The sequence below is a fragment of the Bacteroidota bacterium genome, assembly GCA_013360915.1.
In the GTDB taxonomy this organism is placed as follows: domain Bacteria; phylum Bacteroidota; class JABWAT01; order JABWAT01; family JABWAT01; genus JABWAT01.
Genome location: JABWAT010000002.1, coordinates 57672 through 173014, shown reverse-complemented (window position 1 = coordinate 173014; position 115343 = coordinate 57672). Strand labels below are relative to the sequence as shown.

107 protein-coding genes and 3 tRNA genes (2 of these 110 cut by a window edge) are annotated in these 115343 nt (G+C 48.9%); 34 read left to right on the top strand and 76 right to left on the bottom strand.

The window, feature by feature from the left end; genetic code table 11:
- From HUU10_04415 to HUU10_04325, 19 genes are all read right to left on the bottom strand, one after another.
- A protein-coding gene (locus HUU10_04415; GenBank protein NUQ80834.1) for a hypothetical protein crosses the window boundary here: on the bottom strand, positions 1 to 11315 show its 5' portion. 1426 nt of this gene lie to the left of the window's left edge; 11315 of the gene's 12741 nt are visible here — the first part of the coding sequence; it begins with the start codon at positions 11313 to 11315; the stop codon falls past the left edge of the window.
- 160 nt (positions 11316 to 11475) lie between these two features.
- The gene (locus HUU10_04410; protein NUQ80833.1) at positions 11476 to 14745 is read right to left on the bottom strand and encodes a hypothetical protein; all 3270 of its coding nucleotides are present in this window, start codon (positions 14743 to 14745) and stop codon (positions 11476 to 11478) included.
- On the bottom strand, positions 14742 to 20933 hold the full coding sequence (locus tag HUU10_04405; GenBank protein ID NUQ80832.1) for a hypothetical protein: 6192 nt from the start codon (positions 20931 to 20933) through the stop codon (positions 14742 to 14744). Before HUU10_04405 ends, HUU10_04410 begins: the two co-directional genes overlap by 4 nt.
- 200 nt (positions 20934 to 21133) lie before the next feature.
- Complete coding sequence (locus tag HUU10_04400; GenBank protein ID NUQ80831.1) at positions 21134 to 22228, bottom strand: hypothetical protein; 1095 nt, start codon at positions 22226 to 22228, stop codon at positions 21134 to 21136.
- A gap of 185 nt (positions 22229 to 22413) precedes the next feature.
- On the bottom strand, positions 22414 to 23961 hold the full coding sequence (locus tag HUU10_04395; protein ID NUQ80830.1) for a hypothetical protein: 1548 nt from the start codon (positions 23959 to 23961) through the stop codon (positions 22414 to 22416).
- Positions 23958 to 24308, bottom strand: a complete 351-nt coding sequence (locus HUU10_04390) for a hypothetical protein (GenBank protein NUQ80829.1) — start codon at positions 24306 to 24308, stop codon at positions 23958 to 23960. The genes HUU10_04395 and HUU10_04390 overlap by 4 nt, the downstream gene beginning before the upstream one ends.
- Complete coding sequence (locus HUU10_04385; GenBank protein NUQ80828.1) at positions 24295 to 24687, bottom strand: hypothetical protein; 393 nt, start codon at positions 24685 to 24687, stop codon at positions 24295 to 24297. Before HUU10_04385 ends, HUU10_04390 begins: the two co-directional genes overlap by 14 nt.
- Positions 24687 to 24884 (bottom strand): hypothetical protein, encoded by a 198-nt coding sequence (locus tag HUU10_04380; GenBank protein ID NUQ80827.1) that lies wholly within the window; start codon positions 24882 to 24884, stop codon positions 24687 to 24689. The genes HUU10_04385 and HUU10_04380 overlap by 1 nt, the downstream gene beginning before the upstream one ends.
- 287 nt (positions 24885 to 25171) lie before the next feature.
- Positions 25172 to 25366: a hypothetical protein gene (locus tag HUU10_04375; GenBank protein ID NUQ80826.1), complete on the bottom strand. Its 195-nt coding sequence runs from the start codon at positions 25364 to 25366 to the stop codon at positions 25172 to 25174.
- Between the two features lie 2 nt (positions 25367 to 25368).
- Entirely contained in the window at positions 25369 to 25707 is a 339-nt protein-coding gene (locus HUU10_04370; GenBank protein NUQ80825.1) for a hypothetical protein, read from the bottom strand.
- Positions 25708 to 25868: 161 nt separating this feature from the next.
- A tRNA-Glu gene (locus tag HUU10_04365) sits at positions 25869 to 25941 on the bottom strand.
- A gap of 105 nt (positions 25942 to 26046) precedes the next feature.
- Complete coding sequence (locus tag HUU10_04360; protein ID NUQ80824.1) at positions 26047 to 26217, bottom strand: hypothetical protein; 171 nt, start codon at positions 26215 to 26217, stop codon at positions 26047 to 26049.
- Positions 26210 to 26416: a hypothetical protein gene (locus HUU10_04355; GenBank protein NUQ80823.1), complete on the bottom strand. Its 207-nt coding sequence runs from the start codon at positions 26414 to 26416 to the stop codon at positions 26210 to 26212. Before HUU10_04355 ends, HUU10_04360 begins: the two co-directional genes overlap by 8 nt.
- Positions 26413 to 26949, bottom strand: coding sequence for a hypothetical protein (locus tag HUU10_04350; protein NUQ80822.1), 537 nt, complete (start codon positions 26947 to 26949; stop codon positions 26413 to 26415). The genes HUU10_04355 and HUU10_04350 overlap by 4 nt, the downstream gene beginning before the upstream one ends.
- Before the next feature lie 67 nt (positions 26950 to 27016).
- On the bottom strand, positions 27017 to 28771 hold the full coding sequence (locus HUU10_04345; protein ID NUQ80821.1) for a hypothetical protein: 1755 nt from the start codon (positions 28769 to 28771) through the stop codon (positions 27017 to 27019).
- The gene (locus HUU10_04340) at positions 28768 to 29193 is read right to left on the bottom strand and encodes a hypothetical protein (GenBank protein ID NUQ80820.1); all 426 of its coding nucleotides are present in this window, start codon (positions 29191 to 29193) and stop codon (positions 28768 to 28770) included. The genes HUU10_04345 and HUU10_04340 overlap by 4 nt, the downstream gene beginning before the upstream one ends.
- Positions 29194 to 29404: 211 nt before the next feature.
- Complete coding sequence (locus HUU10_04335) at positions 29405 to 29716, bottom strand: hypothetical protein (GenBank protein NUQ80819.1); 312 nt, start codon at positions 29714 to 29716, stop codon at positions 29405 to 29407.
- An 8-nt stretch (positions 29717 to 29724) separates the two neighbouring features.
- Complete coding sequence (locus HUU10_04330; GenBank protein NUQ80818.1) at positions 29725 to 31650, bottom strand: hypothetical protein; 1926 nt, start codon at positions 31648 to 31650, stop codon at positions 29725 to 29727.
- Positions 31637 to 32377, bottom strand: coding sequence for a DUF977 family protein (locus tag HUU10_04325; GenBank protein NUQ80817.1), 741 nt, complete (start codon positions 32375 to 32377; stop codon positions 31637 to 31639). The genes HUU10_04330 and HUU10_04325 overlap by 14 nt, the downstream gene beginning before the upstream one ends.
- 254 nt (positions 32378 to 32631) lie before the next feature.
- Here HUU10_04325 and HUU10_04320 point away from each other — a divergent pair, with 254 nt between their 5' ends.
- The 13 genes from HUU10_04320 to HUU10_04260 all read left to right on the top strand — a co-directional run bounded on the left by HUU10_04320 (position 32632) and on the right by HUU10_04260 (position 38669).
- The gene (locus tag HUU10_04320; protein NUQ80816.1) at positions 32632 to 32871 is read left to right on the top strand and encodes a hypothetical protein; all 240 of its coding nucleotides are present in this window, start codon (positions 32632 to 32634) and stop codon (positions 32869 to 32871) included.
- 199 nt (positions 32872 to 33070) lie between these two features.
- Positions 33071 to 33256 carry a hypothetical protein gene (locus HUU10_04315; GenBank protein NUQ80815.1) on the top strand — a complete coding sequence of 62 codons (186 nt, stop codon included), beginning with the start codon at positions 33071 to 33073 and terminating at the stop codon, positions 33254 to 33256.
- Positions 33257 to 33264: 8 nt separating this feature from the next.
- The gene (locus HUU10_04310; GenBank protein ID NUQ80814.1) at positions 33265 to 34872 is read left to right on the top strand and encodes a DNA cytosine methyltransferase; all 1608 of its coding nucleotides are present in this window, start codon (positions 33265 to 33267) and stop codon (positions 34870 to 34872) included.
- Between the two features lie 15 nt (positions 34873 to 34887).
- A complete protein-coding gene (locus tag HUU10_04305; protein NUQ80813.1) occupies positions 34888 to 35394 on the top strand; it encodes a hypothetical protein in 507 nt (168 codons plus the stop codon).
- A 258-nt stretch (positions 35395 to 35652) separates the two neighbouring features.
- The gene (locus tag HUU10_04300) at positions 35653 to 36030 is read left to right on the top strand and encodes a hypothetical protein (GenBank protein NUQ80812.1); all 378 of its coding nucleotides are present in this window, start codon (positions 35653 to 35655) and stop codon (positions 36028 to 36030) included.
- 189 nt (positions 36031 to 36219) lie between these two features.
- Positions 36220 to 36726, top strand: a complete 507-nt coding sequence (locus tag HUU10_04295; protein NUQ80811.1) for a hypothetical protein — start codon at positions 36220 to 36222, stop codon at positions 36724 to 36726.
- Positions 36723 to 36992, top strand: coding sequence for a hypothetical protein (locus HUU10_04290; protein NUQ80810.1), 270 nt, complete (start codon positions 36723 to 36725; stop codon positions 36990 to 36992). Before HUU10_04295 ends, HUU10_04290 begins: the two co-directional genes overlap by 4 nt.
- Positions 36989 to 37219 (top strand): hypothetical protein, encoded by a 231-nt coding sequence (locus HUU10_04285; GenBank protein NUQ80809.1) that lies wholly within the window; start codon positions 36989 to 36991, stop codon positions 37217 to 37219. Before HUU10_04290 ends, HUU10_04285 begins: the two co-directional genes overlap by 4 nt.
- Positions 37220 to 37298: 79 nt before the next feature.
- Entirely contained in the window at positions 37299 to 37568 is a 270-nt protein-coding gene (locus HUU10_04280) for a hypothetical protein (GenBank protein NUQ80808.1), read from the top strand.
- On the top strand, positions 37565 to 37837 hold the full coding sequence (locus tag HUU10_04275) for a hypothetical protein (protein NUQ80807.1): 273 nt from the start codon (positions 37565 to 37567) through the stop codon (positions 37835 to 37837). The genes HUU10_04280 and HUU10_04275 overlap by 4 nt, the downstream gene beginning before the upstream one ends.
- Complete coding sequence (locus HUU10_04270; GenBank protein ID NUQ80806.1) at positions 37834 to 38085, top strand: hypothetical protein; 252 nt, start codon at positions 37834 to 37836, stop codon at positions 38083 to 38085. The genes HUU10_04275 and HUU10_04270 overlap by 4 nt, the downstream gene beginning before the upstream one ends.
- Before the next feature lie 23 nt (positions 38086 to 38108).
- Positions 38109 to 38387 carry a hypothetical protein gene (locus HUU10_04265; protein NUQ80805.1) on the top strand — a complete coding sequence of 93 codons (279 nt, stop codon included), beginning with the start codon at positions 38109 to 38111 and terminating at the stop codon, positions 38385 to 38387.
- Positions 38388 to 38402: 15 nt separating this feature from the next.
- Positions 38403 to 38669, top strand: coding sequence for a hypothetical protein (locus HUU10_04260; protein NUQ80804.1), 267 nt, complete (start codon positions 38403 to 38405; stop codon positions 38667 to 38669).
- On the opposite strand, the gene HUU10_04255 is transcribed toward HUU10_04260, so the two are convergent.
- The gene (locus tag HUU10_04255) at positions 38586 to 38852 is read right to left on the bottom strand and encodes a DUF1883 domain-containing protein (protein ID NUQ80803.1); all 267 of its coding nucleotides are present in this window, start codon (positions 38850 to 38852) and stop codon (positions 38586 to 38588) included. The two genes, HUU10_04260 and HUU10_04255, sit on opposite strands and share 84 nt — an antisense overlap.
- Positions 38853 to 38978: 126 nt before the next feature.
- Between HUU10_04255 and HUU10_04250 the strand changes: the two genes are divergently transcribed.
- Together HUU10_04250 and HUU10_04245 are read left to right on the top strand one after the other, a co-directional pair.
- The gene (locus HUU10_04250; protein NUQ80802.1) at positions 38979 to 39398 is read left to right on the top strand and encodes a hypothetical protein; all 420 of its coding nucleotides are present in this window, start codon (positions 38979 to 38981) and stop codon (positions 39396 to 39398) included.
- A gap of 242 nt (positions 39399 to 39640) precedes the next feature.
- Positions 39641 to 40690, top strand: a complete 1050-nt coding sequence (locus tag HUU10_04245) for a hypothetical protein (protein NUQ80801.1) — start codon at positions 39641 to 39643, stop codon at positions 40688 to 40690.
- Positions 40691 to 40766: 76 nt separating this feature from the next.
- On the opposite strand, the gene HUU10_04240 is transcribed toward HUU10_04245, so the two are convergent.
- The 20 genes from HUU10_04240 to HUU10_04145 all read right to left on the bottom strand — a co-directional run bounded on the left by HUU10_04240 (position 40767) and on the right by HUU10_04145 (position 57328).
- On the bottom strand, positions 40767 to 41849 hold the full coding sequence (locus HUU10_04240; protein ID NUQ80800.1) for a DUF262 domain-containing protein: 1083 nt from the start codon (positions 41847 to 41849) through the stop codon (positions 40767 to 40769).
- Positions 41846 to 42853 carry an adenine-specific methyltransferase EcoRI family protein gene (locus tag HUU10_04235; protein NUQ80799.1) on the bottom strand — a complete coding sequence of 336 codons (1008 nt, stop codon included), beginning with the start codon at positions 42851 to 42853 and terminating at the stop codon, positions 41846 to 41848. Before HUU10_04235 ends, HUU10_04240 begins: the two co-directional genes overlap by 4 nt.
- Positions 42854 to 43133: 280 nt before the next feature.
- Positions 43134 to 43487, bottom strand: coding sequence for a hypothetical protein (locus HUU10_04230; protein ID NUQ80798.1), 354 nt, complete (start codon positions 43485 to 43487; stop codon positions 43134 to 43136).
- 61 nt (positions 43488 to 43548) lie between these two features.
- Positions 43549 to 44016 carry a hypothetical protein gene (locus HUU10_04225; GenBank protein ID NUQ80797.1) on the bottom strand — a complete coding sequence of 156 codons (468 nt, stop codon included), beginning with the start codon at positions 44014 to 44016 and terminating at the stop codon, positions 43549 to 43551.
- Positions 43991 to 44524, bottom strand: a complete 534-nt coding sequence (locus HUU10_04220; protein NUQ80796.1) for a hypothetical protein — start codon at positions 44522 to 44524, stop codon at positions 43991 to 43993. Before HUU10_04220 ends, HUU10_04225 begins: the two co-directional genes overlap by 26 nt.
- Before the next feature lie 402 nt (positions 44525 to 44926).
- Positions 44927 to 45406: a hypothetical protein gene (locus HUU10_04215; protein NUQ80795.1), complete on the bottom strand. Its 480-nt coding sequence runs from the start codon at positions 45404 to 45406 to the stop codon at positions 44927 to 44929.
- Between the two features lie 91 nt (positions 45407 to 45497).
- Positions 45498 to 46274, bottom strand: coding sequence for a phage Gp37/Gp68 family protein (locus tag HUU10_04210; GenBank protein ID NUQ80794.1), 777 nt, complete (start codon positions 46272 to 46274; stop codon positions 45498 to 45500).
- 81 nt (positions 46275 to 46355) lie between these two features.
- Positions 46356 to 47087, bottom strand: coding sequence for a site-specific DNA-methyltransferase (locus tag HUU10_04205; protein ID NUQ80793.1), 732 nt, complete (start codon positions 47085 to 47087; stop codon positions 46356 to 46358).
- A gap of 60 nt (positions 47088 to 47147) precedes the next feature.
- Positions 47148 to 47705: an adenine methyltransferase gene (locus HUU10_04200; protein ID NUQ80792.1), complete on the bottom strand. Its 558-nt coding sequence runs from the start codon at positions 47703 to 47705 to the stop codon at positions 47148 to 47150.
- Between the two features lie 20 nt (positions 47706 to 47725).
- A complete protein-coding gene (locus tag HUU10_04195; protein ID NUQ80791.1) occupies positions 47726 to 47959 on the bottom strand; it encodes a Lar family restriction alleviation protein in 234 nt (77 codons plus the stop codon).
- A complete protein-coding gene (locus HUU10_04190; protein ID NUQ80790.1) occupies positions 47904 to 48272 on the bottom strand; it encodes a hypothetical protein in 369 nt (122 codons plus the stop codon). Before HUU10_04190 ends, HUU10_04195 begins: the two co-directional genes overlap by 56 nt.
- Entirely contained in the window at positions 48232 to 48792 is a 561-nt protein-coding gene (locus HUU10_04185; GenBank protein NUQ80789.1) for a hypothetical protein, read from the bottom strand. The genes HUU10_04190 and HUU10_04185 overlap by 41 nt, the downstream gene beginning before the upstream one ends.
- Positions 48789 to 49739 (bottom strand): hypothetical protein, encoded by a 951-nt coding sequence (locus tag HUU10_04180; protein ID NUQ80788.1) that lies wholly within the window; start codon positions 49737 to 49739, stop codon positions 48789 to 48791. The genes HUU10_04185 and HUU10_04180 overlap by 4 nt, the downstream gene beginning before the upstream one ends.
- 1 nt (position 49740) lies before the next feature.
- Positions 49741 to 50031: a hypothetical protein gene (locus HUU10_04175; GenBank protein ID NUQ80787.1), complete on the bottom strand. Its 291-nt coding sequence runs from the start codon at positions 50029 to 50031 to the stop codon at positions 49741 to 49743.
- The gene (locus HUU10_04170; protein NUQ80786.1) at positions 50028 to 50702 is read right to left on the bottom strand and encodes a hypothetical protein; all 675 of its coding nucleotides are present in this window, start codon (positions 50700 to 50702) and stop codon (positions 50028 to 50030) included. Before HUU10_04170 ends, HUU10_04175 begins: the two co-directional genes overlap by 4 nt.
- Positions 50699 to 52345: an ATP-dependent helicase gene (locus HUU10_04165; GenBank protein NUQ80785.1), complete on the bottom strand. Its 1647-nt coding sequence runs from the start codon at positions 52343 to 52345 to the stop codon at positions 50699 to 50701. Before HUU10_04165 ends, HUU10_04170 begins: the two co-directional genes overlap by 4 nt.
- A 187-nt stretch (positions 52346 to 52532) precedes the next feature.
- Entirely contained in the window at positions 52533 to 53264 is a 732-nt protein-coding gene (locus tag HUU10_04160; protein NUQ80784.1) for a hypothetical protein, read from the bottom strand.
- 4 nt (positions 53265 to 53268) lie between these two features.
- On the bottom strand, positions 53269 to 53664 hold the full coding sequence (locus HUU10_04155; protein ID NUQ80783.1) for a hypothetical protein: 396 nt from the start codon (positions 53662 to 53664) through the stop codon (positions 53269 to 53271).
- A 13-nt stretch (positions 53665 to 53677) separates the two neighbouring features.
- Positions 53678 to 56062, bottom strand: a complete 2385-nt coding sequence (locus HUU10_04150; protein NUQ80782.1) for an AAA family ATPase — start codon at positions 56060 to 56062, stop codon at positions 53678 to 53680.
- Positions 56063 to 56137: 75 nt separating this feature from the next.
- Positions 56138 to 57328, bottom strand: coding sequence for a hypothetical protein (locus HUU10_04145; GenBank protein ID NUQ80781.1), 1191 nt, complete (start codon positions 57326 to 57328; stop codon positions 56138 to 56140).
- A gap of 884 nt (positions 57329 to 58212) precedes the next feature.
- On the opposite strand from HUU10_04145, the gene HUU10_04140 reads away from it, so the two are divergent.
- On the top strand, positions 58213 to 59022 hold the full coding sequence (locus HUU10_04140; protein ID NUQ80780.1) for a hypothetical protein: 810 nt from the start codon (positions 58213 to 58215) through the stop codon (positions 59020 to 59022).
- Positions 59019 to 60344, top strand: a complete 1326-nt coding sequence (locus tag HUU10_04135; GenBank protein NUQ80779.1) for a hypothetical protein — start codon at positions 59019 to 59021, stop codon at positions 60342 to 60344. The genes HUU10_04140 and HUU10_04135 overlap by 4 nt, the downstream gene beginning before the upstream one ends.
- Positions 60345 to 60495: 151 nt before the next feature.
- Here HUU10_04135 and HUU10_04130 read toward each other — a convergent pair.
- From HUU10_04130 to HUU10_04120, 3 genes are all read right to left on the bottom strand, one after another.
- A tRNA-Lys gene (locus HUU10_04130) sits at positions 60496 to 60568 on the bottom strand.
- Between the two features lie 6 nt (positions 60569 to 60574).
- Positions 60575 to 60880 carry a preprotein translocase subunit SecG gene (gene secG / locus HUU10_04125; protein ID NUQ80778.1) on the bottom strand — a complete coding sequence of 102 codons (306 nt, stop codon included), beginning with the start codon at positions 60878 to 60880 and terminating at the stop codon, positions 60575 to 60577.
- A gap of 17 nt (positions 60881 to 60897) precedes the next feature.
- Positions 60898 to 60971: transfer RNA gene (locus HUU10_04120), tRNA-Arg, on the bottom strand.
- A gap of 127 nt (positions 60972 to 61098) precedes the next feature.
- Between HUU10_04120 and HUU10_04115 the strand changes: the two genes are divergently transcribed.
- The 5 genes from HUU10_04115 (at position 61099) to HUU10_04095 (ending at position 68648) form a co-directional block, all read left to right on the top strand.
- Positions 61099 to 61359: a hypothetical protein gene (locus HUU10_04115; GenBank protein ID NUQ80777.1), complete on the top strand. Its 261-nt coding sequence runs from the start codon at positions 61099 to 61101 to the stop codon at positions 61357 to 61359.
- Positions 61360 to 61389: 30 nt separating this feature from the next.
- Positions 61390 to 62547 (top strand): hypothetical protein, encoded by a 1158-nt coding sequence (locus HUU10_04110; GenBank protein ID NUQ80776.1) that lies wholly within the window; start codon positions 61390 to 61392, stop codon positions 62545 to 62547.
- A gap of 304 nt (positions 62548 to 62851) precedes the next feature.
- Positions 62852 to 64549, top strand: coding sequence for an FAD-dependent oxidoreductase (locus HUU10_04105; GenBank protein ID NUQ80775.1), 1698 nt, complete (start codon positions 62852 to 62854; stop codon positions 64547 to 64549).
- A 398-nt stretch (positions 64550 to 64947) separates the two neighbouring features.
- Positions 64948 to 68034, top strand: a complete 3087-nt coding sequence (locus HUU10_04100; GenBank protein NUQ80774.1) for a DNA polymerase III subunit alpha — start codon at positions 64948 to 64950, stop codon at positions 68032 to 68034.
- A gap of 83 nt (positions 68035 to 68117) precedes the next feature.
- A complete protein-coding gene (locus HUU10_04095) occupies positions 68118 to 68648 on the top strand; it encodes a DinB family protein (protein ID NUQ80773.1) in 531 nt (176 codons plus the stop codon).
- 298 nt (positions 68649 to 68946) lie between these two features.
- Here HUU10_04095 and HUU10_04090 read toward each other — a convergent pair whose 3' ends face one another.
- Positions 68947 to 70968, bottom strand: a complete 2022-nt coding sequence (locus HUU10_04090; GenBank protein ID NUQ80772.1) for a S9 family peptidase — start codon at positions 70966 to 70968, stop codon at positions 68947 to 68949.
- A gap of 38 nt (positions 70969 to 71006) precedes the next feature.
- Positions 71007 to 71876, bottom strand: coding sequence for a hypothetical protein (locus tag HUU10_04085; GenBank protein ID NUQ80771.1), 870 nt, complete (start codon positions 71874 to 71876; stop codon positions 71007 to 71009).
- 53 nt (positions 71877 to 71929) lie between these two features.
- Here HUU10_04085 and HUU10_04080 point away from each other — a divergent pair, with 53 nt between their 5' ends.
- Both HUU10_04080 and HUU10_04075 read left to right on the top strand, forming a co-directional pair.
- Complete coding sequence (locus HUU10_04080; protein ID NUQ80770.1) at positions 71930 to 72658, top strand: hypothetical protein; 729 nt, start codon at positions 71930 to 71932, stop codon at positions 72656 to 72658.
- A complete protein-coding gene (locus tag HUU10_04075) occupies positions 72658 to 72954 on the top strand; it encodes a hypothetical protein (GenBank protein NUQ80769.1) in 297 nt (98 codons plus the stop codon). The genes HUU10_04080 and HUU10_04075 overlap by 1 nt, the downstream gene beginning before the upstream one ends.
- A 4-nt stretch (positions 72955 to 72958) precedes the next feature.
- Here HUU10_04075 and glmS read toward each other — a convergent pair whose 3' ends face one another.
- The 21 genes from glmS to HUU10_03970 all read right to left on the bottom strand — a co-directional run bounded on the left by glmS (position 72959) and on the right by HUU10_03970 (position 97567).
- Positions 72959 to 74797 (bottom strand): glutamine--fructose-6-phosphate transaminase (isomerizing), encoded by a 1839-nt coding sequence (glmS, locus tag HUU10_04070; GenBank protein ID NUQ80768.1) that lies wholly within the window; start codon positions 74795 to 74797, stop codon positions 72959 to 72961.
- Positions 74798 to 74822: 25 nt separating this feature from the next.
- Entirely contained in the window at positions 74823 to 75860 is a 1038-nt protein-coding gene (gene aroF / locus HUU10_04065; GenBank protein NUQ80767.1) for a 3-deoxy-7-phosphoheptulonate synthase, read from the bottom strand.
- A 201-nt stretch (positions 75861 to 76061) separates the two neighbouring features.
- On the bottom strand, positions 76062 to 76817 hold the full coding sequence (gene lptB, locus HUU10_04060; GenBank protein ID NUQ80766.1) for an LPS export ABC transporter ATP-binding protein: 756 nt from the start codon (positions 76815 to 76817) through the stop codon (positions 76062 to 76064).
- Positions 76810 to 78063 (bottom strand): hypothetical protein, encoded by a 1254-nt coding sequence (locus tag HUU10_04055; GenBank protein NUQ80765.1) that lies wholly within the window; start codon positions 78061 to 78063, stop codon positions 76810 to 76812. The genes lptB and HUU10_04055 overlap by 8 nt, the downstream gene beginning before the upstream one ends.
- Positions 78060 to 78590, bottom strand: a complete 531-nt coding sequence (gene lptC / locus HUU10_04050; protein ID NUQ80764.1) for an LPS export ABC transporter periplasmic protein LptC — start codon at positions 78588 to 78590, stop codon at positions 78060 to 78062. The genes HUU10_04055 and lptC overlap by 4 nt, the downstream gene beginning before the upstream one ends.
- Positions 78590 to 79561 carry a KpsF/GutQ family sugar-phosphate isomerase gene (locus HUU10_04045; GenBank protein NUQ80763.1) on the bottom strand — a complete coding sequence of 324 codons (972 nt, stop codon included), beginning with the start codon at positions 79559 to 79561 and terminating at the stop codon, positions 78590 to 78592. The genes lptC and HUU10_04045 overlap by 1 nt, the downstream gene beginning before the upstream one ends.
- A 6-nt stretch (positions 79562 to 79567) precedes the next feature.
- Positions 79568 to 80401 carry a 3-deoxy-8-phosphooctulonate synthase gene (gene kdsA, locus HUU10_04040; GenBank protein ID NUQ80762.1) on the bottom strand — a complete coding sequence of 278 codons (834 nt, stop codon included), beginning with the start codon at positions 80399 to 80401 and terminating at the stop codon, positions 79568 to 79570.
- 1 nt (position 80402) lies between these two features.
- Positions 80403 to 82031: a CTP synthase gene (locus HUU10_04035; protein NUQ80761.1), complete on the bottom strand. Its 1629-nt coding sequence runs from the start codon at positions 82029 to 82031 to the stop codon at positions 80403 to 80405.
- A gap of 11 nt (positions 82032 to 82042) precedes the next feature.
- Positions 82043 to 82798, bottom strand: a complete 756-nt coding sequence (kdsB, locus tag HUU10_04030; protein NUQ80760.1) for a 3-deoxy-manno-octulosonate cytidylyltransferase — start codon at positions 82796 to 82798, stop codon at positions 82043 to 82045.
- Positions 82795 to 83091, bottom strand: coding sequence for an Asp-tRNA(Asn)/Glu-tRNA(Gln) amidotransferase subunit GatC (gene gatC, locus HUU10_04025; protein NUQ80759.1), 297 nt, complete (start codon positions 83089 to 83091; stop codon positions 82795 to 82797). The genes kdsB and gatC overlap by 4 nt, the downstream gene beginning before the upstream one ends.
- 9 nt (positions 83092 to 83100) lie before the next feature.
- Positions 83101 to 83808 (bottom strand): 1-acyl-sn-glycerol-3-phosphate acyltransferase, encoded by a 708-nt coding sequence (locus HUU10_04020; protein ID NUQ80758.1) that lies wholly within the window; start codon positions 83806 to 83808, stop codon positions 83101 to 83103.
- Between the two features lie 103 nt (positions 83809 to 83911).
- Positions 83912 to 84724 (bottom strand): GTPase domain-containing protein, encoded by an 813-nt coding sequence (locus HUU10_04015; GenBank protein ID NUQ80757.1) that lies wholly within the window; start codon positions 84722 to 84724, stop codon positions 83912 to 83914.
- A 38-nt stretch (positions 84725 to 84762) separates the two neighbouring features.
- On the bottom strand, positions 84763 to 85128 hold the full coding sequence (locus HUU10_04010) for a roadblock/LC7 domain-containing protein (protein NUQ80756.1): 366 nt from the start codon (positions 85126 to 85128) through the stop codon (positions 84763 to 84765).
- Between the two features lie 7 nt (positions 85129 to 85135).
- Positions 85136 to 86374 carry a response regulator gene (locus HUU10_04005; GenBank protein NUQ80755.1) on the bottom strand — a complete coding sequence of 413 codons (1239 nt, stop codon included), beginning with the start codon at positions 86372 to 86374 and terminating at the stop codon, positions 85136 to 85138.
- Between the two features lie 10 nt (positions 86375 to 86384).
- Positions 86385 to 86834 carry a chemotaxis protein CheW gene (locus tag HUU10_04000; GenBank protein ID NUQ80754.1) on the bottom strand — a complete coding sequence of 150 codons (450 nt, stop codon included), beginning with the start codon at positions 86832 to 86834 and terminating at the stop codon, positions 86385 to 86387.
- A gap of 9 nt (positions 86835 to 86843) precedes the next feature.
- The gene (locus tag HUU10_03995; GenBank protein ID NUQ80753.1) at positions 86844 to 87293 is read right to left on the bottom strand and encodes a hypothetical protein; all 450 of its coding nucleotides are present in this window, start codon (positions 87291 to 87293) and stop codon (positions 86844 to 86846) included.
- Complete coding sequence (locus HUU10_03990; protein ID NUQ80752.1) at positions 87280 to 88383, bottom strand: chemotaxis protein CheB; 1104 nt, start codon at positions 88381 to 88383, stop codon at positions 87280 to 87282. Before HUU10_03990 ends, HUU10_03995 begins: the two co-directional genes overlap by 14 nt.
- The gene (locus HUU10_03985) at positions 88380 to 93830 is read right to left on the bottom strand and encodes a chemotaxis protein CheW (GenBank protein NUQ80751.1); all 5451 of its coding nucleotides are present in this window, start codon (positions 93828 to 93830) and stop codon (positions 88380 to 88382) included. Before HUU10_03985 ends, HUU10_03990 begins: the two co-directional genes overlap by 4 nt.
- Entirely contained in the window at positions 93823 to 94227 is a 405-nt protein-coding gene (locus HUU10_03980) for an Hpt domain-containing protein (GenBank protein ID NUQ80750.1), read from the bottom strand. The genes HUU10_03985 and HUU10_03980 overlap by 8 nt, the downstream gene beginning before the upstream one ends.
- A gap of 3 nt (positions 94228 to 94230) precedes the next feature.
- Positions 94231 to 95043, bottom strand: a complete 813-nt coding sequence (locus HUU10_03975; protein ID NUQ80749.1) for a hypothetical protein — start codon at positions 95041 to 95043, stop codon at positions 94231 to 94233.
- 13 nt (positions 95044 to 95056) lie between these two features.
- Complete coding sequence (locus HUU10_03970; GenBank protein ID NUQ80748.1) at positions 95057 to 97567, bottom strand: HAMP domain-containing protein; 2511 nt, start codon at positions 97565 to 97567, stop codon at positions 95057 to 95059.
- Positions 97568 to 97852: 285 nt separating this feature from the next.
- Between HUU10_03970 and HUU10_03965 the strand changes: the two genes are divergently transcribed.
- The 7 genes from HUU10_03965 (at position 97853) to icd (ending at position 102616) form a co-directional block, all read left to right on the top strand.
- Positions 97853 to 98209, top strand: a complete 357-nt coding sequence (locus HUU10_03965) for a roadblock/LC7 domain-containing protein (protein NUQ80747.1) — start codon at positions 97853 to 97855, stop codon at positions 98207 to 98209.
- Positions 98210 to 98279: 70 nt separating this feature from the next.
- Positions 98280 to 98798, top strand: coding sequence for a roadblock/LC7 domain-containing protein (locus HUU10_03960; GenBank protein ID NUQ80746.1), 519 nt, complete (start codon positions 98280 to 98282; stop codon positions 98796 to 98798).
- Positions 98799 to 98823: 25 nt separating this feature from the next.
- Positions 98824 to 99372 (top strand): 16S rRNA (guanine(966)-N(2))-methyltransferase RsmD, encoded by a 549-nt coding sequence (gene rsmD, locus HUU10_03955; GenBank protein NUQ80745.1) that lies wholly within the window; start codon positions 98824 to 98826, stop codon positions 99370 to 99372.
- Entirely contained in the window at positions 99372 to 99860 is a 489-nt protein-coding gene (gene coaD / locus HUU10_03950; GenBank protein ID NUQ80744.1) for a pantetheine-phosphate adenylyltransferase, read from the top strand. The genes rsmD and coaD overlap by 1 nt, the downstream gene beginning before the upstream one ends.
- A 4-nt stretch (positions 99861 to 99864) precedes the next feature.
- Positions 99865 to 101055 carry a pyridoxal phosphate-dependent aminotransferase gene (locus HUU10_03945; GenBank protein NUQ80743.1) on the top strand — a complete coding sequence of 397 codons (1191 nt, stop codon included), beginning with the start codon at positions 99865 to 99867 and terminating at the stop codon, positions 101053 to 101055.
- 52 nt (positions 101056 to 101107) lie between these two features.
- The gene (locus tag HUU10_03940) at positions 101108 to 101323 is read left to right on the top strand and encodes a zinc ribbon domain-containing protein (GenBank protein NUQ80742.1); all 216 of its coding nucleotides are present in this window, start codon (positions 101108 to 101110) and stop codon (positions 101321 to 101323) included.
- A gap of 36 nt (positions 101324 to 101359) precedes the next feature.
- A complete protein-coding gene (gene icd, locus HUU10_03935) occupies positions 101360 to 102616 on the top strand; it encodes an NADP-dependent isocitrate dehydrogenase (protein NUQ80741.1) in 1257 nt (418 codons plus the stop codon).
- Between the two features lie 56 nt (positions 102617 to 102672).
- Here icd and HUU10_03930 read toward each other — a convergent pair whose 3' ends face one another.
- Positions 102673 to 103392, bottom strand: coding sequence for a YIP1 family protein (locus tag HUU10_03930; GenBank protein NUQ80740.1), 720 nt, complete (start codon positions 103390 to 103392; stop codon positions 102673 to 102675).
- A 131-nt stretch (positions 103393 to 103523) separates the two neighbouring features.
- On the opposite strand from HUU10_03930, the gene alaS reads away from it, so the two are divergent.
- From alaS to HUU10_03915, 3 genes are read left to right on the top strand one after another with little or no spacing between them, the layout of a single operon-like run.
- Positions 103524 to 106151: an alanine--tRNA ligase gene (gene alaS, locus HUU10_03925; protein ID NUQ80739.1), complete on the top strand. Its 2628-nt coding sequence runs from the start codon at positions 103524 to 103526 to the stop codon at positions 106149 to 106151.
- Positions 106151 to 106894: a geranylgeranylglyceryl/heptaprenylglyceryl phosphate synthase gene (locus HUU10_03920; GenBank protein NUQ80738.1), complete on the top strand. Its 744-nt coding sequence runs from the start codon at positions 106151 to 106153 to the stop codon at positions 106892 to 106894. Before alaS ends, HUU10_03920 begins: the two co-directional genes overlap by 1 nt.
- Positions 106895 to 106896: 2 nt before the next feature.
- Positions 106897 to 107481, top strand: a complete 585-nt coding sequence (locus HUU10_03915) for a D-sedoheptulose 7-phosphate isomerase (protein NUQ80737.1) — start codon at positions 106897 to 106899, stop codon at positions 107479 to 107481.
- A gap of 1 nt (position 107482) precedes the next feature.
- Here the strand turns inward: HUU10_03915 and HUU10_03910 are convergent, their stop codons facing one another.
- The 9 genes from HUU10_03910 to HUU10_03870 form a co-directional block, all read right to left on the bottom strand.
- Positions 107483 to 108328, bottom strand: a complete 846-nt coding sequence (locus tag HUU10_03910) for a menaquinone biosynthesis protein (protein NUQ80736.1) — start codon at positions 108326 to 108328, stop codon at positions 107483 to 107485.
- 19 nt (positions 108329 to 108347) lie between these two features.
- Complete coding sequence (mqnE, locus tag HUU10_03905; GenBank protein ID NUQ80735.1) at positions 108348 to 109460, bottom strand: aminofutalosine synthase MqnE; 1113 nt, start codon at positions 109458 to 109460, stop codon at positions 108348 to 108350.
- Positions 109461 to 109469: 9 nt separating this feature from the next.
- Positions 109470 to 109823 carry a 50S ribosomal protein L19 gene (rplS, locus tag HUU10_03900; GenBank protein NUQ80734.1) on the bottom strand — a complete coding sequence of 118 codons (354 nt, stop codon included), beginning with the start codon at positions 109821 to 109823 and terminating at the stop codon, positions 109470 to 109472.
- Positions 109824 to 109845: 22 nt separating this feature from the next.
- On the bottom strand, positions 109846 to 110520 hold the full coding sequence (gene trmD, locus HUU10_03895) for a tRNA (guanosine(37)-N1)-methyltransferase TrmD (protein ID NUQ80733.1): 675 nt from the start codon (positions 110518 to 110520) through the stop codon (positions 109846 to 109848).
- The gene (gene rimM / locus HUU10_03890; protein ID NUQ80732.1) at positions 110520 to 111035 is read right to left on the bottom strand and encodes a 16S rRNA processing protein RimM; all 516 of its coding nucleotides are present in this window, start codon (positions 111033 to 111035) and stop codon (positions 110520 to 110522) included. The genes trmD and rimM overlap by 1 nt, the downstream gene beginning before the upstream one ends.
- A gap of 5 nt (positions 111036 to 111040) precedes the next feature.
- Positions 111041 to 111454 carry a 30S ribosomal protein S16 gene (rpsP, locus tag HUU10_03885; protein NUQ80731.1) on the bottom strand — a complete coding sequence of 138 codons (414 nt, stop codon included), beginning with the start codon at positions 111452 to 111454 and terminating at the stop codon, positions 111041 to 111043.
- A 22-nt stretch (positions 111455 to 111476) separates the two neighbouring features.
- Positions 111477 to 112814, bottom strand: a complete 1338-nt coding sequence (ffh, locus tag HUU10_03880; GenBank protein NUQ80730.1) for a signal recognition particle protein — start codon at positions 112812 to 112814, stop codon at positions 111477 to 111479.
- Positions 112815 to 112871: 57 nt separating this feature from the next.
- The gene (locus tag HUU10_03875) at positions 112872 to 113111 is read right to left on the bottom strand and encodes a hypothetical protein (protein ID NUQ80729.1); all 240 of its coding nucleotides are present in this window, start codon (positions 113109 to 113111) and stop codon (positions 112872 to 112874) included.
- 115 nt (positions 113112 to 113226) lie between these two features.
- A protein-coding gene (locus HUU10_03870; protein NUQ80728.1) for a serine hydrolase crosses the window boundary here: on the bottom strand, positions 113227 to 115343 show its 3' portion. Its footprint extends 817 nt past the window's final position; only the last 2117 of its 2934 coding nucleotides appear in the window; its start codon lies beyond the right edge, outside the window; it ends in the stop codon at positions 113227 to 113229.

The window sequence follows — 115343 nt, the reverse complement described above, 5'->3', positions numbered from 1 at the left end:
TGAATCAGCGCTATCTCCTCTGCTGGAATGCCGTGTTTTCTGGTGAGGTAATTTGCGATTTCTTTGTGATAGTCTCCGTTCTTCCCAAAGTTGAACCCGTCAAGGAATACGAGGTTCTTACCTCCCTTTTTATAGGATTCTGCGATATTGCTGCAAAGAACCTTGAACCGCTCGGGTGGGTTCTCTGGGTCAAATCCGTTTGAATGCGGATCGAAACATTCATCGACACAAAGCCGGTCCATTCGCTGCATGAGGTTCTGAACCCCGATTTCAGAACCCGTATCCATATTCGTGAACACTCTTCGCGGACCACGTTTGCCTGTTTCCTTTATCCAGTTCGGGAGTTCGCCTTTGTCTCTATCGGATACCATGGCATTAATAGCAGAGATTAATTCTCTGAGCTTCTCCTTCTGGTACTCTGTCGGCGGGACAATGTGCCGGTGATTTACTTCCTCTGGAAGTTTTAACCCGACTTTCAGTTTGTTCTCGTTGTGGTCGAAAACGGTTGCGTTTGATGCGTTCTTCATGTCAAGCAGACGGAAGAGGAAATTCCGGAAACCATTCGCCTCTTTGAATCCGTTCACAACCTGTGCAAGTTCCACGTTCCCGCTGGTGTCAAATTTGTACTGTTGCGTGACGTTGGCGAATGTGTTCATGAAATCCGTCACGTTGTCGATACCGAATTCCTTTTTCATCAGGTCGGGGGCAACCATACTCAATAAGTTGAAAGATTCATGAGGCTTTGCTGTAATCGGTGTGGCCGTCATGAAAAACACCCCGCGGTTGTTGTTCTTCTTCAGCAGATGCCGTGAAAGCATAAACATATTGATTGCTGCATTGCTGGTGGTGCCAGTAAGTCCTGACGACTCTCCCCTGGCATCGGTTGTGTCCGGAGCGTCAAACAGAGATTTGAAGTTGTGTGCCTCGTCAAGGAACAAATGATCGATTCCGAGATTCTCAAAACTGATGACGTTACCGTAACCTGTTTTACCCGGGCGGAGGGACGGATTCACGTCCCGGATTGCTTTCAGCGCCTTCTGTATTTTCTCAGCTGACTTCTCAATCAACCGGGCCTGCTTTTTGTCAGCATCCTTCCCTTTGATATTTGCGGCCGCTCTCAGTGCGAGGCTGTCGATTTCCCGAGCAAGCTCCTCAATGGTGGTGATTTTGTCCGAGTCAAAGCGATAGTCAGTAAGCCCAGCTTTGTTGGCCAGATCATTAGCCATTCCCTTAGCCGTCATTTTCAGCAGGTCGAGTTCGTGTTGTTTGTAATTTTCTCCGGCCAGACTCAGATATCTGTCGCTGTTGGTTGATGGGGATAGAACCGAATGTGGAATAATGATGTGCGTGTGCGCTCCGGTTGCGATGCTGGTCAGATTGGCATCCCAGTTCGGGTCTGGTTCCAGCTGGGTAAGTCCTTTCTGGTCAAGAACTGCATTCCCGTCTTTGTCTTTCTTCACCCGGTAACCGACAACTGCTACCTTTGCATCAGGAGACCACTCGGTGATCTCATGAAAGAATTTCGAGATGTTGTTTTTCTCAACGGCAAAGGCAGCCCGTCTGTACTGGCCTGTTCCTTGCAACATAGATGACATGGCAATTGCCCAGGCTGTGTTATGTGTAACCACAAAATCATTTGTAAGGTATAGATGGTCTGGCGAGTCAACGGCAATACATTGGGTTTCTAAATTACCAACAAACTGAATGTTATCAATATACCTGCGTACTGGGTATTTTGACGGAGAAATGTACCGGCCTGCCTTGTAGTCAAACGGATTTATTTCTCCTGGCATTTTTATATGAACCCGATAACTGTCTCGTCCTGTCCGGATCTCGCCTTTATATGAATACTTCGGAGCGTTTTTAACGGTAATCCATGCTTGTCCTCCGAGTGATAAAACAAGATGGCGAACGCCCGATGCCAGCTGTTCGGATGCAGAAGAATACTCTACTGTGGTTGCACCACGTTTATTACATGATGCAGACCCGTCCGTATCCATTAGACCGTGCAGCAGCGACAATCTTTGTTCTACTGAAGATTTCAGATAAATTGGCGGAATGAATTTGTTAAATGAACGTGATGCATATAATCCAAGTTCTTTTAAGGCCTGTTTTATTGCTGTGCCACCAGTTCCGTTCAGGATATAATCATACTTGGACTGATGTTTTACTTCACAATCTGGATACAATTGTCTGATTCGATCAATTATTGATTCAGATGCTGTGCTGATTGTTAATCCACTATGCCCTTTACCCGGGAAACACCCATTACCCAATAGTAATCCCATAACATAAGGTTCGACTGGAAGCTCTTGCTTAGGAAGGTCCACCGGAGATGAAAGCATTGGTATTGCAAACCGGTACGCACCGGACTTTCTTTTCAGCGGTTCATTGAGGATCTCTTTTAACTCAATTACGCTATATGGTTGTTTCCTCGCTATATTATTTGCTGTGTAAATAGGCCATAGGTGCTCGTCACATGACCTGGCTTTCGCTCCATCGGAGAATGTAATTTCATAGACCGGTTTTAACCCTTGAGGAAAAACGCCGATGACTTCTGTTGGTTTTCCATCACCATCAATTATCATGTCGCCGCGTTTGATATCACCCATTCTGATAAAATCGCCTGTTGCTAAAAGAAGGAGAGAATTTAAATCCTGCGCTTTTCCCAATCCAACGTCCAGCGAGATTATTCCCCTGCCCTGGTCCATAAACTTGCGGAGAGAGGCATATTGGTACGGATGAAGCACATACTCTTCATGGCCGGTTTTCGGGTTCTTCTTCACGAAGCCGGGGATCTCCATGGGTGCCATTGAATACTCTGGCTCCACATAGTTCTTCATCTGCTTCAGGTATGCGTCTTTGATTGCTCCCTGATGTTCAGGGTTTGATTCGATGAATGACCGGAAATCCTCGTCAAGCATGGAAAGGTCATCGCTTCGTCCTGACCGGCTGACACCATTCAGATAATCTTCAAAGGCAGAGATTGTGATGTCTTCGTGAGCCGGGCTGATCCCGTAATTTCTCCACCCGGACCGGTTTTCGTTCTCGGTCGGTTCAACAATAAACGTACCATTGACTTCACGGATCCGGATTAGGTCGTTATCCAGGTACTCTGATATGAAATCGTTTTTTGCCTGTACCGGGACGTATTTAGACTGGATATTGAACCGGATGTCGTCAAGGTTTACGTCCGGTTTATTCTGTTCAATGTGTTCAATCTGCTTTTGCAGTTTTTCCTTATAGAGACCGGTTGCAGTCTCCATTGCTTTCCGATACTGATCAATCTTGTCATAGACCTGTCCGGAAACGGCATGGTTGAATGGGATGATATGCGTTCCGTTTGTTCCAACTTCCGGGTGTTCAAGCAAAGAGGATTCGACTGCTTCTTTTGATTTTCCGCCGGTGTACCGCTGGTAAATCTCATCAATCGTGGGAGGAATGCTATCAGCAAACAGGGCTTTCATGATACTGTGAGGATTCACCGGGTCGTGCTTCTGAGCCGATACCCGCTCCCCTGCCAATGTCCGTCCACCGATAACCGGGTTGATCTGACCATGATCATCATGAATGGATTGGAATACTGCAGCATAACTGTTGATTCGTGCGGCGTTCTGGATATCCTTGTCATCCTTCGGATTCCCGTGAATGGCTGTGAACCTCTTTGTGGCATCGATCAGGCGATCAATCTTCGACTGGTCAAATGGTTCCCCGTTGGCAGCGGCCGTATATCCGGAATGGAATATCCGTCCCAACATCATAGCCCGGAAGACCTTTTGTTTCCCTTCTTCTGTTTTGATCGGCTGGATGGCGCTCCGGAATCCGTTAAGAAACGCTGCAAATCTCGGATCGTAGGTTTTAATAACAGGATGGTCGGCCAAAGCTGTCACGTCATGCGTGGCGGTCATGGCATGGTCAAGGTCCTGGAACTTTGCTTTCATGTCATGAATGCTTGTGTATCCGTAGTCAGAGAAGTCTCCGAGTTCTGTGGCATACTGCCTGGTTGTCCACTTTCCACCGGCGAAAATCCAATCCTGACCATTGTGTTTTTTTACGTCTCCTTCTTTGGGTGGCGCGATAGGTTCCGATGGAATGCCGAGTTTTGAATAATCAGCTGGCTTCTTTCCGGCCAATTCCTCAGCAATCTGCCGGAAACGATCAGGATCAAAATCGCCTTTGGCTGCTTCGCTTCCCCAGTTCCCGGTTGTGCGTTCTCCGATTATGTGGTGCTCGTTTGCTTTGAAGTAGTGACTACTCATCCATGGGTCAATCAGGTCAGATGCTTTTCCAGACTGAACCATCTTTGCCACCTGATCGGGTCTCCTGCGGAAAAAGACAACATCACTGGTGACGCTCGTTCCTGCATCCCTGAAAGTCTTGTTTGGAAGCCGGATGGCACCAACAAATTCACCGTATGCCTGAATGTCCTTTGCGATCTCGCCATTTTGGGAATATTTGAGCTTTTTCTTCCCTTCCTCCGTCAACAGAAGAGATTCATCTGCAAGCGGATCCATGGTTTCTATTTTCTTGTTTTCGAGGAAACCGGTTGGTACGATAAATGAGTGGACGGACCCGGGTGCTCCGTGTTGCAGGGATTTCAGAATAAAATAGTCTTCGTGTTTTCCATAAGCCATGGAAGTCTGGTCGTAGGTCGGGTTTGATTGGCGGTCCCCGAACGGGACGTTGGCAATCGTGCCGTTGAATTTAATCTGATTCCCGCGGCTAAACTGCTCAAACGCGCTGTGCATTACGCTGTCCTGCGTGTGTGTCACTTTGGCGACAAAGGCAGAAATGGGGTCCAATTCGACTCCGACCATGATGGTGTCGGTTGGTCGATGATCAATGTACCTGCCGGTTCCGCAACTGGGTTCCAACATAATCCCACCTTTATATCCCAGCGATCTCATTGCATCCCACTGGGCTTTCACTACCTCTGATGGGGTATAAAACTCATTGGCATCCTGAATGTCCGTTCCTCCCCAGCCGGTGTATGATTTCAGAAGGTTTTTCTGCTCCGGTGTCAGCTGTGATGTCCTGATCGGTGAAGGATCATGGTCCGGATCGAATTCAAAGGAATCTCCACCGGTTGCTCTGATTGGCATCTGGGTCAGAAGTGTATTGTACCTGTCGCGGTCGAAACCAACAACACTGGCGATTGATGACCTGAATGACTGGTAAGTCCATGTGCCTTCCGATTTGAGGACCGTAACTGCCTTTTGAATGTCTTCCGGCTCAAACTGGCCGGCGGCATACGACTGGAATTCCAGTGTCTTGCCCAGAAGGACCATGGCGTTTAGATTGACTTCAAAGCGCTTTACTCCCTTGGGAACCCCGGCTTCATCATATTCGGTAAACGGTTCGTAATTGGATGCCTCTGGTTGGGTTGGTTTCTCGACCGGCTTCGTCTGTGTTCCCCATTCTCCTCCTCCAGATTTTCTCGGTCCTTTTCTTTCTTCATTTTTCCACCCGTGAATTCGAGGATCGATCTGTGTTGGGCGATCGTCACCATGCCTTCCGGGGCCGACATCAAACAGATCAAGGAGGTTCTGACCTCTGGTTGTGCCGCCTGTTTGTTCGTTTTTCAGCGGATTGGTGATCTGCTCAATGGGCTTTCCGGTTGGCTTCTCTTTCTGTTGGCCGAAAAGGTCTTGGGCTGCACCTTCGGGTTTGCTTTCTTTGGTATTGGTGACCGGCTGGGACTGACGAAGCTTTAGTGCTGCCCTCTGGTATTCATCGGCATGATGATTGTCCAGGTGGTGCTTCATAACCAACATGGCCAGTTCTGTTTCGCTCAGATTGGTTTTTCCGTCCACTGCATCTTGGATCGCTGCCGAATGACTTTCTGCCTGCCTGCGGTGCTGGTCATGGAATTCATGCAGTAGGTCGGCTCCTCTGGATGGTCCGAATTTTTGAACGGCATATCCAACCTTCTGACCGATGGCGTGCTTGATCTCGTCCAGTTTAGAAAGTGATGCAGAATGAAGCTCATTGCTCATCTGTCGCATTTCCGGCCGATCGAACCAACGGAGAACGCCGGTTTTTGTCTGTTGCAGTATCCGGGTGTCATCCGGGTTATTACCAAATTGCTTTACCTGCCCTGCAGATGGTGTGATCTTTGGTTCGGTCGGCTTTGTCGGTTCGCTTCCGAACAATCCCATTTGGTCTTCATGCGCTTTTGTCGATTTGAATAATCGGCTGAGTAGTGATGCAAACAGGTTGGTCTGGCTGGTATCTGGTATGGACTGCCAGCGATTTACCTTTGGATTCTTTCTGCTCGGTAAAATGGCCGTGAGTGGGTCATTTTTGATTGGACCGTGGACCACCTTATTTGGCTTCCCTCTGTATTTTGACGGGAGGATTTCTTCTGCCAGCTTATTAATCCGGCTTTTATGGGTTTCGAGTGGGGGTAATTCACCATCAAAGTTGAATCCCATTTGACCTATCTCAGGGTCTCGCTCATTGCTCCGCTGAATGTCCTGCCGGATTGCCTGAATTGCTTCGGGATCAACCGGGGTTTGCTCGGTAGTGGCCTGTTCAATCTGGCTGGCAGCCGGGTGGTTTACAATGATGGATGCCGGATGGTCATCCGGAATAGAATCGAACAGGTCGCCATATTTCTGGCTTGGTTTTGGGCTGAACGTGGGTTTGTCAATCTTAATAAACCCACTGTTTCCATTGGCATTCCAGGGTTCAATCTCACCTGTTTCTGTGTTCCTGAGTCCCCAGATATCTTTTGAATCGTCAACAATCTCGTATTCCTGATATCTGTTGTTATAGTTCCTGTAAACAATATCTCCCTTCTTATAGGAGTTTAATTTATCTCCGTGGAGGTAACTGTCTAATGGTTTGGTTCCGTTTGTTGATAAAACATCTTCTTGCTCTCCGTCTGGTACCGGGGCTGGTGATGGCTCCCGTGGTTCTGCCTTTTCTCCAAGAGGATTCGTGATCTGCTGAATGACTGGGACTTGGACTTCTGTTTTAACCGGATCTGGTGCTGCTGCTGACGGTTGAATGTGCCTGGCGTAATCAATAAATGTCTTTCCGTGATGTTCGCTGGAAAAGAACCGGCCATCCGGACCCTGCAGAACATCCTCTTGCCGTTCGAACTTTCCCTCTTTCAGCTTTTGCTGGATTTCAAGCGCTCTTTTTGTCTGTGGGTGGTTCTCGTTCCCGCTGGGATACCCTTGACGTTTGAGTAATGCAAGCTCGTTTTCGAGTTTTTCCTTTGACTTCGGATCGTCAAAAGTCATGTTGGTTACCCGATAACCTGCAGACACTAAGTCCTCGGCCATCTGGCGAAGGTGTCCGATTTTCTCTTTTCCTTCATGATTGTACCGGAATAACTTGTCGTGCAGATGCTTGGTAACCCGCTCTTTCTCCATAGGGGTCATGCCGTTGGTGAAACTTCCCAGATCGCGCTTGGCGGCTGTCGCCTGCTTCTGCTCGTCTTCCTTTTTCCGCCGCTCAATCCCTTCATTGTGGCTGATTGTCCTGCGCTTGGCATCCTGCTGTTCGTTTTCCAGATCATCAATGTGAACGTAGCGGGATCTCCCGGTCTGGTCGGTTAATTGTAGCCATCCTGGACCTCTGTTCCCCGCCTTCCCGATGGTTATATTGTTCGGGCCGTCCTGATACGTTTTCCCTTCAACGGCTTTTATCCGCTCATTCATAGGGCTGTCACCAGACTGCCTGTCACGGTGCCACTGCTGGGCCTCGTTTGCTACTCTGATTCGCTCCAGGTAACTCGCTGCATTCACGGCCACTGAACGCTTTGCCGACTCCTCGCTGTGATCTCCGTACCTTCCGCCGGTAATCTTGTGGCCTCCGTGATTGTACCATGCTTCATGGCCTCTGGCTTTAGTGTGTTTGTACTCTGTCTTTTCGACAATGGAATCGCGTTCCTTTGCGAATCGCTCATCATTCCACCGCGGAAAATCCTTCAGGTGTTCTCTGACCTGATTAATGTCCATGTCTGGGTAAATGCGTTTGATTGTTCGCATTGCTTCTTCATTCTTGTTGTGCCGGTCTCCTGGATCCGGGTCTTTCATGAATGACTGGTATTTTGCCTGCGAAATTGCTGCACCGATCTTCTGTTGGTGGTTATTCTGATCGTAATCACCTTCAGTCAGATAACGGATGTAATCATGTGGTGATGCGATCTCCGGATGGTGCTTTTCGATAAAACGAACCAGTGTTTCCTTATCCTCTTGTTGTTTTGCGTATGGAATGCCATTGCCATGCGTGCCGGTCAGGGCCTCAACGACTGCATGGTCACGGAGGATGTCATGAATTGGAATGTGCCGGTAATCCCGTTTTGATCTGGCCGGGTACTTTCCATCATCAACCAGCCGGGTATTTTTGGGCGGCTCCATTCCATTTAATTTGTGATAAATGTGGTCAGACACTTCACGGTAAAAGTCCACACCATGCTTTTCGATCTGCTTGAATTCGCTTGGAGTGATCTGGAACCGACCATATTGTGGATTGGCTCCGGCATCTTCTTCCTCACCCTTCGATATGCCCCTGGATCGCATGAAAAGATCATTGGCCGCGGAATGTAGTCTTCCGTGGAATCTGGAATTCCATTCTCCGAATTCTTCCTTGGTGTCATCTTTCCGGTACCACTCGCCTTCATTTGATGCCATGGCGTGATCGACCAACATATCCCGGAGTTCATGAATGGTTCTTTTCCCGGGTTCTGGTCCGGCGGACCCTGTAGCTTTTTCTGCGTCAATTGCGGATAAAACTCCTGCATATCTTTCGCGGTTGTGCTCGGGAATTTCCTTCCCTTCCCGGTAAGCTTTTTCAACGGCCTCCTGATGAGTCCTGTCGGACGTATCCCATGAGTGAGAATGATTCATCCGGTCGTCTCTTGTAATCCCGTGACCATTGGCCTTCTTACTGATTTGGCCCAGGCGTTCCTTCTCTCTGTTCAGGTCGTAGAGAGCATCCCGCTTCCGCGCTGTGTGGTGGGCTGGGATGTTGTCATAACGTGCCTGCGCTTTTTCAACATCCTCCTTCTTTTTCTTTGCATAGTACTGATAAGTTTGAGCTATCCCAGCGTCAACATGCTCATCATACGTCCGTTCGTGTGCCGGTTTTGACAGGTAGTCAGCCGGGGACTGTTCTTTGTATTCTGCCCATGAAGGATCAAGGTGGCTGTATTCTGCCTTTACTGCATCCGGAATGGTTTTCCCGAATTTGTGGGCATTAAGGACTGCATTCTCATGGAATTCCCTCGTATGGTCTCCGTCTGCTGCCAGATGGTCGTTCCCGGTGTGCATCCCTCTTACATATTGCCAGTGTTTCCTGAGAATATCTTCCTGTTTTGATAACTCTTCCTTGAGACCATTCTGTTTTCTGCCTCCGGTTGGCGCCTTCTCAATATCAGCCAGGAGTTCTGCTACCGTTTTGAGTTTCTCCTGAACCATCTTGCTTCCCGTCTCTGCGTGACGTGTCCGTAGGAACTCATTGTATGGTAGTTCATAAGGTGGTTTTGAAAAACTTTCGTGGAATTGACTGTCAGAGAAGTACTGGTCCTTTAGGTTTTTAACCTCATCAACATCGTTTTTCCATGATTTTGAATGCACTCCTCTGAGGTGCCGTGCATGCCTTAATTTTTTATGCAGGTCTGATGCTGCTCGTTCTCCCGGGTCCTCTGAATTCGAAAAACCCTCGTATTCATCCAGATAGTCTTGTTCTGTTTTGGCTGGTTGCTGTGGTTCTGTTGTGGTTGTTTTGTCCGGCTGATCTTTGGCGTATTCATCTTTGAAATTCTTCACAACTGCATCAATGTTGTGATATCCGGAGACTAACCCCTCTGGTTTCAATTCCTGTAATCTTTTTGCGACAAAAACGGCTTCTTCTGGTGAATCAAATTCCACATTAGCCAACGGTACTTCGGTGTCATGGCCACCGATATTGAGTAGCACCCCGCCACCTTTGCTATTATCGTTCACCCTGTATTTACTTGACTCAAAGTAAACATTAGCACCAGTACCTAATTGGCGGATTGGTTGTACTTTTTCATTCTTGGTTTGGATTGCCTGCGGTTCGGCTTGCCGTGGTTCTTGTTTTTCCTCTCCATACCCGAAATGTTCTTTCAGCCATGATTCAGCCTTGGCGTTATCCCGGTTGAAATAACAGGATTCACGGGGACTCCACCTGAAACCATTTTTATACAGACTGTTCGAAAGCTCACCATCGCGTGGGAACCGGTCAGAAAAAGAAAGGTTCAGATTGCCGTACTTCGGGTGCTTGGTTACATTTACCTGTATCTGTTCCCCAGACTCATTTGTGAATCCGGCAGTCTTAGCGGTAAGGGTGCCGCCCTTTGGTTCTGCCGCGTCCTGTTTGACTGCAACTGCCGGAGCGGGGTTCTTTCGTTTAGATTCCTGAACCCAACTCATCCGGCTTACCCGGTAAGGATGCCCGTCCACATTAAAACTGATTGATTCCCCTGCATTATAAAGCATCATCCGTGCTCTCTCTGGGGTCGGGAAATTGTCAATGTTGATGGAAATCCCCCGGGTGTCGCGGTCAACGTCCAGACCGAATTCCTTCAGCTTCCCGGCCAAGCTTTTGAGTTCTGTTTCTTTGATATACCCATAATCCCGTTTTAATGAGACCGGCTTTGACGGAATCACTTGATTGATCAGAACAGCAAAGCCAATAGGGACTTTCAATTCACCTTTATGATACTCGAAATTGGTACGTGACGTGCCAAAATTATCCGAAGATTCCATATAGGATTTATTGAGAGACATGCGGTCTGAGCTGATTTTCATGCCCGCTTCCCGGTATTTTGGGTAATCCGGAGAGCCTGGAAGTTTTTCTGTTTTGGTTGCACCCCAGACCCATGATTCACTTGGCATTTCCTCATACTTGTTGGACTTACCTTCGTCAACCTCTTTAATCTTTCCGGTCGTTTCCTTTAATACCGTTTGCTGTCCTTCCCGGTATGATTCTTTGATTCCTTTTGGGTGAAGCACGTCCTCGCCGTGGGTGTCAACGTGACCAATTTGACGGGCCTCCCCGTGTGACTGGTGGTGCAGGGCAATGGCTTTGATTACGGCCAGTTTATGGGCTTCCTTTGGAAGTTCGCTGGTGGGGTCGATGTGCTTTTTCCAGTGCTCTGCTGCCTTTTCATAAGGCATTTCGTGCATGGGGGTTTCCGGGTTGGCGATCTGCCACCGGCGGATTGCAGGGTTATTTTTGGCCTGCTGAAGGACCAGAGTGGATCCGTCTGCGCCGGTCTTGGTCGTGATATCTATCTGAGTGGATTTTGCGATGCGGAAAAGGTCGAAAATACCCATGGTGGCACCAATCGGATTGGTCCCGCCTGTCCGTATGTTCTACCGGTTGAGGGGGGGGTGGAAACAGGAAAGTGTCCGTCACCGGACCTGAATTTAAAAGTTAATCAAGTCCGGTTAATATTCAAGTTTCTGCGGAAATAGAAAGTAACAAAGGGAACAATCAAAGCGACTTCATTTCCTCTTCGTGTTTCTGCCTTAGCCGCTCGATCTGTTCATCTGCGAATAAATTGCCACTGGCCCGGATCTGCTCCACCTGTTTGTTGAACTGGTTGGTTTTCTTTGATATCCGGCGCTTTCTCAATTCTTCGTCTGACAATTTCCTGATCGGGTCATGCGGAAGAAAAACACTCCCACCAGACTCCACTCCTTTTAGCGTTTGATTCCCTTCGTGGTCAAATGAATCAAGGTTCATTTTGATCTGGTGATGCAAACCGGTTTTTCTTGTGTCGAGTTGCTTTGTCAGCATATCTTTCAGGTCTGGCCGTTGGGCAATCAGGCGCTGAATCTTTTCTCTCTCTGCGTCCGAGTATAGGAACGGCTGTTGCTTTTTACGCTCCTCTTCCCCCTTCAGGAAATCATTATACTTTGCCGATTGATTCCTGATCTTGATATCCGTTCCTGCCGTGTACCTGCTCTCCCCGACTTTCTGGTGAATCCGCTTATAATTAAGACACTGCAACTGATTAATAGCATTCCGTCCGTGCTGAATAAGCTCATCGTCAGAAAATCCTGTCGCAATCAGTCCGCCTGTCGCCACTTCAATCAGATTTTTCTCCATACTTCCGGGCTGTTGGACGATAGCCAGATCAAGGTGGTCTGCTCCCGGGATTTCTACTGGCCTGCCGGTCATTTTACCTTGGCTTGTCTCGTACACCTGATCGGGTGCGGTTTGTGAAGAATCTTTCTCAAACTGGTTCTTGTAGGCCTCATAGCTTGGTTGTCCATCATATTCTATTCTGACAACTTCATGTGGGTGTGGTTTATGACCTTTGACCGTTTTATATCCATTTCCGCCGGACTTTACTCCGTGTTTTGGCAAAAGATAAACCATATCTCCTTTTCTGTTTCCGTACTTAAGTTCGGTAATGTTCATTTGAGTTCCGGGCTTATGACCTCTGTTGACCGGCAAGGCGTTTACGTTAAAACCATCAGCATCAAAACCCTCGTTGATGATTGATTGTCTTACACGATTCTTTTCTTCATCCGTCTTACTCCTGATATCTTTGTGTTGAGCAATATAGGTTTTAAAAAACTCCTTCTCGGAAAGCAGCGCTGGTTTTTCGTGTTTCTCTTCCTTGTTGTGCCACCGGTGATTCTCAAACGTCAACTGGTGGTCTCCTGATGGTTTCGTCTGGCCTTCCATTGGTTTCTGTGCCGGAAATATGGATTTGAATATCCCAATCAGTCCGTAAAATAAGGATTTTGCCACTACTCCGAAAATCTTCCATGGGAGTTTGCTGGTCAGTTCCCGGAACTGCTCTGTCTGGGTAATCTGATTTAACTCGTCCGGGGACCAGTAGCCACTATTCGTCAGGTTGGTGTAAGCATCGATGTCTTCCACAAACGGGTTTTCCGGGTCGTTGGCTGCTGTAACCTGCTCAATAAACCTGGCAAGTACCTCTGAGTCTTTATTCAGATAGAGGGCTGTCCGCATATCTGCCGGGTAATGTTGCCGGAGCGCTTCGGTCGTCTGCTTCATGGATGGATAGGATTTCAGTTCATTACATATCCATTTGAGTTCGCTGTCGGTTCCCGTCTCTTTGAAAAAGCCACTGAAATCCAGAAAGTGGGTAAACTCATGAATGATGTTGAACGGATCTCCATAGTAAATCTGAATCAGGTGAACGTCCTTCATGGTCCCGTCCTCGGCTTCCCATGTGTCGGATGTGTAGGTAGCCTTTATCTCATCCCGACTCAGGGCGTATGTTGCCCGGTTGACAATCAGAATCAGGCCCTTCTCCTTCACGTACTCATAAACGTCCGGACTGAATGAGTTGTGTATCAGTCCAGGCAGCCCGGGGAGGACCTGAGCAAGAAACGGGCTGATTTCGTCATGCAATTCAAGGGTAATCCCGTGTTGAGCGAGGTCGTTAATCGTTTGCTCTGTCTCTGGCGATGAGAATTCCGGCCGGGCATGCAGATCCTCGGAAATATCATGCTGGGTATCCATGTCGGCATGGACCCGCTCAACGTCAAGCATCTCATTTGCCACATAACTGTTCATGACGTAAAGATGCCCGGTGTCAAAGAAACTGTAATGCCGGTTATAATCCAGCGTATCGGCTTTTCTGATTTCCGGTTGGCCGGAAATATCCGTGCTTCTATAAACTCTGTGAACAGAATCTGTTGGGAAGAGAATAATACTGACTTCATCCGGAGCAAGGGTGACCAAATACGGTTCCCCAAAATAGCGGACCGTCATGGCTGTCTCTTCCGATCTCAGGTCGTAGGCGGAAACCGGCAGGCTCCTGAGTTGCCTGATCTGGTTGGTGGTGTAAAGTTCATCCCAGATTTCGAACTGGACACCAGCTGTATAAAGGGCGTTCCATGACCGGACCTCCCGTTTTGTGAATGGCTGCAGGTGTTGAACCGGGACCCCGATCTTAATTGAGTATTGACCGGGGTGATAATGGGTAAACAGGAACCGGACCAGATTCCGTGCATCTTCCATTGTCTCCATTCCAGCCTTTTCCATTACGATGGACTGGTGTTTTCCGTCTTCTTTGTTTGAGATATCAAACCGGACGGATTTCAGGTTGTCCAGTTTGAAGAACCCCATAAAAGCCAACTCAGGGAACGGAGAGTTCATTAACTGGTCGGATATTTCCTGCATGCCGGCATATCCGATACTGATCTGTTCCTGCCGGATGTTATCGTTAAACAACTGCCAGCGCCGTATTTGACCGTTGTCAATCGGGGCAAGTGTCAAGGTGTGTCCCTGTGGATTCACCTTAATCTGTCCGGTGATTAACTGAAAAGCAGAAATTGACTTGGCGACCTCTGAATAGCCTTTATGCGGATCCGATCCGTGAATGTCCCTGATTGCGTCCAGATAGGCTTTGAGTGGTCCGGTGTGGTTCCCGGCTTCCTTCCTGTGATATTCGGCCACTTTATCCAGGATAAACCGGCTGCGGTCGCTTACTTTTCCGGTCTCGCCGGTGAACATATCAATGTTCTGGGCCTTGGCGTGCTCGTCAATGGCGGAATCAACATCTTCCTGTGATAGCCCGTGTCCCTTCAGATACTCATCCATGTGCTGCCGGAACTGTGGGTGCTTCCCCATGGTTCCTACCCAATCCGAGTAGTTCAGGTGTTTAATTGTTGGGCGCTTTGACTCAGCTTTCGGTGCAATCTCTGTCTGAATCCAATGGGGACGGCCGAGTTTATCATACCCTTTATAATTCTTAGGATTGGTGCTGATCTGTTTCATGCCGTCTTCCTGATCGTGCTGATTGGTTTGCCCTTATATGCCTTGGACCGTACCATTTCCTCGAAGCGCTCCCGGTCAAATATTTCCATTGAACCATAAAAGCCTGGCCGGTCATACTGCTTTTGATATGCTTTTTTCGCTTCGGTGGCCGATGAAAACCCGAGCATCACCTTGTCTTCATCATACTTTCCGGTAACAGGGTCGTTCTGGTGGATCACAAATACTTCGGAAAAATCTTCATCCGGCCCGATGTAAACGTCCAACTGATCGCCATCCGTCCCCTCAGTCCGGCGAATGTATCCGTAATCGTGGTGCATTTTTACCTTCCAATGGTGCCCGTCTTTGTCCGCGCCCTCCCGGTAAGTTCCCTTTTTATTCTCAATGGAAATTGGAAGACCGGCGAATGTCATTTGTTTGATCTTATACCAAGACTTTGTGATAATATCCCAGTCTCCCTGAAACAAAGAAATGACCGACTTTACTACGTCTTTTAATCCTTTCGAGTTATCATCCTTTGGGAAATGGTCTTGCATGATCTCCAATAACCGCTTATCTTTGATCTCAGAGGAAGGAAGACTTTCGATGTGCCCCAGCCTTGATATGCTGGCTACCACGTCAACGAGTTTTCCTTTTTCTATTTCTGTGAGCTTGTGATCGTAGTAACGCCTGCCTGCCTTCCCTTTTTCCACCGCAACGTCCGCTTTTACAACGTAATCAACCCCGTTTATCTTAATTCCAACGACAAAGTATTGGTACTTCTTGATCCATGGTAAGTTATGAGGATTCTGATTTTCTCTTTCTCCAATATAAATTGAACGCTTAATAATTTCCGGGATGGCTACTACCGATTGAAGGTGCTGAACATCCGGCATGTCGTGCCTGGTTATCTCATCATACGCGGTTTTCATTAGATGAATTTCAGAACCAGTATCAATATTTTTAAATGATGTCTTTGCCCCTTTGCCGGATGATAAGAACTCGAAAGGTGGTTCATTCCTGCGGACTTTTTCAGAAATTGTCTTCCTCAAGCCACCCCAGCTTGTATCCGTGGATATTTCATGTCCGGTTATATCAATGGGTTTGGATGCAATCAATTTTGCGATTTGTTCAGTTTTTACGCTATCTGGTAGTCTTAACCACCTGTTTTTCCCGCTTGGTCCAGCGTTAAGGTGCCTGTATTTTTCTCCGAATAACCGGACTTCCCCTTGGGTTGACTTCGCTATCCAGTCAAACCGGTTGGAGAGCTTGAGGAAATAAGCCGATTTCCCGAAGGCAGCAAACATATCCTCCTGGTTTTCATCGACAAAGTGAAGTTTATCATGAAGGCCTGAAAATTCAGCTCTGAGCGTGGCAAGGTGTTTGTCGGCTTCATTCTTCCACTGGATCATTTGATCGGTGGTTGGTACCTTCCCTGTTGATTCCTTGTGAGCCTTTGACCGGGCATCAACGTAATTACTGACGTGGCGTTCCTGCTGCTCCTGACTGTCTGATGCCCCAAACATAGGTTTAAGTTCTTCGTACCGTTCCCGTTCCTGTTCGTCAAGGTTGCGGAAATTAGCCGGGGCCTGATCTGTCTTTTTGACCGAGGTAAGAACATCCAGATTCAGCGGAGTGTTCTCTGTGAAATTCCCGTCTGCAATCCGCATCTGGACCGCCTGATCGATCTTACTCATGATGGCCGTTTGCGGTCTCATCATCTGTCCGCCGGGTCCTTTGACTTCCTTCTTCCGAAGCAAATCCATCAGCTGGTCTTTGTTATTAAACAGGTGGTCGAAAATCTGTTGTTCGTGGTAATGGGAGAGCTGTGGGTACGTCTTTCGCATACCGGCAACACCGTCCGCAAATTTATCGACCTTCATTTCCTTGTAGGCCGGGTCATCCATCTTTTCCCAGAACATTCCATCCCGATCAAGGTGGGAAAGTTTGTGCAATTGATTGATTTCAGGAATCCGCTCTTTGCTCCATCCCATTTCTTGCCGGATGGACTCTGCGAAGTTTTTCCCGCCTCGCTCGTCTGCCCACTTCCTGACTTTATAGGCCATTTCCTTCTGGTTTTCCTTCTCGCCCTTATTATTGGCCTTATCGCCAAGTTTTACGGCCTCTGGCTTTGTCCCTGTAAACTGCCGGGTATAAAATGCCGGTATCTTCCCATAAATGGCGGCATGAAGTTGGGCACCAAGCGTCCGGTGATTTCCACTGAATACATGGAAAGATTGGCCACCATCTGGTGTATGGTACTGGACTGGCTCTCCTTCCTGCTCCGCTGGATTCCATGAAAGACCATAACCTAACGCTCTGGCAACGTCAGTCTTATCGCGTCCTTGATAATCTGAATGCTCGTCCGTCGGGTCTCCGATATTCAGTTTTGCCATTACAGATTCTGGGGTAACTCCCGGGGGAAGTAAGTGAGTGTTTTTACTCAATTCATTGAGTAATTTCTTTTTATCCACTTTATGAACCCGAAGGGAAAGCGGATTAGTCATCCCGACCGGACCGAATTGATTAACCGGCGCATGCTCACTAATCGGTATCGGTAATTCATCATCTGGCATCCGGGTGGCAATAACCGGATTGGTGCTTCCTTGCTGGCGCTCCTGTTCGTGGGTTCTGATTGCTTCCTGTTTAACCGCTTCGTGTGCATTGGCAAGCGTTACCCCGTCCTGTCCTTCCAGATTGTGTAAGGGAAGACCGGATCCGTTTTCGTCCGTGAAATGCCCTGCCAACTGGTCCTCTTGACGCTTCTGATCGGTGATGGCTTGTCCCAATCCGTGGGTCAATTCTCCGTGCTGGTCAAGGTCTCCTAATGCTTCCACTTTGGAAGGATCCGAAAAATGCTCCTGCGTGACTGGATGAAGTTCTGCTGCCACTGCCTTGTCATTCATGATTGGGTCATGAACCGGGCTGGTGGTTATTTTTCCCGCCGGGTTGTCAATGGTTGGCTTGACCGATTCTTCCGGTTTGTCTGCCTTTGGCAAAACGTCCTGAGTAAACCGACTGTGTTCTGGTGTCCGTTTCTTTAACTGGATACCGAATGCCTGATGAATAGCATCGTGCTCAGTGAGTCCGGTTCCTGCCAATTGAGGGTGAGAGGACAGTTCTCTGACCATGGCCGGTATCAGTTCTGTCCCGAAATCATGGTCCCGGACCATCTGGTCAATGTGTTGCAGTGCCGGAAACTGGGTTTCTTCGTGCTCGGAGAACGGACGGAAGGACTGCTGTTCTGTTGCTACCGGTTTTATTTCCGGATCGGTGATCACCCGGGCACCCGAAAGAAACTCGTTCAACCGGTTGGCGATCATTGGTTTTTCGTGTGGCTTTGCATCGGCGAATGCGTCAAGGTGTTTTGAAACCACTTCCCTGAGTTGCCCAGGGGTTGTGTACTGTGGCAGGGCGTTTCCGTCTGCTCCCCGAATGTCGTTCCGGGGATTATTTAACCGTCCGTATGCCTCTGTCTTATGTGCCGGATCATGAAATTCCAGTTCACTCAGATTTGACGGGACATATCCACCGGTGGCGGATGAGACGGAAATCATGGTGTCGTGGGCCTTCTCGATCTGCCGATCTACCTTTGCCTTGGCTTTGGTTGACCGTTCGATATCAGAATGTGTCTGCCAGAGTTCCTTAATCAGCTGTCCGCTTTCTTCGGACGAGTGATTTCCTTCCGTGTGCATAGACGCGTGTTTTTCCGATAGAACGGCCAATCGTGCCCGTTTCTGTTCAATGTACCTCGCGTGTCCATCTGAAATAACCTGCAGATCATCCTTCTGCTTCCGGGCCTGATGATAGCCGACAATGTTTTTCGGAATCCGTGCACCGGTATAGGTCTGAGCGCGGAGAATGGCTTCCCTTGCTGTGCTGTGCTGAAGCTCTGCATGAGCAAGGTCGGTCACCAATCTGTTGCGAACGTCCGGATTGGTTTCCTTTTGTAGTTTGGCTTTGATGTCCTCTATTTGTTGCCGGTGGCCCTCTATTGAAGCCTGATGCCCTGTAATCGCTTCCTGACGGCTGACAGTCTCACTCTGCAGATTCTTCGTGGCATTTTCCGCGAATGCCTGCTGAATGGCTTGGTGAGCAGCGCTACTTGAATCGTGCTCACCGATATTATGGATGTTCCGTGCATTAACAATCGTTGGACGGGACGTTTGTTCATCAATTACTCCGGCTGCGAATTTTCCTTTGGCTAAAACCGTTCCTTTTCCAATATCCCCGACTTTCAGGTATTCAATCCGGTCTCCGTTCTGAATGGCTGCATAAACGGCCGATTTGACCACAAATGCTGCCTTATGATCCTGAATGAGTTGTAAGGGACTGAACTGCCCCAGATGGTCCAGCGAAACCCGGTCGTGACGTGATTCTGTCTGTCCTTCGTACTGGACCGAAACGGATCCGTCCTGATTGAATTGCAGGGTACCGGGTTGCAGGTTCAATACCTCGGTAAATGGGTGTTTACTGATCGTTCCATCTTCCCCCCTGGCCGTAACAGTCATGGTCTTCTGGTCAATGTCAACCAATTCGCGTTTATCGCCAGCGATGGTCCATTTCAGTGGATTGCCATTGAACCGGGTGACGATACGGTTTCCATCATGGGCCATCTCTGCGTGCGCTTCGCTTCCCATGATGTCGATTTTCTTCTCCCACCGGCCATGTTTCCCCATGGTGAACCCGTGCGCCTCAGCGTGTGCCTGCAGGTCGGATGCTCTGCGTTGGGCCTGACGGTTCTGCTCTTCCCATTGTCGTGCGCGTTCTTCACTATCAAGGCGCTGTTGCTCGATCTGTTGGTTGGCATCAGTGATGTTTTCTGCTCTTACGGGAGAATCAAAGGTCCCGTGGAACTGAAGTTTTCCGGTCTCCGGGTGGCGTAGCAGCAGGAGATTTCCTGCTTTATGAACAATGTCATGCGGAACAGAACCGATCAGGACTGTTGACTGATCGTGCTGATCGCCATTCCGGTGTGCTCCCAGTCTGGACTTTGTGTCGTTGTAATCAAAAACGTGCGCTCTGCCAATATCATCCCGTGCCAGTATCCGTCCGTTATCAAGGTCGTCAAGGTACTGGTAAATCCGGTCGTTCCTGCCCTTGAACGTGAACTCGCTTCCCTTTCCGAACCGGTGCTCAGTTGTCTTTGCTTCCGGTTGTGACTGACCTGTTGACGGGGCTTCTGCTTCACTGCCCTTTGGTTTTTCATCCTCAATCGGCCTGACGGATGTCCCTCGCTTCTTTCTGACCAGATCAACGATCTTCTGCAGGATGTTTGTCTTTGTAGCCTTGGGTTGTGCCGGTTGACCTGGTGCCACCCCTGACGGATTAGGGGTGGTCGTCCCTTCACTTGCTGCTGGCTTTTGTGCACCAGTTTGGTGCACTGGCTGGGCTTTTGGTGCCGGACTGTCTGTTGTGGCGCTTCCATCCTGCTCCCGCCACTCCCGTTTCCCGTTTGGCAATTCATACAGATAAATGTACCTGCTGGAAGAACCTCCGGGATATCTCGGGTTGTCCTTCCTCATGATGTACTTGTGATTGGGTCTGGTGCTTCCAATCCTGCTCTGTCCGGGAATCGCTGTTGGTACGGGGGTCGTCTGCTTGGTGGCTGATGGCAATTTAACCGGTGGCGGTCCCATGGAAACCGGGGCCGATTTGATGGTTGGTGCCTTGGCTCCCATGAATGATAAAGACTTCGCAATCTGGGTAAACTGCTCTTTTTGAATGGCGCTTACCACTTCTTCCGCATCACGTCTCATGTCGCGTGCTTCGGACTCCATGTCCAGATAGGCAATAAAACTCTTGGCGATAACAACCGTACCATTAACAGGAACCGGTTTCTTTGTTCCGTTGAACTGCTGAACAATGGCAATCGGGCCTACAATATCCGTGACGATGCCTTCCCGGACGACCACATTTTTCTGAATCGGAAGCGGATCCAGCGAGACTGGTTTGTAATTGACGGTTGTCAGGATTCCGGATGGCGTTGTGATCTTCTCGGTATAGAACCCGTTATCGACCGTTACCGATTTGGAAACCGGAGTGAGATCAAGACCCGTAAGCAGGAAGGTTCCGTATTGGGTCTGCATGACGTTTTCTTCTGGCAGAACAACCGGAATCCGGTTCTTCCCGGCCTCCAGGCTGACCGGATGAAACGCTTCAATCCGGTCGGTGCCGGTAAGTTCGATATAAAAGGTCTTGGTCTTGATCACAGGTCTATCGCCTCAAAAATGTAGGATGACTCACCCGATTGGACTTGAGACAGGTAATGGTCTCTCTGGCTCCTGCGGTGAAATGATCTCCATAACATCCAATTCCGGATAGCTGTATTTCGGAATTGAAATACAATCAAAAAGCGGGGAGATTTCCGCGTAATAGTTGTCGTCCGACAAAACCGTGTTTTCATCTGGTCTCATACGGCCCTCAATGTTTTAAATCGTGCAATCAGATTCAGTAACGGGGTGGCTTCTTCATCAAACCACTTCTGCCATTCCGCCGGATTCTGCTCTTTTGTGAGTATTTGACCGGCTTTCACGTAAACCAATGCAGGATTAATCATAATCCAGACGCACCTGCAATGGGGATGGGCGGGGATGACCGGGGTCCATTGTTCGTGGTGTGCCCTTGTCCGACCATCTCTGGTCTTAGGCGAGCTTGATCGTCCGATGTTTGTTTTTCCCGGCCAGATCACCCTGTCCCATAAAAAGGACCGTTCGGCATACTCCGGCGTGTCCTCTTTCAGGAATTGATAATCGGGAATGATATGGTCAGTTTTTATCACTAAAGTTCCGTCAATCATGTGCTTACAATGGTCGCAAGCATCTGGCATGGACCGTCCGAGATGAAGTGAGTGGTTCGGGCTGGCTGCGAGATAAGCGTTGGTCATTGAATGGGTAATCTCAAACGCTGCCACCCTTCTCCAATTCCGGTTAATTTCCTCCGGATCCGTTATGGCCTGCCTGATATTCTCAACGGTTTCTGATGGTCCATGTCCTTTCGCCATGGATTCCAGCAGAGAGTCTACCACTCGCTCCTTTGTCTGTTCGACTGCCCGGGAGATATGAACCGTTCCCTGCAGTTCAATGTCCTTCATAGCCCTGAGCGTCACCGGATCAATCTGATGTTGTTGAAAAAACGAACCGGTCTTTGCGGGTAGCGTGCTCGTGTCGATATACCGGCGTGGTTTAAGCGATTGCGACTGATCTGCGATGAGGATTCCTATCATCCCGGCTCTCAGAATGGAAGCCATGACCTGATCGGAAATGGGGGAAAGCAGGTCAGTCAGATATTGATTCAGAAATTGTATGTCCGATTGGTTCAGGTCAAGTTTTCCGGGTCTGAGTAGGTTTTTCCGGACAAACCCATCCACCTGATCAGCAATGGCTTTAAAATCAATGGCACGGGCTGCCTCTGATTCTATGTCGGACAGTTCACGGATGGCAAGAATCTTCCCGTCCAGCGGACTTACAATCGGCTTCTGGTCGGGATTAAACTTCTGTTGTAACATTGCGTTCTACCAATACAAGCTCGGACCTGTACGAAAACATGACGTAACGCTCTGTTCCTGCCCGGGTCCCGGTTAAATGGTACATGTGTCCACCTTGTGGCATAAGCAGAATACCTGTGACTATCCAGAGATGTCCATCAGGTTCCGCTTTGTGTCTCACTGTATCCCCGAATTCAAAATACGTCTCAATCGGTGGGATAATAGGCATTCGGATTGGTCTCCATTGGAATGTATTTGATGACTGGGACCGAAATCCCTTTGAGTTTTTCGATGACCACTATCCCGGCCGGTGTGGTGTGTGGGTTGTACCCGGAAACGTCTCCATGATCATCCTGCCCACAAAGTGACGGGAGTCTCACCGTGGCAAACGTGGCCTGCATGTTGATTGCCAGTTCGTGAAAGTGTCCGGTAACAATCACCAGAAACTTGACTTTCTTCGAAAAGTAGGTCAGTGAGATGTCCGCCGGCTTTTCTCTGATTAACCGTCCGTCTCCATGGTGACAGAAAACCCCTATTTCCCCCAGTTCATCCAGCGTGTACCGGTTATCATGGGGGTGAACCATGATGTTTTTTGAGTCTTTCTGATCAGTAACAACCGTGATAACCGTGTGAATCAGCTGGCTTGGCAGCCTGGCTTTGTCCTCGTCCCGTGTTTTACCCACCCGATCATGGTTCCCGCCTACCTTCTTTACGTTTACCGGGTTGATTGCGCTCAGAGAAATGATTCCTCCTGCCAGTATAATTCCCGCCTCTTTGATCTGATTATGCGGAGACAGGCGAAAGTGGCTCCGGTGGTCCGGGTGCATACCGTCTTCCATGGCAGTTTCAATGTCATCTCCCAGCAGGCGTATGTAGGTTGGAACGCCCGGATAGCGTTCAGCGATTGTATGAAATACTCGCTCGGCCCTTTCCCTCGCAATTTCCTCGTTATAAACCTCTGTACCTGTCCTGTCAACTGCTATTTTCCCGTAATGCCAGTCCGATATGAATGTCATCACCCATTCATACTGATCTGCAGGCTTCTCCTGCTGGTAATTGACCAGACGAATTTTGGGCTTACCCTCCACAATGGCATCAACCAACATCATTATATGATCGAGGAAATAAGCGTCCTTCTCTGCTGACCTTCTGTCAAGTTCCTTCGCATTTTTCAGCCATAAATCCCGGTATCTGGCTGTGAATTTTTCCCGCTTCTTTTCGTAGGCCTCTGCAAGTATCCGGTCATATACCTGCGTTTCCTGATCGGAGTCTGCCTCGATTTCACGTCTCAGGTGGGGTGGCAGGATATCCGATTGCTTCATCAGTTTCAGTCTGCCTTTAACCACATTCCATGCCTCCGGCGTAAGCATTGTGGCTCTCAAGACCTCTGCGCTGGTGTAATCGGCTCCGTGGACCGTATAAAGTTTATACAGTTCCTCAATCTGATTGGTCGTTAATTTGATCGCCTTTCCATCAGCGATCGGGAACCAATAATATCCACCCGAAATAGAGTATCCGTCCTCCGGCGTTGTGCTGACAGAATAGTGGCCAGGGTTGTTTTGCTGTGGCGTTGGCTCTGGTCGCTTCCCTGCCTTCCAATCATTCCACAACTGTAACTCCATGTCATTAAAGCGCACAAACATGGTCTCTGTCTCGCCGGTCTTAACGATTCGGTTCTTATACCGGTGAATCGAGTCCTTGTTCGCCTCAAGGAATTTCAGGTATTCATCGGTATTAACTCGCCTCCGCTTCATTCCGCCTGTCCTTCCGCTTCAAACCCGGTCAGTTTCTCCATCTCATCTGCCAGCCGGAGGTATCGCTTTCTGAATTGGGTCTCATGCTGGATGTACAGTTCACACTGCGAGATACCCTTTGATATGGTCACCCGGTCAAACCGACCATCAAATACCTCAACGATCTCCGATGGGGAATAGCCGTAATCAGCAAGCACACCCCAGACGATAAACCGCCGGTTGGTTATCTCCCGGATCTTTACTTTGTCCTTCAGTTCATGCTCATTGATTCCAAAGCAATTCTCAACCGCGATAAATATCTTTTCCCGGACGGTTTCTTTCCTGGGATCAACGTCAACGATTGCCATGCTCTAACTCCGCCTTTACAAACGATAAACTGGATCGGTAACCATCCAATGCGTGAACGAGGGCTGCATTCAACCTGTCTGCCAGATCGCTCCGGCGTGCCTGTTCTGCTGTTTTGGTGTTGATTATCCGTGTGATGGTGGTCGGGGCCAGCTTATCCAGCCGGGCTTCCGCCTGCAATGCTCTGAGTTCTCTCAGTTCGGCTTGTCTCTGGTGGTACTTTGAATCTGCAACCGTCTTTGCTGACGTTCCTGCCAGTGACGATAACAGAATGATCTGCTGACGAATGGATGTTGGGTCTTCCATGTCAACTGACCCGCTTATAGCGTCATCAATGACCTGAAGCAATTCGTCTATCTTATCCTCTGGGAGAATCTGCATCAGTAGGATGAGTGCATATTGATTACGCGGGTTGAAGTCTTCTCGGCATCCTTCATCGGAAAACCTCCCGGCCAACGTCCACCCTTCTGTTCAATCAGAAATCGCCGGTAACAGATACTGGCATCCTCCGGGGTCATGTGCTGGCATTCGCCTCCGGCGCAATAACCAATCGGCTGGGTATTCCCGTCCTTTGTCATGGTCATTTCGAATAGCCCGGATCCAATTCCTGATCCTGGTTCAGTCTCTACTTCTTTTGGTGTGTAGTGATACATTTTCACTTGCCTTGGTTAGTTCTATTTTGTGTATTTGATATTCAGCCAAATCAACATTTCCAGCTGATTCCTGCGGTTTTGAGCATTCCTTAATCATCTCGTCAAGACCATCCGGCCCGCAAACAAAGTGATTCAGGTACACTTCTTTCTTCTTCCAATTCACGAAGACGGCTGACATTGTGTACCCTACTAATTCTTTTCTCATCACTACATTAATTTTTGAACCATACTCTATTCATCAAATAATCCAGATAATCGTCTTCACTTTTGTCCGTTTCTTCCTGTACTTCTTGCAATTTGTGTAATTTGATCTGTCCGGCCAGAAATAAGACCGCTTCTGTCTCGGTCTCAACGGGGGCTGTCACAACCATCTTTTTCCCGTATATTTCAAAGAAAATCTGCTTCATCGCTAATTCAGGTCTCTTTGTGCTTTTACTGATTTATTGAACGTCTCAGCGATATACTCGATTGGAATCCCCCATGCTGTTGGCTTGGCCTCATCCGCCAGTATCGAGTTCCTGCTTTCTGCGATCGACTCTATTACTGGATTCAGAGACCCGGCACCTTCAAGTACATGCATGAACGGTCCGACATCGTTTAGCTTCCTGTCACCATCATAAACATCATACGTGACCATCAATGGGCCGGTAAATTCCCCGGTTTTGGAGTCAAAGTCTCTCCATGCCGGCAGGAATATTTCACCGATGCGCTTCCCGGATTTGTCTTTAACTGTTACCGTGGTTTTCATGACTGTCTGGCCCTTTCTGCATCGTATTTTTCCAGTTTCTCGCTTAAAAACTCCCGGCCTTGGGTGACAAGGCGGCCGGGAACCCCGATCAGGCTACTGCCCGATATTGAACTTCGTTGTTGCCATTTATTGTAACATAAACGCCATCCAACGCTACGCTGCACACCAGCCGGGACTCGAACCCGGAACGACCACCGTGAAAGGGTGGTGGCCTAACCATTAGCCTACTGGTGCATACGCTGTTGTGTTTGTCGTGCACGGTCTTTCCGCCCACTTACGATCATCCGGTTATCCGCGTGAAGATTCGCCCGGATCCACACAACCATTTCTTTCAATCTGTCAGCCTTTACTGCCTTTGCCCTTCATGCTTTCCCACAGGCGGGCTTTGATTACCGCATGCCGATCTTCTTCTTTGCTCGGCTCGTCATGCTTAAACAGGACAGTCCATTTCCACAAACCCGGCCAGGTCAGCGGGAAATCGCCTGCGACCGATACTATCAACTTATTCATCATACTCCCATGGTGCCGGCGCATCCATGCAAACCCAATAGAACCCAATACCGGTCAGGATGATCATCACCACTGTAAGAACCACCACAATCGTCTCCGGAATGAAAATCATCATCCCGAAGTCATTCCAGAGAAACACCAGCCGGGTCAGGACTGTAAACAGGTAAATAACTGTCAGTATTTGGGTCCGGGTGCTCATTTCTTTACTTCCTCTCTGATCATGTTCATCACGTCATTGTACCGCTGAGCGATCATAGTTCCGGCATCAATGCCGTGTTGTTGGATGCTTTTCACGTTCAATGCCAGCCTAAGTTTCTCGCAATATTCATTGAGTCCGGCGAGCTTCTGTTTGTTGTGATGAGGATAGTAGGTCAGGTGTTGGTACTTGTTTCTCTTGCAGAATTCGATGTATAGCTGGGCTTCCCGTTTGTTCTTCCCTACCGATTGGCTGATATGGTCAATCTCTGCGTTACTCATGAAACCGGTCGGATTTTGCCTTCCTGCTGCCAGCTGGCTGTAATATTTTTTCTTCTGATAAGTGGCCCTGCGTGTGATTGACAGTTCGTTCGGATCTTCGATGATGACTATTGTCTTTTCCGGGTCGTGGGACTTGATCAGGTCAAGAATTGGGAAGAATGTGCTCACCTGAATAGTCATCGTCCGGTCTTTCATTGTGACGATTGCCAGACCCGCCCGTACTCCCGGGTCTATTCCGATGATAGTTTCTATCATGATGCCCTCTGTAAAGTAATCGCCGGGTACTGACCAAAGCAGGAGGTGGCGTTCCCCGGCGGGCCGTTTAACCGGCAGTTTGTTGTGACTGTTGACTGGCTTTGTATTCCTCAAGCGCCTGCCGCGCTTCTTCCTCAGATATTCCCTGGGCCTTCAGCTTTTTCAGGTCTTCCGGGGTCAACTCCTGAACGTCATCTGCCTGTCCGTCAGGCTGTTGCTGTTCTCCGGGCTGGGGTTGCTGGCCCTGCATCTGCATCTGCTGTTGCTGCATTTGCATCTGCATCTGATTCTGAACCTGACCGGAGACAAACTGCTGAATGAACTGGTTATTAATCCCAGGAATGTCATAAATGTTCGGAATGCCTGGAACGTCCACCGGATTTTTGGCCTTATCCAAACCTGACTCAATTCTGAGATCGTTGATACTGGCATCACCGGTTCTGAGTCTCAATTCATTCAACTCCTGCCGACCTTTGGCATCCTGTGATTCAAAGCCAACGAACTGCAATTCGACCGGCATGGATGTGAATGCCTCAATGAATTCGCTCTGATTGATTGACGTTTGCAGGTGGGTCAGGAATAGCCGGGCACCTTCGTCCGATGACTGGCGGATGATTCCATCATCTGCCGTATCATTCAGAGCGCTTGCTCTCATCATCTGACTATAACTCGGGAGACCGACTTCAAGGGGTGCAATCCCGGCAATCTGGCAGAAGATGGTGCCGATCAGGACCCAGAATTGGTGGAATTCCTCATCCTTGCTGGTGTTTTTCAGATTCAACCACTGGGCATCACCCTCTTTCGGCATACTGATTGATACGATACGGTTCTTTAACCGCGGATCCGTCTGATTGGCGTGAATCATCCGTTTTAGGGTTTCCAGCAGGTTTGAACTACCGATTGCACCTTTCAGAACGAGCAATCCGTTCGGAATCTTTGTCTCATTGAAATTGCTGGCATTGTAAGACAACATCCCACTGAGGTATCCCAACATGGTCGCGGCCTGTTCGACTACCCCGTAACCCCGGATAGACCGGCGGTAATCGCTGGTTCTGTTCAGGTGGAAAACCTCTAAGTCCTCGGAATAGAATTCTGCGACTTTCAACCGGTCGATCAGTTGGATATAGTCCGGCTGTCGGTTCTGTGGAATGCTCATGTCACGTCCGGCCTGTGCCATGATCGACCGGATTTCCCCCAGCAGGATGTTCTGATTCACCTTGTCTGCCGGGTGAATAACCGGGTAAATCGTTGCGGAATCATTCAGGGTAAGCGCTCTTGGTCTTCCATACAATCCCCTGATCTTTTGCAGGGCGATTGCATCCAGATCGAAAAAGTCCCGGTAAGCTGCTGCCATGAATTGCAGCATGGATGGGCGGACTGAGAATGGGGCAATGAACGCCTCGCGCTCAATAACTCGCTCCCACTGGTCCAGTTGCTCCCGCTCCTGCTTGGTTGGAATATGACCATCTTTAAAGACCAGGTTGAAGCCGGTTTTATTGATCGCTCCGGCTCCCACTTCCTTATCCACCCCTTTGGCGAACTTGGCAAGTTGCGCTGTCCGCTTCTGTTTGATCATCAGGGCGACTGAGTGCTGGCCTGCTCTTCGTAGCAGGTCGTAGGATGGCAGGTAACCAATGGAATGGTCCCCGTACTTCATCCCATCCTGATATCCGATCTGCTGTTGCAGACTGGCCGATGCCAGAAGGGTGTTAAGCACCTCGTTTTTGTATTGGTCCAGTACTTCGCTGTCAAGATCGATCGATGTGATCTCGGGCTGTTGTTCCGGTTTTGGTTGTGGTTTCCGGTCTCGTTTACGGCTCATGGGGTCCTCTGTTGAAACAACGGGCAGGCCCTTAGCCACGTTTTGAAGGTGGTTTTAATATCACTGAGTTCATTGGACAGTTTCCCGGCATTCAATTCGGACTGAATAAGGGCCTGTTGTAACTCGAACTTTTCGCGCTTGAGTTCATACATTTCCTGATTCATTACCTCGATAGCCATGGCCTGTTTTTGTGTCCGTTCATTCAGAACCTGCAGAGTTACAGATAACTGATTCAGCGTATCGGCATTTCGCTCCTGCTGTTTCATCAGCTGTTTCTTGGATAATCCCAGATAGGAAATCGGATCGAGTTCCGAGACTCGCTTTTCAATCTCTTCCTGAATGGACTGTGACTTTTGTTGGGGGGCTTGGGCTGTGGCTTCCGTGTCGGGAGCTTCTGCTGTTTTGGTCTGTTCTTCGATCATTCGTTACTCCTGCTTCAACGAATAAAAAAAGGGGAGTCAAAAACCGGCTGTCCGGCCTCGACTCCCCTTTTGTGGGGTTGCGCTATGTGGTTATGGCTGGTGTCTGCACCTACCAATTGCAATCCAATGACAAATGTAGGGGCATTCAGTCAGTTATGCAATTGTAAATAGCACATTTTAACTATGTTTTCAAAATTTTGCTAAACTCAATTCAAACGATACCGGACAGGCGCTTTAACGTGGCCGATTCATCGCTTCCCTTCCTGGATTCTTCCAGCAATCGTTCGGAGAACTGGCCGGATTCCACCATATCCCGGATCAGCAGGAAAACCGGTTCATCGCATTCCATTTGTCGTTCTATCTCGCTTGGGAGTAGCGGGAGTCCAGCTGCCCGTAATCTCTCCTGAATGCCTGTGTACCGGTGGCAAAGTTCATCAATGACCTTAAACAGTCTGACGGTCGGGTCCACTCCGTTTGCCTCGTCCATCATGTATTGTTCGTCCAATGCCCGCTCAGTTATCATATCGCTCCTTATGATTTCGGATAGTAGGCCTCGACCTGTTTCCGGATTATCAGGGCCTCTCTGATTGTTACTCCCATGAGGTCTGCCAGCCGGTGAATGTGTTCCGGGTGGCTCTCATTGACACCGGACTGCCGGAGATTGTGCCGATGCAGGATGTACTGTTCAATCAACCGCTTCATCGCTGGTTCGCTGTCTATGCTACTGCCTCCGGCAACAAATTCGCTGTACCGGTTCAGTAGGTCTACGGAAAGGGCCAGTGCATCTCCAACGTCCTTGGACCCGCCATCCGGGTGGTCAATACGGCCCTTGTCCAGTATCAATTCCGTCAACTCGCGGTCCAGATCATCATCGGCCAGACAACGGATCCGGTCACTCCAAACCTGAATTCTCATTCGCTTGTATAAGCGCTCCTGCTGCTTCCTGCTGAACAGGTGACAGGTGGAAGATACTCCCCGGCGTTCTATCTCCTGCCGTAATTTCTCTGACTGGTACCGGTCGGAGTCAATGGCGTATGTGTTGGGAAACGCGGTCAGAATGTGGGAGATCATGTCTGCTACATTCAAGTAATCTACCGGATGGTCCCGGTCTGGCTTCCATTTCAGGATGGTGTCAATAATGGGAATCCGGTTGAATGCGACCAGCTCAGGTTCCCGTGCGTCCAGAAAGATTTCTTCCCGATATGGATCCACTGGTTCTGAATATCCTCCGACTATGGTAAACCCGTCCTGATTGATTGAACTGTCGATTGCGAATGCCCTTGGCCGATTATCTCCTTTTATTGCCTCTAACTGCAGGGCTGAGTAGTTTGCGACCCCACCTTTATTGTCCGGCCTGCTGGTTATGGTCTTGGTCCATATTACGGCCGGTTCGACTCCATGGCTCATCATCGCGCGGATCTTCGTCTGATACGGGGCAAAGAACTGGTTATGGCCACCGGCTTTCTGGCAGAGATACCGGGCATCGTACTCAACCGGGTCCTTACTCCGTTTGTCGATGAATTCGGCTTCTGTCCGGTTCGGGTTGAACTCGAATGTACTGAACCTGAAGGCGATCAGGCCGGTTTTAATCCCCTGCCTGCGCTCTTCCTCGTACCGCTTCAGGTATTCATGGGTAAGGTCAAACTGGCTGGTATTCAGATAGGAAAACATGAGAGTCTTTCCTAAGCGTCCAAAACGGGAGACGTTGTTTCCCTCGTACATATTGACCAATTTTTTCGCTTTCAAATAGGTCGCCTTGCTGTCTGCGCGGCTGATTTCGTCAACGATACCCAAAATGAATGAATACCCTTCCGGACTGGTGGCTGTTGAGTCAAACGAAATCAACCGGAGCGATCCCTCTCCCCTCCTGAGTGGCGGAAATTCAATCGACTGGTTCTTAATCTGCTTCTTCTTCCCGACCTGATAGTAATCAATTTCCGGCTCGTTAAACGCTTTGTCGATGTTCAGTCCTGCGTACCGCTCAAACCAATTATCGCCAGTTGCCGGGTCCTTGGTTGATACAATGGCGTTCTTAGCATTGACGAAAAACGCTCGCTCTGCCTGCTCCTTATTGACCAGTGTTGAGTTCCCGATATCAATATTCCTGCTGCGGTCCAGCGGATCGTTTCCGGTCAGGGATGGAATGTAGGTGAAAGGATCAATCAGATTGGTTATCCAGTAGGCGTAATAACTGACAAGGGTCTCGAACGTATAGTTTTTGCCTCCACCCTGGCCGACCGCTGCCACCACCATCTGTTTGTCTATGGAAATCCGGGCCGGATCAGTACCTACAATGGTTGTCAATACCGTCTGCTGTGGTTCTGATAATCGCCTGCCGAGGAATTCCCGGGCAAAGGTCAGTATGTCAACCGGCTCTGTCTTAAACTGGCTGTCATGCCCTTTGATCATCAGGGTTGGAACCCCGGACCGATCGATCAGATACTTAAACAGGCTCACTGGATACCTTTGGGTTTAACAGATCGGCCTTTTCTGCTGTGAACCGGGTCTCACACCGGCGTGCCAGGTCTGCAATCTGCGCTGGGGTCAGAAAGCGAGTGAGTTCCTCATACAGGATACGGAATTGAAGTTTGTGCTCAACCTCCATGTTGATCAACGCATACGTCCCGGTCCATGTCTTCACTATGTCATTGGTCACCCGGACAAGTGTGGCAATCACGTTCGCCTCTTCCTGGCCGATCTTTCCGCGGAGAGCAATCATTTTAATGATCTCGTCCAGAACTTGCGTGTTCCGAAGTAAGCTCATCCGGAAATCCGCTTCCACCTTCGTTGGGTCGAATGAGATTTGAACAGGGACCATTCCCATCATGACTTCCGGAAGACCTGCAAGTGGTGGCGGCTGGTCTTTCCTCTTCTTACTGCCCTTAACTGTCATCAGGTCGCGTTCACCTGCCTGAATGATCTGATCGGTCTGTTTCCTGATCAGTTTCATGGTGGGTTTAATCGCCGCGACATCAGGCAGAACCTTCTCTCCTTTATGAAGCGCATACTCGGCATCGCTGATTTTGCTGGTGCTTTTCAATCGGTGAATCATCGTGGAAATGGACTGTCTGCTCAGTCCCATGGCCTCTGCCATTTCAGATATGTTGAGAGTGGTGTCCTTCCGGATCAACCGGATCAGTTCCGCTTCCAATTTCTCTGTCTGCTCTTTAGTGGGTCTCGCCATTTAACTTAACATGCCCTTCTTAACTTAACATGGTGGTGTTAAGTTATTTTGCTCAAAAACCGGCCCAGAGGGCCTTATTTAACTTGACACAATGAAGATGTTAAGTTATTTGGTCAGTTTTTATCAAACGCGATTACCCCTATTCACTTATTAGCCTGTTCTTGCTATTAATTTCTGTTAATAAGTAAGCATATTGTTGCTTATATACAATACTGTTTAGTACTTTTGTCCTGTACTCAAAGGGGAAATGTACTATGAAAAACGTAAAACCTACCGATGCCGTCATCAACGGATTTCGTCACACCGGTGACCGAATCGACTGGCCTCATCACCGCTACTGGTTTGTCAATCCTAAAAATCAAACCGTTGAATCGTTTGCCTATCTGCCTATCGCCCGGCTGGTCGCTGGTCGTCCTGCCGTGGAGACCGGTACCACAGTGACCATCCATAAGTTTGGCTCTGATAAAACTTGGACGGTTGGGGGAATGGTATGAGTGCTTCAGGGGCCGAGTACGAATTTCTTCGATCTGATGTCGATAGGCTTGTCTCCGGCATACAGCAGAAACTGTTATCTCGCCATAACAGGGGTGGTGTTGACGGTTTTACGTGGGCTGATGTCGAGGAGCTTCTTCATGTCAGAAATCTTTTGAGTGAATTGGATGAGTTTCTTTCGAGAGATGGGGGTAAATAACAATGTTCTTTCTTTTAAAATTCGCCTGCCGGCTGCTGGATCTTGGTTGTCCTGTGGCGTTTATCAGTCAAATGGGCATTCACCTTGCCGATGGCCAGATAATTTCGCGTGTTGCGATACGCAACCTGAGTATTGACGATTCAGAGGCAATCAACCGCGTTGCCGCTAACCTTGCTCCATTTGAATGAGAAGCCGGATGACGAAGGAATTCGTATTCATCGATCTATTCTCCGGTGCTGGTGGTGTTACCACTGGCATTGAAACGGCCACCCGAAATGGGGTTAAGATCGCCCGGGTTATTGCTGCTGTTAATCATGATGACCTTGCAATCCAGAGTCATTCTGCGAATCACCCCGCCACTTATCACTTTGTTGAGGATATACGCATTCTCGATGTTGATCACCTTGTCGATTTGGTGAAGCGCGAGAAGACAAGGAATCCGGACTGTGTGGTTTGCCTATGGGCCTCTGCTGAATGCACAAATTACAGCCGGGCAAAGGGCGGTCTCCCTCGTAATCAGGACAGCCGAACCTTGCCTGAACATCTGCTGCGCTATCTCCATGCTCTCCCTGACATAGAACTGTTCTTTCTTGAGAATGTCGAAGAGTTTATGTGCTGGGGGCCGTTGGATGAAAACGGTAAGCCGGTCTCGCGGTACTGTGGGATTGATTATATCCGGTGGGTTGAGTCTGTTAAAGCCCTTGGATTCGAGTATGATTACCGGATCCTAAATGCTGCAGATTTTGGTGCCTATACCAGCAGGAAACGGTATTTCGGTATTTTTTCTCGGCCCGGCGTTCCTGTTTGTTGGCCTGTGCCTACTCATAGCCGTAAGCCAGATGGTGGTGGGTTGTTTGGCGGTTTAAGCAAGTGGAAACCTGTCAGAGAGGTCTTGGATCTCGCTGAGGAAGGCCGGTCGATTTTTAATCGGAAAAAGCCACTATCGGACGCTACTCTACGGAGGATTTATGCTGGCCTGAAGAAGTATGTTCGTAGCGGCGAGTCTGCATTCATTACCAAACATTTCAGCGGGAATCCCGACCATAAACTGGTGTCTCTCGATTCGCCTGCCGGCAGCTTGACTACTGTTGACCATCATTCGCTCGTCCAGACTACCTTTCTTGCCGAATATCATGGCACCGGGACCGAGCATTCCATTGACAAGCCTTCGATCACCCTAACGACCAAAGATCGTCTCGCTGTAATCCAGGCTGAGCACTTTATTGATAAACAATACTCTTCTGGTGGACAGAATCAATCGATTGAGACACCAGCTGGGTCGCTGACAACCGTTCCAAAGTTGAATCTGGTCAGAGTAGAACATGGTTGGTTAATGGATACCCAGTACAACAACGTGGGATCCGACCTGGAATCCCCCTCTCCGGTCATTACCGCCAACCGGAAATATCACTATTTGGTGAATCCGCAATTTAATAATGGCGGATCAGGCGTTGATAAACCTTGCTTCACTCTCATAGCCCGGATGGATAAGCGTCCTCCGTCTCTGGTTTCTGTCTCTGCCGGACTTCCGGACATTTCCATATCTGAGTCAGATTCACCCATAATGAGACAGATCAAGGCATTCATGGCAGAAAACAATATCGTAGACATCAAGATGCGCATGCTCAGTGTTGTTGAGATGCTCCGTATTCAGGGATTCCCGTCTGATTATGTGCTGATTGGCAATCAAGGTCACAAAAAGAAGTTCATCGGGAATAGTGTTCCACCTGTTCTTGTCCGGGCGCTGATTGAGTCTGTCTGGTCAGGGTACATTGGTTCCGACCTGGACAGATTGGCTGTTTAAAAATAGGAGATAAGTATGAATACAATCGAAAAGGCAGTATTAATCCATAATTCATGGAAACGGGAAGAGGGTATCTCGGATATCGAGTTTAACCTAAGAAAAGAGCTTTACGATAAGGAGACTTACTATTTCACTGAATTTCTCCGTTTTGTGTGCTTTCAGTTTTCGATGAATAAGGAATGCCTGAATGCTCAATTATATGAATTGGTCGGCATGTATCCTCTGCTTCCCATGGAGTTCTATCCCGGAATGTCGGACGACGAATCGGACGACGAAAATGTTGGTTTGATAGTGTCATCGTTTGGGAATATGGGATTTTCATTGTCGTATAATCTGAGAACCACAGCAATGACATTTTTGGTCTCAAATTATGAGTATCGATTTGGCAGGATTCAGAAGATAAGGGAAAAGGTTGTACTCAATAATATAACACAGTCAAACTTCAAGCAGAGTTTACAGACATTATTCTCTTTGTGGAATACTGTTGGTAAATGGGATGTGGTGTATGAAAGACCGGCGTGACGATCTGATTGTGGCAATGTTTCTCGGCCTGGCGGTTGTCGCTGTGTTTCTGACCCTTCTCCGGTGGGGTCTGTAATGAGTTTATCCGTTTGTTTAACTATGAAAGGAGGCATCCATGAAGTAACCGTGTTTACACGAACCATAGTCTTTAACCCTGCCAGCTGCCGGTGTTTGCCGGCAGTTGGTTTTTCTGTCGGTGCTGAACGGCACTGAGTAAATTAACTCAATATGGTGAGTAAAAATCAGGTGAGCTTTAAAATGAACGAGAAGAGAATAAAAAACGATGTAACCGCTCATGCCTACCGGCGGTTTGTTACGTGGGCCAATCAAGAGAAGGTCAAAGCGGATCCACTGTTCCATTCATGGGTGGATGAGGTGAACCGGTGCCGGCGGACCAGTGACATTGAAGGAATTGACCGTGTAATCTCCCAGATCACACGGAAATATGATGAGCCTGGAAACATTTATAAGCGTGCCCACAAGGTCCTTGAAATGGGTGGGACGACCGTAGATGCCTGTAGAGCGTTTTATACAGATGATGATTATATCAATGACTTTGCCCCTTTGCGCGAAGCGGCTCCGGGTGGTAAGGTTATCTGGACGATGGCTACCGGTACCCAGGTGTCGGTGGTGTAACGTGGTCATTAAGGCGGTCTGGGGCAGAAGACATAATGGGATTGTCGAGCAAAAGAAGGTCTATACCCTTTGCCAAAACATGCACCCGGTCGAAATGGCCTATGATATCCGGTTGGAGGTCGAAATTGACAAACCAGAGGGTGATGGGTGGGTGCTTTACTATTATTTGATTATTAAGGGAGGGAAAGAATGAAATCAACCCCGATTATATTCTCAACCGAAATGGTCCGTGCAATACTGGATGGTCAGAAGACGCAAACAAGGCGGATAGTTAAGGGTGATCCATATTTATGGCTATTCAATGAAACGCCTTTCGGTAAAGTAGGCGATCAGTTATGGGTCCGTGAAACATGGGCCTATGGAAATGATGATTTGCTTTTTATCTATAAAGCCGGGTATCCTAAAAATTCGCCTTATCAACTTAAAAATACACCATCCGTAAGCAATGTAAAATGGAAACCGTCCATCCACATGCCTTTTGTTGTATGCCGGATATTTCTTGAAATCACCGACACCCGGATTGAGAGACTTCAGGATATAACTCCGGACGATGCAATGGATGAGGGAATACCGCTAACTACAAATGATCCTATTGAGGAGTTTTGTTTCTTATGGGAATCCATCTACGGCCCCGGTTCATGGGACGCAAACCCATATGTATGGGTGATTTCGTTTAAAGCAAAGGTGTGGCAATGAAACCAATTATTGAACAGCCAGACCATTGCGACTTCGGCGGTTTCGACCCGAAACGCCCATGGATGAACGAGTGGGCAAAATGGAGAGGGGTAAATAAAGACGGGACAGAATGGGAGTCTAATAAACAATTATATCTACATGATAATCAAGACTATTTCTGGTTAAGGGAACGGGAGTATTCTTACTTCCTAAAGTACCAAATCATCAACGACAACATTGACATGGCCGGCAAGGACTGGACGCGGTCGAAGCAGGAGAGAAAATGAGCCGTTCTCGCAAAAAGCAACCATTTACTGGTATTACTACTGCGGAGAGTGAGAAGAAAGACAAACAAATATGGAACAGAAAGTTCCGCCGCAAACGCAAACAGGTTGACGTTGATGGGCTTGATGATCGAATTGTCATAAAAAAAGATGGTGACCGGTCATTTAGTAAAGACGGGAAGCAAAGACTTAAGCCCGGATCAGACAATGAAAGGTATTTGAGAAAGTAACGATATGTATAGAAAACACCGGTTTCCTATACACGTCCGCGGAATATGTATAGAAAGTAACTAAAAGAAAGGACCCACCATGAAACGAAAAACCACAATTGAATTTTTACGAATTATTGAATTCGAGTACGATGATGAATCTCCAGAGTTTCTTGAGACCTTAAATGATGTATTTGAAGGTGAGGGTATAGAGGATTCACTGCAAATCCTTGCCCATGAAATCAACGCAGGAGATGGAGTGTCGGAGTTCCACCGTCAAACCTATAAGGGTATTTCGATCGAGGAAGGATGCGATATGGATAGCTGCAGAACGTATCCGGAATTCCCGAAAAAGGAGAAAAAACAATGAAATTCGAAATAGTCAGCAAAAAAGAGTTCGACAGGTTACCTCCTCACAGAGGGTATATGTACCATGAACTTCGCCGGTTCGTATTTGAAACAACAGATGGGTGTGTTCAGGTTGATTGTAAAACCAGCGGTAGAATCAGGTCGGCTATACTGAGCGCCAGAAAAGCAGCAAAAGAAGTTGGCAAACAGATTGAGGTAAAAAGAGTAGGCCCAAATTCGGCACTTATTCGGGTGACATCAATTATTATTGCCGGGGAGAACAAACCATGAAAATGCAACGCATATCTACAGAGACATTTGAAAATGCATCCCATAAACTCTTTGGCCGGCACAAGCCATTAGGAGATTTTATGCGCAATACCCGTATCGGATACATGAAAGTCACAGCAGATGACAAAAAGCAAGTCAAGAAGGCCATCAATTATGCGTACATTCATGCGAAAAAAAATGGCAAAGCTATTGATATACGGTACTGCGACAATCTTTCATTTATCGTAAGCATTTATCCAAAACAATAAGTGTCCAATAAGGAACCCAAACAATGCAATTAAAGAAAATCAGTTCTGAAAAGTTTAACAGTGCCATTGGTATCATAAGAGGCCCCTCTGGCAAATTCAATGAATTAAAGGTATTCATACGCGAAAATTCAGATGAATGCGTTGAGGTCACTGCCTCCGATAAAAAGGAACTCTACGCTATCGGGCGAGAAGCAAAGAGTGAGGCTAAAAGGCGGGGTAAAACGATCAAAATCAAATATACCCCAGATAATAAGGTCCTCATCTGGGTGATGCCTGGCCAAATCAGACCAAAGAAACCTTAAAAAAGGAGAATAACGATGCCAATACCAGAGAATTACTCAGTAGAGATCAAAATTAACGATCAACCTGTATGGGGGCTAAAGTCCCCACATGCTCCAAAAGGAACAATCCCAAACCAATCGGTCCATAAAACACTGGTTGATATTTTGACCTATGCCCTGGCATGCGCACGGTCCGATCAGGAGGAATACGATAAACACTTACCTGATAGGGATGATCCGTATCTGGTGGCGAATAACGGCAGTCCTGTCGCCAACATCAATGGTGATGTTCCACAACCCTGAGTGCGGGACAAGGATTTTAGCGGGGAAGGCCTTAAAGAAACCACCATGGTACCGAAAGGACTTCCCTTCTTTGAAATTTCTGAACTCAGTATCAGTTGTCAGCATAAAGTTGCATTGAACGTCTGCTGTTAATTCGACGATATCACCGGCGTTTAAATGTCTTTTTGAATGGATAAATTCCATGTTCTGGCCCTTTTTTCGTGCATTTTGACTGCGGTCACAGATGACCTGCGGTTCCAATTAAAAATATTTTTAGGTAAATTTCAACGGACATCACTGACTTTTTCAACCAATCAAAGGAAGCTACTCATGAAACGTAATCATCTATTTATCATTGTCTTTGTCCTTTCTGCTCTGGTCGGATGCCAGCCAAGCAAAAAAGAAGTGACTGGTGAGAGTGAAGCTGATAAGAAAATCATTGATATAGTAAGGAAATCCGATGCCATGGGGGAAGGCGTTAATTGGGAGACGTTTATTGCTCATGCCGCCGGCCTGAAGGGTAAGATTGATTGGAGGTACTTTCGTGGAGAAGAGAAACAACATGTTGTTGAACTCAAAATGCTTCACTATGACGATAAAACCGCCGCTGTTGACACACTTCGCATGCAATGGCAGGTGAATCCAGAAACAGGATTTAACAAACTATCTTACTTCGCAATTAACAGTGTAGCGCAACCAAAGATGTTGGGTATGATGAAACTCGAACTATGGGTGGCACTCAACCGCTAACCCCTTGACATTTTCAGCCGTCTTTCCGAAGTTTGAAGCATCAAAGAAAACACTGGCGTTAATTCGCCTCCGCGTCAGCGAGCAAACCGGTTACCAAACCGATCAACCAACTGACTCAAACTTCCGGCAATGATTTTTGGCCGAGACTCCCCTTGTCGCGAGGCTTGTGGGGGCGGGACCAGTGTCCGCTTTGATAAGTCTCGGCCCCTGTTTCTATCAAAAACAAATCACTGGAGCACCAAATGAATTTTACCCCGCAATCTGCCAGCCTGACCAATCAGCTGGCGTACAACTACGTTACCTCTCCTTTTGACTCGATCGTCAAACGATACCCGGATGGCACCGAATTCTGGTCGGCCAGGGATCTGATGAAGCTGCTCGGGTATGTTGACTGGCGAAAGTTTGAGGAATCCATTCGCCGGGCTGTTCAGTCCGCGATCAACACCGGTCTCGTTCCGGAAAAAACCCTGCAATACATTGCCTCTGAACTGGTTCCCGGAGCCGGGAAGCAGTCTGGAAACCCCGATTTTGAGGGTTCTGACATGGTAGGCGGCGCCGCACACCATGCAGGAAATCCCGATTTTGAGGGTTTTACTCATTTCCGACCGGTCAGCCGAATGGTTGACAGGGGATTCGGTGATAAACAACAACTTTCCCGGGATTACCAACTCTCCCGGATTGCCTGCTACCTGGTAGCAATGAACGGGGATCCGCGTAAACCAGAGATCGCTTCCGCTCAGGCATACTTTGCGCTTCAAACCAGACGCGCAGAAACCGGCGTGGCTTCGTTGTCGCGGACGGACGTTGTTCGTATCGTCCGTGAAGAGCTTGGCGATATGGAAAGCCGCCTGGAAACGAAAATGACCAACGGTTTCGTTGAACTCGGAAAGATGATCGTGGAACTGGGCAATATCTCTGCAAAACTCGCTGGCGCGACCAGAGAAGTAGCAAACAACCAACATCGTCTTCCTCCCAATGTACCTGTCGTTGCTCAGACAAACCTGTTTGAACCTGTCCTGGCCGATATGCCTGCCGATCCCCTTACGCTTCAGGCGAATCTGTCTTGGATGGTGAGACGGTACTGCAAAGAGAATAAGCTAAACTATTCCTTTGTCTGGTCCTCGATCTATCTGCAGTTGAAATACAGGTACCACTATGATGTGAAAAGCCGCGGGAGAATGAAAGGGTCTTACGTGAACCGGATCTTTGTTGACGGGCAATCCAATAACCTGTGGAGGATCGTTTCTGACATGGTAAAGTCAAACCAGACTCCGGGTATGATGAGGAACTGATGCTCATCGACCGGGTGGTCTGTATAAACCGGAGAGTGTTAAGGGGTCATTGAGACCCCTTTTTTGTTGGTGGGGTTTACTTTCCTGACTTTCGCCTGTTATCAAACTTACAGAGGAGTTGGCAGTTTTCCTGATTGGTCTTCCCGCCTTCATGCCATGGGGTGATATGGTCTGCTTCCATGGCATCAAAATCGAATCTGTTCCCACAGACCATACACTTCCCGTCCTGCTTCTCATAAGCCTGTCGTTTCTGTGATTCAGAGAATGCTCTGATATTAAGCATGTTCTCTGTTCCCGTTAGGACAAAATCATAGATGCCAGCCTTGTTTGTCACGTCATCATCAAGCATGAGCTCTGAAACCCGCTTTTCGAGTTGTTTCGGATCGTATTTGTTTTCCTTGCATCGCTCATAAAGCGGTCCCCATTGCACCCGCTTCATTTCTTTGCGGTATTTTGGAAAGGTGGCTTTTACCCAGTTTATAACCCCCTGGAAGTATAGCCAGAGTTCGATTGCATTGTCATCCATCTGATGCTTGGCCATGTAGATTTCAATATTTCCCACCGAAATCCAATCAATCACTGTCTCCAAATATTCCTGGCGGATGGCAGTACCTGTCATGTAATCAGACGCGAAATTGTAAGCCGGGCACCCGTTCTTACTGAAATACCTTTTTGCGTCTGTTACCCACGGGCCGGAATATACCGCGTTTCTCAGTTCCTGGTCGGTCAGTTTCTCGCCGGCAATATTGATCGTTTTAAACCACTGCAGTTTCTCGCTATCAGACCCGCTGCACAGATAGACCATAATTTTGTAATTTAGAAACCGGTCAACCTCGTCTGATTCGAGATTCTGAAAATATCTGAACATGAAAGCGAATTCCCGGTTCACATATTGACAGATAGAGACCGTTCGCTGTTGGCCGTCAATAAGTTCAAAGTTCCCGTCTTCCCCTACTGCCCAGTACATAACATTCAGAGGAAATCCCTTCATGATCGTGTCAATGACCGCATCCCTCTGTTTGTCCTTATAAATAAACTCTCGTTGGTATGGTGGGCGAATGTCCAACCTTCCGCCATATCCAACAACACCACCCTCTGCGTTGTCCTTATATCCCTCTGTAAGCTCGCTGATAGTGATTTCTTTGAGTTCGATTTTCATGGTTGCTGTATTCTTCTGATCAGAATTCTACCGTATTTCAGTTTTCCGTTGATATATGGACCATCTTTTCCAGACGATGAAGGGATTCCGGCCAGGCCCTTTATGTTTCCTGCAATCAGACCGATGATCTCAAACTGGGATGGATTGTGTTGCTCAAGAAAGGTAATAGGGACCCCCATCACTCCGAAATAATCCGCGGGAATGTCCTTCAATTTATCAACATTGATCGCTTCGTAGTTGTCAAATTTCTGATATTCGTTCTCATCGTAGTTTCTATAAAGAATTTTTTCTTCATGACGTTTGGGGTGATCTAAATTCGTAAACCAGTTGACGTTCCCCATACTAAAATACTTTTGACCACCTTCTATCTTCTTGCGGGATTCAGTTGTGATATCATAGTGATCTCTGACGGCAAACCATTTTGTTCCACCATTCTCAACCCCGAGCCAAACATCCCCGTCTCGTATTAGTTTGAAAATGTCTTTGTAGGTAATTGCGTTCTGGTGGCCAATTATTAGGAACTTCTTGTTATACTCAATTAATTGGGATACAAACTCACGAAATAGAGAGAACGGTGGGTTTGTGACAACAATATCTGCCTGTTTTAAAAGCTCAATAGCCTCACTGCTCCGGAAATCCCCGTCTCCTTGCAGGTGAGTTATCTCAGTGTCGCTCAAAGAGGGGATCTCATTCAGGTTTGCGGTACCATCGTACTCAAGGTAAATGGCCCTCTCGGAATCACCTGTGCTGAACAGGTCTGGGTTTTGGCTTTTATAGCAGGTTGTAATGAGTTTCTTTAACCCAAGCGTTTTGAAATTAAGCGAAAAGTACTTGAAAAAGTTACTGATTCTCGGGTCATCGCAATTACAATAAACCACCTTGTCTTTGAAGTGGTGGCGGTAATGCTTCATTTCCTGTTCAATGTCGGACAGCTGAGTGTAGAACTCATCATTCTTTTGTGCCCTTGCTTTTCCGAGGTTTTTATTTAGGATACGTTTTGACATAGAAAGAAAGACCTTTTTAGGCGCTCTGACCCTAATAATTAACAGTCACCATCAAGGAAATTGATATAATCCTGCTCGACCAACCCCAAGTATTTCAGATGCTGCTTAATAATAAAGATTGGCACAGTTTTTACGTGAGATTGAAAAGTAAGTGGCCTGGTCAGGCCCTTCTTACCCCAAGATTCATGCCCCCCATTAGTTCGCAGGCACCTGCAATCTCTATATGAAAGGAATGAACGATGTGTCTGAACCGATATGTTTTTCAATCGGTTGGATGACATCAGGCAAAGGCTGGGATCTTAATTTCTTCGAACTCCCGATCAAGTCCTGGGCGGGAAAGAAGTTCGGAAACCATTTTATTTTTCTTGACTATTTGATCGAAGTTGGGGGCATGGATCCGATTGTTTCTCATCTTCCAGCCACATTTCTTAAGTTCCTTGAATATAGTCTGGTTTTCGAGTGTGTAACGCAAAAATTCCTCAACAGCAAAATGAAAACTCTTTTTTGCTTCTTCCAGATCATTCCCATACCCATATAAGTCAAGAGCAGGTGAGTACAATACCCGGTATCCTTCCTCAGAATACGATATCAATTGGAGGCTAACATTAACAGAAAGCGTTCCTGCCTCTTTCATACATCAATACTCCCGTAATTTCTGGTCCTTGGAATAAATTATATCCCAGAGGACTCATACTTCATTTGGCCTTAAAATGTGCCAGTCTATTGTTTTTGGTGAGTTCTTGAGATTTAACAACCGTAATGGGGATGGTGACGGACAATCTGCTCGTCAAGTCAGTGATTATTTCCTGTGCCAGTTCCATTGCTTTAAACAAATACATATCCGTGTTTCCAAACGAAGCATTGTGGTCTGCAGGATCGTTTGATATGTACCGAGACAACTTGCTTATTGACTCTAATTGAATATACTTCGTTTTGATTGGTACCGGGACCTTTCCTCCCCCGATCATCCGTTTCCGCTCATCGTGGTTTCTGGGATGATCCCCAGGGCCATGTTGATCCAAAAACGCATCAACCAGGTGAACAATAGAATAGTAGATCAATGTGATTCGCCAGTCAAAATAATCACCTGAAACAGAATTTATTTCACCCAACAACTCAAGGTTGTGGATAATCTTATCAATGTGCTCCTGTTTCGATGCCATCAAACAACACCTGATATCCGTTCGGCACAAGAAGGTCGTCCGATGCCTCTGAATAGAATGAGTCTATAAAAACAGAAAAAATTGGGTAATATTTATCGTTAATCCGATCAACTATCTCAGTAACCGAATTCATGGATTCCGTGTCATTGTCTTTAAACTGAAACCAAAGAACATACTTTGATAGATTCTCGAAGAAAATTGCTGTCCTAACCCTCTTATCCAGCCCATTGGCAACGAATTCTGTAAAAAGGTCCTGAAGAATGGCCCGTATTGCCCTTCTGCCATTTTCTACGTTTTGAAGCTGGGCCAGTTTGAGTGTATCATCATTAGCAATGGCTTCAACAACTTCTAACATCTCTCTCGATATGGTCCCAGTGTTCAATTCCATCCGAATGATCTTGCACTGATGAATGATCTGGTTAATTGCTTCGTGAAGATGGGCATTCCCCTGTTCGGCCATAAATTGTCCGGAAGGGATTTTCTTTGTTTTTTTTGTGGTGGCGAGCATCTCTTGGGTACCGTAAACGCATGTCGTGTTATAGCATACTGTCCGTTTAAACATTAGTAACATCCCACTTAAGGGGGCTACTTTGAAGTGCTATTGGTTTGGTTCTTGGCTTAGCGTAATCGGCCTTTAATGATTCTGATAGCGTTTTTGCTTGACTCACGAATATATATCAGGTTAAACGAATTAGTCAACAATTTCGGTCAAACTGGTTTACATTCGGTTAACTCTAATGGTTGGCTAACCCTACCAGCTATACCCATTATACACTTGTTTTGGCCTGTTAGTTCCGTTTGTGCTGTGATATAAAACAAAAAACCCGGTCATGAGCCGGGTTTTCTGCGAACGGGCGTCCCCATTCCTTTCGCTTGCTTCGTGGGTTGGTTTAATGCAATGCGGTGGGTTTTAGCAGCCAGGATTGCGAATGAAAGGCCATTCGTAGCCACTGTCAAGGTTTACCCTGTTGTTGTCGTTGACAGTCAGGTCCTGTCTTACCCAGGATCGGGCGCGTGTTTCAACAAGCCCAATCCTTCCCTCCTTTCCAAAATCAACGTATGGCAAAAGGTTATTTTCCGTGGCGTTGGTACCGGTTAACGGATCATTGATGATTCCGCATAATCGGTCGTCCAGATAAATATATCGCCTATCGGAAGGGGAAATCACGTCACCTGTCAGGGTAATATCCATATCATTATCCAGCTCCTCAAACACCAGATCGGTATCCGTTGACACCGAGGGATAGAGGATCAAGCCAGAGTCAATTCCGATATCCGCTACACAGACAACCTGCTTTGAGGCAGACAGCTGATCGGGTGGATTCGGGGTAAATCCGGCAAAAATGACGATGGAAAAAACCAGAAGGCATAAGCCGATGATCTTCTTCATGTGGTCCTTTCTGTTTGGGTTTGGAGACAAACGTAGATCGAATGTAAGTAATTCTATGCTTACTTAGCAAGACTTTGATAAATAAATATTTTCACACCACCGGAAATTCTTGTGGCCACTCAACTGGCCACTCGGACGGATCCGCCCCGGACCGGTCCTTCAGGTCGTATTCCCTCGCCAACACTGAACCGTATTGTTTGAAAAACACCGGTACGTTGTACTGGTTGCATTCAAGGATCAGATCCACCACCCACTCGTCTTGCATGGGCCGTGCCCTTTTCCCTGACTCTCCTCCGATAATCACCCAGTCAAGGTGTGCCGCAAACCGTTCTATTGAGACAGGGCCTAACATGGGTTCAACCGAGATGAACCGGACGTGCGCTGACGTTTGAATCAGGTATGGTACTCGTTTATCAAATTGCTCCTGGTTCTCTGTTGTGACTCCCAGCCAGACGTTTGGAAGGTGGTAGGCGCCGATCAGGTTATCGTTGACCACTTCCTGCATTCTGTCAGCTCGCTTTGTCAGAATTTGGAATGTGTGCTTCCTGGCAATAGACATCGTTTTAAACACGTCCATGATAAAACTCGGAGGCACTTCTGCGTGAAAAAGGTCACTCATTGAATTCACAAATATCCGCTGTGGCATCCGGATTGAGATCGGGTCACCCAGACGATTTCCCTTCAGCTGGATCTGTGTAAATGGTTTGGAATACTGCTCTGGCAGACCTGTCTTTCCATTATTCCATGCTTCGTATCGCATGTCGTGTAATTCAAAGGCGTAACAGTTCCGACAACCGGGTGAAACCCGCTGGCAACCAACCACCGGATTCCATGTTCTGTCCGTCCAGGATATTTTCGTTTTGTTCATTGTTCCCTCGGTTTTACTGAAAATCCGTACTTATACCGCAAACATTCGCCTATCTGAGAGTTACCTGCAATGCCAAAGAAGCTACCATAAGCGTAGTTGCTTTTTAAACGTATTAAAACGCTCCTCTTGCAAAGTCCAGTACTCTTTATCTATCTCAAAGCCTACAAACTCGCAATTTGCTAAATCAGCTTCTATGCGCATCGAGCCACCGCCTACGTGCGTATCAAGTAGCTTCATACCTTCAAATCCGTAATCCGCAATTAATTTTCGGTAAAGAAGCTGCGGTTTATGGCAAGGGTGTATTCTCTTTTCGTTTAGTTTCTTATTTCCTTGCTGTGTCATTGGTTCGCTCAGGCTTTTAGCTTGGCACATTCCAGCCCACAACAAAGGCAATTCAATTTCGTGGTCAATTAAGCTGCAGTAAGCCATTTCATATTTCTTAAAACTCACACCATCTGCAACGCCTTTGTTCCACTTAATACGCCCTGTGCCTAACCCTTGCCAATCGACATACTCAACACCGAAAATTATTTGCTCCTTACTCACTCTCTGCAATTCATCAAAGTAACTCTGTTTAGGTGGCTCTTTATCCCATTGCTTTTGCGTATATGGCTTTTTGTTTTTGTTGCCGTTCAGCCTTGTTCCGTTTTTCTGCTTTACGGTAGTGTTCATCTCTTTAAGGTATGCCATATTCGCAACATCAATTCCGTATGGTATGTCGCAAATTGCTAAATCAAAGTACTTATTTGGAAAGCGTTTTAATCCTACCTCGCAATCCTCGTTGAACACCACAGAAGGCACAGCAGGTAACATGCGGTAAAATTCATGCCTTGCCTCTGTGCGTTCCTGTATATCTATATCTCGTATCATCTGTTATCGTATTTTGAATTGAAGTGCCGCGTAGCACCTTTCCACCTCAACTCGGAGATCATTGCAATCAGAACACTCTTTAAGTCTTACCAACTTTCCAGCCAGGCCAGACCGATTAAGTGCATCGAAATTCTCATCTCCGAAAGCAGCGAGGCATACTGGCGCACCCGAGTTATTCTTATACATCGTCCCATCTGCCAGATAAAAATGTGGCCGACCTTTAAGGAAGAGAATTCCAGTAGCGCACCGGAAGATCCATTCATGGAACCAATTGGTGTCTACTCTGGCAAACGTCAGCACGATTCCGTTGTTGTGGCTGGCCATTCTACTCAACCACTTTTCTGTGTACTGTCCGTATGGTGGATTTAGCCAGACTCGACCTTCCCATTCCTGCAGGAACCCATTATCCTCAATTGTGAAGTGCTTTTTTGCTGTGTTCCACGGCCTGTTGATTGGAGAACACGGATCCAGATCAAATTCACCCAGAGCTTTGATTATCTCCGGGGGAGTCAACCATTCATCGTTTTTCTGGACTGATGACTGATGATTAAAAGGGTTCATTAAGGGTGCCTCCAACTGTTTCATGCTGCATGCTTTGCCTTTCTCCAGTTCCAAGTTGCTATCGCCTTCACCATACGGTCTTCCCCCTGGTAAATCGGAGTGGACGGGCGGATTTCGCATTCATCGTTTGCGCAACGAATAAACGCATAATCGTCTGTTCTGAAAACACTTGGGCGCTTCCTGCAGAACGGGCAACAATCAATTGACGTTTGCTTCGACTGCGAATGCTCTGCTGTAACTTTCTGCAAATCCATTGATCATTCCTTCGAATTTTTCTATCGTCCAGTCTCCAATTACCGGATCGTTTCTCCTGACCATGCCAATCAACCTGTCAACATCGGTGTTCTCTTCGCGGATCCTGCTGAGGATCTCCGCGTCCATCACTCCATAAGACCGTCCGACAATTGCTACCTCTTCCGCATATTGTCCGTACCGGCGGATTTGATCCAGCGTCCTCAAAATCGTTTGTTTTGAGAACTCAACGTAGGTCCGGCTGATTGCATAGTCAACTGATGACCTGAGCTTCTCAAGCCTGATTTCGTAGATATTCGGCTGTGATTGGTTCATGTGGTCTGATTCCCATTGCTATTAACCGGTTCTGGTGATTACTGATAATCGATCTCAGGTTGGCCCGGTACTGATCGATCTGCTGTTTTGTTACGGATTTCACGTCTGGATCTCGGAACCAATCGGCCGTTAAAATGTTCCTGGTGTGACGATTAATCGCTCTTTCACGATGAAACCCTATTTCTCTGGCTACATGCAAAGCAATCTTCTCGTCTGCAGAATCAAGGATGCTTGTATATAAATCAATCTCTCCTCGTATCCTGCTGATTTCGACCATCTGAGTATATTTATCTGACCTTACTGGTGCCTGATCACTTTCGCCCTGCATGAAATCATCCACCGTCCACTGAACCACCGGACGCTTACTATCCTTCAACCGATTCACTGTATCCATGACCAGCGATGGTTTTAATCCCATGGATGAAAGCTTTGAGATCAGGTTGTCTATGTGGTTTGTTTCTGCCGGGGTTATTCGCCTGACATACCTGAACGAATCCCTGACGTTACTGTTACCGCTCATTCTGTCCAATCCTTCGCATATTTTTCCAGAGTTCCTGTTATTACTTTATCCCGATTTTCCCATAACTGCATGATTGACCAATTCCGAAGCCACCATTCAAACCCATCCCGGTTTCTTGCCTCAGCTGCAGTATTGACCAATTCGTCAATGTAGGCCTTTGTGTATGTTGGTTCTCTTGACTGATAGTTTGCCCTGAATTCTGCAACGATCTTGCTCGGAATGCCAAACTGCAGGCCCCTTGTTTTTGAGAATTTGGAAGCAATAAACCGATCAACAAAGTACCTTGCCGCCATCGAACCATTAGGGAATCCCGCTTTTACTTCCAGTTCTCCTGGTGTGTAAAACGCATTTGACTCATGGTGAGCAAATGGAAGCCCGGTTGGTATGGTAGTTTTTGAATAAACGGATTCCGGTTCCTGTGTTGTTGGTGTTTCCGCTGGCGCGTGCTCGCTCTTGTAGTCACCACTACCCTTGTTTATACCAACAACACTAACACCATTCCTATACTCCATTCCCATACTCCATTCCTGGGCAACTGGTACTTCTTTATCGTCACTCTGTTGTTTCCCTGTTGTTTCCCTGTTGTTTCCCTGTGGTGTATCGGGTGTGATTTGGGTTGGTATTGGTGGATATGCGCTCGGAGTCTCAGCCTCTTTACCAGTTAATCGCTGGTGTTTTTTGAATTTTGCGATCTCAATGAACCGCCCGCCGGCTACTTCATACCGGGTGATGAACTTGGCGTTATGAAGCTCCTGTAACATAGCATCCGTGTCCCCGTCATCGTATGGATGGGTTTGGACCTTGATTCGCTTTGGCCTGTCCTCCAACCGACCCTCGCTGTCTGCAATGGTCCATAGGCCGATAAACAGAAGCCTCGTCAGCAGAGGAAGGTTTGCAATCTCTTCGTCCAGAAAAAATGTAGGCTTGATTGACCTTATTCGTGCCATATCATCCCTTTTTCGAGTAATTAACCTGCATCAGAATCAGGTCGTCCCATGTCTCATCCGGTCTCCTGACAAATACTGCCCGGATTTTCCCGGTGAACGACCCAGGGACCTCCCGGCGAACCACTGCCTGAGCAAATTCAAGGTTCTGTTTATCTAATGGCAGCCTGTTTTCTTCGTGAATCGAGGCCAGCTTTGTGATCTCTCCCCGGTGTAACGAGATAAACACAGGAATTTTCAGGGCTGAATCTGATGAGGGTAGCGTTCCTGTTACGCTGGCTGGGGGGATAATCATTCCGGCCTCCCAGCTGTCAAAACCAACCTGCGATTTGAACCGGGATACTGAATTTTCAACCTTTTCATGTGATTGGGGTCAACCTTTCGAGTGATAATTGTTGAATTATGTGGGGTTATAAGTGAAAATGTGTGGAAACTTGTTGCCAAAGTTTTCATTGTTGCCATCCAGGTCTCCCCCGGTGGAGGGGTAACAGTTGGAACGTCTCCGATCAGATTAACCGGATAGTTATACTGGTCATCTTCAATCCCGGAAATCGACATATCAACCAGGTTTTTAATGGTTTTCAGTCTGAAGCTGGATTCTATGTCCTCAAATGTTTTTTCTTCGTAGGCCTTCTTGTCGGTCACCATCTGCCAGAACGCCATTTCAAGAATAATCACCGCCAAAACCTTATACTCAAATAAAACGTAATCCATGGCCGTGGATTTGATCACGTCCGCAACGGGTGTTGCGACAAGGCTGGGAGCGAATTCGTCAAACAGGGACCGAACCAGACGGTATTCCTGCGATTCTGATGCGGTGATCTGATCGGTTCTCGCGTATTTAATGCCGGTTTCCTCAAACTCGACACCGGGGATTTCTGCTGGTACTGCCTCGTACCCTTTTTTTGACAACATCCCGGCTGCTGCCAGCGCGTCAATGTCCCATGGGTTAAATAATACTTTCATTTCAGTCCCATTTCGGTTATAAACTGGCTTGGATATCCATGCGCATACAGCGTGCAGGAAACAATTGTCCGGGTGATCGCCACATACATTAACCGGCGCTCCTCCTCGATATTGGTTGCTCTGTCGCTTGGAAATACCCGGTCGGTTGCATTGAAAATGTGAACGCCTTCAAATTCCAATCCCTTGGCACCGTGAATGGTGCTGACCCGGACAATGGCTGCCTCGGTTTGTTGCTGCTCTGTTTCCGTCAGTAATTCAATCAGATCCACTTTTTTCTTCTGGATGCTGGTCACCATGGCTTTTCTCATGGCGGAAACAATGGCCTGAACATGACCAGCAAGCTCGGGCTGTCCTGCTGTTGCGAACATTTCCCGGAGAAAGTCCAGCCTGGCCTCCGTGTCCCCGGAAAACAATTCCGGCCACTCGGCCTTCATCATTTCGATCTCACCACCATACTTCCGGCTCCGGACGTAAAATTCCACCTGGTCGAAGGCAGGATTAATTAACCGCATGGCCTTTGAACAGGTCTGGTCAAATAACTCTGACTCCAAAACCTTCTCGGCAAAATTTAACAGGGCCATTGCTTCCGGGTTGGCTCTGCGGTCCATTGTTTCAATCATGGCGATTCCGTGAGAGGAGAGCGCTCGTTTTACAGCTTCCATGTCACGGTTTGTCCGGGTCAAAACAGCAATGCTTCTGTATCCGAGTCCGATTTGCGAAAGGATCTGTTCGCACAACTGGTCGAGCAAACGATACCACGATTGTTGGTCCAATGAATCCGCGGTGATTACCTGGATGCTTCCCGCTACTGCATCCTGTTTGGGTTGGATGGTTTTTTCTAACCGGAATTTGTTATTCCAGATCATTTGGTTTGCTGCGTTAATCACCGACACCGGGCACCGGTAACTGACGGTCAGCGGGAGGATTCTGGCTTCATGGGCAGATGCGAATTCAATGGCCTGCTTTGGAACGGCCGATCTCCATTCATAAATGGATTGGTCGATGTCTCCGAAAACAAGGACTTGTTTAACAGTCTTAACCATCAGTATTTCTTCAACCAATTGCCATTGGTCGAGACTGCTATCCTGAGCTTCGTCAATCAAAACATGGGAATACCTGAATCCTGATGGGTGTCCCGCGATCATTCTGGTTACCATTGGGATCAGGTCATCAAACCGGATCAGCCCGAGTTCAACGATTTCGGCCAGTAGTGGTTTGTGGTGATTGGGGTGGTTTTGTCTTACCCACTCCAGGTTGATCCTTTTGTTCTTAATCTGGATCCTTCTGGCCTGATAATATTCAGCGATAAGAACCTGCTCGGTTTCTTCATCTAATACGGATGGGATGATGCCCATAGGGTATTTTGAAATACTCCGGAATTGCTCAATGTTCGAGTGGATGTACTGTAGGGCAAATGCGTGATAGGTGAATACCTGCGCTTTTGCTCCGACCTTCTTCCGGATGTCCTCAGCAGAATGCTGATTAAATGCAAGGATCAGAATGGATGGCTTGGCCTCCATCGCTACCGTCCGGAGGGTTTTCATCCGGATTGTGTGGGTCTTCCCACTTCCCGGACCGGCGATTGCGAAAAGCAATCGGTCGTCTGCGGTAATAATTTGTTCCTGAAGCGGAGAGATACTCATTTTTTTTCCTGCATTAAAAAAGGGGTCTGACTGGCACCTGCTACATATTTCACAGGACTTTCGTACAATTGCTTTCGGGTTGTCACAGGTTGGACGACTTCCCGTCAAAAAGAACAATCCAGTCAGACGTTGCTCTCCGGCAGGGGGTCGAACCCTTTTGCCCCTTACTGGCACCGGAGAGTTTAACTTATTTCTGATAAACTCCCACAATCGGAAGGTTGAGCGAAAGGACGGTTTCCAATTCACCTTTTAGCGCTTTTTCCCGTTCGTTATACAGGATTTCTGCCAGTTCCGGGCTTTCCAGATAGAAACTGAAATCCCGTTCCCTGATTTCCATGTTTACTGCGACCAGAAACGACATGGGGTCGTTGCCAGCGATAACCGGGAATTTCAGAGTGAATTCAATGGGTTTGTACTCGGAAACGATTGCATTCCGTGTTTCCTTTGACCCGTTGACTTCTTTGTCGTTCACGATCATCGCTGAGTATTTTGCGTTTGTCTGATTCAGGGCAGAGATGAGTACCAGATAGTCCGGTTTCGAGCAAAAGAAATGTGGGCGGATCCTGACAAATTCAAGCAGGGTCGTTTTATCCCAGAGCTTCTTGGTGTTGATTCCCCATTCCAAAAACCGCTCGTCCAGAATGACTTCCTGTTTGATTTCCAGGCCACCAACCGGGGCTGACGGATCACCATCAAGGACCATTGTCCCCTTTGCGCGGTTCACCACCAGAGTGGCCCCTTCTTTAATGAACTTGTGATTTTCCTTAATGGCGAGGAATGCGGAGATTGCTCCGATCCCGACACCGGTAATCACAATCTTCTTCGGGTGTTCTTCCGGGAGCGCTTTCCCCTCGCGGATGATCAGGGTTTGCACTGGTCGGTCTCCGAGATTGATGTTGTATTTTGCTGGTTCTTCCATTTGGTTATCCTTCGATTGCTGGTTTGAATTGGAAAATCATGCCCTGAGCATTCTGCTCGGCAAGGGTGAGTGGACGGCTCCATACCACTTCTGCGGTTTCAATGTGCAGGTAATCCATTCGGTTGTTCACATAGTCTGGAACCAGACCAACGGTAACTTCTTCCTGGATACCCTTTTGCTTTAACTGAGGAAATAGTTCCGAGACGACTTCCTGGTAAGGTTCCGCTTCCGCTTTAAAGACTTCATCGGAGGCTTTTTTGCGCTCCTTGATGTCCTGCAGTTTCAGAGAGGCTTCTGTAAAGCGCTCCCGTGCTTCGTTCATTTCCGCGTCTGTAAAGGCACGGAAACGGTTTGTTTGCTCAATCCGGAGCGCAATACTCCGGATATCGGCTTGTGACATGTGGCCCTCCATTTTAGGCTGTGAGTTTATTCAGGTAATCAGTAGCAGACAGGTCCCCGAGTTGGTGAACCCGGATATGGTCAGACCGCCATTTTCCCCGGCTTCCAGCGATCAGAATGTTGCTGGCCTTCAGGCTCTCAACCAGAGAGACCAATACCTGTTCATTCCGCTCATCAATCACTTCCAGGTTGTCCATGATGATTGCGGAATACCCGGAGATATTCAGTGCGTCAATGAAGCAGAAGATCAACATTAACCGGTGGGCTGTGTTGATTGTCTGAAGGGTGACGATCTCGCCATTCTTAACGATGGCTGGGCGAAATACTTCATTCTCACGGCTGTCTGTCATTTCGATAGTGAACGCATACTCGCTCAGACCTGCGTTGTTCAGATAGCCATTTACCCGGTCAATAAACGGCCGGATGACGTTTTTAAGCAGATCACCCTGAAATCCCTTCGGTCCGATGGCTTGACTTACTATTTTATAGGCCCGGCTTTTATCAATACTGACATTCGACTGCTGAAGAGTCCGCATTTCGAGTTCTTTGTTCTGTTCCTGACGGATCCGCTCATCGATATCCCGGTTTATCTGTGCCAGCTTGGATTCGTTATCCGAGATTTTGGCATTCAGATCCACCAGACCATCAATCTGAGGAATGGCGGCCAGTTGTTTTTGCAATTCACTGATTCTGACTGCTGCCTCAGCTTTCACGGATGCAGTTTTGATCAGGTTGGCAAGGCGGGTATATTCCTGATCAGCCTCGTTATAGGATTCCTCTGTCTGACGCTGTGTCGGTAACAGGTCGTTGATCTCTGCTTCCAACTGACCAAACCGGATGACAGACTCATTTACTTTCTGCTGATCGATTCCGGACAATTCCGTTTCCAACGGTTTAATCTGGTCCTGAATAGATGCGATGTCTTTCTCTCTCCGCTGGTTCTCCACTCGGATACGCCTTGCCCGATCCAGGTCGATTTCGAGCTTTCTGCTGCGACTCTCTATTCCGGAGAGCACACCATTGGCAGCTGCCATCTCCTTATTGCAAGTCTCCAACTCCTCGGAATACGAATCCTTCATTGCGCGGAAAACCTCGACCGATACGGAGGACTTACAAAGAGGACACTGGCCATGCTCGTCATGACTGAGAGCAGACTCAATGGCATCAGTGTATTCGCGGATCACCGCAATCCGATCGGACAGGACAAGTAACTGGTTTTTGCAGATTCCCTTCGCTTGGGCTTCTTCTGCAATCTGCGCTTCAATCGCCGGAATGTCCGGTATGGGCTGTGTCCCGGCCTGTATGTCGCTGATCGCTTTTTTGTGGATATCAATCCGGTCTGTCAGCGAACGGATCCGTTCTGCCAATCTGATATTTGAGGTCAGATGGTCCATTTCAGACCGGATTGCATCAGTTTTTGCCCGGAGTTCATTCAGGGCATTTGCCCTCTCCTGGCGAACTATCGTCACGTCACTGAACTGTCCATCAATATCCTCTGGCAGTTCGGTCTGATCGTCAAGCGACCCGGAAAGCCGGCTGATTTCCTGCTCGATCTCCAACCGGCGCTTTGCGTTGGATTCCATCACCGCCTTATCTTCTTTGGCGGACTGAATCACCTGCTCAATGGACCGTTTTACCTCCCTCAGCGTTTTAAGCTGGGTCGCAATCTGGTCTTTTTCGTGGGAGATTTCACTGATCTTCTCGGCAGCATGGGTGGCTTTTTCTGCCTCCAGCGCAAATTCATTCGCCTTGGCGCGGATGGCATCTGCGGTAAAACTGACCAGATCAAGCGGAGACCGACCGGTGTTGTCCGGGAAGTTTAGAAGGAAATCCTTCTGAATTTCTTCCATAAATGGGTTGACTGCACCGATTGAGCCATCTGCATTCAGCGTTTCAACCAGCGCATTCCACATGGTCTCCCGGGTACATTCCACCGGGAAATACTGCAGAAGGTATTCCCTCTGCTTTGAATCAGATAGGGAGTCAAAGAGAGAGAAGTCAAACCCGATCAGGTTTCCACCGATTTCAGCCTGAATCCGGTTTTCCCTCTCTACATTGGTGCGCTCACCTTGTTTTGGGTAAACATCAATCTCCTGGCTGATTTTCGGCTTCCGGTCCCGTCCATACGACCGACTGAACGTCCGGCGCACTTTGAACCCGTTATCAAACTCCACCTCAACGAAAAACTCATTGATTGCCGGGTCCTGCGTTGCGAGATCCCACAGTTGTTTTTCGTTGACCTTACCGACTTTCCCTGTGATGGCAAAGCGGAATGCGTCAAGGACCCGGCTTTTGCCGGATCCGTTTGGACCGTAAAACAGGTCCTTTCCGGATAACCGAACTTCGGTCGGGGTCCGGCTGCTGTTCCAGTTTTTAAACCGGACTGCGATTGCTTTCATGATTGGCCCTTCTTTCTGAAATAATTCCGAGTACAAATCCGATCACCACCGAAATGGTGACCACCAGTACCGTTATCACGGCTTAACCTCTCCCCAGAGGACTGCGATCTCACTGACCGTCATTTCGTCCAGCGTTTTTCCCGCCCGGTCCAGGACGGCCATCTCATCCAATACGGTGAGGATGTTGGCTTTGAATTCCTTTTTCGTCTTAGGTTCTGCGTGTGGGTAGGCTGTCGGCTCCGTAATTGGTTCTGGTGTGATTTCTTCTGTGGTGACATCCGGAACAGCGTCTTCGGTCAAATCGGCACGATCTTCCACTTCATGGGTGGTCTCAACCGTGACAATCTTCCCCTCAGCCACTTCGTGTCCTTTTTGCAGTTTATCGCTCAATTCTTTGAGCTTTTCATCTGTTACAACGGTCTTACTGGCATAAACCACCAGTTCACCGACTGCATCTTTTTTGGTTTCGGAGAGAATTTTGATTGCCTTGGCAGCAATCGCCGGGTGTGCCGCAAGAGCGTTTCGCTCGGCAATATTCATGACCATGCCCTGAATGTGCTTCTGCCGGTTGGTGTACTGCTCGATGGCCTTGATGAGGTCGCCATGAGCGGTATCGAAGTGAATACCCATTTCTACCGGAAATTGGATGGTTGGAAGAAATCCCATGGTGGATTGCTTAACGCCTTCGACTTTGATTTGTTGTCTCTGGCCGTTTTCCCAATTAGTGATTTCGGTGGTCCACTTTTCCGGACAAGCATCTTTCGGCCCGATCACCCCCACCTTGGGGTTTTTCTTGATCACGGCCAGGATATCCTGAGCAAGGACGTTTGCCATATTGATATAATGAATCACGTCCGTGATAACCAGCTGACCGGTCGGACTGTATCCGATTGCCAGCGCACGTCCCCAGATTTCCCGGACGTACCCATAGGTGTCGTACTTTACAAACGGATTGGTTCCCATCTCTGCATTGACCGTTTGTGGTTTAATCACATTGAGGCCTGCATACTGATTGGCCCGGCGATAGCCCGGAATGGTTGGAACCAATTTACCTTCGATCATCGCGCATTCGCCATACCGCTCCCGTAGTTCTACCCGGATTGGAAAGCAGTGCTGCCGGGCATTGGCAAATGCGCCATGAATCGGGAAACCCAACTCTTTTCCGGTCGTTGCGTCAATGACGACCATCGGTGTTTTTGGGGTTATCTCGCGATCCCCCACTTTGATCGGCAGGTACCTTTGGACTGCCGTATTAGCTCCTGACATTGTAAACCTCCTGCGTTATAATTTGTCGGGATTGTTGAACAAGTTCTTCCAACTCAGCGCTTCCACCATCTATCTCGGTTACATGCTCATGGTGTTCCAGTAAGTAGGTGGCTCTGGCAACGGGACTATTGATCATATCACTCAGAACAATGAGTTCTTCCGTTGACCTCGGAGAAGCGGGGATATGTCGGGTGACTTCCCAGCTGGTGAAAGCAAAGACGATTATCAGAAATGTACTTATTAATATCGTTTCCATTGACTACTCCCCGCCTTTTTATGTTCTTTGTGGTACCGGCAAAAGAGCCGGATTATACAATGGGACCGAATTCCCAGCCTGAACCGGCTGAACAGGGGGCCTATATGAAAACTTCTCGCGAAGCATATCTATGCTATAAAGAGAGACCGACCCGACTCTCCTTTTCGTTTTCAGGATGTCGACAGGCACCCTTTTTCTCCCGAGTAAAGCCAGCACCTCCTGCTCAGTTAAATCCCGGTTCGACGAAAGAATTCTATCAATCTCAGCAGGATCAACGAACTTCATTTGGCCACCTCTCTGATTTTTTTGTCAACAGAGGCCCTCATGGATTTAATGACTATCTCCTCTTGGAGAACCTGATTGGTTATGTCCAAAAGGATCATGTCTGATTCATTCTTGATCATGTTTCGGATGCGCTTTCCATGGAAGAACTTGTTGGTTCGTTCATGGTAAATCCCTTGGATTTTTCGGATAACCCGAGGGGGGATAGATTTTGGTGATGTGTCCATTGTAGTAGTCATTTGTTACGATACAATGATAGCATTTTTATAGTATCGTAGCAAATGTTAATTGCTAAAATATCTACTTGTTACTATTTATTATAATAATTTAATTGCAGGAGAGTGGCATGTCAGTTGTGAGCGCAAGAAATTTCCTTACGATCATTGAAGAGCGGTTTGATGGGGTAAATAAAAAGGCAGAACGTGCCCTGGGGATGTCCCTAAACAGCATCCCGCGTTATTTGCCTGCGAAAAGTCCAGACGCACCAGAACCCCACACACCATCTGATCGTATACTAAAGAAAATCCTTGAGTTGGGGTATTCCTTGAACTGGTTTCTTTTTGACGTTGGGCCGTCATTGATTACAGCTGGTAGTGATATAAGTCTGCCTGGAATGATTCGGATGGTTCCGGTCAGGCTTGGTGGAACATATTTAACAAATTGTAATAGCCAAAGTTTCATAAACGGGCTTGCAGTGTACCGGATTCCTGGTATTGAGGATAGTAACTTGCATCGTCTGTTTGAGGTTTTTGGGGATCACATGGAACCCGGAATTTACTCCGGGGACTGGGTGGTTGGAAAAAAGGTCATAGACTACTCCAGTATCCGTTCGGATGCCCCGTATGTAATTGTAAGCTATACGAAGGGTGTTGTGGTCCGGAATGTGGTGAACCGGTTACAGGAGAATAAGATGTTGTTTCTCCGGACCGTTAAGGCAGTTGAGGGGTCTCCCGGTGATAGCGTGGTTAATCTTGGTGATATAATCGAGGTCTGGGAGGTGGTGACAATTATCACTCAGCGACTGCCGTCATTTTCTGAGGTTGCTGGTCGGATAGCGGAGATCGAAGGCGATTTGCAGGAGTTTAAGCGCCGGGTGGCTCAGGCCATGGCAACGTATTCTGGGGATCAGTCCATATTTGATAAGTTACTGAAATGACAGGGAATGTAATTGTTCAGAAACGGGCCGGTCGGCTGTATTTCCAGTTCAGACTGAAGGGGAACACAATCCGGCAGATAACCAGCGGAGTTACCCTGAGTTCATCGACACAGAAACGTGTCCTGGCCGAAACAGAGCAGGCGCTTAATGCACGGCTTCGCCAGGGGCTTCAGATGTTGGAATCTGGAAAGATTTCACCGGTGGAGCTGGATGAGTTCCTCCGGAGATCCGGGGAATCTATCGGTCTGACCAAACCAGCACCGGTTTATGTGGCGAAGAACGGATGGCTGGCATTAACGTCCGAGTGGTTCCGATTCTATTCCGGAAACCCTGGGAATTTGAAACATTCTGTTGCATCTATAAAAGAAGCCCAGACCGCAATCAGGTATTTCAATGAGTTCTGGGTGGACTATGCGATTGCAGGAAAGTGGTTCTCTGAGCTGGACCGCCACAACGAACCGGCAGTTATCACGTTACTGGGATTCCCTGTCGAGCAGATATCTCACAAAGTCCTGCAGGCATTTATTGATTGGATGTCACTGAAGAAAACCGCGGGTGGAACCCCGTTCCGCCGGCGGACGATTGAGATCAATGTCAATAAAATACGGACCTTCTGGCGATGGGGGATGGCAAACGTCACCCGCCTGTCGCACGGATTTGACTGGCCCAGTCACTACCCGTTCTTTCAGCTGAAATACCCGAGAATTATTGTTGAACGAGAAGCGGTCAAGCGGTTAGAGAGGCACCAAAACTCTAAGAGCTTCTATCCGGAAGAACTGGCGATTCTCATGGATTACATGCGGGTTCACCGGGCACGTCCCTTTATCGACTGCTGCATGCTTGCTGTCTTTACCGGTGCATCGCTGATCGATGTGTGTAAGATGCCACGGTCTGCTGTTAATCTTCAAACCCGGAAACTGACGTATTTCAGACAGAAACTGGTCCGGAGTGATGGGGTGCCAAAACTGGTTGAGATTCCGCTTGACGATTATCTGGTCGGATTCTTCTCTGATTTGCTCTCCCGGTACTCTGGCAACTCTCTCATTCATCAGCCGGACGGTAAACCGATAAACAAACACAGCCTGAGTCATGCGGTCTCAGAATCGGTCAGGGTGGTCCTCCCTGGCCGCGCTCTGGCCTTTGGTTCATTCCGTCACACATTCATCACCATGAGCCTTGCAGCCGGAATTCCGGTCGATCAGGTGGCAAAAATGGTAGGCAATAGCCCGGAGATTGTTTTCAAGAATTATGATCACAATCAAGTCAGTGGGCCTAACATGACCACCATCCGGACTGAAATGCTGTCCAGGCTTTCATTTTAGCAGTTTTAGCCTAAGAATACGGGCCAATCTAAAATCTGGTGAGAAAGCGGTGAGAAAAATTGGTGAGAAAAATCAAGGACAGGACAGATCGATTGATCGATCGCAGAAACAAAAAAGCCCCAAAACGGGGCTGATTTGAGGTTTTTTCGTGTGCACCATCAAGGACTCGAACCTTGGACCCACTGATTAAGAGTCAGTTGCTCTACCAACTGAGCTAATGGTGCGGATGCTTACTCTTGTGGGCCGGGTGCAACAGGAGCCGATTGCTGAGGCGCTCTGTTGATAAAGGATTCATCCGCTTCTGTACCGCGCGGAATCATGTAGTTGGAAAGAATGCAGAGAACTGCAAGAGCGGCTGCCAGAAACGTGGTCGTTTTGCTGAGCAGATCGGCCGACCGGCGGACCCCGATCACAGCAGAAGCACTCGATCCGAAGGCAGTACCGGCCAGGCCACTACCCTTCGAACTCTGAAGCAGAATCACCACAATCAGAAGGAAAGCCAGAATAAGGGAGAGAACAACCACAAATGTATACATACCAGTCTCCGTTTTAGTACACCCGTAGGGATTCGAACCCCAAACCTTCTGATCCGTAGTCAGATGCTCTATCCAATTGAGCTACGGGTGCAAATCGATCCGTTTTCCGCGGATTTTGATTTAAGGACTACAAAGGTAGGGAACAGGAAGGGCTAATGCAAGGGTTTTTGAACTGAGTTCGGGTTGATTCTGAAGCCTTTCCGGTCGTACTTTCCGGCATGAAACCGAAATCTTTTGAATTCCGGCTGGACCGGACCGCTTTTTCCAAACAGTCACTGGAAGAAGCCGACCAGTCCAGGGAGTGGTGGCTGACCCGTTCGGGTGAAGAACGGATCGTGGCCGGACTCTTTCTGACCTACCTCGCCTACGGAATCGACCCCGAAAACCCTCCCCCTTTAGACCGGACTGCCTTCCGGGTTGAAAAGCGATCCAACCAACTGCCAGAAAGATCTGGAACACCTGATCTGATTACGACTTGATACTGTTATTATATACAGTATATTTGCTGTATGAAAAACATCGGTCACCTGAAAGTGAAGTCGTTTTACACACGACTGATTGAGCAGCGGCACCCCGACTGGCGCGGTCACCCGATTGTCATTGTGGGATCCATGCAGCAGCGGTCACCGGTACTCGCGCTTTCCGATGAGGCCCGCCGGCAGGGCGTGGTGACAGGCCAGCCCCTTCACCGGGTTCTGAGCCGGATGCCCGATGTGAAAGTGGCCCTGGCCGACCGTGGATTGTATCAGAAAGCACTGGATCAGATCCGCATCACCCTGTCACGTTACTCTCCCGCCATCGAACTGGCCAGTTATTCCTCAAGTTATATCGATCTGACCGGAACCCGCAGGCTGTGGGGACAACCCGAATCGCTGCTGCTGAAAATTGAGCAGGAACTCCGGTCCGGACTCGGGCTGCCGGCCGTGGGCGGACTGGCCATTAACAAATTGGTGAGCAAGGTGGCCGCCGATGAGGCTTTCCGGCATCAGGAGTCGATCCTCACCGTTCGGGATGGCGATGAAAAACCCTTTCTGGCCCCGCATCCCGTTCACATTCTGCCCGATACCGCACCCGATATCCTCGTCCGGCTTCGCGATCTGAACCTGCTCATTGTGGGTGATGTTCAACCCGTCGATCCCGCCTACTTCCGGCGGCTTTTCGGGGTGGCCGGGACCCGGTTGTATCAGTACGCTCAGGGAACCGATGACCGGCCGGTCACCCCGGGACAGAAGGAACTCTCACTCACCGAAAAGATCGTCTTTCAGGAACCAACCAATGATGGTGAACGCATCCGGCTGTATCTCATGGATGGCATCCACCGGTTATGCCGCACACTCCGCAGCCGGCAGCAATCGGCTGGTCTCTTCCGGCTGAGCGTCCAGTTTGCCGATCATCAGACCGATCACCGGCAGATCGGATTCCCCGACGGAGCCTTTCTGGAGCGCCCCGTGTATGATCAGCTGGAACGATTGCTCAGCGGCATCCTTCAGCGGCGGATTCAGGTTGGACTGATGGACCTCACCGCCACACGCCTCTTCCGGACCACCGAGCAACTGCTGCTGTGGGATCACCGCGACATCACCCGCGAGGAAAAGCTCTTCACCGCCATGGACCGCCTGGAAGGCAAGTACGGCCTTCAGCTTGTCCGGTTTGCCGGTGTGGCTTGAAATGGCGATCAGATGGCTGCATTCAGATCATCAATTAACCCACCTTTCCATCACCATCCGGGGTGTTGACAAAACACGGCTGACTCAGTCAGAAAAACATCCTGCCGGAAATGAACGAAATTGAACTCGGGTATCAGCCAATGAATTCTCTGACAAACCATTTTCTTTTCTCTGCCTGATAATACAATTGAAAGAGTGCCCATCGTTCTGACCATCTTACATCCTCCCCAGCCTCCCCGCTTCCGGTGACTCTATTTTCCGGTTTCTGCGTCCAATCCGAAATTTAAATTCCTAAGGATATTGTATGAAAGTTGTCATTATAGGAGGAGTCGCCGGGGGCGCTTCCACTGCAGCCCGACTTCGCCGGATGGATGAACATGCCCGGATCATCATGCTCGAAAAAGGCCCCTATATTTCCTATGCCAATTGCGGATTGCCCTACTACATCGGCGAAATCATCCCGAAACGGGATAAATTGTTCGTCCAGACTCCGCAATCCTTCGGCAAACGGTTTAACATCGATGTTCGGGTGCTGTCGGAAGCGATTCAGATTGACCGGCAGGCTAAAACCGTTACCATCCGGGATCTGAAAACCGGGTCAGACTATACAGAAACCTACGACAAACTGGTTTTATCGCCAGGTGCGGAACCCGTCCGCCCGCCGCTTCCGGGAATCGATGATCCGCAGATTTTCACGCTTCGTACTGTTTCCGATACCGATAAAATTAAATCCTATCTCGATGAAAATCCGGTAAAACGGGCGGTGGTGATCGGTGCCGGATTCATCGGCCTTGAAATGGCAGAGAACCTCCATCATCGCGGATTGGAAGTGGCTGTGGTCGAAATGGCTCCTCAGGTCATGACACCGGTCGATTTTCCAATCGCATCAATTGTTCATCACCATTTCAGAGAGAAAAAGGTAGGATTGTATCTGAATCAGGCAGTCAGCCGGTTCGATCGTGTTGGCGGAAATCTGATTGTAACCCTGAACAGTGGTGTTCAGCTTCCTGCCGATCTGGTTATTTTATCCATTGGTGTCCGGCCCGATAGTCGTCTGGCTGCAAACAGCGGGTTGGAACTCGGTGTGACCCGTGGAATTAAGGTAAATGAGTATCTGCAGACCTCCGATCCGGATATTTATGCGGTGGGTGATGCCATCGAGTTCGTGAGTCCGGTAACCGGAAAACCAACGATCACCTATCTGGCCGGACCTGCAAACAAACAGGGACGCATTTGCGCCAATAACATCGTTACAGGAAATACAGAACGTTATAAGGGATCCATCGGAACAGCTATTGCGAAAGTCTTCGATCTCACAGTAGGAACCACTGGAGCCTCCGCTGCACTTCTACGCCGGGAAGGAATCGAATTTGCCGAATCCATTACCCACTCCGGATCCCATGCCGGATATTACCCGGGAGCCGATACACTAACTCTGAAGATCAATTTTGATCCGGTTACCGGTCGGTTACTTGGTGGTCAGGTGGTTGGAAGGGATGGCGTCGATAAACGGACCGACCTGTTGGCTTCGGTGATCCGTACCGGCGGAACCATCGCCGATCTGACCGACATTGAACATGCGTATGCCCCACCCTTTTCCTCGGCTAAGGATCCGGTAAATATGGCCGGATTTGTTGCCGAGAATATAATGACCAGGAAAATCCAACCCATCCAGTGGGATGAACTGAAATCCATTCTGGATTCGGATACATCCGTTCAATTGATAGATGTTCGGAGTCCATCTGAAGTAGCTGGTGGATCTATTCAGGGAGCAGTGAATATTCCGGTGGATGATCTCCGGAATCAGCTGGACCGGATTTCGAAGAATAAACCAACGGTCATTTACTGTGCAATCGGACTCCGTGGATACCTGGCCAGCCGGATTCTGCTCCAATCGGGTTACTCACACGTCAGGAATCTGTCGGGTGGATTTAAAACCTGGGATATGGTAACCTGTGAGCAATCCAATCCGGTTGAGTGGGAAGCAGAAGTGTTGGTGTAAGGACAATAACCAATCACCGGACCCCGAAGGGATTCCGCTTGTCCGGACCCCGAGTGCCGAATCCGGTGGCTGAGGCGCTCGAAGCCACAAGGATGAGGTGCTGAAAGTCCGGCACTGACAGATACCGAGGGACCCGGTTCCCGTGTGCCGAATCCGGTGGCTGAGGCGCTCGAAGCCACAAGGATGAGGTGCTGAAGGTCCGTCACTGACGGATACCGAGGGGCCCGGCGATGTTTGAATTTCAAATCGCCGCTGTGTGCATTTCTGGTCATCTCGATACGACTCACTTCGTTCGTCACCAGATGACCGATACATTTCCACACCCGGCAACCGATCTTCCTTCACATTGACTTTCTCACCGGATTCTGTTTCATTTGTACTGTAATTTTTTACAGTATATGTTTCCACTTTTAAATATTCATTCCAATTTTTCACTGGGGGCTGGTGCCAGCCGCATCGAGGATCTGTGTGCCCGGGCGGCCGAATTGGGCTATTCCACTCTGGCACTGACCGATATCAATAACCTGTATATTCAGTTTATCTACCGGGAAGCGGCCCGTGCCTTCGGGTTAACCACCATGACAGCCGCCCACCTGAAAGATGCCCATCAGGAAGTATCGGCCTATGTGACCAGTTCATCCGGATTTTCCAATCTGTGCACGCTCATCTCCCACATGAAAGAAACCCCCGGCGCCAATCTGCGTCTTCTGCTTCCCTCTCACGCCGACGGACTTATTTTCATGACGCCGTCGGTGGAACTGGCCGAGTTTCTGGCCATTGAAGGCGGCATCCGGGAGGTGTACCTGCAGGTGGATTCCTGGCACATTCCCATGCTGAAACTGCGACGGGCCCGGAAAAACGGCGTGCGCCCCGTGGCCGCCCATCCGGTCTATTTCTGCCATCCTTCCGATTACCACCGGTACAAAGTCCTCGCCGCTATCCGCTCAAATAAGACCCTGTCGCAACTGACTGCCTCCGACCTGATCCCGGAAGCCGGTTATCTGATTCCGCCCGATGAATTCGCAAAGAGGTTCGACATTCTGCCCGATGCCCTCGACCATCTGAGCGATATTGCCTCCCGCATCCGCTGGAGCTACCCGGGGGGTGAGTGGTTCAAGCCCCGGTATATGGGTCCGCCCGCCATGCATCCCTTCGAGTATCTGCGTGAGCTCACGTATGAGGGGGCCCGCCGCCGCTACCGGGAACTGACCGAACCGATTATTGACCGGATTGAGAAGGAATTGCGGATTATCGAGGCCAAGGGTTTTTCAGAGTATTTCCTGACCGTCCATCAGATTGTGAAACAATCGGCTTCGCATTGCGGTCGCGGATCGGCAGCGGCCAGTATCATCGCCTATTGCCTGAACATCACCGATGTGGAACCCATCCGCCACAACCTGTTTTTCGAGCGGTTTCTGAATATGCGACGCGACGATCCGCCCGATATCGATGTGGATTTCTGCTGGGATGAACGGGATGACATTCTCGATTACCTGTTCCAGACGTACGGAAAAGAGTACTGCGCCATGGTGTGCAATCACGTGCTGTTCAAAGACCGGATGGCCATCCGGGAAGTGGCCAAGGTGTTCGGAATCCCCGAAATGGAGATTCAGCAGTTTTTCCATCGGGTCCCCGCCTTCTCGGCCTATTACGCATCTCACGTGCTCGATGAATACAAACGCTCACCCGAGGCCGCCGGAATGGCCGAACAATGGCGCCAGATATTGCTTATCGCTTCGGAAATCATCGGATTTCCCCGCTACATCTCGGTTCATGCCGGTGGCTTTGTCGTTACCACCAAACCCATCCGGACTCACGCCCCGCTGGAACCGGCACCCAAGGGGGTGGCCGTCCTGCAATGGGAAAAGGATCAGACCGAAGATGCCGGACTGATCAAAATTGATGTGCTGGGAAACCGGTCCCTCGCCGTCATCCGCGATACCCGCCGGACGGTGTACCAGCACACCGGCCGCCTCATCGATTTTGAGACCATCGATATTTTCACCGACCAGAAAACCCTCGACATGCTGTCCAATGGAAAATCCATGGGGGTGTTTTATGTGGAATCGCCCGCCATGCGGCAATTGCAGGAGAAAACCCGCCGTGGCGATTTCGATCATCTCACCATCCACAGTTCCATCATCCGGCCTGCGGCCAATAAGTTCATCACCGAGTACGTCCGCCGGCTGAAAGGAGGCACCTGGGAACCGATTCATCCGCTGCTTGCCGATCAGCTCAGCGAAACCTATGGCATCATGTGCTATCAGGAAGATGTGATCAAAGCCGGAATGACACTGGCCGATATGGATGAGTACGATGCCACCAAACTGCTGAAATCGCTCAGCCGGAAAAATGACAATGAGATGAAAATCCGGTATAAACAGGCCTTTTTTGATGGATGTCTGCGGAAGGGACTCACGCCGGAAAAAACCGATGAAATCTGGGAAATGATTCACAGTTTTGCCGGGTACTCGTTCAACAAACCGCACAGTGCGTCGTACGTGGTGGTTTCCTTCCAGTCAGCCTTTCTGAAAGCCCACTTCCCGGCCGAATTCATGGCGTCCGTCATTTCGAATCAGGGCGGATTTTACTCGGCATTCGGCTACATCTCAGAAGCCAGACGGATGGGAATTCAGATTCTGCTCCCCGATATCAACGCCAGTCAGTACGAGTACACCGGCTATACCGTTCCCCCGGTCACGGCCACCGACGGTGTGCATGAACAACCAGCAGCCTACCTGAATCCGAACGGGCGACCCATGCAACCCTCGCCCCAGAAAAATGGAATACGATACCCGATTCTCCGGGTCGGACTCATGCAGGTCAAAAGCCTCACACGCGAAACCACCGTCCGGCTGCTGGGTGACCGCCAATCGAAGGGACCGTACCAGTCGCTGGTTGCGTTCATTGACCGCATTCAGCCCCCACTCAGCGATGTTCAGTTGCTCATCCGGGCCGGATGCCTCGATTCCATCGCCAATGGAAAAACCCGGCCCGAACTCATGTGGGAAGCCGAGCTGCACTATTCGAATCATCAGGTTCAGGTAGGTGAATCCTTCGATCTGTTCGATACCGGTGACCTGCCCGTGCCTTCCACCCCGCAGTATCCCTACAGCAAAGTCATCGAGGATGAAATGCTCACGCTCGATTTTGTGCTGTCTGTTCATCCGTTAACCCTGTTCAAACCCAAACTGGAATCACTGCGCCACGTGCGTGGCAAGGACATGGGGTCACACATCGGGAAAACCATCACCATGGTCGGCTGGATGATCACCCGGAAGGTGGTTTACACGAAGGACGATGAACCCATGCAGTTTGTCAGTTTCGAGGATACCACCGCCATTTACGAAACGGTTTTCTTTCCGGAAGCCTACGCCCGGTTCTGCACCATGCTCAGCACCGTGAAACCCTACGTTCTGCGTGGAAAAGTGCTGGAAGACTACTCGGCACTGACCCTTCAGGTGGATCAGGTCAGTTTTCTGTGAAAGACCGATGAAAATCAACTGGTCTGATTTACAAACCAGCCCTTAATCGATATTTTTATCAGAAACAAGCAGGAGGACACACCATGCACCCGATCATTCGTCCCGGTCAGGAAGACACCCCACCCTATGGATGGAAATACATCAATCTGCTTCCCGGCACCGACCTGCATCATGAACTGATCAGAACCCGGGATCTGACAGTGCAGGTGGTGAATGGCATTCCGAGCGATCAGGGCCATTTTGCATATGCAGAAGGAAAATGGACAATCGGGGAACTCATTGCTCACGTGTCGGATGCCGAGCGGGTCTTTGCCTACCGGGCCTTGCGATTCAGCCGCCAGGATACCACCGAATTGCCCGGATTTGATGAAGATTGGTATGCCCCCCGGTCTCATGCCCGTCACCGCACGCTGGATGATATCCTTCATGAATATGTGACCATCCGGTCAGCCACCCTTTCTCTATTCGGCTATCTGACCGATGAAATGCTCGATTTCCGGGGAAAGGCCAACAAGGTGGTGTATACAGCCAGAAGTCTCGGCTGGATGGTTGCCGGTCACAACCAGCATCACATCAACATCCTGCAGGAACGGTATCTGGCTGCAATGAAGTAACGGGAAACAGGTGATTGGTGATTGGAAAAACCCGGACATTGAAGGATTCGAAAAACCCGTTGGCTGAGCCCCGATGACATCGGGGAAGCCATAGTGTTTTTACCGTGACGGGTAACGAGTGACGAGAGACTACTAGTGATTCATGATTGGAAAAACCCGGATCCCTGGTGATCCCACTTGCGGGATATCTGAAAGTCCGGCATGACAACCTTCCGGCATTGAGAGTTTTTCCCGCCTGTTTATCATTCCGTATTCTGACTTCTGAATTCTGAATTCTGAATTCTATTTCCTGACTTCTTTACTTCAGATACTCCGCCAGCCAGTCAAAGACCGTATCATGCCATTGTTTGCTGTTGTGCGGTTTCAGAATCCAGTGGTTTTCATTGGGAAAGTAGAGGAATTTTGAGGGAACTCCCATGTATTGCAAGGCAGTGAAATATTCAAAGGCCTGCGATTCGGGAACCCGGTAATCCAGCGCACCGTGAATAATCAGGGTCGGAGTTTTGAAGTTCTTCACATATTCACTTGGTGACCATTTCTTATACATTTCGGGGTTTTCCCAGGGTGCTCCCCCGAATTCCCAATGAGGAAACCAGACTTCTTCAGTGGTTCCGTACATGGCCGACAGGTTATAAACACCAGCATGGGAAATGAGGGTTTTAAACCGGGTGGTGTGGCCCTGAAACCAGTTCATCATATAGCCTCCATAACTGGCTCCGGCAGCGGCCATCCGGGTGGTATCCACCGGGTAACTGGCAATAACTGCATCCAACCCTTTCATCAGGTCCACGAAGACCCGTCCTCCCCAATCCTTTGAAATGGCATCGGTAAAAGCCTGACCGTAGCCGGTTGAACCGGTCGGATCGGGCAATGCGACAATGTATCCCTGTGCAGCCCAGGCCTGCGGATTCCATCGGTAGGACCACGAATCTCCCCAGGAACCTTGCGGTCCGCCATGAACCAGATAGACCAGCGGATACTTTTTCCCCTTGTCATATCCGGGAGGAAGCACTACCCAGGTGTGATTTTTAATTCCATCTCCTCCATCAAACCAGAGTCTGTCGGGTTCTTTGAGATCAACGCGGGACAAGACCGGTTCATTGATCGAGGTCAGGGGTTTTACCTTCCGTTTTTTCAGGTCCAGTTCAAATAATTCGGCAGGTGAAGTGGTTTTACTGGCCGAATAAACGATCCGGTCTGTACCAGCAAACTCAAAATGAAGCATGGTCACCTGTTCCAGAATCAGATCGGTAAACCGGCCGGCAGGATCGACGCGGTAAAGGGACCGGTAGCCCTGATTATCAGCCGTGAAATAAAGAAACTTGCCATCAGGAGACCAGGTCAGATCACCAGCAGACCGATCAAGGTTTTGGGTAAGGCTGCGGCTTTCGCCTGACTGCAGGTTTCTGACCATTACTTCATACCGGTCAGCTTCAAAACCGGGTCTCCGCATCGCCAGCCATGCCAACCACTTCCCATCGGGAGAAACCACCGGGTTGTTATCATTTGCCTTGTTCACTTCGGTCAGGTTTACCTCAGATTCGATGGAAAGCGGGCGGTAAAAGACATCATTATTCGTCGACCAGGCAACCTGTGGTTCTTCATTTTTTACAAAGAAGAATGAACGGCCATCGGGAGAAAAGGAAAAATCCTGTGCTCCGCCCAGATCAATGGGGGGTGTATCATAATCACCGGGGGTAAGGTCACGGTAACTTTTTTCCTGAAAATCGAAATACCAGACATGGGACCGTAGGCCGTTTTTAAAACTATCCCACACCCGGTATGGTAACCGCTCGAATACTTTACCGGTCGATTTTCGCTGATCAGCCAATGCACTCAACCGTTGATTACAGGTATCGGATGCACAGTCCGGATACACATCCGAGGAAAAGGCCAGGCCGGTTCCGGTGGGATTTAAAAGGAATGAATTCACTCCCATGGAAAAGTTGGTGACCTGACTGGCAGATTTTTCCTTCAGATCCAACGTGAACACCTGAGTGGAACCCGTCCGCGTGGAAATAAAGAAAACCGACTTCCCGTCCGGATGAAAAACCGGTTGGAAGTTCGATCCCTCCCCAATGGTCAGTCTTTCCTCTTTGCCCGTTTCCAGGTTCAGCAGGAACAAGTCATTCACGATCCGGTTCTCAGAAAAAAACACCTGACCGAGAGCATACACCACCTGCCTGCCATCCGGAGAAACGGAAAAGGCTCCTAACCGCTTCATTTCCATCATGTCCATGACAGTCATGGGGCGCTTTTGAGCGATACCAGAAAGAGCAATGAGGGTTGAAATCAGAAAAACAACCACACGGAGGATCATGGGAAGTGTCCTTTCAGTCAATACAAATGAGTTGGAGGTCAGCGAAGAATATCCTGAACCGAGTGATGGGCCAGCCAGCGACCGCGGGAGGCAACCAGAGAAATCGGCACAAGAATGCCCTGTTTTCGCATGGATTCCAAAGCGTTTTCAATGTCTTTGGGTTGCCAGTTAAACAGAGCCTGAATACGCTTTTCATTGGAAATGATCTGGACCTGAAAATACTTTTCCAGAATTTTTTCTCTGGCTTGGTCTTCGGTCAGTGTTTCAATGATGGGTCCGACATGTTCAAAATGGGAAACGACCAGATCCCAGATGGATGTGAGAGGATGTTCCTGTCTTCCAATTTCCACAATGTACATTTTCCGCTCCAGTTCCTGAAGCGATTTATCAAACACTGGCCGGATGTACTTGCCGGTCGACTCCATCTTCTTCCGCAGGTTGATCGTGGTAATCGGGTGGTCTTCCATAATTGAATCCAACACCCGTTTTTCTGCTTCAGAAATGTGTTTATGAACGAAATTTTCCCATGAACTGTCGGTGTTGCCGACATTGGCATTCAGGATAAAAAAGTAAGGAACATACTCAGGTGAGATAAACGTCGGCTGCTTTTTGATAAACTTACCGAAAAAGGCCTTCCGGTTCTGAGGAAGCCGGTCCTTCAGTCCCCAGGTGAAGATCACATCCTGATCGGAATCAATGGAAGTTGGCAGATCGGGCTTTCGTTCCCCTTTCAGAGCATTCCAGATGGAAGGCAATTCGGAAAGCTCGGTTTTGAACGCCATACAGAACCCGACACTGTGGATAAAGTCCACAGCATCCTGTTCATTGCGGATGGCAAGGGTTTTGGTTCGTCTGAAGGTTTGATCCCGAAGTTTTTCGAGGTAATCTTGCGAGATTTTCAGAGCCATGAACGGTTGGATTCTTTTTTTATATGCATTTTGGTAAATTAAAATAGTAAATTATGAATAAAATCCCAAGAGCTTCAGTTATTACCAGACGACTGCCCGGTATCCTGGTTCTCACCTTTTTGTTTTCGGCAGGTGCACGTTCGCAGTCATTCGAGTCTGCATTCGATTCAGAGCCGGTTTATAACTGGATCGGCGCAGGAATGGCACTTTCCACGGTTGCCTCGGATCGCGATCTGGTTGGGTTGTCAACAGAAGCATCCCCGATCCTGGGCGTGCTGGAAGGTCAGTTTCATGGAACCAGGTTCGGGTTTTTCCGTGGATCTCATGACTCGGATTCGGGCAGATCCTCCTTTTTATCCGGACTGGCAGGCCTGAGACTCACCGAGTTTCAACTGTTGAAAACCCGCGGTCTCCTGGTTGTCCCGATGGAAGTATCGAGCCGTTTCACCCAGTGGAAACGTCCCGGAGACAATCCGGAAACCCGTCTGAACGGTTCATCGATTGAACTGGTGACCGGCCTGGGAATGACCCGGTCTTTTGATTTTGCTCAGCTTTCTGCCAACTGGCTGGTCTCTGCCGGACTGGCCTTTCAGGAGCTGACCGATTATAATGGAACCCTCAGCGCCACTTCCTTCCGCATCGTTCTGGCTTTTCCCGATCTGTATGGTGAATTCGGATTGGCCATTGGCGGATTTGGCTCTTATGAAAAGTGGAAATTTGAACGTGATCCCGGTGATTTTAACCTTTGGTACACCGGATTAACTGCAGGAGTATGCTGGTAATGCGAAAACAGGAACTGCTTACGGAGCTTGAAAAACTGGCCACCGATCTGGGTTACCGGATCCGGTATGAGTTCGGAGATTTTTCGGGTGGAAATTGTGTGCTGAATGATCAGAAAATGATTCTTATCAACAAACGGATTCCTCCCGAGGCCCGGATTGTCATTCTGGCGAGAATATACAGCAGTATGAATCTGGAGTCGGTGATTATGAAGCCAGCGGTCCGCGATTACATCGAGGATGAAAAAGCCCGTCTGGCTATCACCAAAAAATCAGAAACAACCCTGCCTGAAGAGTAAACGTCTATTCGACTGTTACCGATTTGGCAAGATTCCTCGGCTGATCCACATTACAATTGCGCATCACAGCAATGTGATAGGATAACAGCTGAAGCGGAATGCTGGTCAGAAGCGGGGTCAGGGGTTCAATGGTATTGGGAATCCGGATCACATGTTCAGCAAGCCGGTCAATCTGATCATCCCCTTCGGTTGCGATGGCGATCACCTTCCCTTTCCTGGCCCTGACTTCCTCAATATTGGATACCACTTTATGATATGTGGAATCTTTGATGGCAATAAACACAACCGGCATGTTCTCATCAATAAGGGCAATCGGGCCATGCTTCATCTCAGCAGCCGGATAACCTTCCGCGTGGATATAAGAAATCTCCTTCAGCTTAAGAGCGCCTTCCAGGGCAACCGGGAAATTATAACCCCGGCCCAGATAGAGAAAATTCGCCGACAGATGGTATTGGTGGGCGATTGATTCAATTTCCGGATTCAATTCAAGCGTACGACGAACCAGATCGGGAATATCCCTGAGAGCCTGAACAAACTCCCGCCTTTTGTTAATTTCGAGTCCGGTATACGTACCAAGCAAAAGCGCAATCTGCGCCAGCACAGTGACCTGTGCGGTGAATGCTTTGGTTGAAGCCACTCCGATTTCGGGTCCGGCATGGATGTATACCCCGCAATCGGTCTCTCTGGCAATGGTGGATCCCACTACATTGACAATGCCAACGACGAGAGCGCCTTTTGATTTAGCCTCACGGGCCGCAGCCAGGGTATCGGCTGTTTCTCCGGACTGTGATATGACAATCACCACATCATCCGGATAGATGATCGGATTCCGGTACCGGAACTCGGAGGCATATTCCACTTCAACAGGAATTTTTGCGTATTCTTCCAGCAGGTACTCACCAACCAGAGAAGCATGCCAGGAAGTCCCGCAGGCAGCAATCAGGATTCGTCTTGCTCTCAGCAACCGCCCCAGATGCATGCTAACCCCGCCTAACCGGACGGTCAGACCATCATAATCAATACGGCCACGCATCGAATTGAAAATCGACTCGGGTTGCTCAAAGATTTCTTTCAGCATGAAATGAGGATATCCACCTTTTTCGATCTGATCCAGATCATAGTTGATGGTATCGACGGTGGCAGGTAATTGCCTGTTGGACATGTCACGGACCGAGTAGGTTTCGCGTGTAAGGACTGCCATCTCACCATCATTCAGGTAAATGACATCGCGGGTGTGTTCAATGATGGCAGAGGCATCTGAAACGGCGAAATATTCACCATCTCCAATACCCAGAATCATCGGACTGCCCTTTCTGGCAACCACAATTTTCTCGGGATCCCAGGTCGAGGTGATCACCAGTCCGTAGGTACCGGTAATTTCGGTGAGCATGACTGCCACAGCTTCATCCAGTTTCAGATGCGGATTAGCGGTATGAATGGATTCAATCAACTGAGCCACCACTTCCGTATCGGTCTCGGACCTGAATTGGTGGCCTTTGGCGATTAATTCCTTTTTCAGAGTGGCATAATTTTCGATAATTCCATTGTGGATAACTGCAACCGTGCCGGATGTATCCATGTGTGGATGGGCATTGGTGTCGTTGGGTTGCCCGTGAGTAGCCCACCGGGTATGCCCGATTCCAAGTGTGGAAGTCAGATCAGAACGATTCAGAGTCTGTTCCAGATCAGAAACTTTTCCCTTCTTTTTACGGATGGTGATTCCCCCATCACGATACAGAGCCACACCGGTGGAATCATACCCCCGGTACTCCATCCGCTTCAGTCCGGTCAGAATCACATCAAGGGCATTTTTCTGGCCAATGTATCCGATAATTCCACACATGGTAAATCCGAATTAGGTGAATTGATTAAAGGGGTGCCTGAGCAAATTCAAAAACATGGCGGTCAATGGCTTGTGCAATGGCACGCACCTGACGGGCCAGATCGGTGAACTGGTCGGGATACAAACTCTGTGGTCCATCCGACCGGGCATGTTCCGGATCATGATGAACCTCTATGATCAGACCATCAGCACCAGCTGCAATCGCGGCACGTCCCATGGGTATTACCTTATCCCGGATGCCCACTCCGTGGGATGGATCTGCAATAATCGGAAGGTGCGATTTTTTATGAATCACCGGAATGGCTGAAATATCCATGGTATTTCTGGTGGCGGTTTCAAAGGTCCTGATTCCCCGTTCACACAACATAACCTGATGATTCCCGTTGGCCAGCAGATATTCGGCCGACATCAGCCATTCATCTATGGTGGCCGAGAGTCCACGCTTCAGCATCACCGGCACACGTGTTTTTCCTATATCCTTCAGCAGATTAAAATTCTGCATGTTCCTGGCACCGATCTGGAAAATGTCGGCATATTTTCCAATCAGATCAATCTGAGAACTGTCCATAACTTCGGTGATGACCAGAAGTCCGTATTTATCGGCTGCCTCACGCATGAGCCTGAGACCTTCTTCACCCAGTCCCTGAAAGGTGTAAGGTGATGACCGGGGTTTAAAGGCGCCTCCGCGCAGGATAACCGCGCCCTGCCTTGCAACATGGGCAGCCACCGTGTGAATCTGTTCTTCGCTTTCGACACTGCACGGTCCGGCCATCAGAACCACGCCCGGGCCTCCGATTTTCACCCCTTTGATATCCAGAATGGTTCCATGCGGATTAAAGGAACGGGAAGCCAGTTTATAAGGTTCGGTTACCCGGAACACCTTGTCGACCCCGCTGAGCAGCTGAACCTGTCTCATATCAAAATCGGGTTTCACCCCAATGGCACCCAATACCGTCTGACTGACGCCACTGCTGCGGTGAACATCAAAACCAAAGGAATTCAGAAATCCGATCACCTGCTGGATATCGGTTTCACTTGCATTTTTTTCTAAAACTACGACCATAAAATTTTTGCCTCTGACATCTTTTTGTGAGTTCTGGTTTTTCGTGATCTGTCAATGCAGACCGGGGTTGATCTGGGGAGGAAAATATGTCGGGCTTACGCCCAATAGAGGCTGGACCAATTACGATAAAACCGGACTGTCGTAAAAGACGTAGGAAATGTCATGCTGAAAGATAAGCCTGCGAACCCGATCGGAGCAAATTCATTTGTATCGTTCGAGGGTAAATTTTTCTCCCAGATACAGTTGACGTGCTTTTTCATCCTGGGCCAGATGTTCGGCAGTACCCTGTAACAGGATCGATCCATCGAAAAGCAGATAGGCCCGGTCGGTGATGCTGAGGGTTTCATGAACATTGTGGTCGGTGATCAGAACACCAATTCCACGGTTTTTCAGACTGGCCACGATTCCCTGAATATCTTCGACCGCAATGGGGTCGACGCCGGCAAATGGTTCATCAAGAAGGATGAATTTCGGATCTGAAGCCAACGCCCGGGCTATTTCACACCGGCGACGTTCACCGCCGGAAAGCATGTAACCCAATGACTTTCTGATGTGAGTGATATTAAAGTCTTCCAGCAACTGATCGGTTCTCTCTTTCCGCTGTGCCTTTGAAAGCGGCATAAACTGAAGAATGGAAAGTATGTTATCTTCCACAGACAGTTTTCTGAAGACCGATGCTTCCTGTGGCAGGTAACCGATTCCCTTTTGTGCCCTGATGAACATGGGATCGCGGGTCACATCGGTTTCATTGATATAAATACGGCCATCAGATGGTTTGACCATCCCGGTGATCATGTAAAAAGTGGTGGTTTTCCCTGCTCCATTCGGTCCCAGCAATCCGACAATTTCGCCCTGCCGCACATCAACAGAAACGCCTTTTACGACCTTTCTTTTACCATATTGCTTCACCAGATTTTCACCCCGGAGGGTCAGGCTGCCAGTTGCTGATTCACTCATGAACACGTGTCCTGTAAAATTCCTGCCGGGTTGGTCTCCGGTCTGCATTCCATGAAAAACCCCGTAACCGAACGGGATCAGTAACGATCTGTTTCTCGGGTAACAATTTGCCTTCTACCCCACCAGTTACCCGGATCCGGTCAACCTCGCCCGCCGAAAAAAAGATCAGAAGACGATCCCCGCTGATTTCATTCGCACCGGATGGTTGTCCCTGATCATCAAGATGATAAATACTCTCGGCAGTTCCATTCACCTCGATCTGCCAGATTTTTCGTTCCATAAAACGATAGATCAGGGACTGGCCCTTCATCTGGTTGAACTTTCCATTGACAGAATCATAGACTGAGGCAGAAAAACCGGTACCGAAGCACCGCATTTCTCGAAGTTCATTTCCATTGGTCAGAATATGTATCGTATCGGCAGTTACCTGATTGTTTTCAAACCAAACCTGCGGATTCCGGCGAAGATCAATCAAACCGGTCGAGCGGTAGATTAGCATGGTATCCGAATCTGCGGCCAGATTTCCCTGAAGAAAACGAGCCTTTCCCATGGCTTTGAATTGATTAACCGAGTCCCGTCGGTCTGCAAACAATCTCGTCCCGCTTATAAAAAGGGTATCTCCTGTGGCATCTTCCGGCCATTGAATAAACAACGGACGACCGGTGATCGCCGACTGTAACGTCCGGGCATCATGATCGGCCTCTGACCCGAGGATCAGGGTCCGGTCTGCGGGTGATTCAATAGAGACCCCACCAACCAACCGGCTCTGACGGGTTTGACGGTCATAGAATAGGGTATCAGCCAGTATGATGGTTCCTGTTGAATCCACCATTCGGGTGTTTTTCCAGAATTTGGCTTTGTTTGTCAGAAATGAAAACTGCCCCGATTCACTGGTCAGGGTGTTGCTGCCCGACACCAGTCTGACATTCCGGGTTACCTCGGTAAACCGGGTTTCTGGATAGTATTTCCCGAAATCGGAAGTCAGGGTTTCATTTCCATCAATAATTTTTACGTTCCCAACGGCATGAACCACATTCTGAGAGGTAAACTCCGTCATCCGGTTGCAATACAGGTTGACCCCATCCCGTTCCACATGAACGTTACCTTCAAAAATCCGGACAGCCTCTCCGTTGATCACCGTTCCCGAAAATTTTTCTGCATAAATCAGCTTAACCAGATCACCAGACTGGGCCGTGACAACCGGGGAAAGGAGCAGCAGAATACCAGAGAGAACCAGGAACCTCATTTTTTCACATCCACTTCGCCGCTGGCCTTGAAAATCCTGAAATTTCTGATATTCCGGTCCGACTCAAAGCCTGTTCCTCGCAGAACCTGGTCGGGTTTGGTGATGGTTACAAATTTATCAGAGGAAAGAAGGCCGGTTGATTGAGTAAACTTCAGATACTCCGACTCGAGAATGGTGCCATCCGAATTCACCACCTTCACTTTGTTAAACGCTTCCATATCCTTGGTCACATCATCAATGATTCCGCGCTGGCAGGTCAGAACCGATGTAATGTTTCCGGCATCGTCATAATTCTCGACATAAACACTGGAGTCCAGAAAAGTCCGGCTGTCACCCGCACGGCCGTATTTGGCAGCATAACCGGCCTTGATCTTTGATTTGGCCACACCCGAATCGGTTATCATGGTTTCCATATCCCACAACTGGTTGGTGGGAGCATCCGACGCCAGGTATTCGGTAACCACTTTCTGTTCCGGGGAACCACAGGCGGCCAGGAAGGCAGCCATCAGTGCAAAAAGAAACCTCATCAGGAGTGAAGTCCGGCTTTGATCAGTTCATGAATATGGACAATTCCAACAGGTCTTCCGTTTTCGTCCAGAACCACCAGTTGGGTGATATTAAAGGCTTCCATTTTATTAAGAGCTGTACTGGCCAGTGTATCAACCGAGATGGTTTTCGGATGGTGACCCATAATCTCACCGGCCTTCAGTTCAAAGATGGAACCATGTTTTTCTAGTGCACGACGGATGTCGCCATCGGTCACAATTCCGAGCAGATTACCATCAGGATCGGTTATCAGACAGGCGCCGAGTCGTTTACTCGTGATGGTAAACAAGACCTCCTTCACCGGGGTTTCCGGCGGAAGCACAGGCAGTTCAGGGCCTGATACCATGAATTCTTTTACCGTCAGCAGCAGACGGCGCCCCAGCGATCCGCCGGGATGAAAGTAGGCAAAATCCTCACGGGTAAATTGCCTGGCTTCGAGCAGGGCAACTGCAAGTGCATCGCCCATAACCAGCGTGGCGGTGGTTGATGAAGTGGGAGCCAGATCATGAGGACATGCTTCTTCCTGTACACTGATATCGAGAACAATATCTGCCATGGAAGCCATTTTCGAATTCAATTTGCCAACCATTGCAATAACGGGCACCGGAATCCGCTTGAATAACGGGAGCAAGTGAACGATCTCTTCACTGGCGCCGCTTTTAGAAATGGCAATAACTGCATCGCCAGAACGAACCATGCCAAGATCACCATGAACTGCATCGGTGGGATGCAGGTACATTCCCGGAGTTCCTGTCGAATTAAGGGTGGCCACAATTTTCTGGGCAATGATACCGGATTTCCCGACACCGGTTACAACCAGACGGCCCTTCAAGCCCAGGATCAGTTGAACAGCTTTGACAAATTGATCGTCAATTCTCTCTCGCAGCCGGGCGATTTCCCGGCTTTCAATATCGATGGTTTTGAGACCACTTTCCCTGATAGACTCACTCATAGCGGATCAGTCCATCACTCCGACCGACCGGACTGCATCAGAAATCACCCGGATCTGTCGAAGCAGACTATCCAGACGGGCCATTTCCAATTGGGTGGTCGAGTCAGAAAGGGCCCTGGCCGGATCGGGATGGGTTTCCATGAAGAAGGCATCCACACCGACTGCTGCTGCTGCTCTGGCAATGGCGAAAATAAACTCAGGCTGGCCGCCAGACTTCCCACCGGCAGTCCCCGGAAGCTGAACAGAGTGGGTGCAATCCATCACAACCGGATATCCCAGATTCCGCATGATTTCCAGTCCACGCATGTCGACCACGAGGTTGCCATATCCAAATGTCGTCCCGCGCTCACACAACAAAACCCGCTTATTTCCGGTTGATTCAACCTTTTCTGCCGCATATTGCATTTCCTGGGGTGCCAGAAACTGCCCTTTTTTAATATTGACCACCTTCCCGGTCTCACCGGCTGCCAGTAAAAGATCAGTCTGACGACATAAAAAAGCAGGAATCTGAAGAATATCTGCAACCTCAGCGGCCACCGAGGCCTCCTGTTCGGTATGGATATCAGTCAGAATCTGCAATCCGAATTCCTTTTTCACCGCCTGCAGGATGGCAAGTGATTCATCTGTTCCCATCGAAGCAAAGGATTTGACGCTGGATCGGTTCGCCTTTTTGTAGGACGATTTGTAAACCACACGAAATCCGTGTTTCTCGGCCGTTTTCCTTATATGATCGGCCGTACGAAAAGCAAGGTCTTTGCTCTCCACCACACAGGGACCTGCAAACAGAACCGGGGGTTCACCCGATCCGATTCTGATATTTCCGGATTCCACGACTTTCATTTCACTCTCCTTTTACCGGAACCATGTCATTGCGGTACTTCTTTGAAGCCTGAACAAATGAAGCAAACAGCGGATGAGGGTTGGCGACCCGTGACCGGTATTCCGGATGGAACTGGCATCCGACATAAAACCGGTGAGCCGGATATTCCACCATTTCCATCAGATGACCATCCGGGCTTTTTCCCGAAAAGACCAGGCCCGCCGCTTCAAATTGATCGATGTATTTATTGTTGATTTCATACCGGTGCCGGTGACGCTCATGGATAAATTCAGAAGAATAAATCCGGTGAGCCAGTGTTCCGGGTTTTAAACGGCAGGGATAGGCCCCAAGACGCATGGTTCCGCCTTTTTCGGTCTTATCCTTCTGTCCCGGAAGAAAGTGAACAACCGGAAACTTGGTCTTGGGTTTGAATTCGGTACTATCAGCCCCTTTCAGCTGACAGACGTTCCGGGCGAATTCAATCACCGCAACCTGCATACCCAGACAGATACCAAAAAATGGGATTCCGCGTTCCCGGACATATTGGGCAGTCCGGATTTTGCCTTCAATACCACGATCGCCGAATCCCGGTGCAATCAACACACCATGCAGGGCCTGAATGTATTTTTCAGCACCATCCCGTTCGACATGCTCGGCATTGATCCACTCAAAATCAATCTTCACATTGTGGTGGGCACTGGCATGAACAAATGCTTCAATGATGGATTTATAGGCGTCCAGATATTCGGTGTACTTACCGCAAATCCCGATTCGGATGCGTCCGTCTGCCGGATTCTTGATCCGGTCCACAATGGCGGTCCATTCGTTCAGAAACGGATCTTTGGCATGCATGTTTAACTTTTCAAGTACAATATCATCCAACCGCTCTTTGTGTAATAAAAGCGGAACCTCATAAATGGTTTCAGCATCCCGGCTTTCAATAACCGAGTCCACTTCCACATTGCAGAACAAAGCAATCTTTTTCTTCAGGTCCTTGCCCATTCGCCGTTCGGTACGGCAGGCAAGAATATCAGGCTGAATGCCGATACCAAGCATGGTTTTAACCGAGTATTGTGTCGGTTTTGTTTTTACTTCACCTGCGCTTTTGATGTAAGGAAGCAAGGTCAGGTGAATGTTAATCACATGCTTTTTTCCTCTTTCAATGATGATCTGCCGCATGGCTTCAAGAAACGGCAAGGATTCAATGTCCCCCACAGTGCCACCGATTTCGATCAGAACCACATCGAACTCCTGCAACTGGGCCAGATCAAGCATGCGCATTTTGATTTCATCGGTGATGTGCGGAACCACCTGAACCGTTGCACCGAGATAATCACCCCGGCGTTCTTTCTGAATCACCGAATTGTAAATCCGGCCAGTCGTCACATTATTTGCCTGAGTGGTGCTTTCATCGAGATACCGTTCATAATGCCCAAGATCCAGATCGGTCTCGGCGCCATCATCGGTCACATACACCTCACCGTGCTGATAAGGCGACATGGTTCCGGCATCCACGTTGATGTAAGGATCAAATTTTTGAATGGTCACCCGCAACCCTCTGCTTTTCAGCAACAGGCCGAGCGAGGATACCAGAATTCCTTTTCCCAGACTTGATACCACCCCACCGGTTACAAAAATGAGTTTGGTCACTGGACGACGGTTCATACTTTTCCTGATTCCTTTAATCTGTAATACTGGTTAGCCGCTTCCAGGTCTTCAGGAGTATCGACCGACAATCCAGTCGACTCCACTTCCACCACTCCGATTCTGAATCCATAATACAAGGCCCGCAGTTGTTCCAGTTTCTCGGTCATTTCCAGAGGAACGGCTGGTAATGAAGCCAGGGATTTCAGAACCTGCTGACGGTAGGCATACAACCCGATGTGTTTCAGAAAGGGATAGTCAGAAGGATGGTCCGGACGTTGATCCCGGGGAAAAGGGACCACGGACCGGCTGAAGTAAATGGCCTCTGATCGATTATTCAGAACCACCTTCGGGAAGTTCGGATTGGCAATATCGGTTTGGTTGGAAAACCGGGTGGCAAGAGTGGTCATATCGGGTCCGTCGTTCTGCTGAAAAGGAACCAGTGCCTTCTCAATTGAATGCGGATCAATAAAAGGTTCGTCTCCCTGCACATTCACCACAATATCGGCACCGATACTGGCATTCGCCTCTGCCAGCCGGTCTGTTCCGGTCTCGTGGTCCGGGCGAGTCATGACCGACCGGAAGCCAGAAGAAACCACCACCTTGTGAATTTCCGGATGGTCAGTGGCCACCCAGACTTCATCCACACCACGGCATTCCGATGCGCGGCGGCAGACATGCAAAATCATCGGTTCCGGACCGATCAGTTTAAGGGGTTTTCCTGGTAATCGTGTTGATGCGAGTCTGGCCGGAATGATAATTGCAGTTTTCACAACTGTTCAATCACCTTGGGAACCCTGAAAAAGGGGCCCAGTTTTGCCGGTGCATTTGAAAGAGCAGTTTCATTCGGAAGGCAGGGCTTTTCCTCATCATCACGAAAAACATTCTCAAGTTCTCCGGTCATGGATCTGAGTGGCTCCACACCGGAGGTGTCCACCTGTCCGAGCTGTTCCATGTATTCCAGAACCGCATTCATATCCTTTTGCATCGCTTCTGTTTCGGCCTGAGTAAACTCAAGATGAGCCAACGCTGCGATGTACTGAACATCCTTAAGGGTAACTGACATGGTGTTTCTCTATTCGGTTAATTGGTGATGACTGATAACGGCTTTCCATGCAGAATCGACGATTTCCTTCCGGTCTGCTTCCGTTTTTCCGGTGGTCTGAATTGGCGGGCTGATATGAACCTCAACCACTCCGCCCTTTACCCGGAGCGAATTTTTCTCCATGATGGAATGCGTAAAATTCAGCGTGATGGGAACAACCGGAACCTGAGCCCACAGAGCAACCAGAAAGGGACCGCTTTTAAAGGGACCAATTTTTCCATCCCTGCTTCGGGTGCCCTCTGCAAACATAAATATGGAACGACCATTCTTTAATTTATGGGCCGCAGCATCCAGTGACTTTTTAGAATTGGACCGGTTCTTCCGGTCAATAAGCAGGTAATCACCCCAAACAAGCGACCAGCCTAAAAAGGGCACCCACGCCAATTCCTTTTTCGCAACCAGTCTGATCTGCCAGGGGATACTGTGAACCACAACAGGAATGTCGATGGCACTCGAATGATTCGACACAAAAACATACTGCTGATTCCGGTCCAGATGCTCAAGACCTGTCACTTTTAATCGTATGCCAATGACCGGGACAATAACGGCTGACCATAAACGGGCCATTTGGTGATATCCCCTTCCCTGTGGAATCAGAATTCCACCAAAAAAAGAGAGTGTGGCACAAATAGCAGTCCACGGAACGATAATGAGGCCGGCCCAGATGGTTCGAAGCATAGTATTATTTGAAAAATGTCAAAGATAGCGACCGGTTATCAGTAAATAAACCGGAAGCCATGTTAAGGTGAGAAACAAAAAAGGCCGGTTACCCGGCCTTTTTTTATTTGTTGTCCATCTTATTGATGAGATTCTTGAAGAAGGCCCCTCCCTGCTGCGGCTGACCGGGTTGAGCCGGTTGCTGGGCAGGCTGGGCTGCAGGTGCAGGTTGAGCTGCAGGTGCAGGCTGCGGAGCCGGTTGAGGAGCCGCAGCTGCGGGTGCTGGTTGCGGAGCCGGTGTGGGTGCTGGTTGGGCAGCAGGTGCCTGTGCCTGTCCGGGAGTGGCCGGTGTAGATTGTTTGTTAATACGGGCAAGCGTTTCACGGCTGATAGCTTTCAGAACTTCAAAAACACCGATGTTTTTGATAACCGACGCTTCAACAAAAGGAACATTGTTCGGGTTGAGCGCCTTGTTAAGCTCATCCACCGTGAAAATGTTCTGAAGATCCCGTTTGTTGTATTGTAAGACCAGCGGGAAATTATTCAAATCAATTCCATACTCAGCAAGGTTATCCTTCAGGTTCTGGAGTGATTCAATGTTTTCGTTCATCTTTCCCTGTGTGGAATCCGCAACAAAAACCACACCGTCAACCCCTTTTAATACCAGCTTACGGGTGGCATTGTAATACACCTGTCCGGGAACGGTATACAACTGAAACTTGGTATTGAACCCTTTTACACTTCCAAGATTCAGAGGAAGTAAGTCGAAAAAGAGGGTCCGGTCAGCTTCCGTTGCCAGGGAAATCATGTTTCCGCGGGTGTTATCCGGAACGTTCTGGTGAATCACCTGAAGGTTAGTTGTTTTTCCACTGAGACCGGGACCGTAATAAACAATCTTGATTACGATTTCCCGGTTTGCATAATTAATTGATGCCATAATAACCTCTTTATATTACAATCTGACCCGTCTCAGGCTTATACAGCCGATGACAGGTTCAAAAATTCGATAACTTTGGTTCCGGTTGAAAGTAAGCGACTCTGCAACTCTGCCAGGTCAGATTTGCGAGTATACAATACTAAGATAACATCTTCAATCTTTTGAATCAGAATCAGTTTATCCCCTGTTGAAAAGAAAACCTGGTTTGCCGACTCACCCAGTTTACCAAGTTGGCCCTTGATATTCAGGTCAAGTATGGCATAGACTGAAGCCAGTAATTCCGGGTCAGTGTCTGTCGGAAAGGTGGATTCCATGACCAATCCATCCGGATCGACCAGAACAACACCCAATACGGTTTCCATGGAAGTCAATGGCTGCAAAACATCTTTTAAGCTGGTCGACATAACAATCCTATATCAGATTCGTGAGATTTTGAGCTTCTTTATCAACAACCGGAAGGATACTTTCCAGTTTCTGGGAGATCGGGGTCAGCACAACAAACAGCAGTTCGCTGTTTGGAATGGCCTTCACCACCAGATACTTATCCATGTATGACATCACCACACGGTTCAGGTCGCCGGAAGCCATGGAATTTCCCAGTTCGATAAATGCGGACAGGGACCTGGAAATGATTTCACCCGACTGTTCAATCTTCAGATCAGAATTTCTGATTTTCCGATCAATGACAAATCCGTCTGGTGTCATGATAAACACCGCTTCAGCAGACACCATCTTCATCAAACGGTCCAGAAGTGTGCTGGTATCATCGGCTGGTAATTCAGATGGCAGCAGATCACCTTGTGCCTCAACCGGACTGACGGGTGCCTGGGGTACTTCCGGTTCGGATGGAGCAGCAGCAAGGGTCGTCCCTGAAGGGGGCTGCCCGAAATCAAAGTCAAAATCATCTCCGGCAATGTTATCCTGACTACCGTCATCCAAAACCTGCAGGGCTTCAATTAGCAGTTGTTCCCAATGATCGATGATGGTCACCTGTGATGGGATCTCATTGAGCATATCAAAACTGCCACCTTTCCAGGAAGCAATATTGAAAAAGGCCTCTTTTCCTACCATTCCACTGGTTTCTGCGTGGACGATGTCTCCTTTTTTAAAGACAATGATACCGTCCCTTGCCCCATCGGTGACCTTCAGACAGGTGGTGATCCGTCCGAGACAGTTCATCTGGACCACATCCATTAACTGGAGGGTTCCAATGTTTCCTTTAAAGGTATCGTCACCGGGAGTATCCTGAACCTCTTTTTTCGATTCCCCGGTTTCCTTCTTGGTGAAATATTCGGTTATCACCTTTTTGAGAACCTTGATATCGAATGGTTTCTCAATATAGAAAATGCTGCCCCGCTTAGAGGCTTCCTGCTGAACCTCGGTGGAACCATAGGCTGTCATAATAATAACACCCGTTTCGGGGTATTTGTCTTTGACTTCCTTCAGCAGGTCAATTCCGGACATATCGGGCATCCGGATGTCGGTGATCACCAGATCATACCGGTTCGAGGCCAGCAGCGTGGCTGCTTCGGTGGCCTTGGTCGTGTAGGAAGTTTCAACAGGGATTTCACCGGACTGTGAGAGGGTCTTCGAGATCCCCCAGGCTATGGTTTCCTCGTCATCAACGATCAGTATCTTTTTCTTTTCCACAAAAATCCTGTTATCCGATAGAATGAGTTAATAAATGATCCGGATTCAGTTTAAAAACCGGTCCGGATTGACGGTGATAGACCTCACCGATCATATGATGATTAAGACCAGCCTCCCTGGTATCGGTTTCAGAGGTTGGCCGAAGGGTTTCAGGGGTAATATTATCGATCCCTTCCACACTGTCAACCCGGAAGGCGAGAAAGTAACCAGCCTGGTTGACGATAATCACCGATTCATCCGGATTGGATGCAAATATGTTGGCAGAAGGAAACCCAAGCATTTCATCGAGCCTGATAACCGGAACCACCCGCCCTTCAAACAGAAAAAGACCCTCGATTCCAGACCGAAGGGTAGAAAGAAACCGGCTTTGCAGCGTATCAACCACACGGGAAATGGCCGAAATTTCCATGGCAAAATCGGTATCGCTCAGTTTGAATACCAGTAATTGTAGATTAGCCACCAGTTTGCCTCATGTGATATTAATCTCTGCAATTTTCTGCAGATTCACAACCTCCATCCAGGGTTCCTCGGAACACACCAGATGGGTGATAATACCCTCGGGAATGTTAAAAATTCCCGCAGGCACCGGATACATGTCGGTAAACGTTCCCACACCGAACACACGGTCCACAATGATGCCATGAATAACCGGGTCGTTGCTTTTCAGAACGATCAGCTTCTTTTCATACCCCTGATTTCCGGTTTCATCAGGAAAATACAGGTTCACAATGTCTACCAGATTCAGCCGGATTCCCGATGTTTCGCCTTCATTAAACTGAAGACTGTCATCATAATCGGCAATGGTTCTGACCGTTTCAACCGGTGTGGACATCCGGTGATTGCCAATTTCGAAAACCAGCAAACGAAAGGATCCTCTGACCAGCCGGCCGGTTGGGGTCACCTGCTTAGTTGTGTGCATGCTTAAGACGGATTCCATTGTTCTTCAAAAACCGATAAATTTCACGTGGGGGGAATTGATAATGATGCAATCCTTCAGAAATCACAGCTCCGGGCATGGAATCGACAGCTGCCGTGGCTGGTTCCTGTGCAATAACAGTTCCGCCAAAGGTTCTGACCATCCTGCATCCCTCTGTGCCATCCTTTCCAAGTCCGCTCAGAATCACGGCCATGATTTTTGTCCGGAACACCAATGCTGTGCTTCGGAACATGGCATCGATGTTTGGCATAAAGGGGTACAGATGCCGGTTCGGATCAGGAATAAAAAATCCATCCTGCCCCATGATAAATTGTCTTCTGACCGGTGTCAGATAAATGGTTCCGCGCTCTGGAACCACTCCCTCTGCAATCATCACCACAGGAAGCTGGGTGATGGTCTCGATCTGCGATTTGAATTTTTCAAGAAAGGAATGGGACAGATGCTGGACCACAATCACCGTGTATTCCCGCAAAAATGGCCCCATCCCCTTAAATATTTCCAGAATTACTTTGGGCCCGCCTGTTGACGCTCCAATCAGCAATACCGACCGGTCATCCTGACCTGCGGATTCGGACGCATCGGCCTGCTGGTTCTCAGTCACCGGCCAGTAAATCGGACCGCTAACCTCTGATTCCTGCCTGATCACCGGCTCGGATGACTGACGGAACGACTTTAATACTTCCGGACCGATATAACTGCCAATACGGACCTGTTCTCTGATCTCTTCCTTTACTTCAGGAAGATGAAGGCTATCCGTCAGGAAAATCCTGAGAACCGGAAAGTCCGCATTCCAGACTCTGAGACCAGGTTCCTGTTCCGGTTCAGAAATCAGGACCATGGGTTTTCCATGCAGCAGGAACAGATCTGCGAGCAGGGATTTGGCAGAAACCAGATCTTCAATTCCCTGTGTGAACAGAATAAAGACCACAACCTGTTCAGCATGTTCATCAGTCAGGACCGACCGGTCAGGAAGCCATGTCCCTGACACAAAAAAATCGGTTGAATCGTTCAGTACCTGTCTGATCCAGGTTTCCTGACGGGCCTGGGGACAGATCACACCCACTTTTATCATCGCGGGAGTAAACTGTAAATCGTGCTTAAAAGTTCATCCACGTCAAATGGTTTGTTCAGGAAAGCATTGGCCCCTAGTTCCAATCCCCTTCGGCGATGTTTTTCACCTGAACGAGCGGTCAGAATCACAATCGGGATATTGACGAGATTGGGTTTGGACCGGATTGCACTGATCAGTTCATATCCGTGCATCTTTGGCATCTCAAGGTCAGTCATAATCAGATCAAACCGGCTTCTTTCTGCCATGTCAAAGGCCTCAGCCCCATCAGGAGCCGTAATGACCTCGAATTCCTCCCGTTTAAGCAGGGATTCCACGTATTTGCGGATGGAAACCGAGTCATCGGCACAAAGCACCCTGATTTTTCCGCGGATCCGTGTTTTGGGCTGGTCGGGAACCGCTGGGGTCGTTGGTTCCTCGGCTTCGACGTTCCCTCCATCGCCGCCCGGCAACCGGTGCAAATCGGCACGGACCGGACTGTAGGATGGTGAACTTCCGCCCTGCCAGTAACGGAACAGATAAGCAACGTCCAGAATCAGAATAACCGATCCGTCTCCTAATACGGTGGCGCCGGTGACACCCATGACATTTTTCAGGTGCGAGCCAAGATTCTTCACAACGATTTCTTCCTTGCCGATCAGACGGTCCACACGGATCGCTATCTTCTGTTCGGCTTCAGAAAGGATCACAACCGGGTATTTAGCCCTCATTTGTGACGGATCTTCTTCCATACCCAAAACGGTGGCCAGGTGAATCAGCGGAATGGTTTCATTGCGCACCGTAATCAATTCCTGATCACCAATCCGTTGAATGTTTTCCATGTGAAGTTCAACGGTTTCTTCAACTGTATTCAGCGGGAAGGCATAAGTGCGGCCACCAACCTGAATCAGCAGGGATTGGTTGATCGCCAGTGTAAGTGGTAACCGGATGGTAAAGCAAGATCCTTTGCCAAGTGTTGATTTAACGGCAATGGTTCCCTTGAACTTATTGACCACATTTTTAACCACATCCATACCGACACCGCGACCGCTCAGTGAGGTCACTTTTTCTGCGGTTGAAAAGCCCGCAACGAACATCAGTTCCATGGCCTCGGTATCGGTCATTTGCTCGGCACGCTCAGGAGAAATGATCCGCTTATTAACCGCCGATGATTTTAACCGTGCGGCATCAATCCCATTTCCGTCATCTTCCACCTCAAGTACCACCTGGTTTCCATCCTGGTAGGCCCGGAGCGTAATCAGTCCGGTTTCACTCTTTCCGCGCTTCTTACGCGTTTCAGGAAGTTCAATTCCGTGTGAAACGGCATTCCGCACACAGTGCATGATCGGTTCGATCACTTCTTCCATCACGGTCTTGTCCAAACGGGTATCTTCTCCTTCAATTTTCAGATCCACGTCTTTGCTTTCTTCCCGTCCGATATCCCTGATGGACCGCTGGAAACGGATAAACATGTGCTTAACCGGAACCATCCGCATGGACATGATTTCAATGTTCAGTTCATTGGCAATGGAGGACACTGACAAAATGGACTGACGGAAGGCATCACCGAACAGTCTGATTTCTGAACTCAGATCTTCAAAGTTGGAAAGGTTGCTGCGCATGTCACGCAGAATAATATCCACTTCACTGAAACGGTCAAACTCGGTTTCAGCAAAGTCCTGAAGAATGCCAGGCTCTTCGCTGCTGGTGTATCCGGACCCGCCTTCGGTTTTTCCTGCGAAATTCTGAACCTTCTTCATGATGGAGTTTAGCAGGATCTTCTCTTTCTGAAGTTTCAGGAGAATACCTTCCATAAATCCCAACTGGTTGTTCATCCGGTTACGGGAAATCAGCAACTCGGCGGCCAGATTGATGAGGCTGTTCAGTGTGGTGATGTTGATCCGAAGCGTTTGCTCGGCAACAATTCCCTTCCGCTGATCCTGTTGTGAAGGCGCTCTCGAGGTATCTCCGACTGGTTCCGGTACGGTTTTTGGTGCAATGGCCGGGGTGGTTTCTGCTGCCGGGGCCTCATATTTTTCGGCAACGAACGCTTTCCCTTCCTGTTTTGCCTCCAGCTTTTTAAGATACTGTTCCAGATGGTGAATGGCCTCCGGCAATCCGGGAACCTCATCATGACCATCCTCCCTGAGCGATTTGAGCATCAGGGTCTGCAGGTCGGTGCCTTTCAGCATGATATCAATCAGATCACGGTCAGCCGACAGCTTTTCATCACGGAGAATCTGGAACACATCCTCCATCTTATGACCCAGTTTACTCATGTTGGTAAACTTCATCATGGCGGCCGACCCCTTCAGGGTGTGGGCACTGCGGAGGATTCCGTCAATGATCGACACATTACCAAGGTCTTTTTCAAGGACCAGAAGGTCATCGGAAATTTTCTGGATATTTTCTTCTGCTTCAAGCAGGAACACCTGCTGAATCTCATTCAGAACCTGCTTTTGTCTGGGTGCAGGAGCGGCCGGAGCAACTTCTGCCGGTTCATCCGGCAGGCTGGTCAGTTCAGCCAGGTCATCAACAAGAGGTTCTTCAGGTATAGGCTCCTCTGCCAGACCTTCCTCAAGCAGTGGTTCTTCTGCCAGCAGTTCTTCCTCCAAAGGCTCTTCTGCGAGAGGTTCTTCCGCTAACGGCTCCTCCTCAAGAGGTTCTTCAGCAAGAGGTTCTTCAACTGCAGTATCATCAATCACTGGTTCCTCTGTCAGCGCTTCTTCAACGGACAGTTCATCAGAAACGATACCCTCTGCAGGCAAGTCACCGGCCTGGACTTCTTGCGGCAGATCAAGATCAGAAATGGCTTCTTCCTGTATGAGGTCTTCAGACAGCACATCTTCGATGGTATCTGGAACTGTTGCCTCTTCAGCCGGGAACTCCTCCTCAATAACCGGTGATTCCACATCTTCAGAAACCGGAACTTCTTCCTCAATTAGTCCTTCACCGGCCAACTCATCAGCAATAACGGTTTCATCGGTCCCTGAGAGTGAAGAATCGGTCAGATCAGATGATTCAATTTCAGAAAGTTCCTGTAGTCCGGTTTCTTCTCCGGGGACGGTTGTGGATTCCTCTTTTTTAGCAAGGTCCTGAGACAATTCATCATGGGTATGAGAGAGTTCATCGATCAGATCGAGACTGCCTTCCACCAATTCACCTGAATCATGAACCAGATGGAGCGGACTTTCCTGAGGTAACTGATCGGAAATTTCAGGTTCCTCACCAGTGATTTCCGGGTGCTCGAGTAGCATGTCATACAGCTTATCGGCAATTTGCATCCGGTGGGTAGCCAGATCGTTATAGGCAGACTGATCACCAGAATCATAACGGGCATGCAACCCATCGATAAATTCAATGAACTCACGAACAAACTCCACATTGGTATGTTCGCGAAGCAATTCAACCGGATCCTTGAGGCTCCGGCTGAAATCAACAAACTGGTTGATCATTAACCGGTTCGACCCGATGGAATTCAATTTTCTGATATCTGAGTAAACATCCTGAATGACCTGAAAATACACCGGTTCGGTAGGTGCCGGAACCGAAAGCATGGTCTGATCCGGAGTCTGAATCACATGATCGGCAAAGGCATTCTCATCCAGTTTAAAATCATGACCCGCAGTCTCATCAATTGGTTCGAGTCCGGGTTCTGCAAGTACCGTTTCCTCACGGTTTCCGGGTTCCTCGGTTTCAGGAATCAGATCCTCCTGAGTGACTGCTTCTCCTTCCAGCAGACTGACCCCGTCTTCAAGAACCGATTCGCTGATGATGGGTTCTTCCTCAATGGGTGTTTCCTCATCCAGTCCCGTCACTTCCGGGCGATCGTGGTCGGCCAATTGAGCATCTGTCAGACCTTCAGACAATTCACCCAAATCAGGACGGGTTTGCAATAAAAGAATATCATTGAACAACTGGAAGGCGCGGTCTGCAATAACCGGAAGTTCACTGGCTACCAGAGACCGGTCAAAGGAAGGGTTGTCTCTGACTGCTTCAAGAAAATCAACAAATTCATTGTATTCCGGCAGACTGCTGACGTTCCGGAAAGAAGCGATCGGATCGGATGTATTCATTAATTCATCCAGACCCATGGTAATTATTTCGAAATTCGGATCACCGGCAGAAACAGCGTCCCACTGTTTCCTGATTTCAGCAACCATCCATTTCATGTTATCAGCAATGAATGGTTCTGTTTCCGGCACTTCAGCAAAGTCCGGGAAACTGTCTGGTTCAGGAGTTTCAGCCACAGGTGATTCTTCGGGGAATCCGGCCAGTTCTTCCGATACTTCCTCAGCCAGCTCCTGCTCTTCAAAAACCTCTGAAGCGGACTCGTCGGAAATTTCGGACAGATCAAAGGAATCGGTTTGACCAAGTGTGGATTCGAAAGTTTCTTCGGTCACCATTTCCTGCACATCTTCAACCGCTTCTTCTATCAGGTCGGTTGAGGTTTCCTCCAGAACGGGACCGGAATCTTCAACAAGATGGATTTCCTCTGGAGAGGGACTGATGTCGGCGACTGAAGTGGTAAGATCCTCATCTGTTAATGAAACCACTTCCTGAATTTCTTCGATGGGTTCGGCAAGGTCATCGGTCAGAACCACATCAATTTCTTCTTCCACCATCGTTTCAAGGGGGGAGTCGATTGCAACGATGTCACTTTCAGGCTCTTCGAAGAGAATGGCCCCGGTCTCAGCGGTAACGTCTTCGGTCAATTCCGGCTCAGAAACCAGTCCGCTAAGGAGATTTGAATCCACGTCGGCTACCAACTGTCCGACCGGAGTGATAACAGCACCTGTTTCTTCTGTTGGCTGGGCAGGTGCACCGAACAAGTCGGCCAGGTTAAATCCGAAGTCAAGGGAAGCCGGCACCGTTTGAAGAGTAGAGGCAGGTTTGGCGGATACGATTTCCTGAACCTGTGCAACGGGTGCTACTGTTTCCTGGCGTTTTCCTTCTTCAAAAAGTTGCTCAAGCATGCCAGGAGGCATGGAAAGCTGATCTGGAACGGCCGGAAGCGGTTGACCGGGAACAGAGGGGTGTCTGTTTTCAGCGTGTGTTGTTACCTGGGAAGACTGAACCGGAATTCCCGCAAACCGGTGCAATTCATTAAGTATTTCCTGATCGGCAATTCCCTCAAGTCCCGAAATCAGATAATTGACTGTATCTGGGATCTGTGCGGTTAACTGATCAAATTTCTCATCATACGGGTCCGACGGATTCAACTCAGACTTTAAAGTGACCAGAAAGTCAAAGAAGTCGGTCATAACCGAGGGGCGAAACGAGGGAAAACCTCTTGACAGATGGTTTCCTGCAGCCTGCAGAATGGCGGACAGAAGAAAGGCAGAACCCGAGGTGCTGTCAGCCGCCACCCGGTCTCTGAGCAGGTTAATAAAACGGAGGACAGCATCATCTGCCGAATCAACTTTGGGGGTGAGGTGTCCGAGGAGATTAATTTTTTTCAGATTAGGCATGTGAGGTCTCAGCCTTAGAAATGATCCGGTCGTATTTAGAGGCAATGTCTTTCAGAATGATGGCCTCATTCAGTTCACCGAGAGTGATATTCCTGATGAACCGGTTCACAATGGGGATGGCTTCCTGTAAAAATCCATGGGCTTCGTCATCAAATGGAAGTTTTTTTTCAATGATTTCGAGCACCACCCTGTCAATAAATCGGGCAACATGACTGGTATTCATAAATCCGACCATCGCAGCAGCGCCCTTGATGGTATGGGCATGAACGTGAATTTCTTCCAGGATTTCATCGGTGGGGTGCCCTTCCATCCGGTTCAGACACTCTGCCAGTGATCGGGCATGATCGAAACCTTCCACCAGAAACAATTCCATAATTTCGAGCTTGGATAATCCCACCGTTCACCTTTTCCTGTACACGATGCTCTGGTTAAATTTCATTGATTGAATCCGGTCACCAAGACCATAGCCGATTTCGGATTCACCCAGAAAAAGATACCCACCCGACTTCAGTCCTTTCACCAGTTTCTGTTTGACCTGTTCCTGACGGACATCATCAAAGTAAATCAATGTATTCCTGGCAAAGACGAGGTCGTAAAAGTGATCGTAGAGATTAAAATCCAGAATGTTTCCGTGGTAATAGGATATTTTATCAAGAAATCCGGTTAAAACCCTGATCCGGTCCCGTGACCCCCTCACAAAATATTTATCAGTCATTTCCTCAGACAATCCGCGTGATTGCATTCTGGTATATTCACCGGTCAGTGCGGTCACGATGGCCTTTCTTGACAGATCAATGGCATCCACATGTATATCGACCGGATCCTTTGAATGATTGGTTTCATAGAATGTAAACAGGATAGAAAGTGGTTCCTGACCAGTGCTGCATCCGATACTGAGTACTCTGAGTGATTTGTCCTTCCTGAAAGCCAGCCGATCGAGCAGAACCGGAAAGATAATTTCCCGGAGCACTCTGAAATGATCGGGATTTCTGAAGAAGTAAGATTCATTAATCAGGACTTCTTCCAGAATTTGTTCAAAGAACTGCGGATTCCGGTCAAGCAGATCCGATACGGTTGCCGGATCGGCATGATGGTTTTCCAGAATTTTCTTCAACCGGACCTGAAGATGTCCGGATTGATTCCTGCTCAGAACCAATCCGGTTTTCTGATTCAGGTAAAAATTTACCTGCCTTAAAAGATCCGTTTCAACCACTGATCTGGTTCAATCAGTTAGTGGTGATTTTCATTTCTCCGCTGCCAAAATTGCTCATGAACTGGGTTCCGCCGGCATCAATCAGATCATCGGCACCGGGAAGTTTAAAGCGGGCTACCGATTGGGACAGGCGCTTTGTGATTTCCACCAGGTCGGTGGCTGAGGCTGCCGACTGACGGGACCCGATCAGAGACTGTTTAGCGATCTGGGACACTTCGTTCATGGCCATTACGACGCCTGCAGAAGCAATATCCTGTTGCTTGGCAGCCAGGGAGATTTCCTGAATCAACTCGGTAGATTGTTGTACCACCGACCGGATTTGCTCGAGCGCCCGGGCAGCTTCGTCGGCAAGTCTTGTACCTTTTTCCACCTCGGCTGTTCCCTTTTCCATGGCATGAACCGCTTCCTGTGTTTCTGCCTGGATGGTTTGAACCAGCTGACTGATATCGTTTGTTGCTTTTGCAGACCGTTCAGCAAGTTCACGGACCTGGTCGGCAACCACCGCAAATCCTCGGCCGGCTTCACCGGCACGGGCGGCCTCGATGGTGGCGTTCAGAGCCAGCAGGTTGGTCTGGCTGGCCAGTTCGTCAATCACCTGTACGATCTTACCAATTTCATTCGATGATTCACCCAGAGATTTAATTTTCTGTGCGGAATCCTGTACCGTTGCACGGATCCGTCTCATCCCTTCGATCGTTTCCAATACGATGTTACCACCCGACTGAGCTACTTCGGCGGCTTTGGAGGCGGCCTCTGAAGCAGAGTCGGCGTTGTTGGCAACCTGCCGGATGGAGGCAGCCATTTCCTCAACGGCCGCGGATGCGTTCGTTACCTGAATGGACTGTTCCTCTGCTCCATGGGCCATTTCCTCTGTGGAGGCAAGAATTTCTTTGGCAGATTCAGATACCTGACGGGTTACGAGCTGAACTTCACGGATCAGCCGGCCAAGGTCATCCACCATGAGGTTGAAGGAATCTGCAAGCGCGCCGAGAGCTCCTTCGGTTACCTGCGCCCGCTGGGTAAAATCACCTTCCGCAGAGTTCGATACAACCACCAGAAGGTTGGTGAGCTGTTTCTGCATGGAGTCCCGTTCAGCTTCCGTTTCGATCAGAGCTGACAGACGCCGGATCATTTCATCGAACCGGGTTCCCAGTTCCTCAAATTCATCACCGGTATGGATATTGGTCCTGGCATTGAAGTCTCCGTGTGCAACCCGGTCCATGGTCACCAGCAGGTTATCCACCGTGGTTGTCATGGTTCCCGAAAACCGCCGGGCGAAGAAGATGGCCAATCCGAAACCAAGGGCGATGGAGACCAACAGAATAAACATGGAAATGTAGAGAAGGGTATCTGCAGAGGCCTTCAGATCATCAATTACCGCGCCATAAGTAGCATAGGGTGTGGTGACCGTACCGTATGCAAGCACGGGCTGATTCGGGCGGAACTGCATCGAAGGAGTCAGGGCAGAAACTTGCAGATAGGCTCTTGAAATGGGACCGGTATTGGCATCGGTCACCACCACGCTGCCGCTTGTGTGAGATTGAAGAAGATAGTCAGAACTGATGGGCTCGCCGATGGCGATCTGATTCATCTTGTCACCTTCCAGAAACGATTCGGTGGTGGCAATCCGGATTCCATTGGATATTATAGATGCAGAAGCACGGGAGGTTTCAACGATGGTATGGAATTTAGAGGTGATAAAAACGCTGTTCCGGGCCATCACTTTTCCGGCAACCACCACACCAAGTACTTCCTGCAAACGGTCTGTAATGGGAATCACCACGGTGACGGTCAGACCTGCATACACTTTTTTCACTGATCCATCCGGCTGAGTCACATCGAAGGTGGCGAGATCATTCAGATGCTGCTCCCCTGGCCGGAATCCCTGAACATTGATGGGAATATTGGCCTGAATGAGCAATTCCTTCTTTAAAATATCCTCTGGCAACACCATCAGCCCAGAGAAAGGTTCTGTGGTTTTAGCCGCAGCATCCACATACCGGCTGACCAGTGTGACCGTGGTATCCTTGCTGTAATCCCTCATAAAAACATCGTCACCGAAATTTCCGGGATCAGTGGCTCGGGTAATAACACGTCCCCGTTTATCAAGAACGGTCAGAAAGCTGAGTTCATAAGAAACAATGTTATCATAGACAACCGAATTGATGTCTTCCCGGGCGGATTCGCGCATCGGAACACTGCTGCCCCGGTTAAATTTGACCATCATGTCAATGAACTCTGAGGATCCGATGGTGTTCACCACCCTCGAATTAATCTCACTGCTCAGGGAAGTCAGCGTCTGGGTAAGGGTCTTTCCCTGCTCTTCCATGGCCGCCTTGGCCGAAGCCAGCTGCTGCTGGGCAGACTTGGAGGACTGGCTGGAAGTGATAAAGAAGATGGTAGACATAAGAATGGCAGCGATCAGAAAAACCGGAATCGCAACCACAATTGCAAAGTTTTTTGTCAGCTTTCCCTGAACTGTGTTGCTTGCAAAAATGCCGGTTTCAAAAATTTTGAGGGCCATTGAAATCTCCGTGTGATGGAATACAGAAAATCAGGCTCAGAGGGGACTTCCTCACTTTACACCGATTCAACTTAAATTACTGAATCCGTCATTGAATTGTCAAGAAAATATATGTTTTTCAAGGATTTAGGAAGAAGAAACCAGTTAAATCAGGCAACCTTGAAGACAAGTGGCTCCTCTGCACCCGGACCGGGCCTGCCGGTTCGCCGGGTTTATTTGAAATTACGCATTCGTGCACCTATTTTTATCGGACAACCTCTCTAAACCGGAAGGAATCCATAAAACATGGAAGAACTGAAGCCCCTTCTTTCCAACCTGATATCAGTGGATGGCATCACGGCAGCAGTGGTCATCGGCCGCGATGGATTTGTCATCGAGTCGGTTACCAACAGTTCCCTGGATACCGATGCCATCGCCGGAATCATTTCGGGTGGAGTGAGAAACACAGATGAAATGGGAAAAGACCTCGGAATCGGAACTCTTTCCCAATCAATGATTGAATATGAAGGCGGAATGATCCTCACACGGGTCATTAATGACAACGGAGCTATTCTGACCGTGGTTGCCACCGACAAGGCGCTGATCGGTAATGTCCGATATCAGCTGAACAAGTTTGCTGACCAGATTGCAAAAAGTCTGTAACCCAGCTCTGACTAAGTAGACTTTTTCTGATTTGTACACTAAATTCTTTTAAAATTCTTTAGGACAGTCCATGGGAAAATCGGGTAACGAGGATTTCCGTCAGGTATACCTCAGCGAAAATCAGATTGAATTGGCCAACAATGTCCTGAAGGACCTGTTTACCAAAACCGCCGCCACCGCTATTATACTGGGCGACATGACGGGTCAGCTTCTTTCCAAGATCGGCGGTTTGCTAGACCGTGATCTGGAAGTGTTTTCGGTATTGGCTGCCTCGAATTTCACGGCAACCAGTGAAATGGCCCGTCTAATCGGCGAAAAAGCCAGTTTCGAAGTCCTTTTCCACGAAGGCGAGGAACGAAGCATCTACCTGATGAGCGTGGATGACCGGTATATCCTCGAAATCATCTTCAAAGCTTCCATTCCTCCCGGCACGGTCCGGATCTACTCCAAAAAAGCCAAGGAAGCTCTCCGCCAGATCATCTCATCGGAATCCATGGAAGTGGACATTTCAGAGATTTTCGACGACAACTTCTCAAGTCTTCTCGACGAACAGTTCGACAAGACCATGAATACCAAAGACAAGAAGTAACGGTTTTTCCTCTTTCCACCCTCTGATGCGAATCATTTCGGGGGATTTCCGGGGCAGACTCATTCAATGTCCGGCAGGGTCGCATGTGAGACCCACCTCTGACCGTGTACGTGAGTCGGTTTTTAATCTGCTTTCCAGCCGGATTTCGCTGGCCGGCCAACCTGTTGCAGACTGGTTTGCCGGTTCAGGTGCCTATGGCATCGAATGTCTCAGCCGCGGAGCCTCACACGTCCAGTTTATCGATCACCACCCCCAATCGGTTAAGACCATCAGGGCCAACCTGAAGTCCCTAAACATCGACACCGAAAAGGCCGACATTATTAAGGCGGATGTACATAATTGGGCATCCAGATCGAACTCTAATCCTTTTTCAGTTATCTTTGCAGATCCGCCATATGACTATGCAGACCGGTCTTCATTCCTGTCCTTACTGACCGGCAGGAATGGGTGCTGGAAAACCAGCTGGATTGTTTTTGAAACCAGTACCGGTTTTTCTGCGCCTGAATTTGATCTGGCTGAAGTTGTCAGAGATTATGGCAGTACCAGAATTGTCCTATTTAATCCGGAATCCTGATGGAACACCGACTGGCGATTTACCCTGGCACTTTCGACCCGATCACCAATGGACACATCGATGTTCTTGAGCGGGCTTGTAAATTATTTGACCATGTGATCATCACCCTGGCCGTCAACAGTCAGAAAACCCCGCTTTTCACTGCTGAAGAGCGCGAATCAATGATCAGGGAATCGATCGGTCATTTACCAAACACGTCGGTCGAAACCATGAATGGTCTGCTGGTCCGGTTTGCAGCTGATCAGAAGGCTATTGCCATCGTCCGGGGGCTTCGTCAGGTTTCTGACTTTGAATATGAGTTTCAGATGGCGCTGATGAACCGCAAAATTTATCCCGACATCACCACCGTGTTTCTGATGCCTCATGAAAAATACACTTTCCTGAACAGCACGATTATCAGAGAACTCACCCGACTGGGTGCCAATATCGGCGACTTTGTACCCCCTGCAGTTTTGCAGCAACTGAATATTAAATTTAACAGGAGATAACGTCATGAAACTGGCTGACCGTTTGGAAACCATCCATGAATCACAAACCCTTGCCATCACCGCAAAGGCGGCTGCCCTGCGGAAACAGGGACTTAGGGTCCTGAGCCTGTCGGCCGGGGAACCCGATTTTGATACCCCCGATTACGTTCAGGAAGCAGCCATTCAGGCGATCCGGAGCGGATTTACCCACTACACACCAAACAATGGTATTCCTGAACTGAAGGAAGCCATCGCTGCAAAGTTTCTAAATGAAAATGGAGCCAGTTTCCGGCCCGATGAAATTCTTGTCTCCAATGGCGGCAAGCACTCCATTGCCAATTTTTTTCTGGCTATCCTGAATCCGGGCGACGAAGTCATCATACCGGCACCCTATTGGGTATCTTACCCCGAGATCGTGAAACTGGCCCAGGGCGTGCCTGTCATCGTTTCCGCCGACTGGAAAAGTGAATTTAAAATCACCCCTGCCCAATTGGAACGTGCCATCACACCTAAAACCCGGGTCTTCGTTCTGAACTCTCCCAGCAACCCGACCGGTGCTGTCTATACGCCCGAAGAGATCAAAGCCCTTTGCCGGATTGCTGTAAAGAATGATGTGGTGATTTTATCGGATGAAATCTATGAGCACCTCATTTTTAATGGAGTGACCCATTTCTGTCCGGCCAGTGATCCCGAATTCAGGGATCATTCCGTCATTGTAAATGGTGTTTCGAAAGTATTTGCCATGACCGGATGGCGGATTGGCTATATGGCCGGCAACAAAGCCCTGATTGATGGGGCCGCCAAAATTCAATCACAGACCACCAGCAACCCCTGCTCGGTTTCTCAAAAGGCCTCCCTGGCCGCTATCACAGCTGGTCCGGGTCCGGTCCGTTACATGTACGACGCTTTTCTGAACCGCCGGAGTTACATTATCGGCGAGTTAAGCAAGATGCCCTATGTAAACCTCCCGCATCCCGGCGGAGCCTTCTATGTTTTCCCTGATCTGTCTGGCATTATCGGAAAGCGTTACAATGGTCAGGAGGTTCAATCTATCAATCAGTTTTGTGAGATTCTGATTGGTGATTTCCGGATTGCGGCCGTTCCCGGTGATGCCTTCGGAGCCCCTCATTCACTCCGTTTCAGTTATGCAACCAGCATGGAAGTGCTGGAGGAAGCCATGTCTCAGTTCCGGTCCGCACTGGGAGCCTTGTCCTGACCGGCACAATCCTTGCTAATCAGTTCCGGCAGTAAACAAACAGGAGCAAACGATGCCAACTTATGACTATCGGTGTACAGCTTGTGGTGTGATTTTTGAAAAATTTTCAAAAATGAGCGACCCCTCTGTGACAGCGTGTCAGTCCTGCGGTTCTGATGCTGAAAGGGTGATTTCAGGCGGATCTTTTGTTTTCAAGGGATCGGGGTTCTACATCACTGACTATAAGAAACCAGCATCATCTGCCGATTCTGGTTCTACATCAAATTAAACCAAACCAAAAACTTTCCATGAAGGAGACTCTCTGATGAGCCATCACTACACCAAACTGAAAGCACCGGCAAACGGCGAAAAAATCACTGTTAAAAATGGGGTGATACAGGTTCCGGACCGGCCGGTCATTCCGTTTATTGAGGGTGATGGAACCGGACCAGATATCTGGAAGGCCAGTCAGTATGTATTGGATGAAGCCGTTAAAAAGGCCTATGGCGGGAAAAAATCGATTGAATGGTTTGAAGTTTATGCCGGTGAAAAGGCCAACGAGGTTTACGGGCCCAATACCTGGTTGCCCGAAGATACTCTTGAAGTGATCCGTGAGTACATCGTTGGGATCAAAGGCCCCCTGACCACCCCGGTTGGCGGTGGCATCCGGTCCATCAATGTGGCTTTGCGTCAGATGCTCGACCTGTATGCCTGCGTACGTCCGGTACAGTATTTCGATGGAGTTCCCTCTCCTGTCCGTCAGCCGGAACTGATTGATATGGTCATTTTCCGGGAAAATACCGAGGATATTTATGCCGGTATCGAATGGAAAGCCGGAACCCCCGAGGTACAAAAGGTCATCGATTTCCTGCAGAAGGAAATGGGTGTCAAGAAGATCCGGTTCCCCGAATCCTCCAGCATTGGAATCAAACCAGTATCTGAGGAAGGTTCCAAGCGTCTGATCAGAGCTGCCATCCGATATGCCATCGAAAACAACCGTTCATCGGTTACCCTGGTTCACAAGGGCAATATCATGAAGTTCACCGAAGGGGCTTTCAGGGAATGGGGATACGAACTGGCCAAAGCAGAATTTGGTGACCGGGTGATTTCCTGGGACGATTGCGGTGGCAACGCCCCGGCAGGAAAAATATTGATCAAGGATGCGATTGCAGACAATTTCCTTCAGCAAATTCTCACTCGCCCGGCTGAGTATGATGTGATTGCCACGTTGAATCTGAACGGGGATTACATTTCGGATGCTCTGGCTGCTCAGGTGGGCGGAATTGGGATTGCACCGGGAGCCAATATCAACTACGTGACCGGACATGCCATCTTTGAAGCCACTCACGGAACCGCGCCCAAATACGCTGGTCAGGATAAGGTGAATCCAAGCAGTGTCATTTTATCGGGAGAAATGATGTTCCGGCATCTCGGATGGGTCGAAGCGGCCGATCTGATCATCAACGGACTAAAAAAGACCATTGGTAAGAAGACGGTTACCTACGATTTTGCCCGTCTCATGACCGGTGCCACCGAGGTGAAGTGTTCCGAGTTTGGCAAGGCCATTGTCTCAAACATGTAACCCGAAAACGGTGTTTGAAACTGAAAGGGTGGCCGGAAGCCACCCTTTTTTTATGCTCAGAGCGAATTCAGGACGAACCCAACGAAGGCAAGTATCATGTAAGGAATGGCAATTGACAAAGCCGATCCGGTCCAGGACATTCTGGCGGTCACCTTTAATCCGATGATGAGAATAGCGAGATAGGCAATCATCAGCAAATCGGCCTGTGACAGAACATAATGAACCAAGTTGGAATGGTCATACTCCGATATCACCAGATAAGGGCTGATGGAGGCATACATGTCGCCCATGCTGATTTTTATGGCGGTACCCACCAGACTCTGAACCCATCCGAACATAAATCCGATGGCAGTGACGCTCATGGCCAGACTGAAGGGGTATTGTTCAACGGTCCCGATAAATTTGGCCATCACCATCACATACAAAGAAATCAGGAAGAAGAAAAGGATGGTACCAAACACAGCCCCGACGATGCCAAACACCAATGCCATGTTTGAATCACCGAATTCCTCCATCTGGGCAAGCATCACCTGTCCTTGTTCAGCCGGAATCTTTCCCTGTTCTATCTGCTTTTGAATTTTCCCGATCTGAACCGATCTCATTTGTTCGCTGATATCAGGATCGGAAGTAAACCAAACCGACATCAGGGATGAAATGACAATCGTAACTGAAATCACCAACACCACAGTGCCGGCAGTCAGGGGTTTCTCATCCAATCCGTCAAAAGCAGAGCCGGGAGATGAAAAGAGGTTGATCAGTCTGTCCAGTAAGGTCATAGGAGTTTCCTTTAAATTGAATCCCTTGCAGGTTTTTTTTATCTTTTTGGTTTTTCCCGGGTTTTTACGGGATTACAAAATTTATAGAATTTCACATACAATACCTATCAAAATCTGAAGTAAATCTGATTATGACACCCACATCAAGAGATGTTCGCCAGGCTTTCCTCGATTTCTTCCGGTCCAGGCAGCACACCATCGTCGCCAGTGCCCCGGTTGTCCCGTTTGAGGATCCGACCCTGCTGTTTACCAATGCCGGGATGAACCAATTCAAGGATGTTTTCCTTGGAAAGGGATCGAGATCCTACACACGTGCAGCCGACACACAAAAATGTATCCGGGTATCGGGAAAGCACAATGATCTGGAAGAAGTGGGTTTAGACACCTACCACCATACGTTTTTCGAAATGCTCGGAAACTGGTCCTTTGGTGATTATTACAAAAAGGAAGCCATCTCATGGGCATGGGAGTTGTTCACAGAAGTCTGGAAGCTTCCAAAGGATAAGTTGTACGCCACGGTTTATAAAACCGACGATGAGGCTCTTGAACTCTGGAAAACCCTCACCGATATCCCCCACGAACACATCTCAAAGTTCGGAGAAAAGGAAAACTTCTGGGAAATGGGTGATACCGGTCCCTGCGGACCTTGCTCCGAAATCCATATCGATCTTGGACCCGATGCCTGTGATAAAAAACACATTGACCATACCTGCTCTGTCAACGGTCCCTGCGGCCGGTACATCGAATTGTGGAATCTGGTATTTATTCAGTACAACCGGAAGCCCGATGGTTCTCTGGAAGAGTTGCCGGCCAAGCATGTCGATACCGGCATGGGTTTCGAGCGGATCACCTGCGTGATTCAGAAAAAACGCAGCAATTATGATACGGATATTTTTACACCCATTCTCGACAAGCTGTCCGTCCTCTCCGGAAAACCATATGAAGGAGACAACCAGGTTCCGTTCCGTGTGATTGCCGATCATATCCGTTCGGTCAGTTTTTCCATTGCAGACGGGGTGGTGCCTTCGAACGATGGCAGAGGTTATGTCATCAGACGGATTTTGCGCCGGGCCTCCCGCTTCGGACGGAAACTGGGGTTTACCGAGCCATTCCTTTACCGGTTGGTTGGAACCCTGGCCGACACCATGGGAGATGTCTTCCCCGAAATCAGAAACCGTCAGCAACATGTTGAACGGGTGATCAAGGCCGAAGAAGAATCGTTTAATGCAGCCCTCGATCGCGGCATTCAGCTGTTTGAACAGGTTGCAGCCGGCCTGAAAGCGTCCGGGGCTTCCGTCTTTCCGGGTGCCGACGCCTTTAAACTCTACGATACCTATGGTTTCCCGCCGGACCTGACCCGTTTAATGGCTCTTGAAAATGCGCTTCAGCTGGATGAGGCTGGATTCGACCAGCTCATGAGTGAACAGAAAGAACGTGCCCGCCGTGCCGGCAAATTTTCGGCCACTTATCAGATGGGGTCAGAACCTTTCACCACGGTTTCAAAAGGGGCACATTCAGCCTTTCATGGTTATACCAGTATCACGATGGAAGGCTGCCTGATCCGTGAAATCAGAAAAGGTCCAAACCTGACTGAAATTGTTCTGGATAAAACTCCTTTCTACGCCGAATCGGGCGGACAGGTGGGAGATAACGGTTTTTTTGAAGTGGATGGTACCCGCTATCCGGTGGTGGACACTCAGAAATCGGAGGACCGGATTGTCCATTTCCTGGAATCCTTCCCATCCGGAATGGAACACACACCTCTGAAGGCCGTGGTGAATCTGACCGACCGGATGAATACGGCCAGAAACCACACGGCCACGCACCTGCTGCATGCCGCACTCCGTCAGGTTCTGGGTGAGCACGTCCGGCAGGCTGGTTCATTGGTTGCACCCGATCGGCTGCGATTCGACTTTTCCCATTTTGAAAAGGTCACCGACCTCCAACTGAAAGAAATTGAATCCATCGTCCGGCGGGAAATCAGGAAATCGGTGCCCCTTGCCATCGATCACATGAGTTTTGATGCAGCCCAATCGGCCGGGGCCATGGCTCTTTTTGGTGAAAAATATGGCAATGAAGTCCGTGTCATCACCATTGGTGATTTTTCGAAGGAATTGTGCGGGGGAACCCACCTGACAAACACCGCCGAGGTCGGATTGTTCAGGATTACCAGTGAAAGCTCAGTGGCAGCAGGTGTCCGTCGGATTGAGGCCATTACCGGTGATGCAGCCGATGCACTAGCCGATGAGGAACGTCAGCTGGTTACCCATCTGAGTCATCAACTAAGTCTGAAACCGGCTGATCTGCCGGGTGCCGTTCTGCACCTTGTTAACGAATCGAAAATGAAGGACAAGCTGGTATCCGACCTGCGTTTGCAGCTTGCCAAGGCTCAGATCGATTCTTTACTGGCCGTTCCTGTTCTGTTTAATGGTATGCGAACCGTAACTGGTCAGATTACGGTCGGATCCATGGATGAACTGAAATCGGCTGGAGACTATCTGCGTGAAAAGCTGAAGACCAACGGAATTGGTGTTCTGGCTTCGGTGCTCGACGAGAAAGTCATGCTGGTGGCAGTGGTCACCGATGATCTGGTGGCTAAAAAGGTTCAGGCAGGTAAACTGGTTGGTGAACTTGCCAGACTTGTCGATGGAAACGGAGGTGGAAAACCCCACCTTGCCACTGCAGGAGGCAAGTCGGTGGCTAAACTGAAGACAGCACTTGATTCCCTTCCCTCTGTTCTGCAGGGACTGACTGCCTGATGTCTGGCATCTACGAACGAATTCTGAAACACCATCAGAATGGCCGGCCGCAGCTGGCTGTTCTGATTGATCCAGACAAATTGGTCCCGGATGCCCTGACTACATTTGCCAAAGATGCGGCTTCACTTGGGGCCGATCTCATCCTGGTCGGCGGCAGTTTGCTCACCACCGACCGGCTGAATCCGGTGATCAGACAATTAAAAGAAAACACGACCCTGCCCGTTGTCATTTTCCCCGGGTCTATCATGCAGGTATCGGCAGAGGCAGATGCCCTGCTGTTTCTTTCTCTTATCAGCGGACGGAATGCAGATTATCTGATCGGAAACCATGTGATCGTGAGTCCGATTCTGAAGCAACTGAAACTGGAACCCATTTCCACCGGATACATGCTTATTGAATCCGGACGGCCGACGTCGGCTTCCTACATGAGCAACAGTTTCCCGATCCCGAATAACAAACCCGACATTGCGGCTGCACATGCACTGGCCGCCGATTATCTTGGACTGAAACAGCTGTATCTGGAAGGCGGATCGGGTGCAGATGAACCCGTGCCTGACAGTATCATCACTGCTGTCAGACAGGTAACCAACCTGCCTGTATGGGTTGGCGGCGGAATCAGGACACCCGAAGTGGCACGGCAAAAAGTCAACGCCGGTGCCTCGGTTATCGTTATCGGAACCCATTTTGAAAAACAAGCTGGCTACCAGCAGGTCGCCAATTTCGCCCACGCAATTAAGGCATGAATATGAAAAACAAGCAAGAGTTCGTCCAGCAAAGTTTCCGTCAATCCTGTGAAGTAAAAATGCAGGTGGCCGGAAAAGACACTGAAACCATCATCCGGATGGCTGATCTGATTACAGATGCATTCCGGTCCGGGGGTAAGCTTCTGATCTGCGGTAACGGAGGGTCGGCATCAGACAGTCAGCACATTGCCACCGAATTTACCATCCGGTATCGCGGTTCCTTCGACCGGCCGGCTCTTCCAGCCATTGCGCTGACCACCGACAGTTCAGCCATGACCGCCGGACCCAATGACATCGGTTTCGAAAATACCTTCCAACGGATGGTGGAAGCCCTCGGACGGCCCGGAGATGTGTTGTTGGGACTTTCCACATCGGGCAATTCTGAAAATGTCATCCGGGCAATGGTTTATGCACGCGCACACGGGATGAAAGTGATTGGTTTGCTGGGAGGAAACGGTGGAAAAATGCCACCACTTTGCGATGAGTCCGTCATTGTTCCCTGGAACGGATCAAATCACGTTCAGGAAACCCACATCACCATCGGTCATATCATTGTCCAGATGGTGGAAGAAACCCTTTACAGTTAAGTCAGTTCAGGCCGGCGGGCGTGTAAATTTTCCCATGATCGCCGGTTTTTCTGATTTCGGGGATGTCTTCCAGATAGCCGTGCATAAAGGCCAGTCTGAAAAATTCCGCCAGGCCGGCCTCGGCCTCTTCATTTAACGGATACCGGATCGATTCTGACAGATAGGAATGGAAAAAGGCTGCATCGGCTCCCCATCCTGATTCTTTCACAAATGAATTGGCAATCTCATCGAGATGGTCGAGACCCATTTCCAGGGACCGGTTCAGGTACTCCACATCAGTCTGATCAGAACCTTCCCGTCTGGCGGCCCACACCGCAAATACAAATGGCAATCCTGTCAGATCCATCCATTCCTCGGCCAGATCCAGACTATGCGGATTGGACAGCGTGGTTTTCAAAGCTGTGTCACCGATCAGGAGGGCTGCATCGGTTTTCTGAAGCATGGCGACCGGATCGGGGGCCATCGGAACCAGTTCGGGGGTCACTCCGAACTTCTCCTTCAGAATCAGGCGCATGAGCATCACCGATGTGCGTGAACTGGTGTCTACCGCCACGGTTCGGATAGAAGTCAAAGCCTCGTTGAAAAACAACATCACACTGCGGACCGGTCCCGGACTGCTGATACAACCGGCCGGAATCAGTTCATACTTTGCTGATTTTCTGGCAAATTCAATGGATGGGATTTGTGCAACCCGTACTTTTCCTGCTTCGAGCAATTGATCGCTTTCCCAGGGAAGATCGAGCCGGAGGGAGATTTTATCGGCGAACCAGGGATCATTCCTGAACCCGTAAATCATCGGACGGGTATTCAGGAACCAGGATGCCCCGTAGAGGCGGGGGGAAGACAAGAGCCGGATCCTTTCTGTTTCAGAAGGTCTGAACGACGTGATACATGGCGTTCCGTTCAACAGGATCACGACCTGCATCCCGGATCAGCTTGATGATCTGATTCTGAGTCATGCTGACTGAATCGTTGATGCCTGCTGTTTTGGTAATGGTGTAGTTGGTCACCGTACCATCAATATCATCCACCCCGTAGTACATCGACAGCTGTGCGATCTGGCTTGAGTTCATGATCCAGAAGCACTTGATATGATCAAAATTATCGAGAAGGAGACGTGCAACTGCCAGCGTTCTCAGATTATCAATTCCAGAGGTCCAGTCGCCACTGAATCCCGGGGTGTTGGGCTGATAAGGCAGAGGAATAAAGGCGAAGAATCCGCCGGTTTCATCCTGAAGCTGGCGCAGATCAAGCATGTGATCCACGCGGTCTTCAAAATTTTCGATATGACCGTACAGCATGGTGGCGTTCGTTCTGATGCCGAGCTGGTGAGCGGTTTTTGCGATCTGGAGCCACTCCGCACCGGTTTCCTTTTCAGGACACAGTTTGGTTCTGACTCTCGGGGCAAAAATCTCGGCCCCTCCGCCGGGCATACAATCCAGACCAGCCTCTTTCAGTTCGGAAAGCACCTGATGGTGAGTTTTTCCGGACAGCCTTGCCAGATGATCGATTTCGATCATGGTAAAGGCTTTGATGTAAACTTCAGGATTGGATTGTTTAATCTGGCGCAGTAAGTCAATATACCAGGAATAGGGCATATCGGGGTGAAGACCCCCGACCATGTGGAGTTCATGAACACCAAACCGAGCCTCAGTGGCCACTTTTTTCACAATTTCATCAATCTGAAAAGTGTAGCCGCCTTCCTGACCCGGTTTTCGTTTAAAGCCGCAGAAAGAGCAGTTCAGAACACAATAATTGGAATAATTGATGTTCTGATTTTTTACGAAGTAGGTGACATTACCATGTTTTTTTTCGCGAACCAGGTTCGCCAGCATCCCAACCGTATTAAAATCGGGATGTTCAAACAGTCGTACGCCATCCTCACGGGAAAGCCGGTCACCTGTTTCCAGTTTACGGTAAATATCTTCCAGGCCAGCCTGGTTGATTTTTTCACCGATCAGAAAATCCGGAACCGGCATTCACCTACCTCAGACGTTGATTTTTTCTTTAATTCTGGATGCTTTACCAGTCAGATCACGCAGATAGTACAGTTTGGCGCGACGGACTTTACCATGGCGAACCACTTCGACACCGGCGATCCGCGGTGAGTGTTTCGGGAAAATACGCTCAACTCCGACCCCATTCGACATTTTGCGAACGGTAAAGGTTTCGGAAAGACCACTTCCCTTCATTTTGATCACGATTCCGGAATACACCTGAATCCGTTCCTTATCACCTTCAATAACCCGTACATTGACATTTACGGTATCACCAATCCGCAGATCGGGGAAATCGGTCTTCATCTGGGTTGCTTCAACCAGTTGAATTTTTTCCATTTTCATCACTCCTTCTGTAACACTGTCTTTACTTTAAAAGATCCGGCCGGCGTTCTGCCGTTTTTTTCAGCGATTGCTGAGTTTGCCAGTCCTGTATTTTTTTATGATCTCCGCTCCTGAGCACATCCGGAACGTTCATTCCCCGGTAAGATGCCGGTCTGGTGTAGACCGGTGCATCGAGCAGAGGTGTTTGAAAACTATCATTCAATGCCGATTCTGAGTCACCCAGCGCACCTGGAATCAACCGGATTAAGCCATCGATCACCACGAGCGCCGGTAATTCGCCACCGGTAAGCACATAATCGCCAATACTGATTTCACGGGTTACCCAATGATCCCTGACTCGCTGATCGACTCCCTTGTAATGCCCTGCAATAAAGATCAGGTTCTGCTTCATGGACAATTCGTTGGCAGCCGACTGATTAAAAGTGACTCCATCGGGTGTCATGAAGATGATTTCGTCATAGTGGCGTTCCGATGTAAGCTGGTCGAGGCATTCAAAAATGGGTTCCGGTTTCAGAACCATTCCTGGCTGCCCGCCAAAGGCATAATCATCAATGGTCCGGTACTTGTCATGCGTGTAATCATGCAGATTGTGTATCCGGATATCGGCCAGTCCGGACCGGACAGACCGTCCAATGATTGAATGATTCAACGGGCTTTCAAGTAAACCGGGGATTCCGGTCAGGATATCGATCCGGATCATGAATCAACCAATCCATCGGGCAGTGCCATGGTGATCTGTTTTTTTCCAGGATTCACCGTGACGATCCAGTCTTCCACAAGCGGAATCAGGATTTCCCGTTCAGTATGTAAAAGAACCACAAGCATGGGATGGGCCGGTGAAGGCTCCATCCGGATAACCGTCCCCAGGCTGATACCTGAAGTCTGATCAGAGATTTCGAAACCATTCAGTTCATCCCATTCCGTTTCAACCGGCTCAGGGACTTCATCCTCCGGGAGGAACACCTTCAGACCCGACAATTGTCTGGCCATTTCGGGGGTTTGGTACTTTTCGAACCGTATAAACCAGTCACCATCGGCCGATTCTCTGGTTTCGGCAATTTCATTCAGCCGTGCAGAACCATCGGTCTTTCCTGTGAACACAACCTGTCCGGGACGGATCCATTCATCGGATCCGCATTCCGAGACCACCCGGATAAATCCCTGCACTCCGTGGGTTTTCCCCAGAAAACCGACACTGATGAGGGATTTCATAAAACTCAGGCGTTTTCGGCGGGAGCAGCAGGCTCTTCGGCAGGTTCGGCCTTTTTCGGAGCAGCCTTCTTAGCCGGAGCTGCCTTTGCAGCCTTTTTACCTTCTGCTTTTGCTTTCCAGTCGGCCATTTTTGCAGCAGCGGCTTCTTCGCCAACCCGTTTAACAAGAAGGCGTTTCATCAGAATGCCTTCTTTGCTGAGCAGGTTCCGCACGGTATCGGTGGGTTCTGCGCCATTATCAAGCCAGTACTGAACCCGGTCTTCCTTGTAGGTGAAGAGGGGTTTATCGCCCAATGGATTGAAAAGGCCAATTGCTTCAATAAAACGGCCATCCCGTTTTGCGCGGGAATCAGCAGCAACCAGTTTATATACCGGTGCCTTTTTGCGGCCCATTCTCCGAAGTCTTAACTTAACTGCCAAGGGTATTCTCCTTTTTAAAAAATTATCTGTTCATCAGCCGGCGCATCATTGCCGGATTAGCCAGCCCTGATTTACCTGCTTTTGAAACGGTTTTCATCATCCGTTTCATATCCTGAAACTGTTTCATCAGCCGGTTTACATCGGCGACCGATGTTCCGCTTCCTTTCGCGATCCGCATCCGCCGGCTTCCATTCAGCAGATCAGGGTTCCGTCTTTCGGCCAGGGTCATCGACAGAATGATGGCTTCAACGCGTTTGGTGGCCGATTCATCAACCGGCATATCCTTCAGCGCTTTTCCCATTCCGGGAATCATGCCGATCAGACTGGAAATCGATCCCATTTTTCTGATCTGCCGCAACTGGTCCAGAAAATCCTCAAGATTAAAATCATTCTTTCTGATTTTCTCGGTCAGTTTTCTGGCGTCATCAACCGAGACCGTTTCCTGAGCTTTTTCGACCAGCGACACGATGTCGCCCATTCCGAGAATCCGGTTTGCCAGCCGTTCGGGATGAAACGGATCGAGGCTATCGAGTTTTTCTCCATAGGAAAGAAACTTGATGGGCTGACCGACCACCTGCCGGACCGACAAGGCCGCTCCTCCGCGGGTGTCACCATCCATTTTGGTCATGACGACACCCGTAAAGGAAACGGTCTCCCAGAATGCTTTTGCAGTATTCACTGCATCCTGACCAGTCATGGCATCCACCACAAACAAGGTCTCGGCCGGCTGTACCGCTTCACGGATACTCCGGACTTCGTTCATCATTTCCTGGTCGACGTGAAGGCGACCGGCTGTATCAATAATCACCACCCCACGACCTGCAAGACGACTGTCTTCCAGACCACGGCGGGCTTCCTCAACAGCATTGGTGGTTCCGTATGTCAGAACCGGAACCTGAATCTGGTTACCCAGTTTTTTTAACTGTTCAATAGCGGCCGGACGGTATACGTCTGCCGCCACAATGGCCGGTACTTTTCCCTGCTTCTTCAGGTAATTGGCCAGTTTACCGCAAAAGGTCGTTTTACCAGACCCCTGCAATCCACAGACCAGAATCACCGAGGGGGGACGAGGACTGAAAGTCAGTTGTGTGTGAGTTCCACCCAGCAACTCGACCAGTTCGTCGTGAACATGCTTGACGATCTGCTGACCCGGACTGACAGACCGGATCACATCGGATCCCAGCACCCGTGTTTTCACCCGTTCGGTAAAATCACGGGCAACGGTATAGTTCACATCCGCCTCGAGCAGTGCCCGGCGGATATCCCTCATGGAATCCGCAATATTGAGTTCGGTAATCCGGTTTTCACCCCGGATTTTCCGGAAGATGGAGTCTAATTTGCCGGATAAATCTTCAAACATACTTTGCGGTTCTTGCAGAGAACAGCAAAGATAACTTTTCGGATATTTTTCTGCAAGTTAAAACTTTTGGGCCCGGGGTCTGACCTGGTAAACGATTTTCCTGATGGTGTCGTATTGCAGATAAGGATATTCGTTTCTCAACGACTCAATCACTTCACTGGCAGGCATGCGCTTTCTGAGCTCGCGGAACCGTTGCTTGATCAGCAGATCACGGATTCCCTTTTCATTAATCAGGCCCAGTTCACGAAGTCTGGAAAACAGATCGTCCGAAATGATATCGGCAACAGGATTATACATGGTAACCTCTCTGTTAATGGTTCGATATCAATGAATCAGACGGGTGTTTCCTTTCTTTTGTCCGAAAATACAATGGAAGCGCTACTGATGCAACGCCGGGTGATCACGGTCAATTTTACCGGATCACCTTTCTGGCAATTTCTGCAATACGGTCATACATTTTAGGCCTGAATGCCGATATCTTTTTGTTATCCCGTGTCGGGTACACCCGGTTGCTGAGCAGAATGATTCCGTAACCGGCCTGCGGATCAATCCAGACGCTGTTTCCGGTAAAACCCAGATGTCCGTATGTCAGCGGTCCCATGATGGATCCTGCGCTTGTATATCCTTTCGGGGATTTCACATCCCAACCCAGTGCCCTTCCACCCGGCAAACCTTGCGAAGAGGTAAAGAGTTTCACCGTCTCAGGCTGAAACAACCGCACATCCCCTACCCTGCCATTGTTCACCATTAACTGAGTCAGCACACTGATTTCTCGGATGGTGGAAAACAATCCGGCATGTCCGGATACCCCACCCAATAACTGGGCCGTTTCATCATGAACGGATCCTCTGACCACTTTCATCCGCCAGGTTTGATCGTTTTCGGTCGGGGCCATCTGTTCCTCGGGATATCCTGCGGGATTAAACCCGGTCATCCGGAGTCCCAGCGGTTGATAAATCCGCTCGGCTGCAAACTGATCCAGCGTCTTTCCGGTTACTTTCCGGATGATATCGGAGAGCAGAATAAAATTCCAGTCGGAATAAATACTTGAATCGCCGGGACTGTAATGCAAGCGGGCATTCAGAATCGTATCCAGAATGGCTTCAGCAGAAGGCGAGCCCAGTTTATGAAAGGGTCGCCAGGATTCAAATCCGCTGGTGTGAGTCAGAAGCTGCCGGATGGTGATCTGCTGTTTAACCGTATCCTTCAGAGCAGTGTACCAGGTTTTAATCGGCTGGTCCGGAGATAGTTTTTCTTCTTCCGTCAGAATCATGACACTCATGGTGGTGGCAAAAACCTTGGTCAGTGAGGCCAGATCATACAAGGTGCTGCAGGTAACGGAGGCCGAGGTGGTCTCGTACGTCAGCCGTCCAAATGCTTTCTGATACCAGATTTTATCGCGGGATACCACACTGATGGCCATTCCGGGGGCAACTCCTTCAAGAATGGCTTCATCGGCTTCCTGGGCGACCGGATTGAAGGACGGATGCTCGCGTTCACAGATTAGCTCCTCACCCGGGGCACCAGCTTCGGGCAGCCTGGTCTGAATTCCTGCTCCGATCGGATAAGCATCCAGTGAAACCGGCAATTTTCCGCGGAAGGGTGTTTCGCCCATCAAGGCGGCCACCACAGCCCGTTGTGAATTGTCGCTGATAGAATAAGTGGCAATCACCGCATCGGCCGCCCGGATGGAGTTTATGACAAATGGATTTCCGAGAGATATCAAAATGGTATTTCGTTTCTGCAATTCAGTTTCATTCCGGTCAATCCAGGTACGGAGCGGTGCCGATAGCTGAACCCGGTTTTTTCCGCTCAGAATATTCATGTTGGTCACCAGAATGATCTGGTTAAAGGCTGATACCCGATTGGTTGCCACATCGAAATCGAGCGAATTGCTGCGCCGGTCGAGCAGAACCACTTCTACCGTTTTTCCTGTATGGCGGCGAAGTTCACTCACAAAAAGATCATCAATGGTGGGGTCTTCGGTATCGGCAAGGTAAACAACCAGCAATCTGGATGGTGTCCTCTGGCTGAAAGGCACCAGATTGTTTTCATTCTTCAGTAAGGTCAGCGACCGGAAGGCCACTTCCTCAGCCTTTGACAAATGGTCGGCCCGGGCAACCACTTTTCTGACATCGGCCAGAGAGGTATACCGGTTTTTATGCAGATTAAATTCCGATTTATACTCCAGAATTTTTCTCACACTTTCATTGATCCGGGATTCAGAAATTTCACCTGCCTTTACGGCATCAACAATACCATCGATCACCTGTTCCTCTCCGATGGGCAGGATTATGGCATCCAGACCGGCTTTTACAGCCATGATGGCCGCATTCACCGGACCGTAATTTCTTTCGATAGCACCCATATCCATGGCATCAGAAACCAGAAAACCGCTGAAACCAAGATGATCGCTCAGCAGATCCCTGATCATTTTCTGATTCAGGGTTGCGGGGTCCCGTCCAAAAACGGACGGATTTACAGCCAGGTGACCAATCATGACTGATGGGTGATTATGCCTCAGAATGT

Excerpts from the sequence above, each read along its gene's own strand:
- HUU10_04135 (NUQ80779.1), top strand. The coding sequence starts at position 59,019 with ATGACAGGGAATGTAATTGTTCAGAAACGGGCCGGTCGGCTGTATTTC.
- HUU10_03915 (NUQ80737.1), top strand. The coding sequence starts at position 106,897 with ATGAAAAACAAGCAAGAGTTCGTCCAGCAAAGTTTCCGTCAATCCTGT.
- HUU10_04240 (NUQ80800.1), bottom strand. The coding sequence starts at position 41,849 with ATGAAAATCGAACTCAAAGAAATCACTATCAGCGAGCTTACAGAGGGA.
- HUU10_04325 (NUQ80817.1), bottom strand. The coding sequence starts at position 32,377 with ATGGCGAGACCCACTAAAGAGCAGACAGAGAAATTGGAAGCGGAACTG.
- HUU10_04395 (NUQ80830.1), bottom strand. The coding sequence starts at position 23,961 with ATGAAGCGGAGGCGAGTTAATACCGATGAATACCTGAAATTCCTTGAG.
- HUU10_04340 (NUQ80820.1), bottom strand. The coding sequence starts at position 29,193 with ATGATCGAAGAACAGACCAAAACAGCAGAAGCTCCCGACACGGAAGCC.
- HUU10_04355 (NUQ80823.1), bottom strand. The coding sequence starts at position 26,416 with ATGAGCACCCGGACCCAAATACTGACAGTTATTTACCTGTTTACAGTC.
- HUU10_04045 (NUQ80763.1), bottom strand. The coding sequence starts at position 79,561 with ATGAGTGAGTCTATCAGGGAAAGTGGTCTCAAAACCATCGATATTGAA.
- HUU10_04260 (NUQ80804.1), top strand. The coding sequence starts at position 38,403 with ATGCCAATACCAGAGAATTACTCAGTAGAGATCAAAATTAACGATCAA.
- mqnE (NUQ80735.1), bottom strand. The coding sequence starts at position 109,460 with ATGCCGGTTCCGGATTTTCTGATCGGTGAAAAAATCAACCAGGCTGGC.
- HUU10_04385 (NUQ80828.1), bottom strand. The coding sequence starts at position 24,687 with ATGCAGATTCTCCCAGAGGATAAGATAGACGAATTGCTTCAGGTCATT.
- glmS (NUQ80768.1), bottom strand. The coding sequence starts at position 74,797 with ATGTGTGGAATTATCGGATACATTGGCCAGAAAAATGCCCTTGATGTG.
- HUU10_04175 (NUQ80787.1), bottom strand. The coding sequence starts at position 50,031 with ATGATTATCCCCCCAGCCAGCGTAACAGGAACGCTACCCTCATCAGAT.
- HUU10_04280 (NUQ80808.1), top strand. The coding sequence starts at position 37,299 with ATGAAACGAAAAACCACAATTGAATTTTTACGAATTATTGAATTCGAG.
- HUU10_04360 (NUQ80824.1), bottom strand. The coding sequence starts at position 26,217 with ATGAATAAGTTGATAGTATCGGTCGCAGGCGATTTCCCGCTGACCTGG.
- secG (NUQ80778.1), bottom strand. The coding sequence starts at position 60,880 with ATGTATACATTTGTGGTTGTTCTCTCCCTTATTCTGGCTTTCCTTCTG.
- HUU10_03995 (NUQ80753.1), bottom strand. The coding sequence starts at position 87,293 with ATGCACACAACTAAGCAGGTGACCCCAACCGGCCGGCTGGTCAGAGGA.
- HUU10_04015 (NUQ80757.1), bottom strand. The coding sequence starts at position 84,724 with ATGGCATCAATTAATTATGCAAACCGGGAAATCGTAATCAAGATTGTT.
- HUU10_04140 (NUQ80780.1), top strand. The coding sequence starts at position 58,213 with ATGTCAGTTGTGAGCGCAAGAAATTTCCTTACGATCATTGAAGAGCGG.
- aroF (NUQ80767.1), bottom strand. The coding sequence starts at position 75,860 with ATGGTCGTAGTTTTAGAAAAAAATGCAAGTGAAACCGATATCCAGCAG.
- HUU10_04020 (NUQ80758.1), bottom strand. The coding sequence starts at position 83,808 with ATGCTTCGAACCATCTGGGCCGGCCTCATTATCGTTCCGTGGACTGCT.
- lptB (NUQ80766.1), bottom strand. The coding sequence starts at position 76,817 with ATGAGTGAATCAGCAACTGGCAGCCTGACCCTCCGGGGTGAAAATCTG.
- HUU10_04220 (NUQ80796.1), bottom strand. The coding sequence starts at position 44,524 with ATGCTCGCCACCACAAAAAAAACAAAGAAAATCCCTTCCGGACAATTT.
- HUU10_04205 (NUQ80793.1), bottom strand. The coding sequence starts at position 47,087 with ATGTTACCTGCTGTGCCTTCTGTGGTGTTCAACGAGGATTGCGAGGTA.
- HUU10_04190 (NUQ80790.1), bottom strand. The coding sequence starts at position 48,272 with ATGAACCAATCACAGCCGAATATCTACGAAATCAGGCTTGAGAAGCTC.
- HUU10_03970 (NUQ80748.1), bottom strand. The coding sequence starts at position 97,567 with ATGGCCCTCAAAATTTTTGAAACCGGCATTTTTGCAAGCAACACAGTT.
- HUU10_04110 (NUQ80776.1), top strand. The coding sequence starts at position 61,390 with ATGAAAAACATCGGTCACCTGAAAGTGAAGTCGTTTTACACACGACTG.
- HUU10_03875 (NUQ80729.1), bottom strand. The coding sequence starts at position 113,111 with ATGTATAATCCTGTTGCCGATATCATTTCGGACGATCTGTTTTCCAGA.
- HUU10_04275 (NUQ80807.1), top strand. The coding sequence starts at position 37,565 with ATGAAATTCGAAATAGTCAGCAAAAAAGAGTTCGACAGGTTACCTCCT.
- HUU10_04185 (NUQ80789.1), bottom strand. The coding sequence starts at position 48,792 with ATGAGCGGTAACAGTAACGTCAGGGATTCGTTCAGGTATGTCAGGCGA.
- HUU10_04095 (NUQ80773.1), top strand. The coding sequence starts at position 68,118 with ATGCACCCGATCATTCGTCCCGGTCAGGAAGACACCCCACCCTATGGA.
- HUU10_04390 (NUQ80829.1), bottom strand. The coding sequence starts at position 24,308 with ATGGCAATCGTTGACGTTGATCCCAGGAAAGAAACCGTCCGGGAAAAG.
- HUU10_04150 (NUQ80782.1), bottom strand. The coding sequence starts at position 56,062 with ATGAAAGCAATCGCAGTCCGGTTTAAAAACTGGAACAGCAGCCGGACC.
- HUU10_04100 (NUQ80774.1), top strand. The coding sequence starts at position 64,948 with ATGTTTCCACTTTTAAATATTCATTCCAATTTTTCACTGGGGGCTGGT.
- HUU10_03945 (NUQ80743.1), top strand. The coding sequence starts at position 99,865 with ATGAAACTGGCTGACCGTTTGGAAACCATCCATGAATCACAAACCCTT.
- HUU10_04170 (NUQ80786.1), bottom strand. The coding sequence starts at position 50,702 with ATGAAAGTATTATTTAACCCATGGGACATTGACGCGCTGGCAGCAGCC.
- HUU10_04255 (NUQ80803.1), bottom strand. The coding sequence starts at position 38,852 with ATGGAATTTATCCATTCAAAAAGACATTTAAACGCCGGTGATATCGTC.
- rplS (NUQ80734.1), bottom strand. The coding sequence starts at position 109,823 with ATGAAAATGGAAAAAATTCAACTGGTTGAAGCAACCCAGATGAAGACC.
- HUU10_03965 (NUQ80747.1), top strand. The coding sequence starts at position 97,853 with ATGGAAGAACTGAAGCCCCTTCTTTCCAACCTGATATCAGTGGATGGC.
- HUU10_03985 (NUQ80751.1), bottom strand. The coding sequence starts at position 93,830 with ATGCCTAATCTGAAAAAAATTAATCTCCTCGGACACCTCACCCCCAAA.
- HUU10_04085 (NUQ80771.1), bottom strand. The coding sequence starts at position 71,876 with ATGGCTCTGAAAATCTCGCAAGATTACCTCGAAAAACTTCGGGATCAA.
- HUU10_04235 (NUQ80799.1), bottom strand. The coding sequence starts at position 42,853 with ATGTCAAAACGTATCCTAAATAAAAACCTCGGAAAAGCAAGGGCACAA.
- HUU10_04350 (NUQ80822.1), bottom strand. The coding sequence starts at position 26,949 with ATGATAGAAACTATCATCGGAATAGACCCGGGAGTACGGGCGGGTCTG.
- alaS (NUQ80739.1), top strand. The coding sequence starts at position 103,524 with ATGACACCCACATCAAGAGATGTTCGCCAGGCTTTCCTCGATTTCTTC.
- rsmD (NUQ80745.1), top strand. The coding sequence starts at position 98,824 with ATGCGAATCATTTCGGGGGATTTCCGGGGCAGACTCATTCAATGTCCG.
- HUU10_04300 (NUQ80812.1), top strand. The coding sequence starts at position 35,653 with ATGAACGAGAAGAGAATAAAAAACGATGTAACCGCTCATGCCTACCGG.
- HUU10_03990 (NUQ80752.1), bottom strand. The coding sequence starts at position 88,383 with ATGATAAAAGTGGGTGTGATCTGTCCCCAGGCCCGTCAGGAAACCTGG.
- HUU10_04345 (NUQ80821.1), bottom strand. The coding sequence starts at position 28,771 with ATGAGCCGTAAACGAGACCGGAAACCACAACCAAAACCGGAACAACAG.
- HUU10_04295 (NUQ80811.1), top strand. The coding sequence starts at position 36,220 with ATGAAATCAACCCCGATTATATTCTCAACCGAAATGGTCCGTGCAATA.
- HUU10_04195 (NUQ80791.1), bottom strand. The coding sequence starts at position 47,959 with ATGGATTTGCAGAAAGTTACAGCAGAGCATTCGCAGTCGAAGCAAACG.
- HUU10_04265 (NUQ80805.1), top strand. The coding sequence starts at position 38,109 with ATGCAATTAAAGAAAATCAGTTCTGAAAAGTTTAACAGTGCCATTGGT.
- HUU10_04180 (NUQ80788.1), bottom strand. The coding sequence starts at position 49,739 with ATGGCACGAATAAGGTCAATCAAGCCTACATTTTTTCTGGACGAAGAG.
- HUU10_04230 (NUQ80798.1), bottom strand. The coding sequence starts at position 43,487 with ATGAAAGAGGCAGGAACGCTTTCTGTTAATGTTAGCCTCCAATTGATA.
- HUU10_04155 (NUQ80783.1), bottom strand. The coding sequence starts at position 53,664 with ATGTCACAAGCCGATATCCGGAGTATTGCGCTCCGGATTGAGCAAACA.
- HUU10_04305 (NUQ80813.1), top strand. The coding sequence starts at position 34,888 with ATGAATACAATCGAAAAGGCAGTATTAATCCATAATTCATGGAAACGG.
- HUU10_04245 (NUQ80801.1), top strand. The coding sequence starts at position 39,641 with ATGAATTTTACCCCGCAATCTGCCAGCCTGACCAATCAGCTGGCGTAC.
- HUU10_04315 (NUQ80815.1), top strand. The coding sequence starts at position 33,071 with ATGTTCTTTCTTTTAAAATTCGCCTGCCGGCTGCTGGATCTTGGTTGT.
- ffh (NUQ80730.1), bottom strand. The coding sequence starts at position 112,814 with ATGTTTGAAGATTTATCCGGCAAATTAGACTCCATCTTCCGGAAAATC.
- HUU10_03960 (NUQ80746.1), top strand. The coding sequence starts at position 98,280 with ATGGGAAAATCGGGTAACGAGGATTTCCGTCAGGTATACCTCAGCGAA.
- kdsA (NUQ80762.1), bottom strand. The coding sequence starts at position 80,401 with ATGAAAGTCGTGGAATCCGGAAATATCAGAATCGGATCGGGTGAACCC.
- HUU10_04200 (NUQ80792.1), bottom strand. The coding sequence starts at position 47,705 with ATGAACCCTTTTAATCATCAGTCATCAGTCCAGAAAAACGATGAATGG.
- HUU10_04145 (NUQ80781.1), bottom strand. The coding sequence starts at position 57,328 with ATGTCAGGAGCTAATACGGCAGTCCAAAGGTACCTGCCGATCAAAGTG.
- HUU10_04160 (NUQ80784.1), bottom strand. The coding sequence starts at position 53,264 with ATGGAAGAACCAGCAAAATACAACATCAATCTCGGAGACCGACCAGTG.
- HUU10_04215 (NUQ80795.1), bottom strand. The coding sequence starts at position 45,406 with ATGAAGAAGATCATCGGCTTATGCCTTCTGGTTTTTTCCATCGTCATT.
- HUU10_04380 (NUQ80827.1), bottom strand. The coding sequence starts at position 24,884 with ATGACAAAGGACGGGAATACCCAGCCGATTGGTTATTGCGCCGGAGGC.
- HUU10_04410 (NUQ80833.1), bottom strand. The coding sequence starts at position 14,745 with ATGAAACAGATCAGCACCAATCCTAAGAATTATAAAGGGTATGATAAA.
- HUU10_04335 (NUQ80819.1), bottom strand. The coding sequence starts at position 29,716 with ATGATAACTGAGCGGGCATTGGACGAACAATACATGATGGACGAGGCA.
- HUU10_04310 (NUQ80814.1), top strand. The coding sequence starts at position 33,265 with ATGACGAAGGAATTCGTATTCATCGATCTATTCTCCGGTGCTGGTGGT.
- gatC (NUQ80759.1), bottom strand. The coding sequence starts at position 83,091 with ATGTCAGTTACCCTTAAGGATGTTCAGTACATCGCAGCGTTGGCTCAT.
- HUU10_04090 (NUQ80772.1), bottom strand. The coding sequence starts at position 70,968 with ATGATCCTCCGTGTGGTTGTTTTTCTGATTTCAACCCTCATTGCTCTT.
- HUU10_04165 (NUQ80785.1), bottom strand. The coding sequence starts at position 52,345 with ATGAGTATCTCTCCGCTTCAGGAACAAATTATTACCGCAGACGACCGA.
- HUU10_04320 (NUQ80816.1), top strand. The coding sequence starts at position 32,632 with ATGAAAAACGTAAAACCTACCGATGCCGTCATCAACGGATTTCGTCAC.
- coaD (NUQ80744.1), top strand. The coding sequence starts at position 99,372 with ATGGAACACCGACTGGCGATTTACCCTGGCACTTTCGACCCGATCACC.
- HUU10_04115 (NUQ80777.1), top strand. The coding sequence starts at position 61,099 with ATGAAACCGAAATCTTTTGAATTCCGGCTGGACCGGACCGCTTTTTCC.
- HUU10_04270 (NUQ80806.1), top strand. The coding sequence starts at position 37,834 with ATGAAAATGCAACGCATATCTACAGAGACATTTGAAAATGCATCCCAT.
- HUU10_04370 (NUQ80825.1), bottom strand. The coding sequence starts at position 25,707 with ATGAAAACCACGGTAACAGTTAAAGACAAATCCGGGAAGCGCATCGGT.
- HUU10_04105 (NUQ80775.1), top strand. The coding sequence starts at position 62,852 with ATGAAAGTTGTCATTATAGGAGGAGTCGCCGGGGGCGCTTCCACTGCA.
- HUU10_04225 (NUQ80797.1), bottom strand. The coding sequence starts at position 44,016 with ATGGCATCGAAACAGGAGCACATTGATAAGATTATCCACAACCTTGAG.
- HUU10_04290 (NUQ80810.1), top strand. The coding sequence starts at position 36,723 with ATGAAACCAATTATTGAACAGCCAGACCATTGCGACTTCGGCGGTTTC.
- HUU10_04250 (NUQ80802.1), top strand. The coding sequence starts at position 38,979 with ATGAAACGTAATCATCTATTTATCATTGTCTTTGTCCTTTCTGCTCTG.
- HUU10_04055 (NUQ80765.1), bottom strand. The coding sequence starts at position 78,063 with ATGAGGTTCCTGGTTCTCTCTGGTATTCTGCTGCTCCTTTCCCCGGTT.
- lptC (NUQ80764.1), bottom strand. The coding sequence starts at position 78,590 with ATGAGGTTTCTTTTTGCACTGATGGCTGCCTTCCTGGCCGCCTGTGGT.
- icd (NUQ80741.1), top strand. The coding sequence starts at position 101,360 with ATGAGCCATCACTACACCAAACTGAAAGCACCGGCAAACGGCGAAAAA.
- HUU10_03930 (NUQ80740.1), bottom strand. The coding sequence starts at position 103,392 with ATGACCTTACTGGACAGACTGATCAACCTCTTTTCATCTCCCGGCTCT.
- HUU10_04400 (NUQ80831.1), bottom strand. The coding sequence starts at position 22,228 with ATGTTACAACAGAAGTTTAATCCCGACCAGAAGCCGATTGTAAGTCCG.
- rimM (NUQ80732.1), bottom strand. The coding sequence starts at position 111,035 with ATGAAATCCCTCATCAGTGTCGGTTTTCTGGGGAAAACCCACGGAGTG.
- HUU10_04075 (NUQ80769.1), top strand. The coding sequence starts at position 72,658 with ATGCGAAAACAGGAACTGCTTACGGAGCTTGAAAAACTGGCCACCGAT.
- HUU10_04210 (NUQ80794.1), bottom strand. The coding sequence starts at position 46,274 with ATGAACAAAACGAAAATATCCTGGACGGACAGAACATGGAATCCGGTG.
- HUU10_04375 (NUQ80826.1), bottom strand. The coding sequence starts at position 25,366 with ATGAAGCAGATTTTCTTTGAAATATACGGGAAAAAGATGGTTGTGACA.
- HUU10_04285 (NUQ80809.1), top strand. The coding sequence starts at position 36,989 with ATGAGCCGTTCTCGCAAAAAGCAACCATTTACTGGTATTACTACTGCG.
- HUU10_04010 (NUQ80756.1), bottom strand. The coding sequence starts at position 85,128 with ATGTCGACCAGCTTAAAAGATGTTTTGCAGCCATTGACTTCCATGGAA.
- HUU10_04080 (NUQ80770.1), top strand. The coding sequence starts at position 71,930 with ATGAATAAAATCCCAAGAGCTTCAGTTATTACCAGACGACTGCCCGGT.
- HUU10_03940 (NUQ80742.1), top strand. The coding sequence starts at position 101,108 with ATGCCAACTTATGACTATCGGTGTACAGCTTGTGGTGTGATTTTTGAA.
- HUU10_03920 (NUQ80738.1), top strand. The coding sequence starts at position 106,151 with ATGTCTGGCATCTACGAACGAATTCTGAAACACCATCAGAATGGCCGG.